Consider the following 115343-nt stretch of genomic DNA (forward strand, 5'->3'; position numbering starts at 1 on the left):
CTTCGCCGTCGTTGACGTTGGCCGCGGAGATCGCGCAGGTCAGCGGCAGCCCTTGGTTGTCGCACAGCAGATGGAGCTTGGAACCGGGTTTACCCCGGTCGGTGGGGTTTGGCCCTGTCTTCTCCCCCTCTCTTGGCGCGGATCGACTGGGAGTCGACGGTGGCGCGGGACCAGTCCAGCAGGGCCCTTCTGCCCAGCTCGTCCAGAACCGCGCGGTGGATCGTGGGCCACAGGCCTGTCGCGGTCCAGGTCTGGAACCAGCGGTGGGCGGTGGCGCGGGTGATGCCGAACAGGCCGTCGGCCTTTTCCCAGGAACAGCCCGAGGCCTGGACGAACAGCACGGTGGTCAGCACTGCTCTCTGGTCAGCGCGGGGGCGGCCGGTCTTCGGCGGCGAGGGCAGTAGCGGCTGGACGATCTCCCAGAGCCCATCGGGCAACACATCACTCACAGTCCGTGATCATGGCAGGTTCAGAGTCGTCTCGCAGGGCTTTTGAGATGAGCTCTTAGCCGCGGCTCTTTTACCACGTCTCATAACTCGATTTTTTGAGAAGACGCCCAGGTAAGCTACTCCCCCCGCAAGGAGGGTGGTGGCCGAGAGCATCGTTAGTTGCCACAGGGTCGGCGTGGCGGTGAATCCGGCCATCGCTGCGGTCGCCTGCATCAGGCAGGATGCGGCGACTATCGCTACTGCTTTTCCATGAGACATCCGACCCACACAGACACCCTAGCCTCCTCCTGAAGGCGATGTCGGTGGAATGAAAAAGAACTTGTGACGTCATTCATCCCATGATCCGACCGCCAGAGGCTTTCTGTGTCAGCCTCCCGCCTTCCCGAATGCGGCGTCCCATCCCCGCGTACGCGGGGTTCAGTGGGAGTCCGACTGGGCCGGGGTCACCAAGGTCGGTCCATCCCCACGTGCGTGGGACTCAGAAAGCGTGGGGCATATTTAAATATGGCGCCGCCGGTCCATCCCCACGTGCGTGGGGCTCAGGAGGAGACCGCGACCGGCGGCCAGGTGTTGTCCGGTCCATCCCCACGTGCGTGGGGCTCAGTTGATCCCCGCGTCCGCCTACAGCTCCGAGGACGGTCCATCCCCACGTGCGTGGGGCTCAGGGAAAATGACCTGCGGAAACAGAGGCCGTTATCTTCCCGCAACCTTCACCACGAAGCGACATCCGCTCCTCACTCATCCCTACCACACCCCCACAGAGCCGACCGGCACTCACGAACACCCCACCGACTTCAGCCATCCCCACACATGCGGGGAGCAGCGTCGGCGAAGCATGGCATCCGCTGGGACCGTCAGCCATCCCCACACATGCGGGGAGCAGGATACAGAAGGACTAGCCGATTTCCTGAGAGGACAGCCATCCCCACACATGCGGGGAGCAGGAGGAAGCGGAGGACCACCGCGGCCAGGGGCCGCAGCCATCCCCACACATGCGGGGAGCAGCCAGGGGTCGCCCGCGTCCGGGTGCATGGACAGCAGCCATCCCCACACATGCGGGGAGCAGTCTTCCTGACCTGCAACGCTATCCCGAGCAACCCCTCATTTCTGCAAGTTGTCGAGAAACAGACAAACCCGACACCCCTCAACCACCCACCCGAACACCACTCCCCCACCAGTCTGGACATCCTCGTGAGGAACAGAGGCGAAGGTGGCCCCGACGGACCCACGACTTCAGGGTTCCCCGCGGGATACCGTGATCCCGCTCGATCTCGCCCCAACGGAGCAGACGTCCGTGCGCCCTACCCATCGGGCCGTCTCCGGTACTCCGGAGGCAAGACCGCGATGCGATCTTCGACGTCCATCACGAGCACCCTTCCACGTAGGCGCGCAGCACAGATGGAAGGAAGCTTCCCTCACGGGCAGCTCGGACGAGGCCGGCGTCCCAGAGGTATTGGTCTACTCGGAAGTGCTGGATCGGTGTCTCAGAAACTCGCTATTCCTCCTCGCTTACCGCGACATTGTGTCCACGGTACCGAGGAAGCGCATCACCACAGACCCTCACCAGATCGAATCTGAAGATCTGCGGTGATGCGCTTCAAGGAAACGGCGGCTAACCGGCCCATTCGTCTGACAGGATCGAATGAACGATGGAGTCTCGCCACGCGGTACCGGTCCATAGATGTCGCCGGATACGGCCTTCCTCGACCATCCCCATCTTGTTCATCACGGCTTCGGACGCGGGGTTCTCCGGAGACCGGGCGCCCCAGATCCGGGCCAGACCGAATTCGGCGAACCCCAAGCGGAGCAAGAGCTGGACGAGCTCCGCCCCCAGTCCGCGCCCCCACATGTCATGACGAAGTGCGAAGCCGATCTGGGCGGAATGGGGACGCTCGTCCTTCGCTAGCCTGGCGGCACCGACCAGTTCCCCACCATGGAGCACTGCGAGCATGTAGACCGTGCGGGGATCGCCCTTCGCATCCTTCACGGCGGAGTCGATGATGGCCCTGCACTGATCCAGTGTGCGAGGCGTGAAGCTGAGGTGTTCGACGGTCTTGGAGTCGCCGTAAACGGTGTGCAACGCCTCGGCGTCGGAGGGTTTCAGCTCTCGTAGAGACAGGGCCGAGCCATCGAGGGAAATAGGAACCATGGTGAGAGGCTAACGACCGGCCGTGATAGCCGCTGCGGGCGTCTGAGCGTACGTCTCGATCTCCTCCCTGAGCTGACGTACAACTGCACTCCCGGTGTACTCGGGCCTGCGGAGAGGTTCGTGAACCCGCATCACGCTTCGCAGAATGCCAGAGATCCGTTGCTGCGCAGGCAAGTCCAGTACCGGTGCGAGTGCTTCCCGGGCTCCCTCTACCTCGCCGAGACACACGTGAGCGAACGCCAGATCTGCGCGAGCCCCAGCCTCGTCGCCGAACGCCCAGTCGTCGCTGTTCTGCTCATGCGCGGATTCGTAGGCGGAAACAGCGCGCTGCGCCGACTGCTTGGCCTGGTCCTCCTCGCCGGGGACCCAGATGCGCGTCTCCGCTTCGTAGTATGCCTGTCGGCAGGGGGCGAATCTCATCAGGCCGCCCATGCCGTCGAGATCATCGGGCTCTACCGCGGCTCGCAGATCCTCGGCCCGATTGAGAGTGTGCAGGGCCTTCTCCCCGTCTCCGAGCGCTGCCCAGGTCCTCGCGGTCTGAGAGGCAAGCCACACGGCTCCGCTCCCGGTGCTGTGCTCTGCGAGGCCTTCAGCCGCTGTGGCGTAGCGTGCGGCCTCGCTGGTCCAACCGGCCCAGTAGGCCATCAAGCTCTGCTGAGCCCGCACACGGACCATGAGGCCGGGGTGTTCGGCCTGATCTGCGCAGATCGCGGCCGTCCGAGCCTGCTTCATCGCCGACTGGGGATCTCCGGTGTCATGGCTCGCTTTGGCCAGCATGAGGCTGAGAACGCCGGCGAGGACATACAGGTCCTTGCTCTGGGCAGGTTTCTGCCTCCCCTCCAGCTGCACGAAGGTGATGTCCTGGGCCTCGATGAGATCACTCAGAACCTCGTTCAGCGGGACCCTGGGGTAGACGCTCGCGATACGGGCGGTCTCTTCGTAGAGCGCCTGGATCGTCTCCGCTCCAGTGTTGGATCCCTCCACCAGGGATCCGAATCGCACTGCTCGCCTGGCTGCCATCTCGACCTGCCTTTCAGAAGGTGTGGCTTGATGTTGTTCCTCGAAGGGGGGACGGGGGGCCGCTCGCTGGGGCGGAAGCGGATGTTCCAGCGGCGAGGGCGACTGGCTGACTCGCAGCAGGACGGCCTGCTCAGCCTGGTCCAAGCGGTCAAGGGCTTCCGCGCTGAGCAGGCTCAGAGGAGAGGTCCCGTATAGCCGCGCGAACGCAACTACCTGGACTGTTTGAGGGGCACGGCCTCCTTGCTTCGGCCACAGCTCCAAACGGCTGATGGAAGTTTGGTCCAGCCCGAATCCGGGTGTCGCCTTCGTGAAGCGCGCTGCTGCTTCGTTCTGGCTCCAACCGTGGAGAAGCCGATATGCGGCCAGAGGAGTCACACCGGATTCGGTCCGGATCTCTTGAGCGATCTCGTCATCTGATCGCCCTTGCCTCCGCATTCGGCCAACGAGGGAGCGAATCTGCGCTTTCGTCCACTTCGTCATCGCGCTCCTTCTGGGGGTTCGGTTACAGAGTGCCCGAGGATTCCGCAACCGCAACGGCGAAGATCATCAGCGCAACCCCCAAGGCCGCATAGAAATGGCTCCCAGTCCTCATTTCCCCAGGTCAGTAGCTGGATTCAGTTCATAGAAACTATGCCGCCGACCCTGGTGCTTTTCGGATGTAGTCCGTGTTCGATTGGGAGCTACAGGAAGCCAGCCAGGTACCGGCACGCATAGTCAATCCAGCAGAGGTGAGAAACATGGGAACGGGGCTGAACGTAGCGCCCCCGCTTCCTCATCGCGCCCCGGGCTACTCGAACGGCGAACTGAAGAAGCAAGCCGGCCGACATCACGCTTCGATCTTCAGCTCATCCTCGAAGGTCGCGGTCGCAGGGGCACAGCGGTGCGCGCGCATGGTGACCGGGCTTCCATCCAACGAGGCGTCGGACCCGGAAGTAGCGGTCAGCGAACTGGCGACCTGACGTAGGAGCGACAGACCTCGCCCCCTATTGATCGGCGCGACGGTGCGGTGAGCACGCCCGGACACAGCGGAGAGAGCAACCGTCCCCTGGCCCGCTCGTCCCGCGCTGTCGCGCCGCCCAACCACGAAACCGCAGCAGGCAAGACCCCGAAAAACTCCACGTGAGCAGCCGCTCACGTGGCCGTGTGGAGTCCAAGCTCGCCCCGCACACCCCGGGAAGGACCCCCGACCCGGTCTTAACGAACAGCGATTCCAAGGAGGAACCGTGAACGAGAACACCCCCCAGAGCTACGAGGCGCCCGTCCTGATCGACCTGGGCGACGCCCGCGACCTCACGCTCGGCTCCGCTCAAGAGGACACGGCGGACCTGAACCAGGCCCGCTACAACTAACCCCGGTCCCGGGCGCGGACCTGTATGGTCCGCGCCCGGCCCCGTTGGAAGGAGGACCTGGTGCCGGACGCACCCGCACAACCCACGATCCGGTTGAGTCGGTGGGACCCCCGCCCGATCCGTCAGATCGGTGCGGGGTTGTCGGTGACCCTGTTCGGTGACTGCCTGTCCAGCGACCAGGACGTAGCCGACCTGATCTCCACGAGCACCACCCCGGCTCGGGCGATGGTCCGCGTGCTAACGCTTCCCGGACGCTTCGGTGCCTTGGTCAGTGACGGAGACAGGGTTGCCGTCGCTGGTGATCTCGCCGGCACGGTCCGATGGTGGTGGGCCCGCCGCCGCGATGGCGTTCATGTGGCATTGAGCCCGCTGCCGCTCGCGCGGTCGCCCCAACCACGGGTTAACCCCTTGGCGCTGGCAGCGCACCTGATCCTCCCCGACACTGTTCCCGGCCTCTCGGACGATTCTCTCTACCTCGGGGTACAGGCACTCTCTCCCTCCCGCATCCTCGTGATCTCCGGCGATCACGTGAGCACCGAGCGGCGCCCGAACCCGCCTTCCGTCTCTGTCCGTGACGCCCCCGACGCTTTCGCTGAGGCGCTGACGGAGTCCGTCAGAGCCCACACCGCTGGAGCCGTAACCGTCTCGGCGGATCTGTCCGGGGGGTTGGACTCCTCGACGGTGGCACTGCTCGCCGCCCGGAACTCTCGGCCGGTTACGGCGTTGACCTACACCGACCCCTACGCGGTGAACGACGATGATGCCGGGTATGCGTTCGCGCTCGCCCAGGGCGAGCCCGGCCTAGAGCATCAGGTCCTCACCGGAGGCCGCGATGAGCTTCCGTTCACCGGTCTGGCCTCGGCTCCGTTCACGGACCTGCCGACCCTGGATACGCCGCTGTACACCCGTACTCGGTTCCGGCTGGCCCCGGTAGCGGGAACGGGTGTTCACCTGGTCGGAGACGGTGGTGATGTTGCGCTCGGGGCGCCGATCACCTACGTCGCCGACGGAGTCCGTCTCGCCACCGCAGGTCGGTTCCTCACGGAGTGCACGGGGTGGGCACGGCTGCGACACCGGCCGGTGCATCGTCTGGTGCGTGCGGCGGTCGCCGTGTCTCGGATGTCGTATCGGACTGCGCTCACGAACGCGGCTACCGAGCTGGAAACGCTGCGACCACGCCGTGCCGAGCATGTGCGGGTCTTCGAGTCCTCTATCTCCTGGCTTCAGGTGAGCAAGGTCGCCCGCTGGGCGACGCCTTCGGCGCGAGCCCAGGTGGCCGAAGCGCTCCGGGTCTGTCGCCCCGGGGGCGAGGAGGACGGAGCCGACGCCCATGCGAGGCGGATCATCCATGCGCATGGGAGCGCGACCCGATCGTTCCTGCATGTGGCCGCTGGCCTGGACGTGCCTGTGGTGGTGCCGTTCTTCGACTCCCGGGTTCTGGCCGCGTGCTTATCCGTGCCTGCCTGGCAGCGCACCACGGTGCGTCAGGCCAAGCCGCTCCTGCGCCAGGCATTCGCTGATCGGCTCCCGGCCGACCTGTTCGCCAGGCGCACCAAAGGGGACTACTCCGCGTGCGAGTACCACGGCCTCCGCGTCAATGCTGGCGAGGTGCGTGCGTTGTTGACCGACTCGCGCCTGGCCGACCTGGGCATCATCGACCCCGCGGCCGTGCGCACCGACCTCGAAGCGGCGATCAGCGGGGCACGCGCGCCGATGGGCGCGCTCAGTCAAGTCGTGGCCACCGAGGTGTGGCTACGACAGCTCGAAACGTACGCGGGAGACGTATGAACATGGTCGCCTATATCCCTTCTGAGTCCGTGAAGTTCGTCCTCCAACAAGACGGCGGAATGCTGCTCGACCTGAGCAACGGGCACTTCTACGGGCTGAACCCCACAAGCGCGCTGCTCTGGAATGCGCTTATCGGCGGCACCGACCCTGAAGAGCTGACCGAAAACCTGTCCGCTGAAACAGGAGCGGACCCCCAGATCGTGAAGGCCGACGTCACCCGGCTCGTGCAGGACCTGTGCGAGCGCGGCCTACTGAGCCCGGAGGGAGAATGACGACTCCGATGGCTCTCCCCGCCGGCCCGTCCCGACGCCCGCGGCTGCCCCATCGTCTCCTGGGCGCGCTCGGTTTCTGGTCGGCAGTGCTGCTGCTGCGCTTCCCGCTCAAGTACAGCGTGAAGACCCTGACGGCACTCAAGCACCGCACCCGACCTGCCTCCGTTTCCGAGGCTGCCGACGCGGTCGCCGCAGCACGAACTGCTGCCCGGCGGTTCCCCGGACGGGCCGCTTGCCTGGAACTCAGCCTGGCCGCAGCCCTGACCGGGATACTGATGCGCAAGGCTGTGGACTGGTGCATCGGGGTACGCCTGATGCCCTACGCCGCTCATGCGTGGGTCGAAGCAGAGGGAACCCCGATCGGGGAGCAGGAAGAGCCGGACCGCCCGTTCATCGTGATCACTCGAACCTGAAAGGCATCATGGAGTACAACCCTCGCGTGTCCGCTGCCCTGGCGGCGGTACCCGAAGACGTCTACACGCTCAACGCGGACGGATCTCTCGTCACGCAGACCACGGCCCGAGAGCGCATCGCCGTCACCCTGGACGGGCTCGATCTCCAGCCCGGCATGAAGGTGCTGGAGATCGGAACGGGTTCGGGCTACAGCAGCGCTCTGCTGAGCGAACTCGTCGGCCCCTCGGGGACGGTGGTGACGGTAGACGTCGTCCCGGAGCTGATCGAGCGGGCGCGAAGGCTCCACTCCCAAGGAGGCCGGAACAACGTCGTGCTGTTGGCGGCGGACGGTCACGAGGGTGCCCCCGAGGGTGCTCCCTTCGACCGCGTGGTCGCCTGGACGACCCCGGAAGCGATTCCGCACGCCTGGGTCGAACAGACCCGTCCTGGTGGGTTGATCGTTGCCCCGGTCGAGTTGGCAGGGTTGGTCAAGACACACGCCGTGGTGACCGCAAAGGTCGGCGAGGGCCACGGGCTGAAGGGCCTGGCGTTGGCTCAGGGCGGGTACGTCGAGATGCACGGGGCCAACCTCGACCAATGGACGGTTCCGCCCCGAGGCGTTGACGCTCGCGCGCAGGACGACCAGGGCGCGACGTGGTGGATCGCAGGGGCGTGGGCGAAGGAGCACCCGGCCGACGCCGAGAACCTGCTGGCTCGGCTCGCTGACGGAGTACGGACGGTCCGGGTGTTCGAGGACGGCGACGACCCCGCAGAGTTCCGGGCCTGGCTGTACGCCACACATCCGAGCGAGCTGGTCGTCCTCGGAGGGCCGCAGGGGTTCGGCATCGGCGTGGCCGACGCAGCCGGTGCCTTCCTGTTTCGACCGGTCGGGCTAGATGCTCTCACCATCGGCGCCCCCGCTGAGTCCACGGCTCGCGGGTGGGTCCAGGAGTGGCGAACCGCCGGCTGCCCGGGATGGGCGCAGGTGCGCCCTGTGCTCCGCCGGGAGGGCAGTGGGTGGCAGGTGCGTGCAGAGCGAAGCGAACCCGCCCATTCTTGACCTCACTCACTGGTTGGCCTCCTGCACGCTCAGGCCACAGTGGCCACACATGACAGGGCCTCGCTCGGTGATCCGGGTGAGGTCCTTCGTCTGACACTGCGAACACCGCTCGGTAAGCCGCCGCACCCCCAGCAGCGGTACCAGAGCCAGGCGAGCGGCACGGGTGCCCCTCAGCGTGGCTCGGGCGGACGCGACGGCCCCGGGCGGCGCTGGGTAGCGGTAAGGGGCGGCGGCCAAGACACCGGTGAGCGCGTTCAGACAGGAGTCGCAGAGTAGGACGTCGGGAACGTCGGAGGCGCAGACGACCCATCCCCACGTGCGTGGGGCTCAGGTGATGTCCTCGCGGATGATCTCCCGAAGTTTCGGTCCATCCCCACGTGCGTGGGGCTCAGCGTGTTGCAGTCTCCGAGCAAGTCGGGACAGCCGGTCCATCCCCACGTGCGTGGGGCTCAGCCGCTCTTGCTGGGGCTGACGTTCTACGGGAGCGGTCCATCCCCACGTGCGTGGGGCTCAGGCGAGCGGCTGGAGAAGCTGGTTCTCGTCCTCCGGTCCATCCCCACGTGCGTGGGGCTCAGCTGGACGTCCCCGTCTCAGCCGACCGACGCATCGGTCCATCCCCACGTGCGTGGGGCTCAGCCACCACCACAACCACCGAGGAAGGAGAACACCGGTCCATCCCCACGTGCGTGGGGCTCAGCAGCAGTCGACGCTTCTCCAACCGGCCGAAGGCGGTCCATCCCCACGTGCGTGGGGCTCAGCTGGAGCACGTCACCCCGGAAGTCCTGGCCGCCGGTCCATCCCCACGTGCGTGGGGCTCAGGGAAAATGACCTGCGGAAACAGAGGCCGTTATCTTCCCGCAACATTCACAAGGAGGCGACCTCCGCCCCTCACTCATCCCTACCACACACCTACAGAGCCCACCGGAACTCACGAACACCCCACCGACTTCAGCCATCCCCGCACACGCGGGGAGCAGGCCTCGATGTCTTCGAACGGCCCCTCAATGACAGGATCATCCCCGCGTGAGTGGGACCCAAGCCTCGTCTCGTTCATACTCGGCGAGCTACACCAGCCCATCCCCGCATACGGGGGTGCGGCCCCGACCTGTCCGAGCGCAGCGGGGATGTCAGTGGCAACTCAGACAACGTGTCGGTGGTCGGCGCAGTAAAGATGTCAGCAGCCCACCTCCTTCGCCCCCTGCTCCGGGCGGACGATTCCGACAAAAAACCCTGGCCAAACGAGGGCACCCGACAACACACTGTCGCCATGTACTCCGACGCCGATGCGGCCGCCCTCTACGACATCCTCAACCCCTGGGGCCCGAGCGATGACTTCTACCTCTCCCACGTCATGGCCTCTACGTCCGTCCTCGACGTCGGCTGCGGTACCGGCATGCTGCTGCACCGCGCCCGCGAGCGCGGGCACACCGGACGACTCTGCGGAATCGACCCCGACGACGCCTCACTCGACCGGGCACGCACTCGCGACGACATCACATGGGTGGAGGGCCGAGCCGAGGACATGGAGTGGGAGCGAAAGTTCGAACTCACGATCATGGCCAGCAATGCCTTCCAGGTGTTCGTGACCAACGACCAACTCCACTCCGCGCTGAGTGCGATCCGGAGGGCGCTCACCCCAAGGGGAAAGTTCGTGTTCGGTACCCGCAATCCCCTCGTCCGCGCCTGGGAGGGCTGGACCCCGGAACATGCCACCGATGTGGTCGATCACCGGGGACGTGCCCTGAGGGTGTCGCACTACGTCGAGTCCGTGAACGGCGACGTGGTCACGTTCACCGAGACCACCGCCACCCGCGAAGGCGAAACCCTCCGGGTCGACGCAGGCAGCCTGCGCTTCCTGGACACGGAGAACCTCGACGAATTCCTGCACGAAGCCGGGCTGGAGGTGGAGGTCCGCTACGGCGACTGGTCACGGGCTCCTTTCACGGCCACGAGCGACAACATCGTCACCGTCGCCCGCACACGCCCCGGGACGGTGGTCTGAAGCCGGAACGGCTGCCCCGAGGACTTCCTGAACACTGACATCTTCCCTGTGTCGAGCGCCATCACCTTCACTGCGGCTCGACACGACCCCCGGGAACACGGGACCTGGCGTCCCCATGTGCGTGGGGCTCAGGGGCGGCGTGAATGAGTACAGCCCCATAGTGGAGGTCCATCCCCACGTGCGTGGGCTCAGGCGCGAGTTTGGGGGAACTCCGCACGGGCCTTCGGTCCATCCCCACGTGCGTGGGGCTCAGATGGCCAAGCCCGTGTCCGGAGCGCCGCGGCCACGGACAGAACGGCCACGTCATTCCAAGGACAGCTCATTCGGCGACTACTCGACCGGTTATGAGTACACAAGTACAGACAAGCGCCCCTGGCATTTTCCTGTGTTATAGCTTGTTCGGCATGAATTCAAGTATCGCGCTCGACGCGCTCGTGCATGAGGCGAATCGTCTGTCGCAGGAAGCCGATGGGCTATCGGAGACCGAGTGGGATCGGCCGACACGATGCGAGCCGTGGTCGGTGCGCGAACTGCTCGGACACATCCGTGTCGTACTCGCGTGGGTTCCCGAAATGCTGGCCGCCCCTGCTCCGGAGGCCGCCGACATCGATGCGGTCGAATACTATCGCCCGGATGCACGGTTCAGTGAACAGACCAACACCGCGCGTATTGAACTCGCGCGAGATTATGCGAACCAGCACGTCACCGGTGCTTCTTTGGTCAAGGATTTCACGGCCACGTGGCAGCGCGTCGAGGAAATGAGCCGACAGGAGTCTGCTGGGCGCGTGGTGAGAACGCGGCACGGCGATGCCATGTTGCTGTCCGATTTCCTGCTGACGCGGGTGGTCGAGGTGGCCGTGCACGGCCTGGATCTGGCGGACGCGTTGGAACGCGACCCCTGGCTGACCCCGGAAGCCGGCTCGGTCCTGCTGGATCTTCTCGCGGGCCCTGATCACATTCCAGCCATCGAAGCGCTGGAATGGGACCCGGAAGTGTTCCTGCGCAAGGCGACAGGACGCGCGGACCTCACCGACGAAGAGCGAGCCGAGGTGACGAGGCTCGGCGTTCAGTGGCTCACGCTCGGCTAGTGCTCTGGCCGGAAACATTCACCCGAGTGCCCTCACCCCGCGGTCGCCAAGGGGTGTTCTCCCCGCCCGGTCCGGCCCAGCCCCACATGCGTGGGGCTCAGGGTCGACGCCCAGGTCGAGAAGTGGACCCAGGAGGCCCAGCCCCACATGCGTGGGGCTCAGCCACCACCACAACCACCGAGGAAGGAGAACACCGGCCCAGCCCCACATGCGTGGGGCTCAGCGCGACAGCCTGGTCTGGGCCCGAGCCATCGGCGGCCCAGCCCCACATGCGTGGGGCTCAGGGAAAATGACCTGCGAAAACAGAGGCCGTTATCTTCCCGCAACCTTCAACCGGAAACAACCTCCAGCCGCCCACCGGCTCAGCTCAGAGTCAACTGATAGACGGCTCGGCTACGGCCCGGCCCCTTGAAGTCGGTGATGACGGAGACGCCGTTGATCTCGTGGTCGCCGGGGACGTTCGTGAAACCGAGGGCGATCCAGCCGGCGTGCGCCGCCTGGTTGTCGGGTTCTGAGGTGAGGTAGAGACGCCGACAACCCCACTTCTCGGCCTGGGAACGCACGTTCTGCAAGAGCGCTCTGGTGATACCGCGGCATCGGTGATCGGGATGGGTCATGACGTCTTGCACGTAGATGTCCGCCGGGTCGTCCTGGCTGCGGAAGGCGATCACCGCTCCGGCGACGGTGTCATCGGTGTTGATGGCGACGGGGCAAGTGGAGGAGAACAGGGTGGCGTAAAGCCAGTAATCGGACAGGGTACGTGCGGAGATGTACGGCTCGCCGAGTTCCATGAGTTGTAGGACTTCGCCGATCCGTTCAGGGCGAAGGGGAGTGACGATCACGAACGCTCCTCGATATGGATCTTGTAAACGATGATGGTCGACCGGCGTGCCATCGCGGCGGGAGCAACAGCGCTGCGGCACTGCGACCGACATCGCTCACACCACGCACGCAGGTGGAGCGACCTCCCTGATCACTAACGTTGTTCGCCCCTTGACGCCCCCTTCTCGCCATCATCGACGGTCAGGTCCGGTTCATCGACCTCATCACCCGTTAGGACCCCATGAGCTCTGATCGGATCACCGACGCCAAGGCCCAACTGCGCCACAAGGTGTGGCAGCGCCTGGACTCTGTCCAAGCGGGCCGTTCCGGCCCCGTGAACGGCAAGATCCCGAACTTCCACGGCGCGGACAGAGCCGCCGGACACCTCACCGCCCACCCGCGTTGGCAGAAGGCCCGGGTCGTCAAAGCCAACCCCGACAAGGCCCAGACCGAAGTCCGTCTGGCCACGGTGAGAGAGGGCAGATTGCTGTACATGGCGGTGCCGAGAATCGCCGGCGCCGACCCCTTCTACCTCCTCGACCCGAGCACCCTCACGGCTCCTGCGGATATCGCCGTCACCGGCGCAGGAGCCGCCGAACACGCCTCGCGTACCCGACCCGCTCGCATGCGAGCGGTGGACGTGATCGTCTGCGGCAGCGTCGCCGTCAACCTCGACGGAGTCCGCCTGGGCAAAGGGGCGGGGTACTCCGACATCGAGATGGGACTGCTCGCCCAGGCCGGACTCGTCTCCGACGACACCCTCATCGTCACCACCGTCCACGAACTCCAAGTCCTGGACGAGCCCATCCCTGAAGCCGAACACGACGTGAGCGTCGACCTGATCGTCACCCCCGACGGGGCGATCTCCTGTCCGCCTCGCCGCCGCCCCTCGGGAATCTCCTGGGAGGATCTATCGGAACAGAAGATCGCTGCGATCCCGATCCTCCAAGAACTGCGTGAACTCGCGGCCTCGGATCCGGAGGGTCCGCCCCACAACCGGTAAGGAGGCCGGGGCTCTTTGTGTGGCTGCTCCGATGTGGGAGCTCGGGTTCGGTCGAGGAGAACCGTACCTGTACGCCGAGCGGCGAACCACCCAGGTCGACGGCCTCAGGAAGCGAGAATGTGAAGTAGAGCGATGAGGGTGCCCGAGCTCTGGATACGTCCCTTGGAGATCAGGCCGCGGACTTCGGCCAGAGGCACCCATTCGTAAACGCCCTCGTCGAACTCGGTCGGATCCGCCACCGGTTCGGCGTCACGGCCGACGAACACATGGTGAGGGCTGCGGACCGTGCCGATCATCGGCTCGAAGGTGGCCACGTGCTCCACCGAGCCGACCTGGTGGCCGGTCTCCTCCAAGGCCTCACGTACGGCGGTCTGTTCCGGAGTCTCCTCGGGGTCCAAGAGCCCGCCGGGCAGCTCCCACCCCAGACATCGGGCACGAACCGGTGCCGGTAGCTCATCAGGACATGCTCACCGGCCCGGTCCACGATGGCGATCACCGCAGCCGAGAGCAAGGTGACCGTGTGGTGCTCGAACCTGCTCCCCGAAGGTGTGGTGATATCCGCTTTCCCCAACCGCACCCACCGACTGTCATAGATGGCGCGTTCACCGTGAACGACCCAACGACCTCTACCGTCCTCAGAGCTCTCCCTGTGTCCCATGCGCCGAACCTACGTGACCGGACGCGGCATGGGACGGGGACCGCCTCCACGAAGCGGCTCTGCCTGATGGAGCCAGGACGGAAGGCATGGACAAACGTGGGCGCGGCCCCTTGAGGACCGTGGATATGCGCTCGGGGCGCGGCCATCGCATCATCGGGATCTTGTCGGACCGTTCGGTCCATCCCCGCGTGCGTGGGGCTCAGGGGAAAATGACCTGCGGAAACAGAGGCCGTTACCTTCCCGCAACCTTCGCCGCGAAGCAGCCTCCGCTCCTCACCCATCCCTACCACGACCGTCCTCGACCGAACCGTGCCGGAGGAGACCACCCTCCACATCCCGGCATCGGCCAGGCCCGCCCCTCCCCCCACGACCCCGGTCGCCGATCGGGCTCATCACCCGATCGGCGACCGACCACCCCACCTACGTGGGGCTTCCTCCGTCCCCTACCGACTACTCAGTCCGCACGATGGACGGCCTGTTCGGGGGCGGGACGACGCCCCCACTCCATCCGGCACCAGGGCGGAGCCAGCCCCGCCAGGTCGTCGATCGCCGTCGGGGCGAGATCGTCGATGGGAAGGGCGCTCTCGTGGTGGGCGAAGACCGAGTCCACGTAGCGATGCCCGGTGTCGGCCGCCACGAACACCACCCGCCGGCCCGTACGCGCCGCCTCCCAGCGGGCCACCAGGTAGGCGGCCCCGGCGGAGAGTCCCGCGAAGACCGCGTGGCGACGGAGCAGGTCCACGCTTCCCGCGAGCGCGGAGTCGAAGGAGGTCCAGTGGAGGGTGTCGTAGAGGGTGTGGTCGACGTTGCCGAAGGGGATGGAGCTGCCGATACCGGCGATGATGATCTGGGGATCGTCGACGCCGTCGCTGCCGAAGGTGACGCTGCCGAAGGGCTGGACCCCCACCAGCGGGGTGTCGGGGAGGCTTTCGCGAACGTAACGCGCCAGCGCCCCCGTGGAGGCGCCCGACCCGACCCCGCCCACCAGGGTCAGCGGCCCGGTCCCCACCTCCTTGAGGATCCGGTCGGCGACCGCCCGATAGCCGAGTCCGTGGACGGCGTCGTGGTATTGGCGCATCCAGTGGAAGTGCGGGTTCTCCCGGAGCACCTCCTTGATCCGGTGGACCCGACGATTCTGGTCCAGGGACAGATCTTCGGAGGGCGGCATCCGCTCCAGGGTCGCTCCGAGGACGGCCAGTTGGATCCGCAGGGGATGGTCGATGGTGGTGGAGCCGACGATGTGGCAGCGTAAACCGTATCTGTGGGCGGCCAGGGCCAGCCCGTAGGCGTAGATACCGCTGGAGCTGTCCAGCAGGGTGTCACCGGGGCGGACCACCCCGGTGTCGAGCAGGTGGCGTACCGCCGCCAGGGCGGACGCCACCTTCATGGACTCGAAGCGAAGGCACAGCAGGCCCTCGCCCAGGTCGATCAGATCAGGTCTGGCGATGGCTTCGGATACGTGGTCGTCCAAGATCGCTCCCCTGGGTTCAGGGTGTTCCTCGAAGAGGTGGAGAAGACCCGGGTCGGGGTGAGTCCCTCCCGCCCGAGTCGGTCGACCGCCGCGTCGACGCGGGGTCGTAGATCGGGGTCGGTCGCGTCGAAGAGCACACCGGCGACGTTGCCGCTGTGCGCCACCTGAATACCCACCGCGCCGCAGGCCCGGGCGATCCCGCGCAGGGAGCCGAGCTCGGTCTTGGGCAGGATCCGTTGGTTGAGGATGGCGCTCTCCGTACACACGTGACCCACCCCGGCGGCGTCGCGATCGGTGATCGCGACCCGCAGGGCGAAGCGCAACCGCTCGTAGACGGCGACGTCGTTCGGTCGTACCTCTCCCGGAAGGGCGAGGGTGTCGACGGGACGACCGTCACCGGTCAGGCAGCCCACCACGACCAGTTCGGGCAGGGCGGCCCCGAGGTCCTCCAGGACCCGCCCCTCCCGCTGGGCGAACAGCAGGGGCCGTTCACCGAACATGACCGGGTCGCTGGCGCCCTCGGCCGCCACCGCCACCCTCGCCACGACCTCCACGGGAAGTCGGACGCCCAGACCCGCGGCCACCGCGCGCACGGCGGCGGTCACGTCACCGGTCGAGGAGCCCATTCCCAGACCGGGCGTCGCGCCCCCTCGTACGCTCAGGTGACCGCCGACCGGCCGGACCCCGGCACGTCGCGCGCATTCGGCGACGGCCAGTTCGGCGGCGCGGGCCGCCTTGGTCCGATCCGGTGGATCCACGGTCACGCCCGTGGGCGCGCCGACGGAGAAGGGGGTGAACACCGCGCGGGTGGCGGGTTCGGCCATGGGCAGGGTGACCAGGCCGCGGGTGGGTCGTCCCCGCCCGTCCAGGAAGACTCCCTGGAGTACCTCACCGTGGTGGCAGGTGGCCTGTCCGGTTCCGAGGGTCACGCCTCGGCCTCCTAGCGATATCGATAGAGCAGGGTCGGTTCCGCGCTGAACTGGGAGAACGGGAAGGGTTCCGCCGACAGCGCCGTGACACCGGACCCCAGGAACCGTCGGGCGACGGCGGCACCGCTCTGGGCGTAGATCACCAGGGGTGTCCCACGCTCCCGGCAGCTTTCCAGGATCCGGTCGAAGGTGCCGTTGCCCAGGGTCATCCCGGTGGCGACGACGGCGTCGGCCTCGGACAGGACCTTCTCCATGTCCGGTTCGACGGGGTCGCCCCACTGGGTGCGACGCAGGTTGAGATCGCAGGGCAGACACTCGCCGCCGCGTTCACGGATGGCGGCGACGAGCGGGTTCACGACACCGATGAGGGCGATCCTTCGGCCCTCGGGGTCGGGAAGGAGTCCGGTGACCGCCCGGTCCCGGGCCACGGCCCGTTCCTCGGGGGTCCCGAACGGGAGGGGGACGGCCTCGGCCCGGGGGTCCTGGGAGTGGGGCTCCTTCTGCGCGAGGTAGGCGTCCAGGGCGGCCAGGCGCAGGGGCGCGGGGCCTTCGAACAGTTCGGCGAGGGGGCGGCCGGAGTAGGCGGCGCACACGTCGGGATCCAGGGCGCCCTCTTCGAAGGCGCAGGCGCCGAAGGCCCTGCCGATGCGGACGAGGACGTAGCGGTTGAGGTAGGTGACGTCGCCGCCGGCCAGACGCGTGCCGTGCTGGACCCAGAAGACGCTGGTGGCGATGGGAAGGTCCGGGGTGTCGAGCACGGTCCGGAACAGGGTGTCGAGGTCTCTCATCGGGCGTCCTCCCTCGTGAGGCGGAAGAGGTAGGTCAGGACGCCGTCGTTCCAGTCGTGCCGGTGGTGGACGTGCGCGGTGAAGCCCTCGTCGACGGCGTGCCCGATGATGTGCCGCAGGTCGGCGGTGTTGGAGACGATGAGGTGGACCTCGCCTCCGGGGGCGAGCAGGTCGCGTTCGGCGATCTCGCTGAAGAAGGCGTCGGTGACGGCGGCGCCCGCGCAGACGTTGCGGACCACGTCGGGGTCCTCGCTCACCGGTCGGCTGACGGCCGGAGGGTTGAAGGTGATCACGTCCAGGCGTGTGCCGTCGGGCAGGGGGTCGAAGAGGTTTCCGACGCCGAGGTGGAGGGTCCCGGGGCCGTCGTCGCCGACGATCCGTCGGTAGCCGGCCTCGGTCGCCTCGACGCTCGCGGGGTGGACGTCGAGGGCGTACACGTGGGACGCGCCGCGCAGGCCGGCCACGATCGCCTCCACGCCGAGGCCGACGCCCATCGCGGCGTAGGAGCGTCCGCGCACGTCGATCTCGTCGTCGAGGAGGCGTCGGTGGATCATCCGGCTGGTCTCCCCGGGGACGAAGACGCCCGGCGGGACCTCGAAGTCCCATCCGTTCCAGGAGTAGTGACGCAGGGTGTGGAGGTCGGTCTTGGGGCGGTTGAGTTCGATGATCCGTTCCGCGGGCAGGGGCGGGGGGAGTTGATCGATCAGAAGGGGTGTCACAGGGGGGTCCTTTCCGATGACGGGGGCTTCGGGGGTGTGGGTGGTGTGGGGAGGGAGAACGTGGCGACGCGTGTTCGAGCGGTGACTATAGTAAAAATGAAAACCGTTGTCACCCCCGATTCATCTCACGAATCCCCACGATTCCGGCACACCCCCACGTGTCGTCCCCCCTCCACGGACACGCCAACCCCTGCACGCCAGGGCCTCCCATCCGCCCCAGGTCGGGTTCGGCGATCCCGGTAGCGAGTGATAATCATTTTCACTAGAGTGGCCCCGACCCACCTCGAACGATCGGAGATGAGAGCTCCCGTGCCCTCGACGACACCGCCCACGACCGACGCCCGGCGCTCCACCCCGCTCCGGCGCCCGGACTTCGTCCGTCTGTGGTGCGCGACCACCGCGTCGGGGCTGGCCACCTGGGCCATGCCGTTCATCCTCGGCCTGGCCGTCCTGCACGGCTCCCTGAGCGCCGTCGCCCTCGGGCTGGTCCTGGCCGGACGCACCGCCGGGTTCCTGGTCGCCGTCCCCTTGGGCGGGGTGCTCGCCGACCGGCACCCCCGTCGCGCCGTGGTCCTGGTCGCCGGACTCACCGCCGCCGCGGCCACCCCCGTCCTGGCCCTGGGCCTGGACACCTCCACCACCCTGATGACCCTGGCCGCCACCGTCGTCGGCGTGGGCCAGGGAGCCTGTCGCCCCGCCTTCCAGGCGCTGACCGCCGAGGTGGTCCCCGTCGAGGAACGTCAGCAGGCCAACGCCGCCCTGACCTTCTCGGTGCGCGGGGTGACCCTGCTCGCCCCGGGCCTGACCGCGTTGGCCGCCACCGTCACCGGTCCCGGCACCCTCCTCATGGCCACCATGGTCCTCTGGCTCGCCGCCGCCCTCCTGCCCCGAGGCGGAACCCTCGCCACCGAGGAACGACCGGAGCGCCGCCCCTTCCACATGGAGTTCCTCGAAGGGCTCACCGAGGCACGACGCCACCCCTGGTTCCTGTCCGGGCTGGCCGCCCTGACCACGGTGATCGCCCTCGGCTACTCGGCCACCAACGTGCTGCTCCCCCTGGCCGGCCGCGACCACTACGGCACCGAGGCGGTCCTCGCCGGAGCGCTGACCGCCTACACCGCCGGCGCCCTGGTGGGCGCCCTCCTCATGTCCCGCTGGCGTCCCCGGGCCCAGGGCCTCTGGGCGCTGTTCGGCCTGGGCCTGTACGCCCTGGCCCCGCTGAGCCTGGCCTTCCCGGTCGGCGCCGTGGTCGTGTTCGCCGCCTACGCCGTGGTGGGGCTGGGCGTGGAGCTGTTCAACGTCCCCTGGTTCACCGCCGCCCAGCGCGAGGTCGCCCCCGACAAGCTGGCGCGGGTATCGGCCCTGGACTTCCTGTTCGCCTACGGGTTCGCCCCGGTGGGCCTGGCCCTCATCGCCCCGGCGGCCCAGGCCTTCGGCTTCGAGGCGGTCCTTCTGGCGTGCGCCCTCCTGTGCGTGCTCGCCCCGGCGTTGGCCGCCCTCGCCCCGGGCGCCCGCGACTTCCGCACCCCGCGCTCCCCCTGACCCGGCGTGCCCCGGGCGAACGTCGCCGCCCGGGGCGCCGGAGGGTCAGGGTCCCCAGGCGAAGGTATGCGGGCCCTCGACCCCCGGGAAGAGGAGACCGTCCCCCTCCAGGCGGGGTTCGCTCCCCCGCTCAGCCGACGTGTGCACCGGACGGTCGCCGTCCCAACGGAGCACCCCGTCCACCGCGACACGTCGTCGTTCCCCGTCCAGGGGCACCAGCACCTCGCCCGCTCCGCCCGAGGGCTCCACGGTGAGGACGAAGGTCCCGGCCTCCCGGTCTCGCACCCAGCGGACCGCCAGTCCCCCGTCCGGCGTCGGCACCCGTCCCTGAGCCCACCCCAGGTCGGCGAGGCCCGGGGCCACCCTCCATCGCCGGTAGCCCGGAGCGGTGGGGCGCACCCCCAGCACGCCCTCGCTCAGCGCGGGCACGGGGGTCGTCCACGGGGTGCTCGCGAAGGCCCCGGGCTCACGCGTGCCGTCGTTCTCCCAGGAGAACCAGCCGGTCCCCGGGCCGGTCTCGACCATGTGGCCCCACCAGCGCCGGATCAGGTCCAGGGCGCCCTGGACGTCCCCGTTCCGGACACGTCCCAACGCGTCCAAGGCCTGGATGTAGCCCTGGATGTCCGACGCCCGATAGGGGTTGTCCTCGAACTCGCTGGAGCGGGTTCCGTACGGCGTGGCCAGCGTGGTCCCCAGGTGGCGCATCACGCGCCGGGCCCGTTCGGGGTCCAGGATCCCGAAGACGAGGGCTCCGGCGTTGGCGTCACCGGTGCGGTCCCGTGACGGATCGTCGGAGTTGAGGATCACGGCCCCGGCCTCCTCGTCCCAGAGCCGGTCCACCAGGGCCCGCCGCAGACGTTCGGCCCGCTCCTCCAGGCGGTGGGCGGCGTCGACGTCGTCGGCGACGTCGCGTTCCAAGGCGGCCAGTCCTCGGAGCGCGTCGTACAGGACCGCGTTGGTGAGCGCGTCGACCCCGGACGCCAGGTCCAGGGGCGACCAGTTCGCGACCATCGCCAAGGGCGCCTCCGGGTCGGTACGCCGGTCCTCCTCCTCGCGGAACAGGCCGTCGGCGTCGGTCCGACTCTCCAGGAAGGCGATCGCCCGCCGGGCCACGGGGAGCATCGCTCGCGCGAATCCGGTGTCGCCGGTGTGGAGGTGGTGGTCGGCGAGGGAGGCGATCCAGAAAACGGTGAAGCCGTGAATGCTCACGTCGTGGAACAGGGAGACGTCCGGTCCCACACGTCCCAGGGCCAGGTCGGGGTCGGGTCCGTTCTCCGGGACCCGCCACCCGTCGGCCGGGCCCGGATCATCGGGGTGTTCGGGGTCGCCGTGGACCAGGTGGGAGGCGGCCGGGGGAAGGGAACCGTCGGGGTTCTGGATCCAGCCGAAACGGCGTAGCGACTCGCGCACCAGCCACCCGTAGTCGCCGCTCTGCCGGTAGCCGGCCAACGCCTGCATGTGCAGATCGCCCATGAAGATGACCCGGTCGAAGGGGGTGGTGAGCATCCAGGGGCTCGGCCCCTCGGGCGCTCCGGGCAGATCGCTGTCCTCGCTGACCGAGGCCAGGTCGCCTGTGTGGGCGCCACCGTGCCAGGCCAGGTTCACCAGCGCGTCGTCGGAGAGGAAGTGCCCGTCGCGGGCGACCGGGTAGACCGTGGAGCGTATCCGGACGTGGTCGATCACGGCCTCGCCCGGACCGTCCAGGGTCAGGAGCAGATAGCGCGACTCGCGCTTGCCGTCGGCGACGAGGGTGGCGCGCCCTTCCCTGGGAGCGAAGAGGTCCACCCGCGACCAGGGGGCCGCGTCGGTTCCGAAGAAGGCGGCGATCCCGTCGCCTTCGGGGGAGAGTCGATCGCGGAACTGGGCGTGGGCCACCCTCAGCGGGGCTCCGGCGATCCGTTCGACCACCACTTCCAGGCGTCCCATGGCGAGCAGCCCCAGGTCGACGATCACCGAGGTGCCGTGGCGCTCCGCGGTACGCAGGACCAGGGGCTCTCCCCCTTCGACGAGAATCCGCTCGGGGTCGGAGACTCCCGCGGGGTCCCCTTCGACGGTGACGTGGGCGGGGCCGATGAGCGGGGTGTCCGGTAGGACCACGAGGTCTCGCCAGGAGGGATCCTCGGGCAGAGGCGTCCGTGAGAGTTCCTCGGCGTCGATCTTCCCGTCCTCTTCTTCTCTGTTCATGGGTTCGACACTAGGTAGCTCTTCTGAGACGATCCATGATCCTGAGTCCGCTCTTCCTTCGTGAGACGCTCACCGATCTAGACTTTCGCCATGGATCTGTTGAGCGACGTGGCCACCTCCATGCGCGCGGGGACCCCGGGCTCGGCCCGGATCGAGGCGCACGGCCCCTGGGGGTGGTATCTCCCCGGAGATCCCGGTGTGGCGGGCTTCATGGCCGTCCTGAGCGGCACCTGTCGTCTGTTCCCGGACGAAGGGGATCCCCTCTCCTTGGGGCCCGGCGACATCGTCTTCTCCCCGCACGGCGATGGCTACGGGTTGAGCGGCGGCCCGCTCGAGCCGGAGTCGGCCCTGGAGGAGGCCAGGCCGGGCGAGGGCGGCTTCCGCCGGTACGTCTACGGCGAACCCGGCCCCCACCCGCCCACGGTGTTCGTCGCCGGCGGGTACCGGCTTGACCGTGAACGCTCGCATCCGCTGCTCACCGCCCTCCCCGCACAGATCCACGTCCGGGACGGCGACCCGGCGATCGCGCGCGTCCTGAAGGATCTGGACGAGGAGACCGTCGCCGACCGACCGGGGTCGGACGCCCTCCTCCCCCTCCTCCTGGACACGTTGCTGCTGTACGTCCTGCGCGCCTGCCTGGATCCGCGCCCGGGCCACGGCGCCGGAGGGTGGGCTCGGGCCCTGGCCGACCCGGGCGTGGCCTCCGCCCTGGCCGCGCTGCACCGGGACCCGGCCGCCCCGTGGACGGTGGTCTCCCTCGCGAAGGAGGCACGGATGTCGCGCGCGACCTTCGCCCGCCGTTTCTCCATCCTGACCGGCCTGTCCCCGATGCGCTACGTGACCTGGTGGCGGATGAACACCGCCCGGGGGTTGCTGCGCGACACCGATCTGTCGGTGGAGGAGATCGCCTCCCGGGTGGGGTACGGATCCCCCTTCGCCTTCTCCCACGCGTTCCGACGCGCCCATGGCGAGGCGCCGCTGCGCTACCGGAGACTTCGACGCCCCGGCGCGGGCGAGGGCTCGACACCCCACCACACCCTCGATCATTCCCTATAGGGATTTACGAGTAGACATAATGACCAAGATAGATAACGATAGGGATTTATACGACCCTTCATGGTCGCCGACCATGACGTGAGAACCGGAGGCCCCGGATGAACGACCGACCTCGCACCCCTCCCACCGCCGACGCCGACACCCCGCGCGCCAGGATGCGCTCCGACCTGGTCACGGCGATGCGGGAACGGCGCCGCGAGACCGTCTCCGCGCTGCGCACCGCCCTGGCCGCCCTGGACAACGCCGAGGCCGCGCCCGCGCCGGAGACCCCGAGCGCCACCACGAACGAGCACATCGCCGGGTCCCGGTCCGGGGTCGGCTCCACCGAGGCCCCGCGTCGTGTCCTGTCCGCCGACAGGGTCCGGGCCCTGCTGAACGAACAGATCGAGGAGCGGACCGTCGAGGCCGACCGCTACGAGGCCCACGGCCGACACGACGCGGCGCGCCGGCTCCGGAGCGAGGCCGACGCGCTCCGCCCCTATCTCTAGATCGCGTCGACGTTCACGAGGCGCAGAGGAAGACGCGCATGCTCGTCGAGGCCCGCACCGCCATCTCCCGAGGGCCGGGCGCGGGCGAAACCGACCGGACGTTTTCCCGGTCATGGGCATGCCCTACCCGTGGAAGCGGGTACCGGTCCCTCATGGGCGGCCACCCCGGGATCGTCCCACGCGTGGCGGAGGAGGTCTCGTGAGTCCGTGGTCCGTACGCGTCGCGACCGCCGCCCTGTGCCTGACCCTGACCGCGGGGTGTTCGTCCTCCCCCGAACTCGGCCCTCCGGAGGAGCGCGTCTACGACCTCGTGCCCGAACCGTTGGTCATCGAAGGGGACTTCGCGACGATCGACCTGGTCCCCTCCGAGCGCGAGGGGCTCCGGGTGACCCGTGAGGACTCGGGGCAGGCTGGCGGCGAGTGGGGACTGGAGGGCGACACCCTCACCCTGGGGGCCGACTGTTCCCTGCTCTCGGAGTGCCGGGTCCGCTACGAGGTCGCCCTGCCCACCCGGACCACGACGACGATCCGCACCGACGGCGGCCCCGTGTCCGCCACCGGTCTGGACTCGGCGTTGCAGGTCAACACCGACACCGGCGCCATCGCGGTCTCCGACGTCTCCGGACCGATCGACCTGACCTCGAACGGGGGCGCGATGCGTCTCGACCGGATCCGCTCCGGTGTCGTCCGCGCCGCGACCGACACCGGGGCCATCGACGCCTCCCTCGTCGAAAGGCCCGAGGAGGTGGAGGTCAGCACCAACTCCGGCACGGCGACGATCGTCCTGCCCGAGGGTCCCTACGCGGTGTTCGAGACCCCGGGGGACGGGGAGATCCTCGCCGAGGTCTCCGTGGACGACTCCGCCGACGCCACCGTCAACGCCCGGACCGAGAACGGCAGGATCACCCTGCGTCCCCACGGCTGACCGCCGGCCCGGTGTACCGCGACGTCCCGCAGGGCAGGAGGCCGATGACGATCCCCCACGAAGGCATCCCCCATGCGCCTGGAGTACATCGACCGGCTGAGGAACCTGGGCATCCTGGCCCTCTTCCCCTTCCACACCGCGCGCGTCTTCGACGCCTCGGAGTCCTTCTATGTCCAGGGGCGGCCCGACCCCCTGCTCACCACGCTCATACCGGTGCTCTCCTGGCTGCTCCCCCTGCTGTTCGTCCTGGCGGGGATGGCCGGCCGGTACTCGCTGGGCGTGCGCACACTCGAGGCCTACGTCCGCGAACGGCGTCGGAGGCTGCTGTACCCGTTCCTGTTCGGTATCGCGTTGATCGTGCCCCCGCAGGCCTACTACGCGACCCTCCACCACGGGGGCGACCCCGGCGGTCCGATGGCCTTCCTCCGGTCGTACTACACCGACCTGTCGGACTGGTCCGAGTACGAGGGCGGGTTCGCCCTGGGGCACCTGTGGTTCATCCTGTTGCTCTACGGGCTGGCCACGCTCCTCCTACCGTTGATCGGGCTGATCGAACGACGCGATCCCTCCTCCGGGCCGTTGAACCACCCGATCGGCATGGTCGCGCTGCCCGGGGCGTCGTTGGCCGTCCTCGCCCTGATCCCCGGTGTGCTGGGCAAGAACCTCGTCGTGTTCGCGGCGTTCTTCGTCCTCGGACATCTGTTGGTGCGGGACCCGGCGACGATGGAGGCGGTGGTGCGGCGGCGGCTACCGCATCTGTTCCTGGGCCTGGTCGGGGTGATCGGGCTGCTGACCGAGTCGCTCACGGTGGGCTCCGGGCAGAGCCCCCTGTCCGACTCATGGCGTACGGCGCTGTGCTGGGCGGCGGTACTGGCGGTTCTCGGCTACGGCCGGCGGTACATGGACCGGGGCACCGCCTTCGACTCCTACTTCTCCCCCGCCGCCTTCCCCGTGTACGTGCTGCATCAGACCTTCCTGGTGATCATCGCCCACCACGTGATCGCCCGTGCCGACCACGGCGGGTGGCCCTTTCTCGCGATCATGACGGGTTCCCTGGTGGCGAGCCTGGTCGGTTACGAACTGGCCCGGCGGGCCCGGTGGACGCGATTCGTCCTGGGAATACCGGAGCGCACCCGACCACGACGTTCGAAGGCCTCGCCCACGGGGTGAGCGGCTCGGGTGGTGGGCGGTGTGACCTGGCACGACCTCATGTCCTAGAATCTCCCCCATGTCCGGTCCCGCATGGTTCCTGTGCATGGCGCTGATCTCCATGTCACTGACCAGCACCGATGACGGCCTCTGTCGCCGCCGGTGCCGTTCCGGCGTGCGCTGACCCGACTCGTCCCGTCTCCGCGCTCCCCCGCGGCACCGGTGTGCCTCCCCTTCCCACGCGACCCCGTCGCCCCTCCGTTCGCACCGGAACCGCCCTCGTCGGCGTACCGGGCGATGGACCCGCCCCGGCCGTCCCGGCCCTCGGCGCGGGGTCGCACCGCCCCATCACGTCTGGACCTCCTCTCCCATGACCACGACACCCACTGATCCGGTCGGAGAAGCCGACTCCGTCGATCGACCGGTCGCGGCCTCACCCGCGCTCTCCCTGAACTGGCGTCCCACCCTCTCCGTCCCACCGCCCCGGGCACCCGAGGCCGAACCGGTCCGCTGGTGGCCGTTGGGCGTCGCGCTGATCGGCGCCCTCGGTCTGGCCGCCTTCGTGTGGTCCGAACACGGCGCCCTGCCCGCCGTCCTGCTGCTCCTCGGCGTCGGCCTGGGCTTCACCCTCTTCCACTCGCGTTTCGGGTTCACCTCGGCCTGGCGCCAGTTCCTCGCCGTGGGCAACGGGACCGGCCTCCGCGCCCACGCGGTCCTGCTCGGCACCACGGCCACACTGTTCGCCCTGGTCATCGGGACCGGAACCGGGTTGTTCGGCAACGAGCCCGCGCCCTCGGCCGGTCCGATCGGCATCGCCCTGTTCGCGGGGGCGTTCCTGTTCGGCATCGGCATGCAGCTCGGCGGCGCCTGCGCCTCGGGCACGCTCTTCGCGGTCGGCTCCGGACAGTCCGCCATCCTGATCACGCTGTTCGGCTTCATCGTCGGTTCGGTGATCTACTCGGCCGCCTGGCCCCTGGTCGCCGACCTGCCCCAGATCCCACCGATCCTGCTCTCCGACCACGTCGGCTGGGGCGGTTCCTGGGCGATCACGATCGCGGCGCTGATCGCGATGGTCGTGGTCACCCGCGCCGTCCAGAACCGCCGCGTCCCGCCGCCGGTCGGCGCCCCGCCCTCGGCCGCCGGCCTCGCCCGGATCCTGCGCGGAAGCTGGCCGCTGGTCGCGGGCGCGCTCATGCTCGCCGTCCTGGGCGCCGCCGTCCTCGTGGTCTCCGGAGGTGCCTGGGGCATCACCTCGGCCTTCAACCTGTGGGGCGCCAAGGCACTCCAGCTGCTCGGGTTCCACCCCGAGACCTGGGCCTTCTGGGACCGTCCCGGCCAGGCCGAGCAGCTCGCCGCCCCGATCCTCCAGGACAAGAACAGCCTCACCGACATCGGCATCATCCTGGGCGCCGCCGTGGCGGCGGGCGCGGCCGGCACCTGGAAGCTGCACACCGGTCTGAGCTGGAAGCTGGTCGCCGCCGGCCTGATCGGCGGCATCCTGATGGGGATCGGCGCCCGACTGGCCGGCGGCTGCAACATCGGCGCCTACCTGGCGGGGATCGGCTCGGGCAGTGTCCACGGCTGGCTGTGGGCGGTCTTCGCCCTGGCCGGGACCTGGGTGGGTCTGCGCGCGCGGTCCCTCTTCGGCCTGGGCGTGCCCAAGCCGAGCGACAGCGTCTGCTGATCGGGGCCCACGCCTGTTGTCGGCCACGGTAGTCTGCGCCCCACACCGACGACGAGGGGACCGAGGATGACCGAGGTCGAGAACCTGCCCGAACGCAGCGTGCTGGTGGCCCGGGCCCTGGAGGGGCTCGGGGCCACCGGCCGGGTACGCGCGCTGCCGGCCTCCACCCGCACCGCCGCCGAGGCCGCGGCGGCCCTGGACTGCGAGGTGGGCGCGATCGCCAACAGTCTGGTGTTCATGGCCGACGGGCGACCGCTGCTGGTGATGACCAGCGGTGGACATCGCGTGCACGTGGGCCGGCTCGCCGAACGGCTGGGGCGTGACGAGATCCGCCGGGCCACCCCCGAGGAGGTCCGGGCCGCGACCGGCCAGGCCATCGGAGGGGTCGCCCCCATCGGCCACCCCGCGCCGGTGGAGACCGTGGTCGACGTCGCCCTGGCCGACCACCCCACCCTGTGGGCGGCGGGCGGGACCCCGAACACGATCTTCCCGCTGACCTACGCCGAGCTGGTCCGGATCACCGGCGGCGCGGAGACCGCGGTCGACTGACCCACCGTGTACGGGTCACGGGGTCCCCGCCCGTTCGGGAAGGATCCTGCTCCCCGCCAGGGCGACGAGACCGGCGAGGGCCCCGACGACCGTGCCGGTGACCAGGCCGCTCACGACCGCGGCGCCGCGGGTGATCACCTCGTGGGCCAGGGGCGGCAGAGCGCTCAGGGAGCCGCCGAGCCGGGGCGGCTCCCCCTCCCAGGCGGCGTTCCACAGGATCTGGTGGCCGATCACGAGCATCAGCCCGTACAGCGCCCCCACCACCAGGAGTGTGACGAACGGGTTCGGCGCCCGGCGCCCTAGGACCACGGCGATCCACACCAGGGGCGGGACGAACACGAACAGGGCGTTGACGAACGTGCCCTCGCCGATCAGGCCGAGGTCGTGCAGGATCACCCGCGGCGCGGCGAGCGCCGCCAGCAGGATCAGGACCGGTGGGGAGAGCCCCGGAGCGAGGCGATGCGTCGTACTCATGCCCCCATCCTGCGAAGAGGAGGGGGCGTCCGCGTCGGCCCCGGGTCCCGGGCGAGTACGCCCGAACGTGTAGTCCGGGTGCGTCCGACGTGGACCACGGTCACCCTTCCGTACGGTACGGTCACCGAGGACACCGGGCGGTCGCCCGGCTCGGGAGGGACGCTCACATGACCAGGAACGGTCGGCTCGTGACCGCCGTCGGTATCGCACTGGCCCTGATCGTCGGTTTCGGGGCCGGATGGCTCACACATGGCACCGTCTCCGGCCCTCCCGAACCGGCGGCGGGTCAGGCGCCCCAGGGGAACCATCCCGACGACGTCGAGGACCGGCCCGAGACCGGGTTCGAGACGGTGACCGTCGACCTGGACGAGGCCCACGACCTCGGAGACGGCTTCTCCGTCCGGCTGACCCGCTTCGAGCGCGGCGTGGAGGAGGGTGGGGTCGACCCCACCACCGGCCGGGAGGGCGACCTGCCGTACGTGTCATGGCGGGTGGAACTCGACAACGAGAGCGACGAGACCGTCCAGACCGGCGTGGTCACCCGGTCCTGCGCGGTGGGCGACCCCCTGCGCGAATCGGGCTCCCCCGCCCTGGGCGACAGCGCGCATCCGCCCGAGAGCCTGGAGCCGGGCCAGTCCGGATACTGGGACGAGGACTGCTGGGTGGAGGAGGGCGACACCCGGATCCAGTACACGATCGAGTTCCAGGACCAGGACTTCATACCGATCTACCCGGCCGTGACCTTCGCGGGTACCCTGGACTGATCCGTAAGGCGGGGCCTGGACACCGTCACCACCGGTGGAACAATGGTGGTCGTGACACACCAGGACTCGGAGACGCCCGACCCCGTTCAGGACGACCCGGAGGTGGGACCGCCCGCCCGGAGCGCCGTGGGGGTCCCCGCCGTACTCAACAGCGTGCGCCATGTCGGCGACCAGGCGGGGATCCGACGAGGCCTCCCCGCCATGCTCGCCGTCAACCAGAAGCGCGGTTTCGACTGTCCCGGCTGCGCCTGGCCCGATCCCGACAAGCGGCACAAGGCCGAGTTCTGCGAGAACGGCGCCAAGGCGGTGGCCGAGGAGGCCACCCGGCACACCGTGGACGCGGACTTCTTCGCCCGCCACCCGGTCGCGACCCTGGCCGAACGCTCCGGCTACTGGCTGGGCCGGCGGGGGCGGCTCACCGAACCGATGTACCTGCCCGAGGGCGGCACCCACTACGAGCCCATCACCTGGGACGCCGCCCTGGACATGATCGCCGAGGAGCTGCGCTCCCTCGACTCCCCCGACGGCGCGGTGTTCTACACCTCGGGCCGGACCGGCAACGAGGCGGCCTTCGCCTACCAGTTGCTCGCCCGCCGGCTGGGCACCAACAACCTGCCGGACTGCTCGAACATGTGCCACGAGTCGTCCGGTTCGGCCCTGACCGAGACGCTGGGCGTGGGCAAGGGCAGCGTGTCCCTGGAGGACGTGCACCAGGCCGACCTGCTCATCGTCGCCGGCCAGAACCCGGGCACCAACCATCCCCGTATGCTCAGCGCCCTGGAGAAGGCCAAGCGGGCGGGGGCGCGGATCGTCACCGTCAACCCGCTCCCCGAGGCGGGCATGATCACGTTCCGCAACCCGCAGCACGCCCGAGGCCTGGTCGGGCGCGGCACCGAACTGACCGATCTGTTCCTCCAGATCAAGGTCGGCGGGGACCTGGCCCTGTTCAGCGCGGTCGACCGGCTGCTGTTGGAGGCCGACCGGCGCGGCGAGGACGTGCTGGACCGGGAGTTCGTGGAGACCTTCACCCACGGTTTCGAGGAGTTCTCCCAGGCCCTGCTGAGCGAGCCCGAGACGGAGTTCTGGGAGCGCACCGAGCGCGACACCGGCCTGTCGCGGGCACAGATGGAGGAGCTGGTCGCGATGGTGACCTCCTCCGAGCGGATCGTGGTGTGCTGGGCGATGGGGCTGACCCAGCATCGGCATTCGGTGCCGACCATCCGCGAGGTGGTCAACTTCCTGTTGCTGCGCGGCAACGTGGGCCGTCCGGGCGCGGGCGTGTGCCCGGTGCGCGGCCACTCGAACGTGCAGGGCGATCGGACGATGGGCATCTTCGAACGCCCCTCCGAGGCCTTCCTGGACGCCTTGGGCGCGGAGTTCGGTTTCGAACCGCCACGTGAACACGGCTACGACACGGTCGAGGCGATCCGGGCGATGTCCCGGGGCGAGGTCGGCGTGTTCTTCGCGATGGGCGGCAACTTCGTCTCCGCCTCGCCCGACACCGAGGTGACCGAGGAGGCGATGCGTCGGGTCGGGTTGACGGTGCACGTCTCCACCAAGTTGAACCGTTCGCACGTGATCACGGGGGCCAGGGCGCTCATCCTGCCCGCGCTGGCCCGCAGCGACCGCGATCTGCACGAGGGCCGCCCTCGGTGGGTGACGGTGGAGGACTCGATGGGCGAGGTGCACGCCTCGCACGGGGTCCTGCCTCCGCTGTCGGAGCACATGTGGTCCGAGGTCGACATCGTCCGGGGTCTGGGACGTCGTCTGTTCGGGAACTCCCCCATCGACTGGGACGGGATGGCCGACTACGACCGTGTGCGCGACCACGTGGCCGCGGTGATCCCGGGCTTCGAGGACTTCAACGCCAAGGCGCGCCGACCCGGAGGGTTCACCCTGCCGCACGCGCCCCGGGACGACCGGCGGTTCCCGACCGCGACGGGGCTGGCCAACTTCACGGTCAACGGCACCTACGCGCCCCGGGTGCCCGAGGGAAGGCTGCTGTTGCAGACCCTGCGCTCGCACGACCAGTACAACACCACGATCTACGGGCTGGACGACCGCTATCGGGGGATCAAGGACGGCCGCCGGGTCGTGCTCGTCAACCCCGAGGACGCCGCCGAACTGGGGCTGGTCGACGGCGCCTACACCGACCTGGTCGGCGAGTGGTCGGACGGCCGCGAACGGCGCGCCCCGAGGTTCCGGGTGGTGCACTACCCGACGGCGCGGGGCAGCGCCGCCGCCTACTATCCGGAGACCAACGTGCTGGTGCCGTTGGACTCCACCGCCGAGGTGAGCAACACCCCCACCTCCAAGTCGGTGGTGGTGCGCTTCGAGCCGTCCGCCGAGGGCTGAGTCGGGCGGGGCCCGTACACGACGGCGCCCCGCCCCCTCAACGGCGTTTGAAGGAACGCCCGGGACGTCCCCACCTCAGCCGCCAATGGGGCCGCCAGCTCAGCCATGGCAGCCACGGCTCCCCCTGGGGGCTGGGGATCGTGGGGTCCTCCATCTCCCCTTGGAGCACGTCCTCGACGTCCTCGAAACGAATGCCGGCGAACACCATGATGTCGCTGGCGACCATCTCCACCGCCAGATGGGTGGCCTGGGTGACGGGGTCGTCGTCGGGGGAGGCCGCGCCGTAGCCGCGCGCCGCGGTCAGGGCCTGTTCGACCGCCTGTTCACGGGCCTGTCTGCTGCTGAGGTCGTCGGCGAGGATGGCGAGCACGGCGGCCATGTCGCACACGATGGGCGCGAGTTCCCGGCGTTCCTCGTCCCCCATGGAGGTGGTGGTCCGGGCCAGGAACAGACAGCTCTCCCCCAACAGGATGAGGCGTTCGATGATCTCGTCCTCGTCCATGACCGGCTCGGTGTCCCCCCATCTGAGGGTGGACAGACGGACCGTGGACATGCTGCTCTCCCGTGCCCGGCTGAGTTCGGCCATGGGTCGGCTCAGATCGCCCAGACGGTTGACCATCTGTTCGTTGGCGTCGTCGCCGTCCTGTTCCAGGGAGTGGCCCACGGCGTCGAGCATGCGCGCCATCTCGTTCAGGGCGTCCTCCTCGATCCGTCTGAGGAGGGCGACCAGGCGGGCCGGAAAGAGGAGTTGGCTGAAGAGCAGGGCCACCCCGGCTCCGATGAGCGCGTCGACGAGCCGCCCCGGACCGGGGTTGCTCCCGGTGACGAAGATCGTGGTGAGGATGGCGCTGGAGGCGGCCTGACCGATCACGATCCGTTCGGCGCCGACGGCCACGGCGACCATCATCGCCAGGCTCATCGCCACCGCCATGGCCATCGTGTCGAAGGCCGTGAAGAAGACGGCCGCCTCACCGCAGAGGATGCCGATGAACACCCCGGCCAGGAGTTGGAGGGCCCTGGCCCCGCGTTCCCCTCCCGAGGCGTTGAGCGCGATGACCGCGGCGATCGGCGCGAAGAAGGGGTAGTGGTCGTTGATCAGACCACCGGCGATGGTCCAGGACAGCACCGCGGCGATGACGGCGAGGATGATCGTGGAGGCGTGGGCGGAGAGACGTTCGCTCGTCTCCACCACCAGGTGCCGCAACCGCTGCCTGTGGACGGGCCCCCCGATGAGCGGCTCTCCCATGTTCTCCTCACCGACGAAGGGATAAGGCCTTCGGGGGGTGGGGGTCTCATTGTTACCGGTCGAAGGCGGACAAGGGCGGATTCGCCATGCCGGGTGTCGTGTTCTCCTCTCGGACCGGGGCGGGTCGCCGTCCGCCCCGGCCCGGGGGTTCAGGCCCGGCGTTCGGCGTCGCGGGCCAGGAGCGCGCGCAGTCCGAGTTCGTAACCGGTGATCCCGCAGCCGGCCACGTAGCCGGCGACCACGGGGGCGGTCACCGAGGTGTGCCGGAACGCCTCGCGGGCGTACACGTTGGAGATGTGCACCTCGACCACGGGGGCCTCGATGGCGTCGATCGCGTCGCGCAGGGCGATGCTGTAGTGCGCGTAGGCTCCGGGGTTCATCACCACCCCCAGCCGGTGGCGCGACTCGTGGATGTGGTCGACCATGGTGCCCTCGCTGTTGCTCTGGGCGCAGACCACCTCGACCCCCAGTTCCCGGCCGAGGACGCGCACCCGTTCCTCGATCTCGGCCAGCGTGGTGGTTCCGTACTGCTCGGGGTCCCGGGTGCCCAAGAGGTTGAGGTTGGGTCCGTTGAGCAGCAGGACGGTACGGGAGAGGTCGGTCATCGGTCGTGCCTTCTGTCGTCGTGGTGGTCGAAGGGCACCAGGGTAGCCCCGGGCGGGATCCCCCCGCCCCGCCCCGGGTGCGCCGGAACCGCGCCCGACGCTCCCGGGGGTGGCGAGGTCACCGGAAGCGATCGACCGAGGTCATCGCTCCCCTTCCTCCGCCAGGACGTGGCGGGCGTAGTCCTCCATCGCCGCGCGCTGGTAGTCGGCGAGCCCCGGGGCCACCTTCTCGTGCACCTCGCGCCAGGGTCCCTCCTCGGCGTAGACCCGGCCCAGGTGGGCGAAGGCCGCCGCGTCGGGGGTCCACATGCGGGTGAGCCCCCGGTGGAGGTCGGCCACCTCCGCGCGCACGGCGGGGTCGTCGACCCGGGTGCCCGCCCTCAGGTGGACGGCCATGCGCTCCATCCTCTCCACGGCCTCGGCCCGCATCCGGTCGGCCTCCTCCGGGGACATCTCCTCGGTCGCGGCGCGGGCCCGCTCCCACTGCTCGGGCCATGTGCCCCGGGCCCGCTCCTCGTAACGGGCGACGTCGAAGCCCTCGAAGAGCTCCTCGGGTCGGATGGCGTTCACGTCGGCTCCTTCCAGCGCGTCGACGGTGCGACGCACGGTCTCGATGAGGGTGTCCAGACGTCCGCGTTCGGCCTCCAGGGTGCTCAGGTGCCCGCGCAGGGCGGTCACCTCGTCCCGTTCGTCGTCCAGGACCCGACGGATCTCGGCCAGGCCCAGTCCCAGTTCGCGCAGGAGCAGGATCCGTTGGAGTCGGCGCAGTTCACGCCGTCCGTAACGGCGCCGCCCGCCGGGATCGACGTCCTCGGGCTCCAGGAGTCCGATGTGGTGATAGTGCCGCAGGGTCCGAGAGGTCACCCCGCTCATGCGGCGGACCTCGCTCACCGACCAGGACATCCGTCCCCCTTCTCGGGCCGGTACCTCCGACCCGGGAACGACGTTAGATCTTGACGTCGCGTCAACCGCAAGCGTGGAACTCCCCGCCCCCGGGTGCGGTCAGATGGCCTCGCGGCGCTGGAGGTGGAGGAAGGCGGCCCAGCCGGGGAGCACCGGGAACCAGAAGGTGAGCACCCGGAACAGCAGGACGGCGGGCAGGGCCACCGCCGCGGGGATCCCGGCCACGGCGGTGAGCCCGCCGATCAGCGCGGCCTCCACCGCCCCCAGCCCGCCCGGGGTGGGCGCGGCCGAACCGATCGCGTTGCCGGCCAGGAAGACCACGGCGACGGCGACCAGGTCCACCCGGAGTCCGGGGTCGGCGAAGGCCAGGACCGAGAAGTGCAGGCACAGGACGAAGGCCACGGTCAGCAGGACGGTGCCGCCCACGCCGAGCAGCAGGCTCAGCGGGCGTTGGAACATGTCCAGCAGCCGGGGCAGGACCCCGCTCAGATAGGGGCGCAGCCTCTTGGTGACGGCCCGCCTCATCCGGGGATGCAGCAGCACCGCGGCCACGGCGGCGGTGCCCAGGATGCTGATGACGGCGACGGTCGGCGAAGGGGTGAACCCGCTCCAGTAGGAGGTTCCGGTGAGGTAGGCGCAGATCAGCAGGAGGGGGACGTGCACGAGGAAGCCCACCAGCTGGGTGAGCCCCACCGCGGACAGGGCCAGGGGCGTGGGCACCCCCGCCTTGATGACGTACCTGCCGTTGATCGCGATCGATCCGAGGCCCGCGGGGGCGGCGATCCGCACGAAGGAGGCGGCGTACTGCACCAGGACCGTCCGCCACCAGGGCAGCGGGGCCGGTACGAAACCGACCAGCACCATGGCCGCGGCGATCATGCAGGTGGTGGCCATGGCGAACGCGGCCAGGGCCCACCACGGATCGGCGTGGCGGATCGTGGCCAGGTCGACCCCGGCGAGCTGGTAGACGAGGATCAGGCCGACGGCGGTGGCCACGACCACGCTGACGATGGTGCGCGGACGCATCCGCTCCAGCCGCGCCGGCTCGGCGGGGGCCTGGGGGGCGATCGTCGCGAGGTGGCGTCTCAGGCGGGCGAGCAGCCCCCGGTCGCGGCGGCGCAGATCGGAGCGCAGACCGTTCGGCAGACCCGGGGGTTGGAGCAGGGGCAGGACGGCGGCGGTGGTGTCCACCCCCAGGGCCCGGACCGCCGAGTCCACGGCGCGTTCGACGCCCACGTGGGAGGCCAGCAGGGTGAGCATCGCGGCGGTGTCCAGAGATGTGCGCAGAGGAGGGGCGGCCACGGAGCCGTGGTCGAAGCCGGTCAGGGCGGCCTCCAGGACGCCGTCGGGGAGGTCGTCACGTACCCCGACCGTGGTCCCGTTCAGGTCTCCATGGGCGACGCGGCGCCGGTGGAGCATGATGAGCGTCCGCCACAGGTCGGCGAGGAGGGCGTCGGTGACCTCGGAGGCCTCCAGCGTGTCCAGGGAACGGATCCGGGCGCGTTCGCGGGCCAGGAGGACCGTTCCGGGTGAGAGCTCCCCCAGGGCCAGCACCCGGGGCGCGCGCACCCCGGCGTCACGGGCCGAGGCGCTCATCAGGGCGGCGTGCTCGGCGCGTCTGCGGGAGCCGTAGAGGATGCGCGGCGCGACGGGTCCTCGCAGGAGCAGCAGGTCTCGCAGGCGTCGCCAGAACCCGTCGCCGTTCTCCGTGCTGAGGACGGTGAGCTCGGCACGACCTCCGTCGTCCAGATCGGCGAGGTAGAGGGGGTCCCCCTCGCGATCCGTGCCCGAGGGGGTGATGTGGTCGGCGATCAGACCGAAACGGCGAAGTTCGTCCCGGATTCGTTCGATGTCCGGCGGGGTCACCCGGGTACCGACGACGTAGTCGGCCAGAGCGGCGCAGGTGAACCCGACGAGGACGGTGAAGAGGACGGCGAGGATGCTGCTGACCCCGGCCATGATCGCGATGACGGCGATCAGGGCGTTGGTGCCCCACAACAGGGAGCGCACCCGCGGTTGCCCGGTGGGCATGGTCCGGGTGAACGCGATCCCGGCCGCGACGTAGCCCAGGGTGGCGGCGGTGAGGACGTCGTCGGGCAGCCCCGGCAACGGGGCCGCCCCCATTGTCGCGATCTCCAACTGCGCGTTGACGTAGGACGTCATGGCGTAGGCCGTGACCGCGCCGAACAGCGGGCGCAGCACGTCGCGCGGCCCGGCGACGATCAGGGTGCGCAGGACGACGTAGGAGATCAGGACGATGAGCAGGAGGTTGGCGCTCAGGGAGACGACGAAGAGCGACCCCCTCGGCAGTACCGCTCGGAGCTGGGAGGCGTCGTCCGTGGGGGCGCCGTCGGAGATCGCGTCGCTGACCAGGATCAGGAACAGCACGACCAGGATCAGGCCGGCGATCGCCGTCAGCAGGTCGACGGGTCTGCGCGGGGAGCTCACTGCCGTGCGCCCCGGGGCGGGGGCGGGAACGTCGGTCGGGGTTGTTGTCACAGGGACAAGCCTGCCCGACCCTTCGGGTTACGGCCGTCAGGGGTGGTGGTGTTTCGTCCCTTCACCGCGGTGGGATCCCGGCATGACGACGCCGCCGGGCGGTGCCGGCGGCGTCGACGCGGTTCGGGTGCGGCTCGGGACGTCCCGCCGTCCCGTGACGGTCACCGGTCCCGGTAGCGGCGGCGGAAGCGCTCCACCCGGCCCGCCGTGTCCACCACACGGGTGTCACCGGTGTAGAAGGGGTGGCCGGCGCTGGAGATCTCGACGTCGACCAGCGGGTAGGTACGTCCGTCCTCCCAGGTGACGGTCTTGTCGCCGGTCATGGTGGACCGGGTCAGGAAGGAGAAGCCCGCGGCCCGGTCACGGAAGACGACGGGACGCAGCTCGGGGTGGATTCCGGTTCTCATGTGGGTCCCTCCTCGGGTGGGCTCGGCCGTGGTTCAGCGTTCCTCGCGGAACTCGACGTGACGGCGGAGCGCCGGGTCGTACTTGTTCAGGACCAGACGGTCGGGGGTGTTACGCCGGTTCTTACGGGTGACGTAGGTGGTGCCGGTGCCCCCGGTGGACTTGAGCCTGGTGACGGGTCGAACGTCATCGCGTGCCATGTGCGCCTCCCTGATCGGTGTCGCCCCCGTCAACCGAGAGAAAACCGTTTTCATTCCCGTGCTCGCCCTTCGCCCCTTCCACACACGGCCGGGCCCGGCGCCAGTACTGCCGATGCCCCTCCTCACGGACCAGGATCCCCACGGCGGCGAGCTCCTCGCGCAGCTCCGCCGCGTCCTCGGCGTCCTTCTCCTTGAGCGCCGTACGCCGGGAACGGAGCAGGGACTGGGCGTGCCCGTCGAGCTCGGGCATGCCGTCGGCCCAACGTCGGAACTCGTCCGCGTACGGGTCGCCCTCGTTCCAGGGGTGGCCGTGGGCGACGAAGGCCTCCCGCAGCCGCCGCTCGGGGTGATCGGTGCGCCATCGCCCCAGCTCGGCGGTGCGGGTGTCGAGCAGGACCAGGTCGTGACCGTCGACGAAGATCGCCCCGATGTCCTCTCGCGCGTACTCCTCACGCCTCTCGGAGGAGGTCAGCACGGCGCCTCGAGGCGAGACCTCGACGGCGACCATCTCCCCATGGGCCGTCAGGGCGAGCAGGAGGCCGGCCGCCAGCCCCACCGCGGCCAGGATCGAGGTGAGCACGACCCCTTGGAGACCGGCGAGCAGTGCGATCTGTTCGGCCCCGGGCATCATGGGCAGGGCGTGGACCCAGTCCGGAAGCCGCGTCGCCCATCCGGGCGCCAGGGACAGGAGCACCCCCGCTCCGGCGCCCAGCACGGGGAACAGGCCCCAGACGAACAGGCGCGTCCCGACCCCGGCCCTCACCACGGTCCTCGTTCCGGTTGTGGACACCGACACGACCCTCACCCCTCGCCCTCAACGATGTTCGACTGATTCCTAGTTGAACATATAGGATGCTGTACATGCAACCAGACAACTCCGAGGACGACCGGAAGCCCTCGTTCGTGGAAGAGGCCCGCCGCCGCCAGATCGTCACCGCCGCGATCGAGACCATCGCGGAGGAGGGGTACTCGAAGGCCTCGTTCGCCCGCATCGCGCGACGCGCCTCCATCAGTCCGGGGCTCATCACCTATCACTTCAAGACACGGGAACGTCTCCTGGCCGCGATCCTGCACCACATCGACTCGCGCCTGGACCGCGCGATGGAGGGCGGCCCCGAGCCCCTGGAGGGGTTCTCCGACGGCCTGGGGCGCATCGTCGGCGGGCACGTCCGCTACTGTTCCGAGCACCCCGAGGAGATGTCCGCCCGGCAGAACATCCTGAGCGCCGACCTGCCCGAGGGGCTGCGCGCCTCCGTGGCCGGGACCCGCGACTCCGGCCGCGCCGAGCTGGCCGGGTTCCTCGCCGAGGGGGCCCGTTACGGGGAGTTCCGCGTCTTCGACCCCGAGGTGTTCGTCGACACCCTCTTCGCCGCCCTGAGCTCGGTCCCCCACCGGTTGGCCGAACTACCGAGAGAGCGCCACGAGGACTACGCCCGCGAGCTCGCCGAGCTCTTCGTACACGCGGCGGTCGCGCCCTCCCCGCCCGAAGGCGCCCCACCCGAGGAGACGGGCTGAACCTCCCTCCGAACGGGGACGCATCACTCATACGAGGGGAGGCCGCCACGGCCGTCGACCGGTGACATGCGAAATAAAGAGGGGGCGGTCACGGGGTCTCCCCCATGACCGCCCCCTTCGGAGAACGGCGCCCTTCGATCAGGCGGCCGTCCCCTTGCCCTCACGTTCGGCGTGACGCTCGGAGCGAAGACGCCGGGCCTCGTCCGGGTCCAGGATCGGCGCGGCCGTGAGCAGACGACGGGTGTAGTCGCTCTGCGGGTTCTCGTACACCGAGTCGCTGTCGCCCATCTCGACGACCTCGCCCTTGCACATCACCGCGACCCGGTCGCTGACCTGGCGCACCACCGCCAGGTCGTGGGCCACGAAGATGTAGGTCAGACCGAAGTCGTCCTGCAACTCCGACAGCAGCCGCAGCACCTGGTCCTGCGTGGACACGTCCAACGCCGAGACCGGCTCGTCGCAGATGATCAGCTTCGGCTTGAGGATCAACGCCCGGGCGATCGCGATCCGCTGCCGCTGACCACCCGAGAACGCGTGCGGGAACCGGTTGTAGTGATCGGGCTCCAGACCCACGCGCGCCAGGAGCTCCTGCACCTGCGAGCGGATCTTCTTTCCGTCCCGCTCCCCCTGGACCTTCAGGGCGGTGCCGATGCTCTCACCGATGGTCAGACGCGGGTTGAGCGAGGAGTAGGGGTTCTGGAACACCATCTGGATGTCCCGGCGGAGCGGCCGCAGCCGGTGCTCCGACAGGTGGGTGATGTCCTGGCCCTCGAACTCCACGGTGCCCTCGGTGGGCTCCAGCAGCCGCATGATCATGCGCGAGAGCGTGCTCTTGCCCGACCCGGACTCACCGACCACGCCCAGGGTCTCACCCTTGTAGAGGTCGAAACCGACCCCCTTGACCGCCCAGAAGTCCGTCGAACGACCCCACATACCGCCACGGACCTTGAAGCGCTGGGCCACGTCCCGGACGCGCAGCAGCGGCTCGCCCCGGTCCTCGTCCTCGGCCGGGGTGAAGGCCTTGAAGTCACCGGCCTCGGTGACCTTCCCCTGCCGCTTGTCGCGTTCGAGACGGTCGGCGCGGTCCTGGGCGCGGCGCTGGGCCCGGGAGACCTCCACGCGCGGGACCGCGTCCAGCAGCGCCTGCGTGTAGGCGTGCTCGGGCTCGGACAGCACCTTGCGCACGTCGCCGCGTTCGACGGCCTGGCCGTGGCGCATGACGACGACCTCGTCCACGGAACCGGCCACCACGGCCAGGTCGTGGGAGACCAGGATCAACGCCATCCCCAGATCACGACGGAGCTCGTCGAGCAGATCCAGGATCCTCGCCTGGACGGTGACGTCCAAGGCGGTGGTCGGCTCGTCGGCCAACAACACCTTGGGATCGCACATCAACCCCATCGCGATGACCACACGCTGACGCATACCACCGGAGAACTCGTGCGGATACGAATTGATCCGCTTCTCCGGCTCGTGGATCCCCACCCGCTCCAGGGCCTCGACGGCGCGCTTGCGGGCCTCCGCCTTGGGGGCCTTGGGGTGGTGCACCCGGTAGGCCTCGATGAGCTGGTTGCCGATGGTGTACTGCGGGTGCAGCGACTGCATCGGGTCCTGGAAGACCATCGCGATGTCGTTACCGCGCATCCGACGCAGCTGCTTGTCGGTGGCGGTGACCACGTCCTGCCCGGCCACCTCGATGGAACCGGTGATCTGCGCCCGACTTCCCCGGTGCAGACCCATCAGGGCCAACGAGGTCACGCTCTTACCCGAACCCGACTCGCCCACGATCCCCAGGGCACCACCGGCGGGCACCTCGAAGGAGAGACCCTTCACCGCGTGGACGTCACCGTCCATCGTCGGGAAGGTCACCCGCAGATCGTCCACCCGTACGACTGCGTCGGAGGCAGCCGTTCCGTTCGAGGCCATGTCACTTTTCCTTCGGTAGAGCCGGTCCGGGGTTCACACTGACGCGCGTCACTTGGCGAGCCGCACTCGCGGGTCGACCACCGGGTAGAGGAGGTCGACGATGAGGTTGCAGACCACGATGAAGACGGCGCCCAGGAGCGTGACGCCCAGGACGACGGGCAGGTCCTTGGAGACGATCGAGTCGATCGCGTAGGCACCCACGCCGTTGAGGGAGAACACCTTCTCGGTGAGGATCGCGCCGCCCAGGACCATGCCGATGTCCAGGCCCAGGATGGTGACGATGGGCGTCAGGGTGGGGCGGAGGGCGTGCTTGAAGATCACCTTCCGCTCGCTCAGACCCTTGGCCCGGGCGGTGCGGATGTAGTCCTCGTTGAGGGTCTCCAGCATGCCCGCGCGGGTCTGCCGGGCGTACTGCGCGGCGTGCAGGAACGCCAGCGTGATCCAGGGCAGGAGCATGACCTGGTACCAGCCGACCGGGTCCTCGGTCAGCGGCACGTAGCGCGACACGGGGAACAGGCCCCACTGGTGGACCAGGAAGGACAGGGCCAGAAGACCCGTGAAGTAGATGGGGAGGGAGACGCCGATGAGGGCGGTTCCCATCGCCAGGCGGTCGAAGATGCTGCCCTTCTTGACCGCGGAGAGCACACCGACCGAGACGCCGCCGACGACCCAGATCACGGCCGCGCCCAGCCCCAGGGACATGGTGACGGGGAGGCGATCGAGGATCTGCGGTAGCACCGGCGAGTTGGTGGTGAAGGAGTAGCCCAGGCAGGGCGCCGCGCACTCGACGGTCTCACGGCCGAAGGTGAACTCCTGGCCGAAGAGGATGCTGCGGATGAACTCGACGAACTGGACCGCGACCGGCTGGTCGAGACCGAGGCGTTCCACCGTGGCCTCGAGGGCCTCGGGGGTGGGCGCCTTGCCCACGTACATCGCCGCCATGCCCTGCGGGGTGACGCCGGCCCACCTGGGCAGGACGTAGAAGATCCAGAAGGTCACCGCCGTGACGACGGTGAGAAGCAAGAGACCCGCACCAAGGCGGCGAAGAATATAGTTCAGCATCGCGGTCGGCGGCGGGGGCGCCCCGGGGATCACCCGGGGCGTCCCGCCGCTTTCACCTGCCTTCTCGTACTAGTTCAGGCTGGTATCGGGCTCTAGTCCCGGTCCACGCCGATCGCCATGAAGTCGTACATCATGTAGGCGGGCGTGTAGTAGACGTTGGTCAGGTCGTCGGAGCGGTACATCAGGGCCTTGTCGAAGACCACCGGCAGGATGGCGGCGTTCTCCATGACGAGGGTGTCGATGCGGCCGTAGATCTCGGCGCGCTCGTCCGGGTCCTCCGTCTTGAGGGCCTCGTCCCAGAGACCGTTGACCTCGGGGTCGTCCAGCTCGGAGGTGTTGAAGTTACCGGTCTCCATGATCGCGTCGCCGTGCGTGATCTTGGAGGCGAAGCCGTAACCGGTGGGCCAGTCCGGACCCCAGCCGGAGACGCTCATGCCGATGTTGTTCTCACGGACGTAGTCCTGCGAACCGGCGTACTGACCGAAGAAGTCGGCGGACGGGAAGCTCTTGATCTCAGCCTCGATGCCGACCTCGCCCAGGGCCTGCTGAAGGGCTTCGGCGGTCTGGACGTCCTTCTCGCGCTCGACGCGGACGGCGATGTTGGTCTTGAAACCGTCGTCCTCGCCGCACTCCTCGAGCTTCTCCCGAGCCTTGTCGAGGTCGCCCTTGTTGTCCGCGGACGGGTACAGGTCCGACTCGGTGTCGGAGCCCGGGATCGCCGGGGGCAGCAGGTTGGTGGCGATGTCGCCGCCCTCGGCGCCGCCCCAGGCGCGCCACATGCTGTCACGGTCGGCGGCGTACATGATCGCCTGACGGCAGGCCACGTCCTCGATGACGGGGAGGTGGATGTTCACGTAACGCAGGGCGCCCGTGTACGGGTTGTCCAGGTTGCCCTGGATGGCCTCGTCGTCGAGCAGACGCGAGTGCATCGCCGGGCCGACGCCGGTGCCGGAGAGGTCGACGTCGAGCTCGCCGCTGACCAGGCGCTCGTCGATCTCGTCCTGGTTGACGCCGATCTCGACCTCGATGCGGTCCGGCAGGGCCGGACGCACGGCGTCGGTGTCGGCGTCCCAGTGCTCGTTGCGCTCCAGGTTGAGCTTGACGCCGGGCTCGTAGTCGCCGTCGAACTTGTACGGGCCCGAGGACAGGACGTGCTCCTGGTACAGCTCACCGCGGTCGGCCTCGATCGGCACCGGGGCGGTCTGCGGCTGGGTCAGCACGTTCGGGAACTCGGAGAAGGAGTCCTTGAGGTGGAAGACCAGGGTGTAGTCGTCCGGGGTCTCGATGGAGTCGAAGCCCGCGAGCGGGTCGTCGCCCTCGTAGACGTTGTGGTCGTCCTGGTCCAGGTGGGCCTTGAAGTACTGCGGGCCCTCGGTGAACACGCCGCCGTTGAAGTTGGCACGGGCGATGCCGTACTTGATGTCCTCGGCCGTGATCTCGGTGCCGTCCTCGTACTTGAGGCCTTCCTGGATCTTGACGGTCCACTCGGTGAAGTCGTCGTTGGGCTCCGGCAGGTCCACGGCCATGTCCGGGATCAGCTCGGTGGCGCCCTCACCCGGAGCCGGGTTGAAGGCCAGCAGCGTACGCGCGTAGTAACGGGAGAAGTTCCAGTTGAACGCGTAGTAGGTGTTGGCGGGGTCGGTGGAGTCGAAGTCGCCGGCGATGGCGTACTTCAGGGTGCCACCGGTCTTGTCCGACGGGTTGACGACCTCGGTGGAACCGAGGTCGAAGCTGCCGTCCGAGTCGGAACCGCCACCGCCGGTGGCGGCGCCGCCGCAGGCGGACAGGAAGAGGGATGCGGCCGCGCCGAGCGCGACGAAGCCGAGGGCTCTTTTCCTCAAGGATCTACCTCTCTGAGACCTGGTGTGGGGATGGGTTGGACCCGCGGGTTGATCCACGCCCGCACGGGGTTGCCGAGACAGCCCCGTACGAGCGGGGGTCAGTCCGAGGTTCTGGGGTCGAAGGCATCTCGAAGACCGTCGCCGAACAGGTTGAAGGCGAGCACGGTGATGAAGATGGCCATACCGGGGAAGATGATGAAGTAGGGCGCCTGCTGGTAGAAGGGCACCGCCTCGGAGAGCATCTTTCCCCAACTCGGAGTGGGCGGGTTGATACCGACACCGAGGAAGCTCAGAGCCGCCTCGAACAGGATGTTCGTGGGGATCAGGAGTGTGGAGTAGACGATGATCGGGGTGACCAGGTTGGGCAGGATCTCCTTGACCAGGATGTGCCCGTTGCCCGCGCCCAGGCTCTTGGCGGCCTCCACGAACTCCCGCTCGCGCAGGGCCAGGGTCTGACCGCGGACGATACGGGCGATGTAGGGCCAGTTGAAGAACCCGATGATGAAGACGATGACGCCGATCCTCAACCCGTTACCGGTCAGCCCCATGACCCCCTCGGGGATGACCCCGACCAGGGCGATGGCGAAGAGCACCAGCGGGAAGGCGAGGAAGATGTCCATCGCACGGCTGATGATGGTGTCGACCCAGCCGCCCATGTAACCGGCGATGATGCCCAGCGCGGTGCCGATGGCGACACAGACCAGGGTGGCCAGGAAGGCGACCAACAGGGAGATCTGGGCCCCGTAGAGGATCCGACTGAACAGGTCGCGACCGGTGGTCGGCTCGACGCCGAGCAGGTGGTCGGAGCTGATGCCGCCCCAACGGTCCACGCCCAGTTCGGGGTTCTCGGGATCGAGATAGGGGATCCGTCGACTGGGGTCGATCAGGTCCTGGTTGAACTGGGTGGGCGGGTGACCGAACCACTTGGTCAGGAGGGGCGCGAGGAGCGCGGCGAGGATGAGCAGCACCACGACCACGCCCGAGACCATGGCGACCTTGTCGCGACGCAGACGCTGCCACGCGATCTGACGCAGTGATCGGTTGGCGGCGTCGCCGCGGCCTTCGGTGGCCGTCACGGCGGTGTCCGCGGCGTCGGTCTCCTCGACCGACCCGGGGACCTGTGAGGGCGCACTCATCGGGCGACCACTCTCCACTCTTACGCTTCTGACCGAGAGGACAGAGCCCACTCGTGAGGCACCTGGGGGTGACCCTGCCGGGCCTCACTGTGGGGCCGGTCGGTTCTCGACACTGGCTGGCGTGGGCTTCGCGTCCGACGGGGAGGGGGGATCGCCCACCACGTCGGCTCTGACGCACACGGTCTGTCCCCTTTGAGCGGTGGACACCCATGTGCACGTTCAGCCCGGGATGTTACACAGCGACCAATTTACTCGCCCTTTGGGCCCCCGCTGTCCAAAGTCTGTCCATGTGGCTAAATCGTAACAAACACTAATAAACAACCCACATGAGAACTAACGTGTACAAAGTTCTCATTCATCGGATGACGGGGGTGAGCTGGGGGGACAGCGGACACTCTCGGCCTCATGCACCTTACGATCATCAGGCCCACAAGGGGAACCCATTCCCCCGAGCTATGGCAAGTGCTATGAATCCGGATGTCTCGTCACAAGTTCCCCCGAAGGGGGTCGCACACGACGGTGGCCCCGCCGAAGCGGGGCCACCGTCGTGTGTCAAGCGGGGCTACTCATCACCCCGCCTCGTCGTCGCTACTCGATGCCGTGCTTGCGCAGCAGGGCCTCGATGTCGTCGAGGTCGTCGTCACCGGACTTCTTCTGCTTCGGCGCCTTGACCTGACCCGCCGCGGACGGCGCCGGACCGGCGGCCTCCGGGCCCTGCGGCTCGGCCTTGGGCTTCGCGCCCTCGGAGGAACCCGCCTTGGCCCCGCGCACCCCGATCCCCCTGGCCTTCATGAGGCCCGAGACCACGTAGAGGACCACCATGATCGGCACCAGGGCCACACCGGCCCACACGATCGGGTTGAAGACCAGACCGGCCAAGACCCCCAACAGCCCGGTGAAGAACTGCATCACCACGGTCATCAGGCCGAGCAGCCCCACCACCAGGGGGAGCATCGACCAGGCCAGCCCGCGCAGACCGTAGGCCAGGCCCTTGCGCCGCCACACGAAGAACGTGATGATCAGGCCGACCGCGGCCAGCGCGGCCCCCAGGGTGAGTCCGGACGTCATAGTCAGAGTCTCAGGCATGACCCCAGTCTCCCATCTCGCGCCCGAACACACATCCGGCTCATCCCCTAGGGAGTGTCCTCACAGGTGATCCTCTCGAGGCCCAGGGGGCGTCGACCGCCGCTCAGCGGTCGGCGACCAGCGACTCCAGCCATTCCAGGTCGATCCCGACCAGGCTGTCCCTGATGACCACGCCCTCACGTGGTTCGATCTCCACGTGGTGGGGCACCGCCACCGTGACGCATCCGGCCCCCGACGCAGAGGCCACACCGACCACGGAGTCCTCCAGGGCCACACAACGCCTCGGGTCCACGCCCAACCTGCGGGCCGCGCGGAGGTAGGGGTCCGGGTCGGGCTTGTTCGCGCTCACCTCGTCCCCGGCCACCGAGTCGTCGAAGCTCTCCAGACCGATCCCGCCGATGGCGGTGGAGATCAGGGAACGCTCGGTCGAGGTCACCAGGGAGATCGGCACACCGGCCGCCGTCAGCGTCGCCACCAGTTCCTTGGCGCCGGGGCGCAGCTCGGCACCCTCCTCCAGCTTGGCGAGGAAGCGCTCGTACAGACGGTCCGCGATCTGTCGGGGCGTGAGGTCGGACCCGGTCAGACCGATGATGTAACGGCCCACCGGCTCGGCGGCGTTGCCGACGTTGCGGAGGTGGTCCTCCTCGGTCCACACACCGCCGAGGTCGGCGACGAGCTCGGCCTCGGCCTCGTCCCACAGATGCTCGCTGTCGATGAGGGTGCCGTCCATGTCCATCAGCACCGCCTGGAGGCGGCGCTCCGGGGTCCGGGCGGTCTCGGTCGGTTCGGTACTCATAGTGCTCAATTCGCTCATATCGGCTCATGACCGACCGCCCCCGCACGGGGAGAGGCCCCACCGGGTCGGACTCCGGTAGGGCCTCTCCCCTGGTCAGGGCCGGTCAGACGTTGAAGTATGTCGCCTCGGGATGATGAATGACGATCGCGTCGGTGGCCTGCTCGGGAACAAGCTGGTACTCCTCGGACAACGTCACCCCCACCCGCTCGGGTTCCAGCAACCGCATGATCTTGGCCCGGTCCTCCAGCTCGGGGCAGGCCCCGTAACCCAGGGAGAAACGGGCGCCGCGGTAACCGAGCTTGAAGAAGGCGTCCAGCTCGGCCGGGTCCTCCCCGGCGAAGCCCAGCTCCGCGCGGACCCGCGTGTGCCAGTACTCGGCCAGGGCCTCGGTCAGCTGGACCGACAGACCGTGCAGCTCCAGGTAGTCGCGGTAGGCGTTCTTCTCGAACAGCTCCGCGGTGGCCCGGCTGATCGCCGCGCCCACCGTCACCACCTGGAAGGTGACCACGTCCAACTCCCCCGACTCCTTGGGCCGGAAGAAGTCCGACAGGCACAAGTGCCGGTCACGGCGCTGACGCGGGAAGGTGAACCGGGTCCGCTCGGTGACCCCGTCCTCGTCGAGCACGACCAGGTCGTCACCCTCGCTGTAGCAGGGGTAGTGGCCGTGCACGACCGCGGCCTCCAGCAGACCGTCGGTCTGGATCCGGTCCAGCCACATCCGCATGCGCGGACGCCCCTCGGTCTCCACGAGCTCCTCGTAGGTGGGACCGTCACCGCCCCGGGAGGCCTTCAGCCCCCACTGGCCCATGAAGGTGGCCCGCTCGTCGAGGAAGGCCGCGTAGTCGGCCAGCGGGATGCCCTTGCTGATCCGGTCGCCCCAGAACGGCGGCGTGGGGATCGCGTTGGTGGTGGACACGTCGCTGCGGGCCGGCATCTCCTCCGGCTCGGTGACCTTGAGCGTGGCGCCCCGCTTGACCCGCCGCTGACGCAGCTCGGGCAGCTTGGCGCCCTCCTCGCCGCGCTTGACCGCCATGAAGGTGTCCATCAGACGCAGACCCTCGAAGGCGTCCTTGGCGTAGCGGACCTCGCCGGAGAACATCTCGGCCAGATCCTGCTCCACGTAGGAGCGGGTGAGCGCGGCACCGCCCAGCAGGACCGGGAAACGCTCGGACATCCCCCTGGAGTTCATCTCCTCCAGGTTCTCCTTCATGATCACCGTGGACTTGACCAGCAGACCCGACATCCCGATGACGTCGGCCCGCTTCTCCTCGGCCGCCTCCAGGATCGCCGACACCGGCTGCTTGATACCGAGGTTGACGACCTCGTAACCGTTGTTGGACAGGATGATGTCCACGAGGTTCTTGCCGATGTCGTGGACGTCGCCCTTGACGGTGGCGAGCACGATCCGGCCCTTGCCGTCGTCGTCGGTCTTCTCCATGTGCGGTTCGAGGTAGGCGACGGCCGCCTTCATCACCTCGGCGGACTTGAGGACGAACGGCAGCTGCATCCGACCGGAGCCGAACAGCTCGCCGACGGTCTTCATGCCCTCCAGCAGGGTGTCGTTGACGATCGCCAGCGCGGGGCGCTCGGCCAGCGCCTCGTCGAGGTCGGCCTCGATCCCGGTGAGCTCACCGTCGATGATCCGACGCTCCAACCGCTCCCAGAGCGGCAGCGAGGCCAGTTCCTCGGCGCGCGAGGCCTTCATCGACTTGGCGTCCACGCCCTCGAACATGTCGATGAAGGTGGACAGCGGATCGTAGTCGTCCGCGCGACGGTCGTAGACCAGGTCCAGGGCGACCTTGAGCTGGTCCTCGGGGATCTGGTTGATCGGCACGATCTTGGAGGCGTGCACGATCGCCGAGTCCAGCCCCGCCTGGGTCGCCTCGTGCAGGAAGACCGAGTTCAGCACGATGCGGGCGGCGGGGTTGACGCCGAAGGACAGGTTGGACAGACCCAGGGTGGTCTGCACCTCCGGGTAACGGCGCTTGAGCTCGCGGATGGCCTCGAGGGTCTCGATGCCGTCCCGGCGGGTCTCCTCCTGCCCGGTGGTGATGGGGAAGGTGAGGCAGTCGATGACGATGTCGCCTGTACGCATCCCCCACTCGCCGGTGAGCTGCTCGATCAGGCGGGTGGCCACCCGGACCTTCCACTCGGCGGTACGGGCCTGCCCCTCCTCGTCGATGCACAGACCGACCACGGCGGCGCCGTGCTCGGAGACCAGGCGCATGATGCGGGTGAAGCGCGAGTCCGGACCGTCGCCGTCCTCGTAGTTGACGGAGTTGATCACCGCGCGCCCGCCGAGCGCCTCCAGTCCCGCCTCCAGGACGGGGGGCTCGGTGGAGTCGAGCATGAGCGGCAGAGTGGACGCCGTGGCGAACCGGAAGGCGAGCTCGCGCATGTCGGCCACACCGTCGCGACCCACGTAGTCGATGTTCAGGTCCAGCACGTGGGCGCCGTCGCGGATCTGGTCGCGGGCCATCTCCACGCAGGCGTCCCAGTCCTCGGCCAGCATGGCCTTGCGGAACTTCTTGGAGCCGTTGGCGTTGGTCCGCTCGCCCACCGCCAGATAGCTGGCGTCCTGCCGGAAGGGAACGCTCTGGTAGAGCGAGGAGGTCGACGGTTCGACCAGCGGCCGACGGTTCTTGATGCCGCGGCCCTGTACCCGCTCGACGACCTGGCGCAGGTGTTCCGGGGTGGTGCCGCAGCAGCCGCCCACCAGGCTGAGCCCGAACTCGGAGGTGAAGGTGTCGTGGGCGTCGGTCAGGTCCTCCGGGGAGAGGTTGTAGACCGCCCCGTCGGGTCCCAGCTCCGGCAGACCCGCGTTGGGCATGCAGGAGATGGGGATCGGCGAGTGGTGCGACAGGTAACGCAGGTGCTCGCTCATCTCGGCCGGGCCGGTCGAGCAGTTGATCCCGATCACGTCGATGCCCAGCGGCTCCAGAGAGGTCAGCGCCGCGCCGATCTCCGATCCCATGAGCATGGTGCCGCTGGTCTCCACGGCGACCTGGGCGATGATCGGGATGTCCCGGCCCAGGGCGTGACGCGCCCGCTTGGCGCCGATCACGGCGGCCTTGACCTGGAGCAGGTCCTGACAGGTCTCGATCAGGATGGCGTCGGCGCCGCCGTCGATGAGCCCTCGTCCGGCCTGCTCGTAGTAGTCGCGCAGCAGGGCGAAGGGGGAATGCCCCAGGCTCGGCAGTCGGGTACCGGGACCGACCGACCCCAGCACGTAGCGGGGATGGTCCGGCGTGGAGTACTCGTCCGCCGCCTCGCGGGCGATACGGGCGCCCGCCTCCGCGATCTCGTAGGTACGGTCCTGGATCCCGTATTCGATCAGGCCGCCGTAGTTGGCGGAGAAGGTGTTGGTCTCGACGCAGTCGGACCCGACCTCGAAGAAGGCTGCGTGGGTGTCCCGGACGATATCCGGCCGGGTGAGGTTCAGGATGTCGTTACAACCCTCGTGCCCCTCGAACTGGTCGAGGTCGAGATCGTGCGCCTGCAACATGGTGCCCATCGCCCCGTCCGCAACGACCACGCGCTGGGACAGTGCTTCACGGAATGTCCGTCGATCTCTCATATCGGCAACTCTAGTTCTCTGGTGCGCCGCGGCCCCACACCGAGCGTCCCGTGAGGAACTCGTCGAGCGGACCACGACACACGGCTGTGTGAAAGCGCCTGGGACGTCGTCGTCCGGTTCGGTCGCTGATCGCGAGGCTACCCCATCGGCTGTTTCGGCACGTGAGACGGGCGTCCCGAAGTGGTGGACGCCATCGTCCCGGGAGCGGGCCCGCCTCGGACGGTTTCCCGGTCGCGGCGCCACCCCGTAGGGTGGTGGGCGTCCACGTCCGGAAAGGGGCCGCCATGATCCAGCTCGACCGCGAGCTCGTCGAGCCTGTCATGGTCGCGGCGTTCGAAGGGTGGAACGACGCCGGTGAGGCCGCGAGCCTGGCCGTGGACCACCTGGCCCGCAAATGGGAGGCCGAGGAGCTGTGCTCCCTCGAGCCCGATGACTACTACGACTTCCAGGTGGCCCGGCCGCGCATGTCCGTGGTCGACGGACGCCTGACCGAGACCCAGTGGCCCACCACCCGTGTGCGCGTGGTCCGGCCTCCGGGCTCACGCCGCGACGTGGTCCTGGTCAGCGGCCCCGAGCCCAACATGCGTTGGCGTTCCTACGCCTCCGACCTGCTGGCGATCGCCCGGGAGCTCGGTGTGCGCCGCGCGGTACTGCTGGGTTCCCTGTTGGCCGATTCCCCGCACACCCGTCCCATCCCGGTGACCGGTATGGCCGTTCCCCCGGGGCTGGGCGACCGGCACGGGCTGGACACCGCCACCTACACGGGGCCGACCGGCATCATCGGGGTCGTGCACGAGCGCTTCGGTTCCGCCGGGATCGAGACGGTGTCGCTGTGGGCGGCCATCCCGCACTACGTCGCGCAACCTCCCTGCCCGAAGGCGACCCTGGCGTTGCTGGGCTGGGTGCAGGACCTCATCGAGACCGAGGTCCCGTTGGGCGATCTGCCCGAGGAGTCGGTGTCCTGGCAGGCCGGGGTCGACAACCTGACCGCCGAGGACGAGGACATCGCCGCCTACGTCCGCGGTCTGGAGGAGGCCAAGGACACGGTCGACCTGCCCGAGGCCTCCGGGGACGCGATCGCCCAAGAGTTCGAGCGCTACCTGCGCGGCCGCGAGGACGGCTGACCCGATCCGACGCGCCGTCGCCGACTGCGGATATCCCCTTTATTACACGGTCTTTAGCTCCGGGGCGGTACGTTCCGAGGACACGGCTCGCGGACCGGAGGGGTACGGGAGCACTTGCCCCGGCGTGGAGGCGCGTTGAGCGCCCGTTCCCGCCCACGTTCCGAGGGCACGCCCTCCGGTGGACCCGGACCGATCGTCCCTTCGGCCCGCGAGAGGAGGGATCGGGGGACAGCGCTGTGAAAATCGCCTTCGTCATCGCCAACGGCTACACCATGGGCGGCACGGTACGGACCGTGCACAATCTCGCCCGCGGGTTGTCCGAGCGGCACGAGGTCGAGATCGTCAGTCTGGTCCGTAGGCGCGTCAAGCCCTTCTTCCCACTGACCGACCGGGTCCCCCTCGTGCCGATGGAGGACCGGACCGGGGAGAAACGCGTCATGAGCCGGTTCTCCCGTACGTGGTGGGAGCGGCGCGCAGCCGCCGTGATCCCCCCGTCGGAGCTGGCCCGCAACCAGAACTTCACACCCGAGGCCGTCTCCGCCCTGCACCGCTACCTGAAGACCACCGACGCGGACGTGGTCATCGGAACCCGCCCCGGCATCAACCTGATGCTGGCCGCGTGGTCGCCCAAACGCCTGCGCGTGATCGGACAGGAGCACCTCAACCTGGCCGAGCACAAGCCCGACCTGGTCAAGGCGATCGACCGCCGCTACCGGAGGATGGACGGGCTGAGCGTCCTCACCGAGGCCGACCGGAACGCCTACCGCGAACTACTGGGGCGTGGGGACGACTTCCTCACGGTCATGCCCAACGCGCTGGAGCCGGGCACCCCGCCACAGGCGACCCTGGACGAGCCGGTGATCGCCGCCGCGGGCCGCCTGTCGCCGGTCAAGCAGTACCCGACCCTGGTCAAGGCGTTCGCGCACGTGGTCGCCGAACACCCCGACTGGACCCTGCGCATCTACGGCGACGGTGACAAGGCCGCCAAGATCCGGGAGACCGCCGAACGACTGGGCATCCAGGACAACGTCCACCTCATGGGCAAGACCAAGGACCTCACCTCGGAACTGTCCAAGGCGTCGATCCTCGCGGTGAGCTCCAAGGTGGAGGGGTTCGGGATGACCATCGTGGAGGCCTTCTCCGTGGGGTTGCCCGTGGTGAGTTTCGACTGCCCGCACGGCCCCGGGGAGATCATCGAGGACGGCCACGACGGGCTGCTCGTACCGCCCCAGGACGTCGAGGGGCTGGGCCGGGCCCTGCTGCGTCTGGTCGAGAACGACGAGGAGCGGCACCGGATGGGAGCGCACGCCCTGAAGTCCGCGGAGCGTTACGGCCTGGAGGACAGCGTCGCCCGTTGGGAGCGTTTCCTGGAGGACCGCCGCCGCTGAACCGGCCGCCCGGGCCCTCGGCGTCCCACGGCGTGGTCCCGGGCCCCCGGGAACCGGGAACCACCGTGGGGCGAGGAGGTCACCGACGCATACGGCACCACTCGCCGGTGGCCAGGACGGCGGCCCAGGCTCCGGCGATACGCGCCAGGCCGCGACGGACCTCGTCGACGACGGCGGGGGCCAGCGGCGATTCGGCCTGCTCGGTCGGTTCCAGGCGGACGGTGACGCGCAGGCCGTCCAGCACCTTCTGGGCACGCCCCAGGACCTCGGGGTCGGGGGTGTCGGAGGCGTCGAGGAACGCCCGGATGCCGTCACGCAGGGTGATGGCCTCGTCCAGGTCGGCGAGGGTGATCGGGATGGCCCCTTCGGTGACCAGGCGGTGGTCGCGCAGGAACCGGGCCAGGTCGGCCCGGTCGGTGAGGCGTCCGCCGGTGGAGACGAAGTCCGCGATGAGCTCTGCCGCGGCGCTGGGCCGGGTGGGGGTACTGGTCGTGGTCATGCGCGCCATCCCATCACGAAGAACCGACCATCGGTGGCGTTTCCACGAGACCGTGGCCAAAGGTGGTCACAAAGGCATCGGGGAATCGGACATCCGTGGATCTTCACCCCGGGGCCCCCGTTCCGGCCCCGACCGACGGGTCCGGAACGGCCCGTGTCGCGTTCGAGGACGCGGCCAGGGCCTCGACCAGGACGTCGCGTCCCCCGAGCGCGAAGAGGCTCGGCGGTGTCGTGAACCAGGCCTCCACGGCGTCGGGATCGGTCAGGGCGGAGCGCAGTTCGGCGAGGGCCGCCGGGTCGTTCCGCAGGGCCGGTGCCAGGGCGGCACAGACCCGGACGACCGGATCGGCGTGGGAGAGGAACTCGGTGGTGTCCTCGCCGATGTCCCCCAGCGCCAGGACGATCACCGCTCCCTCGTCACGGCACTCGGCCAGGTCGGCGGCGCCGGACAGGTCCGGCGTCCCGGCGCCCAGACGGCAGAGCGCGGCCGCCGCCTCCACCGCGCGGATCCGCGTCGACCGGTCGGGGTGGGTCAAGAACGGACGGACCGCGTCGGCGAGGGCCGGCGCGGCGGCGCGCATGTCGGCGAGCCCGTCGAGCATGAGCCGCTCCACCACGGGCTCGTCCCAGGCGGCGATCGCCTCCTCCTCGTCCTCCGAGCGCATCATGGCGATCACACGGTCGCGTTCCGTCTCGGGGACCGGGGCGGGCGCGGGGGTGCCCGTGTCGTGGTCGATCAGGGAGGCGAGCGCGGCTCCGGCGAGGAACTCCAGGAGCACCACCCTTCCGGTGATCGGCCCCGACACCCGCTCCTCCACCACCGTGTCCAGGGCGGAGAGGCCCAGCCCTCCGGCGAGGAACAGCGCCGCCGGGGCCGTCGCCGGATACACGGTCCCCTGATGGAGGACGGCGCCGTAGAGGTGGTCCAAGGCCCCGCCGAAGGCTACCGCGTCTCCCGAGAGCACGGCGGCCAGCGCCCCCGGAAGGTCGGCCGCGCACCCGTATGCGTGGAAGGTACGGTCCCAGTCGCTGTTCCGGAGTGTGTCCGGTCCTGTGTCCATACGCCGGATCATGGCACCCTCCACCGACGGTCCACGGATGCGGCGTCCACTCTCGGAGCCGCCCATGCCGGCGCCCACGCCGTTCGGCCCCTCAGGGCTCCACGGTCGTCTCGTCCCCGGGCAGGTGCGGGCTCGGCCGTCCGCTGTGGGTCAGGGTGAGTCGGTGCAACGCACGGGTGCAGGCGATGTACAGCAACGAGCGGTCGGCCTCGGCTCCGTACTCCCGCTCCGACGCCCGGGCCACGATCACCTCGTCGAACTCCAGCCCCTTGGCGAGACCGACCGGCAGGACCGTGACGTCGTTTCCGAGGACCCCCCGCGAGTCCGCCGTCGCCAGGACGACCCCCTCCAGCCTCTCCGAGAGTTCCCCGTGCAGTTCCCTCGCACCCGCCCGCGACCTGGTCACGATCGCGAGCCGACCGGGGTCGCCCTCGTCGCCGGAACCGTCGGGGGCTCCGGTGGAGCGGAAGCGGTCGATCTCGGCGGCGATCCGGTCGACCTCCTCGACCGGGGTGTCGAAGCCGAGGCCCCTCGGCCGGTCGCCGTGGCGATCGATGGTCGTGACGGCGGTGCCGCGGATCGCCGAGGCGAACCGTGCGATCTCGACCGTGGACCGGTAGCCGCGGGTCAGCTCCATCACCCGCGCGCCCTCGAACAGCCCGCCGAGCCGTTCCAGGGTGTAGTCCTCGGTGTTGCCCAGCGCCTGCGCCACGTCGCCGAGGATCGTCATGTCATGGCGGAAGATCCGTCTCAGCACCGCGTACTGGGTCGGTGAGTGGTCCTGCATCTCGTCGATCACGAGGTGCAGGACGTCCTGGTCCGTCTCCCACCCACCGAACCTTCCGGCCACGAAGAGGAAGGGGTAGACGTCCTCCCATTCCAGGAGGCCCGGCCCCGGCGCCCGGAACACCGTCGGGGCGTCCTCTCTTCGGAACAGTCCTCGGTACAGCGCACGCGCGCTCTTCACGGTCAGCATGGCGGTGAGCCGCTTCCCGACCTCGCCGACCTTCGGAGTGGAGGAGAAGAGCGGGCTCTCCGACCGGGCCCTCTGGCAGAGGTGCTCGGCCATCACCCGCAGACGTTCCGCGACCCCCAGGGCGGACAGCCGGTCGAAGTGGGCGCGCAGTTCCTCGGCGTCGATACGCAGGTCCCCGAGCCGTAGTTCCCGGGGGACGAAACAGTCCTGGATCGCTTCGTCCAAGGCCCGTTCCAGCCAGTGGTGGAAGGCCAGGGTCGATTTGGCCCGTGCGCGCTCACGCGCCGCCGCTCCGCCGGGACCGAGCGGCTCCACCGGATCGATCGGATCGGTGAACCCCAGACGGTGCCGTTCCAGCCTGCCCCGGGCCACGGCGGCCAGGTCGAGCGCGACCACCGCCTCCTCGCCCAGTTCGGGCAGCACGTCGGAGACGTACTCGGCGAAGAGCCCGTTGGGCGAGATGATGGCGATGTTCTCCGCCTTGAGCCGCCCGCGCCGACGGAACAGCAGGTAGGCGATGCGGTGCAGGGCGATGGAGGTCTTCCCGGAACCGGCGACCCCTTGGATGATGAGCGTGCCGTCCGACTCGTTACGGATGATGGCGTTCTGCTCGCGCTGGATGGTGGCGATGATCGAACGCATGTGGGCGCTGCTCGTGCGCCCGATCTCCTCCAGCAGGATCTCGTCACGGATGGCCTCGGCGGTGTCCAAGACGAACCGCAGCCTCCCGTTCTCGACCTTGAACTGACGCTTTCGCTCGATCGTCCCGCCGATCGTCCCCGAGGGCGCTTCGTAGGAGGCCCGTCCGGGTTCGCGTTCGTAGAACATTCCGCCGAGCGGGGTGCGCCAGTCCACCACCGCCGTCCCCTCGGCGCTCTGGAGCCCCTGGCGTCCGATGTAGTGGGCCTCGGCGGCGGACGCACCGTCCGGGGCGAAGTCGAGGCGGGCGAAGTAGGGGGAGCCGCGCATCGTCTCGAGGCGCTCGCGCAGACGCATGGCGTGCGCGCCCCTGGCATCGATATCACGCAGGATGAGCTCGTTCTGGTACATCTCGGCGGGGTCGATCTCACCCCTGTTGTCCGACATATAGGACTTCACGTCGTTGTAGTCGGTGTCGTGGCCGTCGAGCGCCCCGGTCAGCGCCTCGATCCTGCTCTCCAGGAGCTCCAGAGTCCGGGCGAGGTGCGCGGCCTCCTCTTCGTGGACGTCGGGGAAGACGGAAGTCACAGCGGCCCTCCAGAGGGATCGAGTTCGAGTAGTTGCGTGGGGTGGCCGAACTCCGTTCGCAGCGAAGCGGGGCCGAACCCGAGGGAGAGCAGGGCCCGACGGTGGCCGAGATCGGCCTTGTCCCCCTCCCGGAAGGTGGTGACGGACAGGCGCCGGTGATGCCGTCGGGCCCTGTCCACCAGCGCTCGCACCACCGAGGAACCTCGGGCCAGCGGGTGGACGGCGAGGTACTCGATGTGACCGTTCCCGGGATCGACGATCATCGCCGCCGCCGGATGTCCGTCGACGTGGGCGAGAAGGACCCGACACGAGTCGAGAAGCAGGTTCAAGGCCTCCGTGTGCTGCTCGGGCACGAGCACCGGAAGCATGTCCACCGAGGCGTGGGACAGCGGAAGGAGTCGGCCGACGTCGACCCGATCGGTGATCTCGAAACCGTCCGTGGCCCGACCGATCCCCCATTCGGACTCGGCGAAGTGGTAGGGCGACAGAAGCGGGAAGAACGGCCGTGTGCGCCGCCAGAGGGCCGGGGACAGTCCGTAACCCGCCGTGAAGGCGTTGGTGAAGGACTGCTGGTTGCGGAACCCATGGCTCGTCGCGATGTCGATGACCGGTTCCGAGGTCAGGGACAGCTCCCGTGCCGCCTCGGTCAGCCGTCTCCGATGGACGTAGGCGTGCGGGGTCAGGCCGAAGGCGGCGCGAAAGGAGCGGTGCAGGTGGTAGGGCGAGTACCCGGTGTGCTCGGCGATGCGCTCCAGCCGTAGGTCGGAGTGGAGGGAGCGTTCGACGAAGTCGACCGTCGCGGCGAAATCGATCGACTGCATGCTCCCCCCTGGTGATAGGCCGACCGATCTCGGTGTTCTCGGCGCGTCCGAGGCTACTCTCGGGCCGATCCGACCCGTTTGCGCGATCTTGCGCCCTTCCCCCGTCCCTTGCGGTGGACGGCCCGCTCGGAAGGACGTTCTGGAATGGCGTGGCGTGCGCCTCTTCGGGACGGTCCGTGCTTACACTCATGCCGCCCGGACCCGCTCCCACCAGCGAAGGGACCATCCCATGACGTTCTCCAGGCCACCGGACACCCCCCTCGAACGCGCCCTGTACCGCGCGCCGATCTGGATCTACCGGCTGGGGCTGGGCTCGCTGTTGGGACGCCGGTTCGTGCTGCTCACCCATAGGGGACGCAACAGCGGCGAGGCCCGCCAGGCGGTGCTGGAGGTGGTGGGGCGCAACGACGCGACCGGGGCGATCCTGGTCGCCTCCGGGTACGGAGGACGCTCCCAGTGGTTCCGTAACATCCGTCGAGAGCCGAAGGTGCTCTTCCAGACGGGCCGCCACCGGCATAGGGGGACGGCCGAGTTGCTGCCGCCTGAGGAGTCGAGCGCGGCGTTGGCGCACTACGCGCGGCGCCACCCCGGATCCGCGCGGGGGCTGCTTCGGGCGCTGGGGCACGGGGACGATCCGTCCTCGCGACTCCTTGAAGAGCTGGGGGCCGACCCCGAGAACGGGATCCCGATCGTACGTCTGTCACCGTCCGTGCCGCCCCGGCCGAACGATCTTCTGGGCGAGGCCCCGGCCGACGTCGTACCGCGGTGACGGAGAGGATCCGCGCCCGCCCCAGAAGAACCGGTCGGGGCGGGCGCGGAAGCGTGTCCGACGATCAGGGGAGTTCGACGCCGAGCAGAGTGGCGACGGTCGTGCGCGCCAGGGCCGGGGCCCCGGTGTCGCCACCGCCCTCGGTCAGGGCGAGGTCGACCCAGCGGTCCACCGCGGCCAGGGCGGCCGGAGAGTCCAGGTCCTCGGCGAGGGCGGCGCGCACCTCGGCCAGCAGGGGCGCCGCGTCGGGCGCGGACCCCAGGGCGAAGGCGGCACGCCAGCGTCCGGCCCGCTCGACGGCGGTGGACAGCTCGGCGTCGGTCCACTCCCAGGCGGCGCGGTAGTGATGGGTGAGCATGGCCAGGCGGATCACGCCCGGCTCCACCCCCTCGGCCCGCAGCTTGGAGACGAACACGAGGTTGCCCAGGGACTTGGACATCTTCTCGCCGTTCAGACCGACCATGCCCACGTGCAGGTGGTTGTGGGCGTTGGGTCGACCGGTGACGCAGCGGGCCTCGGCGGCGCCCATCTCGTGGTGCGGGAAGATCAGGTCGTTGCCGCCGCCGTTGAGGTCGAACTCCGGGCCGAGACGGTCCAGGGCGATGGCGCTGCACTCGATGTGCCAGCCGGGCCGGCCTCGGCCGAGGGGGCTGTCCCAGGCGGGCTCGCCGGGGCGTTCGGCGCGCCAGAGCAGCCAGTCGAGGGGGTCCTTCTTGCCGGGACGGTCGGGGTCGCCGCCGCGCTGACCGAACAGCGTCAGCATCTCCTCGCGGTCGAGGTGCCCGATCTCGCCGAAGCGGGACGCCTCGGCCACGGAGAAGTACAGGTCGCCGTCGACGTCGTAGGCGGCACCGCTCTCCTTGATCCGCAGGGCCAGCTCGCTGATGAGGTCGACCGACTCCACCACACCGACGAAGGAGGTCGGCGGGATGATCGACAGGGCCGCCATGTCCTCACGGAAGACGTCGATCTCCCGGTGGGCCAGGTCCCGCCAGTCGACCCCGGTCGCCTCGGCCCGCTCCAGGAGGGGGTCGTCGATGTCGGTGGTGTTCTGGACGTAGTCGACGTCGTGACCGGCGTCGCGCCACACCCGGTTGACCAGGTCGAAGGTGAGATAGGTGAAGGCGTGGCCCAGATGCGCGGCGTCGTAGGGGGTGATCCCGCAGGCGTACATTCCGGCGGTGGGACCCGGCGTCGTCGTCCTTATCCGACCCGTGGCGGTGTCGTGGATACGCAGGGGGCCGCCGGTACCCGGCAGGGGGACGATGTCAGGCGCAGACCATGAACGCATGAGGGAAGACTATCCGCACGTGCCCGTGCGGAACGCACCGATATCGGGTGTGGTCCCGGGTGATGATCAACGCAGGTGGAGTGGGAATACCAGGATCCTCCCGGTCACCTGGGCACCGGCGTGATCCTGATCCCTCCGATGAGGAGGGCGCTCAGCAACGCCGTGATCCCGCAGAGCGCCGCGAGGAGCTCGTTCCCCAGACGCCAGTGCAGGAGTGCCCCGCTGAAGGAGACGACGTAGAGCAGCCAGTACGCTCCGGTCTCCATACGATCGGTCCCTCGGCCCGTCATGGTGCCCCCTGCCGTGTACGCGCGGGTCTCACGCGTCTTCGACGACGGAAGAGTCGTCTCTCTGGGAGACGTCGCGTTCACGCAGAGGGTTTACGCGTCACGGCCGGCGTGACCCGATCAACAGTCCCGGGGCCGTCGCACCCTGGATGAACAGGGACGACACCCCGGAACCGGCACACCCCCTAGGGGTGGGCGGCGAGCTGGAGGTCGAGGAGGTCGAGGTCCTCCGCACCGGGGAGACCGGGGTCGTCCATCACCGCGCGCAGACGCCGACGCGTGGGGCCGCTCTGCTCCCTGCGGGTGACGGGCTCGGCGGCCAGACGCCCTCGGCCGGAGCGGATCCCGGTGGGGGTGCGCATGCTCCAAGAGGTGTCGTCGGCTTCCAGAAGCAGGCCGACGGTGCCGTCGTCGTACACCCGGACCCACTGCCCCACCAGGTGGGCGGGGTCGCCCATCGGACGCAGGGCGGGGGTGGCGGCGGAGCGGGCGCTCATCATGGCGTGTTCCTCGGAAGGGTCTCGTGGTCTTCGGACTGTTGTCTCAGATGAGACGCTCCCGCACGGCGCCTATGACGCGCTTTCGAAAAACTTCCGTCGAAAAATCTCCGAGTCGCCGTGAACCCGGCCGAACCTCGCGACATCCGCGCTCCTCAGGGCGTTCCGGACGTTCGGCCGTCGATGGGTCGTGACCGGTGACCGTACCCGTACGGCTTCTCCGTAACCCGGGATCCGGTCCCCCGTTGGCCGTCCGACATCGGCCCGCCGACCCCTCGCGTGCGCTTCGGAGGCCATGATGGGGGGATGAACGACACCTTCGCCCCCGGAGACGACACGCGTTTCCGATCCAACGCCCTCATCTCGATCGTCGCCTTCGTCGGCGTGACCCTCTTGGGAGCCCTGGCCTTCCTCCTCCTGTTCTGATCGCCCCCGGGGAGGGCCGCGACGGCCCTCCCCTCCCATGGGGCGGGTTCAGACCTCGATCGTCCGCCAGGCCTTCGGATCCGCGGGGTCGGCGGTGAAGGCGTAGCTCAGGAAGTCCCGCCCCAGCGCCAGCAACGTGACCGATCCCGTCGACCACACCTGACCGCCCCCCAGGTCGGCGTGGGCGATGAGGGCGGAGGGGTCCCCCTCGGTGAGCCCCACACCGGGCGAGCGCGGTGTCTCGTGCGCGGCCCGGGTGATCAGCCCCGGCCACTCCCCCCAGATCTCCTCGACCGTTCGGGGCCCGTCTCCGGCGTCCGGCTCCGGGTCGGGCCGGGTCCGTGCGAACTCCGGGGTGTGCCGGACCGCTCGAGGATCGGCCGGATCCAGACCGGTGTTGACGATGGTGGTCACCCCTCGAGGCAGGGAACGGACGTCCAGGCACCGCCCGTCCCAGCTGTACAGGGTGGCCCGGTGGGCGTCGGCGTCCAGCAGGTGGAAGGGCGCGTACCGGGTCGGGTCCTCTCCGGCCAACGGGTCTCGGTTCCCCCGTCCCAGCGCGTGCAACGGCAGATCTCCCCGACTCGCCGGATAGGCGCCCTCCCAAGGCATCCGACCGTCCCAGGGCCAGCCGTTGAGCAGTGCCGCCACCCGAGGCCGCTCCGGGTCCACGGCCAGCCAGGTGCCCCCGGCCAGACGATCACGGCCTCCCACCAGTGTGGGTCGCTCCGGCCAGTGGCGGGCCGGACCGTCCCAGGGTCGCGAACGCATCTCGTCGCGTAACGCGGCCACGACCAGGGGTGTGGCGGCCTCGGGATCGAAACCGACGATGACGGTGCACATGATGCCCCTCCGGGGGTCGTGGGTCCCCTCTCGGACGTTCGGGGCCCTGTGGTGGTGGTTCCCTCGGGCCGGGGGTGGTGCACACCCCCGTGCCATCTGGGGGGACGACCCTACGGAACTTCGGGTGTCGTCTCCAGTCCGCCCCGGTCGGTGCTCTTCTAGGCTGAAGGCTCTCTACTCTTGTTCTCGTCGACACAGGGGCCCGTGTGACGGCACACACCTCGTGAGAACCGTTCCGGCCCCGCTCTCGCCCTCTCCGTTCGATCAGGAGTCACGCGTGCCCGAAGAAGCAGACCGGACCGACCGTGGTCGGGCCTCCTCGACGACGGATCGGAGGCCGATCACCGGGGCCCCGCCGGAGCCCGGACTCTCCGGGCCCGAGGTCGCCGAGCGGGTCGCCGCGGGCAGGACCAACGACGTTCCGGTCCGTGCGAGCCGCAGCGTCGCCCAGATCATCCGAGGGAACATCTTCACCCGGATCAACGCGATGATCGCCGTACTGTTCGCGATCATCGCGGTGATCGGCCCGGTGCAGGACGGCCTCTTCGCGATGGTCATCGTGATCAACACCCTGATCGGGATCGTCCAGGAACTACGGGCCAAGCGCACCCTGGACCGGCTCGCGATCGTCAACGCGGCCCGCCCCCGGGTGGTCCGCGACGGGGCCGTGGTCCGGGTGTCCGCCCAGGAGATCGTCCTGGACGAGGTCCTGGACGTCGGCGTCGGCGACCAGGTGGTCGTGGACGGCGTGGTGACCTGGGCCGGCGGGCTGGAGGTCGACGAGTCCCTGTTGACGGGCGAGGCCGACCCCGTGGTCAAGGCGCCGGGCGACACCGTCATGTCGGGCAGTTTCGTGGTGGCGGGCTCGGGGCGTTTCCGGGCCACCAAGGTGGGGCGTCACGCCTACGCGGCCCGTCTGGCCGAGGAGGCGAGCCGGTTCTCCCTGGTCCGTTCGGAGCTGCGTTCGGGGATCGACCGGATCCTGCGATGGATCACCTTCGCCCTGTTCCCGATCGGCGCCCTCCTGATCTACAGCCAGCTCTTCCTGGGCGGTCACGTCGCCTTGGAGCCCGAGACGGCCTCCGGTGGGATCTCCGGACCCTTCGCCGACGCTCTGCGCAGCATGGTGGCGGCGCTGGTGTCGATGATCCCCGAAGGGCTGATCCTGTTGACCAGCATCGCGTTCGCGGTCGGGGTGATCCGGCTGGGACGGCACCGGTGCCTGGTCCAGGAGCTGCCCGCGATCGAGGGCCTGGCCCGTGTGGACGTGGTGTGCACCGACAAGACGGGCACGCTGACCGAGGTCGGTATGAGGCTGACCGAGATCCGCGATCTGGGCGGGGCCTCCGGCTCCAACGGCGTCCCGGTCTCCCCGACCCGTGTACTGGCCGCGCTGGCCGCCACCGACCCGAACCCCAACCCGAGCATGGCCGCGATCGCCGAGGGCTGCGCGGCCCAGGGGCAGGAGGATCCGGGTTGGAAGGCGACCGCGCTGGCGCCGTTCTCCTCCGCCCGCAAATGGAGCGGGGCGAGCCTGCTCGCGCCCGGCGGCGAGGAGCACTGGGTGCTGGGCGCCGCCGACGTCCTGGTCCCCGCGGACTCCCCCGCCGCCCTGGAGGCGGCCCGCCTGGGCGAACAGGGCCTGCGGGTCCTGCTGCTGGCCCGCGGGGACGTACGCGTGGACGAGGCCTCGGCCCCGGGCGCTCTGCGACCGGTGTCGTTGGTGGTCCTGGACCAACGGGTGCGCGAGGACTCCGGTCCGACCCTGGACTACTTCTCCGACCAGGGGGTCGACGTCAAGATCGTGTCGGGCGACCACGCCGCCTCGGTGGGCGCGGTCGGCCGCGGGCTGGGGATGCGCGGGGCGGACCGGCCCGTGGACGCGCGGACCCTCTCCGAGGACCCCGCCACCCTGGCGCGCGAGGTGGAGGAGGGGACGGCCTTCGGCCGGGTGACCCCGGAGCGCAAACGCGACATGGTGCGCGGCCTGCGCGACCGCGGCCACACGGTGGCGATGACCGGTGACGGTGTCAACGACGTCCTGGCCTTGAAGGAGGCCGACATCGGTGTGGCGATGGGCTCGGGCAGCCCGGCCTCGCGCTCGGTGGCGCAGTTGGTGCTGTTGGACGACCGGTTCGCGGTGCTGCCCCGGGTGGTGGCCGAGGGGCGTCGGGTCATCGGCAACATCGAGCGGGTGGCGAGCCTGTTCCTCACCAAGACCGTGTACACGATGACCCTGGCGATCGTCGTGGGTCTGTTGGCGGTCTCCTACCCCTTCTTCCCCCGCCACGCGACACTGATCAACGCGGTGACCTTCGGTATCCCGTCGTTCTTCCTGGCGTTGGCGCCCAACACCGACATCGCCCGGCCGGGGTTCGTCATGCGCACCCTGCGTCTGGCGATCCCCTCCGGCCTGGTGGCGGGTGTGGCGGCGGTGACCACCTACCTGATGGTGCTGGGCGGCCGTACGGTCCCCGACCCCTCGGACCGTACGGCCGTGGTGATCACGCTGTGCGCGACCACTCTGTGGGTGCTGTTGCTGGTGGCCAAGCCGTACGTGTGGTGGAAGGTCGTCCTGGTGGGTTCCATGGTGGGGTTGTTGACCCTGGCGATGGTGACCCCGTGGGGCCGATGGTTCTTCGACCTCGACGTGAGCGATCCGACGAAGCTGCTGACCGGTCTCGCCGTCGCGGGGGTGGCGATCGTCGCGATCACGGTGATCCGCGTGGTGGACGACCGGATGACGGCGCGCTCCTCGGCCGAGGAGGATCGGGTCCGCGCGACCGAGAGGGCCTGACGGCGGGCGGGGACCGACCGAGGGTGGTCGGTCCCCGCCCGCCCCGTCGCGGCTTTCCGGTCCGTCACGATGCCCCGTTCCGGGCCGGTCTCCGAACGAGTTCGGGGATCACCTGTTCCCCGGCCAGCGTGGGAACTGTGCATAGCGCTCGTCCCCCGCGATTCTGGGTGCGCTACGTGGCTGGAATGACTGGAGCGACATTGAGCATCCCGAACACGCATATCCGCGCCGTCCTGGACGGTTATCTGGAGCGTTTCCCCAAAGAGGGGGACGCGGCCGCCCCCCTGATCCGCGCTCTGGGCGGTGAGCCCGCGACGTCCTCCCCCGAGACGCCCCGGGTCGGGCACGTGACCGTCGGGGCGGTGGTGCTGGATCCGTGTTGGCGGGTGCTGATGGTCCGCGACGCGGAGCGGGAGGCGTGGTCCCTTCCGGGCGGTCCTCCCACCGACGCCGACACCGCCCTGCACGAGGCGGCCCGGGCCCGCCTGGAGGAGGCCACCGGTCTGACCCCCGAACAGGACGGATCCGCGTCCGATCCCCTTCCCCTGGACCTGGACGTACGTCCGGTCCCCGGAACGTCGGACACGGAGGAGCCCGAAGGACGGCACTTCACGTTCCTGTACCTGTACCGGGCGACCGCCGCCACGGTGCCCGCCGGTTCCGGGGCCCTCGGTGCCCCGGCCTGGCGCCCGCACACCGACCTCCCCTCGGCCCGGCTGGCGGCGAAGATCGCGCAGGTCCTGGCGACGGCACGCGAGGCCGTCAGAGCCTGATGTCGTCGCTCCGGCACCCTCCCGGAGCCGACGCGGTCGGTCGGGTTCCTCGACACACCCTCGGTCGAGACGGAAGACCCGCGCACCGTGCCCCTGATCGAACCTGATCGAATCGATCGGACACGTCGGTGCCGGGTCCTCGGCCCCTCGATTCCGGGTTCCGGTCGACTCACCCCTCCCGGATGGTCATGCGGGCGATCCGATCCCCGTCGACGGTGAAGGCGAACGAGCTGAGCCCGTTGGCGTATTCGGAACGCCAGTCGCCGATCACGGTCACCCCGTCGTCGGTGATCTCGACGGAGCGCGGGGTCAACACGCCTCGCGCTCCGATGAACTCCTTGTCGCTCCAGCGCTTGATCGCCTCACGCCCCTGGAACTCCCGCCCCCAGTCGTCGACGACGCCGTCCTCGGTGAAGGCGTCCAAGAACGCCCGTTCGTCGTGCTCGTTGACCCCGGCGACGAACGAGGCCACCGGCTCGGGGATGTTCTCACTCACGATTCGCGTCTCCGTCCCACCGTTCGGGGCCCTGACCGGCCCCTTCGCCATCCTCACATCCGAAGGAGCCGAATCCCGTCAGGACGGGCCGGAGGGTCGGGGCCGGCGCGAGGCGCGGACAAAGAAGGGCCCGCCGCGGAGCGTCTCCGCGACGGGCCCCGGCTCGGCGGGGGCGCGCCGCCCCGCGAAGCCGGTCCGATCAGTTCTTGTCGTTGTCGTCGTCGACGGGCTCGAAGTGGCCCTGGATGACACGTCCACGGTCGGTGGAGGCACCGGGACCGCCCCGCCCGGGGGCTCCCGCGCCGGGCTCCGGGCCGAAGGGACCGCCGGCCGGACCACCGGGACCGAAGGGGCCCTGGCCCGGGATGGTGGCGCCGCGGGCCGCGAACTCCTCGTTCACGCGTTCCTGCATCCTGCGCATCCGGCGGGCGGCCCAACCCGCGAAGACCCAGCGCAGCACGGGCCGGGTGAAGGGGGTGGCCATCAGCAGGCCCAGGGCCGCCGTGATGAACCCGGGAACGACCAACAGGATGCCGCCGGCCATGAGCATCAGGGGGTCCAGCAGGCCCTTGCGCGGCTGTTCGCCGGTGCGCATGGCCTCGTCGGCCTCCTTGACCACCTCGCGGAAGGCGTGTCCCGTGTGGCGGAGCACCGCGAAGCCCAGGATCATCAGCGAGACCAGGGCCGCCAGGGTCCAGGGGACGCCGATCCGACCGGCGACGACGATCATCAGCCAGACTTCCAGGAACGGCAGTGCCATCAGCGCCAGTACCGTCAGCAGCGGCATCGCTCAACCATCCTCAGAGTCGTGGGCCGGCTCGTTCGTCTCCCTCTAGGAGAGAACGCGCCCTCATGGTCAATGGTTCCCGGGTTCGGAACCCTCTCACCGTTCGATTCGCGCGCGTGAACGTCGGGTGATCACGGTGGAGGCGACGGCGGCGGCCAGACCGACCACCGCGAGCAGGGCCTCCGGGACCGCCCCGAGCCGCGTCGCGACGGTGGGCCCCTCCATCGCGGTCAGCTCGGCGACGTGGATATCGGGCTCGGCCTCGGGCGATCGGTAGGTCACCACCCCGTTCGGTTCGACCACGGCGCTGATGCCACTGGTGGAGACGACGATGGCGGGCCGCCCGTGTTCGACGGCACGCAGTCGGGTGATGGCCAACTGCTGGTCGGACTGGCCGGTGAAGTTGTAGTTGGCGTTGTTGGTGGGCACGACGATGATCTGTCCGCCGGCGGCCACGGACTCGCGGATCGGCGGGTCGAAGGCGACGTCGAAGCAGATGCCCACGGCCAGCGTGGTGTCGGCGATCTCCAACGCGCCGGGTTCGGTGCCGGGGATCGCGTCGGAGCTCACCTGCTCCAGCCGGGAGACGAACCGGGTGAAGAAGTCGCGGTAGGGGATGTACTCGCCGAAGGGGACGAGGTAACGCTTGTCGTAGGTGTCACCGGGGCCGGTCTCGGGGTCCCAGACCACACTCTGGACGTAACGGGTGCCGTCGTCGTTGAAGCGGCTCATCCCCCAGAGCAGGGGCACACCCGCGTCGTCCGCGGCCGCCTCGATGATCGCGGCGGCCTCCTCGTCGTGGAAGGGGTCGATGTCACTGGCGTTCTCCGGCAACAGGACCATGTCCGGCTCGGGGTACTCGCCCTCACGGACGGCCTCGGCGAGTTCGTGGACGCCGTCGGCGTGGTTGCGCAGGACCTGCATGCGCTCGCCGAGGACGGACATCTCGCCGGTGTTGGGCACGTTGCCCTGGACCATGCCGAGGGTGACGGTCCCGTCCGGGGCGGGTCGACCGATCGCGGGGGCGACCAGACCGCCCAGGACGATCGCCGCGGTGGTCGCCAGGCCCATGGCGGGCAGCAGGACCCGGGGGCGCCCCCGGGTCGCCACGGCCCGGATGAGGGTCCATAGGAGCATGGCTCCGGTGAGGGCGACGGCGAAGGTCACCAGCGGAGAGGAGCCGAGGGCGGCGTAGCCGGAGAAGGGCGTGTCCGGCTGGGCGAAGGCGAGCTTGCCCCAGGGGAAGCCTCCGAGCGGCCAGCGCGCGCGTACGGCCTCCTGGGCCACCCACAGGGCCGCGGTCCACAGCGGCCAGTAGGGCAGGCGGGCGACGGCGGCCAGGCCCGCGGCGAGGGGAAGGAAGTAGACGGTCTCGGCACCCGCGATGGCGAGCCACACGTCGACGCCGAAGACGCTCTGCCAATGGATGAGCGGGACCATGAGGGCTGCCCCGGACAGGGCTCCCAGCCAGAGGGCGCGGCGGGGTCGTGTCCCTCCGACCGCGAGCAGGAGCAGGGCCGCGCTGAGCGGCCCCAGCCACCACAGCCCGTAGGGCGGCAGGGCCAGGAGTTGGGCCAGTCCCGAGGTGGTGGCGACCAGCGCGCGCCAGAGGGGGTCGAGGCGACCCCAGCGGTACCCCGGGGACAGGGGGGACCATGTGGTCGCGCCCGCCCTCGATTCGGGCACGGTGGTGCCCCGCGAGGATCTTTCGGGGCTCGGGGCGGTGCCCGACCCCGTGTGCTCGGCAACCACGTGGGGTGCTCGCTTTCCGCCGGCGATGGAAGGGTGCTGACGGTCAGCATATTGGGGGGACGCGGAAAAGGCCCGAGCCACCCTTCGGACCGGCTCCGTCCCGTCGGCGGCGAGCTCGGAATACCGTTGTCTACTGGATGTTCGGGCCTTTTCCGGGTCCAACCCCCCGCCCGGTCGCGGTACTCCGCCCCTCACCCGATCCCAACTGCACCTGGCGCGTGATGCAGCGTCCGATCGGACGAGCGGGGGCCGCACAACCGGTCCGTCCAGTGCTGGACTGGTCGTTAGGTTACCCAGACTCTCCGACCTGTTGCCTCAACCCGGCGGCCGTGTCGTGGCCGTCGGTCGCGGAGGCGGCCGGTGAGCAAGCGATGAACCGTCGGCCAGGCTAACGCACCTGGGGCCGGCACGCCAGTTGACCACCGGTGATCGTCTCCTGGTCGCAACCAGATCGAAATCGACCCCGCTATGGACAATTCGATCAGAATCCTGTCTGATGTGATCAACGAATCGACCCGTTTCGATCAAGTTCGAACATCGGGTCGAGGTGGAGACCGAAGTCCCCTTCCCTCCTCCACCCCGTGCAGGCCACACCGATCGGGAGTTGAACACCATGGCGGAGATCGTCCTCGAGGGCGTCGACAAGATCTACGGCGGCGACGTCAAGGCCGTCGACAACCTGAACCTGAAGATCGAGGACGGCGAGTTCATGGTGCTCGTCGGCCCGTCCGGCTGCGGTAAGTCCACCGCGCTGCGCATGATCGCGGGCCTGGAGGAGATCTCCGACGGCACCCTGGTCATCGGCGACGAGATCGTCAACGACCGTCCGCCCAAGGACCGCGACATCGCGATGGTCTTCCAGAACTACGCGCTCTACCCCCACATGACCGTCGAGCAGAACCTCGCCTTCGGTCTGAAGCTGCGCAAGGTCGCCAAGTCCGAGATCGCCCGTCGCGTCAACGAGGCCGCCGGGATGCTCGGCCTGGAGCCCTACCTCAAGCGCAAGCCGGGCGCCCTCTCCGGTGGTCAGCGTCAGCGTGTGGCCATGGGTCGGGCCATCGTGCGCGAGCCACGCGCCTTCCTCATGGACGAGCCGCTGTCCAACCTGGACGCCAAGCTGCGCGTCCAGATGCGCGCCTCCCTGAACCAGCTCCACGAGCGTCTGGGCGTCACCACCGTCTACGTCACCCACGACCAGGTCGAGGCGATGACCCTCGGCGACCGGGTCGCGGTGCTGCGCGACGGTCGCCTCCAGCAGGTGGACACCCCCAAGCGTCTCTTCGACGCCCCGGTCAACCTGTTCGTGGCCGGCTTCATCGGCTCCCCCGCGATGAACTTCATCGACGCCGAGCTGGTCCGTGAGAACGACGAGGTCGTCCTGAAGTTCGCCGAGCACCGGCTCCCGGTCCCGGCCTCCGTCATCGACTCGCGGCCGAACCTGAGCGACTACGTCGGCCGCTCGCTGATCCTGGGCATCCGCCCCTCGGACTTCAGCGACGCCGAGCTCGACGGCAACGGCGACCCGCGCGTCGAGGTGACCGCCGAGGTCACCGAGGAGTTGGGCACCGAGATCAACGTGATCTTCAGCGTGAACGCTCCCCCGGTCCGCCACGAGGACGCCGCGGCCCTGGCCAAGGACGCCGCGGGCGACGACGAGGAGAGCGCCGAGGCCGGTCTGCCCCTCGGGGACGACCGCACCCAGTTCACCGCTCGGGTGAGCCCGCGCAGCTCCGTCAAGCCGGGCAGCACCATCAGCCTCGCGGTGGACGTCAGCCAGCTCCACTTCTTCGACCAGACGAGCGGTCTGGCCATCGGCCACCCCGACAACGTCTGATCCTCCCCTCCTGTAGCGACACGGGCGACGCCGGCCACGGCGTCGCCCGCCGTCGTTCGCGGGTCCCATGATCGGTCGATGGGCGGTCATCCCGGCAGGCAACCTCGACAAACCTTCCCCGAAGGTGACATTCAGGGCCCACCGGCGGGAGAGATCTCTTCCTTGACCGCCGTGTCACGGCGCTTGAACCATGTGATGGTGCGCAACCGAGCCCCCGGAGCCTCATCACCCTCACCGGACGTCGACACCCTGCACGGCAGGCCCGTCCCCGACCCCTACCGCTGGTTGGAGACGGCGGACTCCCCCGAGACCCTCCGTTGGCTTCGAGAGCGCTCCCTCGAATACGAGTTCGAGGCCTCCGGCTGGCCGTTGCGCGACCGGTTGGCCTCCCTCATCCGCGAGCTCGTGGCCACCGACCTGTGGACCCCACCGGTCCACCGGCCCGGGGCCGTGTTCGCCACCCTGCGCTCCGCCGGCGCCGAGCACCCGCGTCTGGTGGTGTTCGACACGACGGAGGGGGACGGTCCCCTCCGCCCCGAGGACGCCCGCACCGTCTACGACCCCTGCGTCGAGGACCCCACCGGACGTACCACCCTGGACGCGTGGGAGCCGGACCCCACGGGAACCCTGGTCGCCCTCCAGACCTCCTCGAACGGCGTGGAACGCGGTGGCCTGCGGGTCGTCCGGGTCTCCGACGGTTCTCCGGTGGGCCCCGAGGTGCCCGGCGTCCGCTACTCGCACGTGGCATGGGTCCCCGGCGACGAGCCCTTCTTCTACTACGTGCGCAGGGACGGCGCCCGAGGGGTACGCGGGGTATGGGGACGCCGGGTGGGCGACGGCTCCGAGACCCTCGTGCACGCCTGTTCCGGGGCGGGGACCGTGCCCGGTGTGCGGGTGCTCGGCGGACGGACGCTCCTGATCTCCGAGAGCCACGGCACCGGCCACCGCACCGACCTGTGGACGGCCGACCTGTCCGAGGATCCACCGGAGAGCCCGCGTACACGCCCCTTCCAGGTGGGCCACGAGGCCGAGACCGAGGTCCGGCGGGGACCGGACGGGCTGCTGTACCTGCGCACCACCCTGGGCGCCGCCCGACGTCGGGTCTGCGCGGCCCGCCCCGACGCCCCGGGCCCCGAACACTGGCGCGAGATCGTGCCCGAGGACGCCGGCGCGACCCTGGACGCGTTCTGTCCACAACCGACACCCGACGGCGGGACCGCCCTGTTCGTGGCCCGCACCCGCCTGGGGATCAGTGAGGCGGCCGTGCACGACGCCTCCACCGGAAGGCGCCTGTACCGGGTGGAGCTTCCCGGTGAGGGTATGGTCTCGACCCCGGTCGAAGCGCCGGACGGCACGGTACACCTGGGCTACGCCGACGTCGCCTCCCAGCAACGGGTGCTGAGCCTGCCCCCGGGTGAACGGACGCCCCTCCCCTGGCCCCCCGGCGGGCCCGCGGCCCCGGCCCGGCCCCGAGTGGAACGGAGCGTGCTGTGGAGCCGATCCCCGGACGGCACCCGTGTCCCGGTCACCGTCTTCGGACTCTCGGGACGTTCGGGCCCCGGCCCCACACTCCTGCACGCCTACGGCGGTTTCGGACGTCCCAGACAGTTCGGCTTCAGCGCCACCGTACTGGCCTGGCTGCTCCACGGCGGACGCTACGCGGTGGCCCACGTGCGCGGTGGGGGCGACGGGGGCCGTCACTGGCACCTGGAGGGCTCGGGGCGCAATAAGCCCAAGGCGGTCCGGGACCTGGTGGCCGCCGCCGACTCCCTGGTCGAGGGCGGCTGGTGCGCGCGCGACCAGTTGTGCCTCTCGGGCGGTTCGGCCGGAGGACTGCTCGTCCTGGCAGCCGCCACCGCCCGGCCCGACCTGTGCGCCGCGGTGATCGCCTCCGCGCCGCTCGCCGACATGGTCCGGTTCGAGCGAATGGGCCTGGGCCGGTTGTGGACACGCGAGTTCGGCAGCGTCTCCGATCCCGACGACTTCGCCGCGTTGATGTCCTACTCCCCCTACCACCGGGCTCTGGAGAGCGCCCTGCGCGCACCCGGACGCCCCCACCCGGAGATCCTGCTCACCGGATTCGCCGGGGACACCAGGACCGACGCCGCCCACCCGCGCAAGATGTGCGCCGCCCTGCTCGCGGCGGCCCCGCGCGAAGGGGGACGTCCACCCGCCCTGCTGCGTTACGAGCACGACGTCGGGCACGGCCCGCGCTCGGTCGGCAGGGCCGTCGGACTGGCCGCCGACGCCCACGCGTTCGCGGCCCACAGGACGGGGCTGGTCGGGCGTTGAACGCGCCCGGGACACCCCGGTTCATGAGGATCGATCACCCGTACAGAAAGCAGGTGCGATATGGACCCCATCGAGGTCGAGGTCGAGGACCTGGCGGAGGTGACCTCCCGCGACATCACGGCGGGCGGCGACAACGACGGCACCGACTCCAGCTCCGACTTCATCTGATCCGACCCGTCCGGTCCGGCGGCCTCGCCCCGGGCCGGACGGGTCCCCTCTCCCTTCGGCGTCCGCGCGCCCTCACACCCCTTCCCTTCCGAAAGGATCGCCGTGACCGAGCCCGGTCGTCTGTTCACCCGCGCCCTGTGCGACGTCGTGGGACGCGACGCCCTCACCACCCGGTTGTCGGAGGAGTTCGTCTTCGCCGACCTGGGGGCGGACGCCGTACGTTCCCTGTTCTCCCTGGAGGACCTGAACCGCCTGCTGGCCGTTTGCGCACCCGAACCGCCGCGTCTTCGTCTGCACCGGGACGGTTCACCGGTGCCGTTGGACCGCTACACCGATGTGGGGACCGCCTCTCGGGACACACGTCGGATCGTCCGACCCGAGTCGTTGTACCGAGAGCTGAGGGCCGGGGCCAGCCTGGTCCTGGACAGTGTGGACAGGATGCACGCCCCGGTGGGGGAGGCCGCCGACGACCTGATGCGGCTGGTACGCGAACGCGCGCAGGCCAATCTGTACCTGATCTGGGGCGAGTCCCGCGGGTTCGACACCCACTGGGACGACCACGACACGATGATCGTCCAGGTGGAGGGTTCCAAGCACTGGCAGGTGCACGGACCGGGCACCCGTCCGTTCCCGATGAAGAACGACACCGACCACGCGCACACCCCGCCGAGGGACGCCGACGGAGGACTCCACCTGGTCTGGGAGGGCGTGCTGCGTCCGGGGCAGGTGCTCCACGTTCCCCGCGGCTGGTGGCACACGGTGACCGGTACCGGCGAGATGAGCATGCATCTGACCTTCGGGTTCACGCGCGCGACCGGGATCGACTGGGCCGAGTCGCTGGTGCGGGGCCTGTACGAGGAGGAGGCGTTCCGCCGCGACCTGCCGCGGTTCGCCGACCCGGACACTCGCCGCAAGCACCGGCACGAACTGGTGTCGCGCCTGGTGGAGGCGGCCGAACGGGCCGACCTGGACGACTTCCTGGCCGAACGTGACGGACGTTTCCCCCGTCGGACCTCGTTCTCCCTTCCCTGGCCGGTCGAGGACGCCGTTCCCTCGGCCGGGTCACGGGTGGAGTTCGTGCCGATCCTGCCGCCGCCGATGATCCGGGAGGGCGGCAAGGTGGCGCTGACCGTGGCGGGGAAGCGGTACCGGCTGCCCGAGGTGACCGCTCCGGTGTTGGAGGCGATCGCCGAGCACAGGGAGGCGACCGTGGCGGAGCTGGCCGGACACGCGGGCGTGGAGGTCGAGGTGTGCGCCAAGGTGGTCGCCGTGTTGAGCCGCCATCACCTCGTCCTGATCCACTGATCCGAGGCGTGCGCGGGGCCGTGTCCGGTGGACCGGGCGCGGCCTCGTCGTGTCGGCGGGTCAGGGCGCGTCGCCACCGGCCTTCCTGTCGCGTACGTAGGCCTCGATCCCGTCGAGGATGCGTTGGATGGGGAAGTCGATGTCCTTCGCCGGTCCCGGGTCCGCGGTCTCGGTGGGCTCCTCTTCGAAGACGCCCTCTTCGAAGACCCGGGAGATCGTGGGGAACTCCCGCGGGTCGATGACCCGCCGCACGCTCTGCGCCCACATCCTCGTCGACTCCTCCAGGGACATGCCGCGTTCGGCGGCCGTACGCCGCATGTCGTTCTCTATCCGGAGAGCGTCGCGCAGGGTGCAGGCCAACAGCATGAGGGTCTGGATCGCCTCGTCCGCGCGCAGCCCCGAGGCGACGAGCTCACGGAGGCCGGCCTCCATCCACCTGAGTCCGTAGGGTCCTCCGGGCGGGCCGGACAAGGGGATGTGGACCGCCCACGGATGGGCCCGGTAGATGGTGATCGCGCTGCGGCACCACTCCTCCACCCCGGCCCGCCAGTCTCCGTCGGTACGGGGTTCGGGCACCGGCATGCCCTTGACGGCCGCGTCGGACATCAGGGCGAGCAGGTCCTCCTTGCTGTCCACGTGCCGGTACAGGGACATGGTGGTGTAACCGAGCTCCTTGGCCACACGCTGCATGGAGACGCCCTCCAACCCCTCGGCGTCGGCCAGCGCGATCGCGGTGTCCACGATCGCCTCCCGGCTGAGCTTCGGTCTGGGGCCGCGCCTGGGGGCCTCCTTCAGCCCCCAGAGCAGTTCGATCTCCCGGGCGAACCCGGGCGTCGGCTGTCGCTCGCTCGTCATGTCCCACCAGTCGTCGGTACCGCTTCGAGACCGCCGGTCGGGCCGGACGGGCCCGTTCCCCGTCTTCGTCCGTCGACACCCATCCTAGAACCGTGTACCACGCACACAGATATATGGGAGGACCGACGGACGCCTCGGCCCCGAACCCTCCGAAAGCGCCCTACCTGGACATCGAGACGCCACTTTTCGGCAAACACGTTCCGTCACCGATTGCCCCGGGAATCTTCGTTAGGGTAGCCTCACTTAAGCAGGCGTGGGGTTACCCGCCTCCCGGCGGCCCCGCGGCCATCACATCCGCCGGAGACGACACGGTCCCACCACGCGACGAAGGGCAGGTTCCGCGGTGTCACCAGATCCACTCGACGCGCTCCGCTCCGTCTGCGCACGATTGAAGTTCGCTCCCCTGCCCGAACTGCTGGACCTGGCCGAACTCCACCGCCGTCCCACGATCCGCACGGAGTACCACAGCGTCGCCTCACTGGTCGAGGAGGGGCATCTGCCGGTCCTGTTCGACAAACTGCGGACCGAACACGGCCCCGGTCACCGCCTGCCCGCCGCCACCAACCTGCTCCGGGTCACCCTGCGCGAGCCGATCTTCCTGGTGGCGTCCTCGCTGTACCTGACGGGCCGAGCCCCGCTGCTCGCCCCGGACACGCTCCGCCTGCCCTGGAACCTCTCCCACTCGCGCTTCGAGACCCCGATCGTGGTCGACGCCCGCACCGTGGTCCTGCCCGACGACCCCGCCGCCGACCACCCCGACACCCTGGTCGCCCGAGACGAGGCCGAACAGATCCGGCTGACCGCCGAGGCCCTGTTCGCCACCGTCGAGCCGCTGGTGGAGGCGCTGCACGCGCACTCGCGGGCGGGGAAGCGCACCCTGTGGGGGTGGGTGCTCGACACCCTGCACTTCTACATGCTCAACCCGGCCCGTTACCTGGGCCGGGACGCCGAACAGGCCTGGGAGCTGGCCACCCGCCTGGGCGACGCGGTGATCGCCGCCGGCGCCGTCACCCGCAGGCGTCCCCGTCTGTTCCCCTTCGCGCCGGACCACCCCCAGGGCACCTGGGCCGTCCGCGGCACCTGCTGCTTCGACTACAAGGGCGACCCGGAGCACGGCTACTGCACCACCTGCCCGCTCAAGTGCGACGGCGAACGCCGGCAGGACCTGAACGAATGGCTGCGCGACCCCGCGTTGGCGCCCTGACCCCGCCTCATTCGACCGGTACCTCCACCGGGATGGTGTGGAAGGGCTCGAAGACGACGCTCTCCGGTTCGACCGTTCCCTCCACGGTGATCACCCCTTCGGCGTTCTGACCCGACTCCAGGGTCTGCACGCTGATCTCCCGCGCGTCCATCGCGATGGCGTCGCCCGGGGCGTGCTCCTCCCCCGAGGTGTCCACGACCGTGAAGTAGAGCGGGTTGACGTCCAGCGAGCGCTCCCCGTCGTTGGTGATCCGCACCCGGACGCTGGTGAACTCGCCCTCCACGTACAGCGAACTGGGCTGGAAGTCGGTCGAGGAGGCGTCCAGGGTGGCGTTCGAAGGGGTCTCCTCGCCCCGGGGGTCCTCCTGCACCCCTTCTCCCGGTCCGACCGGGCCGCCGGGCCCCTCGGGCGAGCCCGTCCCGGACATGAAGATCATCACCGCCCCGCATCCACCCAGGACCAGGAGCAACAGGAGCAGAACCCCGCATCCGATACCGAGGATCTTGCCCCAAGGAGTGGGAGGGACCGGGGGCGGGCCGGAGAAGCCGCTCCCCCGGCCTTCGTATCCGCCGCGATTCCCGTAGGCGTAGGGGGTGTCCGGGTAACCTCCCTGGCCCGGCGGATAGCCGGAGTTCTCGTAGCCGGCCCCGCCCGGCCCGTTGGGCCCCTCCGAGAGCTCTCCGGTCTCCTCTCCCCGGGGAGGTCGCATCGTGGGCCGCCCTCCGGAACCCTCCGTCCCGGAGGGCGGTCCCGGCGCGGCGCCCCCATATCCGGAAGGGTCGTGGTACGGGTCGCCCGGCCCGTCCGAGCGCGGCGGTTCCCCCGGTGGTCGGGAGCCTCCGCCGAACGGGTCTCCCGGGTCCCCCGGCCGCCACTCCTCGGGCGGATGGTGGTTCACCGGATCCTCTCCCGGCCGCCCCTCGGGCCCCTCTTCGGGCTCCCGATCGCTCACTGAGAACACCCCTTCGTCCGGTGTGACGGCCCGCCCGGACCGACGAGCCCCCGAAACCGCACGTTAACCGCCACAAGAGGGGGTTCGGGGAAGGTCCGGGGGTGTTTCCGGTAAAGGTCCGGATGTGTACCGTCGTGGGCCGGGCGAACGGGCGCCTCGGGATCGCCCGTAGCGCCAACGCAGGAAGTCGTGTTCACGCTCGACGTAGCGCATCACGCTGTAGAGCGCCTCGGGATCGCCCGCGTCGACGACCACGCCGGCCTCCGGGATCACCGGCCAGCAGGCGAAGGCCCAGAAGCGGCGGCTGTGGACCCCCCAGAGGACGACCCACGCCCCCTGTTTCTGCCATTCGATGTGCTCGGCGACCCGGCGCCGTTCCTCGTCCTGTTCCTCCATGGCGCCCCTGGGCATACCCGGACGAGGATGGGCCGATCCGGCCGGAATCGGCCAGTAAGAGGGACTTGTCGCGAGCGCGTCCCTCACCTCGGAGAACACGAACGCCCGCGCGTCCACGCGGGCGTTCGAAAGAGGCGGGAGAGGTCAGCGACCGGCGATCTGGTCGCTTCCGGGGACCGGCTCGGCGGGGTCGTTGCCCAGGGCGACGATCCGGTTGTCGCCGTCCACGTGGACGATGTGCTGGACGTGGTCGGCCCGCTCCTTCTCGTCCACCTGGGCGTAGCCGATGATGATGACCAGGTCGCCGGGTCGGACCAGGTGGGCGGCGGCCCCGTTGATCCCGATGACACCGCTGCCCCGCTCCCCCACCAGTGCGTAGGTGACCAGACGGTTGCCGTTGTCGATGTCGACGATGTGGACCTGTTCGCCGTCGACGATGTCGGCGGCCTCCATCAGGTCGGCGTCGATGGTGACCGAACCCACGTAGTGCAGGTCGGCCTGGGTGACCGTGGCGCGGTGGATCTTGCCGTTCATGAGGGTGCGCAGCACAGCTCAAGCCTCGTTTCAGGGTGACTTACGGAGTACAGGCCCCGGTGGGGTCCCGTGCCTCTCCCATGATGACGCCCCATACGAACCGTTTCGCACACCGGGGCGCCACTACGCCCTCCAACGTCACTCTCATCACGCTTGTTCCGTTCCGTCGGCGCGGGTGCGAGGCACGGCGCGGATGTCCGAGGTCTGCTGTTCGATGGCGGGGGGCCGTTCGCGCCCCGGCCCCGTGCGGGCCTCCCCTTCGAAAGAGAGCAGGACGATGTCCGGAGAGTACGGCCTGAAGAAGCACTTCACCGGAGAGACCGCCTTCATCCTGGGCGAGGGGATCCGGACGGCCCTGCCCGGGTTCGACACCGCGGGTTACGCGGTCGAGGTCGACCGTCGGGTCCCCGACCTGGAATTGAAGGACCGTGTGCTGGTCCTGTGCGAAGGACTGCGTTCACGCCTTCCCGACTCCTATCCGAAGGCCCTGGACATCCTGCGCGGCACCCTGGTCGAGGAGCTCTCCGAGGGCCGGGGGATGTTCAAGACGAGCTGGTTCCTGATGCCGGTCGCCCGTTACGTGGAGGAGTACGGCCTGGACCACCCCGAGGAGTCCCTGGACTTCCTGGAGGAGGTGACCCGCTGCCACACCGCCGAGTACGCCGTCCGGCCGTTCGTCACCCACCACCGTGAGATCACGATGGCCCGCTTCGCCCGCTGGGCGGTCGACCCCGGCCACAACGTGAGAAGGTTGGCGAGCGAGGGGATCCGGCCACGGCTGCCCTGGGCGGGCACGCTCCCCTTCTTCGTCGAGGACCCCTCCCCCGTCCTGGAGATCCTGGAGCACCTGCGCGCCGACCCTTCGAACTACGTGCGCACCTCGGTCGCCAACAACCTGAACGACATCTCCAAGGACCACCCCGACCTCGCCCTGGCCACCGCCCGGCGTTGGCTCCGGGAGAGCCCGGTCCCCGAGACCCGGTGGATCGTGAAGCACGCCCTGCGGACCCTGGTCAAGAAAGGGGACCAGGAGGCCCTCGCCCTGCTCGGCAACACCGGAGGCGAACACATCGGGGTCCATGACCTGACGGTACGGCCGGCCGCGATCCGCCTCGGCGACACCGTCACCCTGCGCTTCGCCGTCGAGAACACCGATACGCGTCCACACCGGGTGACCGTCGACTACGTCGTCCACCACGTACGCGAGAACCGTCGGCCGATCCCCAAGGTCTTCAAGCTCACCGAACTCGAACTCGCCCCCGGCGAGACCCGGCACCTGGAGAAGGCGCACACGATCCGCCCGATCAGCACCCGCCGGTACCACCCGGGCGAGCACCCGGTCGAGATCCAGGTCAACGGCCTCCCCCTGGCCCGGGACGGTTTCGAACTCCTCCCGTGAGAGGGGCCTTCCGCGTGTGAGAGGAGGCGCGGCCCCCGTCCCGTGTGAGGATCGTCCCGAGACGCCGCGGGGGCGTGCGAGGGACGGGGGCCCGACAGTGCTGGAACGACACCGACACCACGACGTGATCGTGATCGGCGCGGGTTTCGCCGGACTCGGCGCGACCCGCGACCTGCTCCGGGCGGGGGCGTCCGTGCAGCTCCTGGAGGCCCGGGGCAGGGTCGGTGGGCGCGCCTTCACCCGCTACCTCTCCGACGGCACCCAGTTGGACCTGGGCGGACAGTGGATCGGCCCCACCCAGGAGCTGATCCTGGAGCTCGTGGAGCACTACGGGGTCGAGACCTATCCGACCCCTCGGATCGGCGACCCGGTGGTCGACATGGGCGGGGAGCGTCTCACCTCGCCTCCGACCGAGGTCGACGCCCTGCTGGAGGACATCGACCTCCTGGCCCTCCAGGTCACCCCCGAACGTCCGTGGGACGCGCCCGAGGCCCGCGCCTGGGACCAACAGACCTTCGCCTCCTGGCTGGTCGGCACCGAGTACTCCGAGACGACCATCCGCTACGTGGCCCGGATCGTCTCCGGCGGACTGCTCGCGGGAGCCCCGTCCGAGGCCTCGCTCCTGGAGACGCTCTTCTACATCGCCTCCGCCGGCGGGATCCGACCGCTACTGGGCTACGAGGGCGGTGCCCAACAGACCAGGATCACCGGCGGCGCTCAGATCGTCGCCGAGCACATGGCCTCCGACCTGCCACCCGGGGTGCTGCGTCTGAACGAGCCCGTGACCTCGGTGGAGTACGGCTCCACCGACGCCCGGGTCACCACGACCACCCACGCCTACACGGCCGATCGGGTGATCGTCGCACTGCCGCCCACCCTGGCCGCGCGCCTGCGCTTCGACCCGGCCCTGCCCCCGCTCAACGACGGGGCCCTGCAACGGACCCCGGCCGGCAGCGCCCTGAAGGTGCACGCGATCCACTCGGAGCCGTTCTGGCGCGATCAGGGCCTGTCCGGTGTGTCCACCTCGGCGACGGGAGTGCTGACCGAGACCGTCGACAACACGCCTCCGGGCGGACCGAGTGCGGTCCTGACCGGGTTCGTCTACGGGGAGGAGGCGGTGCTCCTGCGCGCTCGCCCCTTGGAGGAACGGCGCCGTATCGTCCTGGAGCGGATGGCCGATCTGTTCGGCGACCGGGCCCGCTCGCCGGAGGACTACGTGGAGTTCGACTGGATGGGCGAGCAGTGGACCCGCGGCTGCTTCTCCGGCCACATGGTGCCCGGCACCACCGTCACCTTCGGCCCGGCCCTGCGCACCCCGGTGGAGGTGGTGCACTGGGCCGGAACCGAGACGGCCACCCGCTGGAACGGGTACTTCGACGGCGCCCTGTCCTCGGGGCGCCGCGCGGCGGCCGAGGTCAGGGCCTCACTCGACGATCAGGTCAGCGAGGAGTAGGCCACCACGCCCCGGCGTACCAGGTCGGCGGCCTTACGGGCGTTGGACCTGACCTGCTGGTCGGTGGCGGCCACGGCGATCTGCCCGAGCATGTCGACGAGCATCTTGGCGGTGCGCACGAAGTCGCCCGCCGTCATCTCGGTCCGACTCAGGATCGCGTCGAGGCGGTCGCCCCGGGCCCAACGGTGGGCGGTCCACACGAAGCCCAGGTCGGGTTGGCGCAGGAACGACACCCGGTGACGGGTCTCCACCTCGTTGAGCTCGCCCCACAGACGCAGCATCTCCTGGAGCGCCTCCTCCACGCGTCCCTCGGGGACACGGGGGTAGGGGTCGTCTCCACGCCTGGCCTCGTAGACCAGGGAGGCGGCGACGGCGGCCATGTCCACGGGGGTGAGGTCCTTCCACACCCCGCGGCGCAGGCACTCGGCGACCAACAGGTCCAGCTCCGAGTAGATCTTGGCCAGCCGGCCGCCGTCCTCGGAGACGGAGTCCCCGGAGAGGTACTCCAGGTCCTCCAGGACGCCGCACACCCGGTCGAAGGTGCGGGAGATGACGTGCGACCGCCCCTCCACCCTGCGACGCAGCGCGTCCGTGTCCTTCTTCGTCCGGTGGTAGCGCTCGGCCCAGCGGGCGTGCTCCTCGCGATCCGCGCAACCGTGGCAGGGGTGCGCCCGGAGTTCCGCGCGCAACCGCTTGACCTCGGAGTCCTCTCGGTCTCCCCGGTCCCGGCCCCGCTCGTAGGTGGGCTCGGTGCCCTGTTCCTTGAGCTTGTTGCGCAGGGTCGAGGCCAGGTCCTGCCGCGAGCGCGGCGACTTGGCCGAGAACGATTTGGGGATGCGCATCCGCCCCGACGCCCGCACCGGGACGGTGAAGTCGCCGGAGTTGATCCGCTTGACCTGCTTGTCCACCGTCAGGACCAGGGGCGCGGGCAGGTCATGGCGCAGCCCCGGGTCCAGCACGACCGCGTGTCCGGAGTAGCGCCCCGAGGGGATCCGGATGATGTCGCCCGGACGCAACGCCTCCAGGCTCTCCAGGGCCTCGTCACGACGGCGGATCGAGCGGGTCTTGGCCAGAGACGACTCACGGTCGCTCAGGGCGCGCCGAAGCCCGGCGTACTCCATGAAGTCGCCCAGGTGGCACTCGGCGGCCCGGGCGTACCCCTCCAGGGCCTCCTCGTGCTTGCGCAGCTTCTTGACCAGGCCCACCACGGCCCGGTCGGCCTGGAACTGGGCGAAGGAGGCCTCCAGCATGGCCCGGCTACGGCGCCGGCCGACCTGGCCGACCAGGTTGACCGCCATGTTGTAGGAGGGCTGGAAGCTGGAGTTGAGCGGGTAGGTGCGGGTTCCGGCCAGACTGGCCACGGACTCCGGGTCGGTGCCGGCCTGCCAGATGACGACCGCGTGGCCCTCCACGTCGATGCCGCGTCGGCCGGCACGCCCGGTGAGCTGGGTGTACTCGCCCGGTGTGAGGGACGCGTGGGTCTCGCCGTTCCACTTGTCGAGCTTCTCGATGACCACGGTGCGCGCCGGCATGTTGATGCCCAGCGCGAGGGTCTCGGTGGCGAACACCGCCCGGATCAGCCCTCGGGAGAACAGGTGCTCCACGACCTCCTTGAACGTGGGCAGCATGCCCGCGTGGTGAGAGGCGATCCCCGACTCCAGGGCGCGCAGCCAGGAGTCGAAGCCGAGCACGTTCAGGTCGGCGCGCGGGATGTCGGCGCAGCGGCTCTCCGCGTACTCGCGGATGACGTCGGCCTCGTCCGGGGTGGTGAGCACCAGCCCGGAGGCCACGCACTGACGGACGGCGTCGTCGCACCCGGCCCGGCTGAAGATGAAGGTGATCGCCGGGAGCAGCCCCTCGGCGTCCAGCTCCTCGATGATCATGGGCCGGCTGGGCGGGGCGAAGCGGGTGCGCGGGCGCACGTTGCCCCGGGCCCGGGACTGCGGGTGGCGCCGCCGGTTGGCGAGCTGGGTCGTACGCGCGTCCTCCTCGGCGGCGCGGGACAGGAACGGGTTGATCAGGAGCGTGCGTCCACCCACCCTGATCTCCCGGGGGCGCTGCTGGTGGGAACGGCGGCGTTCGCGTTTGCGCCTGCTCCGTCCGCCCTCGGACCCCTCGTCGCCCTCCTCGGTGGACTCCGCCTCCTGGTCGACGAACAGGTCGTGCATGCGCTTGCCCACCATGACGTGCTGCCACAGCGGGACGGGGCGTTTCTCGTCGACGATGACGGTCGTGTCGCCGCGGACCTGCTGGAGCCATTCGCCGAACTCCTCGGCGTTGCTGACCGTGGCGGACAGGGCGACCATCCGCACCGACTCGGGCAGGTGGATGATCACCTCCTCCCAGACCGCGCCGCGGAAGCGGTCGGCGAGGTAGTGCACCTCGTCCATGACCACGTACGCGAGCCCGCCCAGGGTGGAGGACCCCTCGTACAGCATGTTGCGCAGCACCTCGGTGGTCATCACCACCACGGGAGCCTCGCCGTTGACGCTGTTGTCACCGGTCAGCAGACCGACCTGTTCGGCGCCGTACCGTGCGACCAGGTCGTTGTACTTCTGGTTGGACAGGGCCTTGATCGGGGTGGTGTAGAAGCACTTGGTGCCCTCGTTCAGGGCCAGGTGCACGGCGAACTCCCCGACCACGGTCTTACCCGAACCGGTGGGAGCGGCGACCAGCACCCCGTGTCCGCCCTCCAGGGCCTTGCAGGCCTTGATCTGGAAGGGGTCGAACTCGAAGCCGTAGAGCCCTTGGAAGGCCTCGATGGCGGCGCTGGACGCGCTCTGGCGCCGACGGAAGGCGGCGTACCGCTCAGCGTGACTACTCATAGGTCTCTCAGACTATGAGGTCGGCTCCAACATCTCGACCGCTTTAGGCACCACCTGGCACATCAGGGGCGTGGGCCCCATACGTTCACCGTCCGCGTAGGCGATCCCGGCGTCTCCACGAACGGTGACACTGCTCCCGCGTTCCACACGGACCTCCTCCAGCTCCACGTGGGATCCCTTGAGGATCCTGGGGAAGTGGCGGACGAAGCGGGAGAGCGGGGCCTCGCGGATCAGGACCACGTCGAGGAGGCCGTCGTCGGGTTCGGCCCCGGCGCACATCTTCAGGCCGCCGCCGTAGGAGTCGGTGTTGCCGACCGCCACGAGCATGCCGCGTTCGCTGATCCGTCTGCCGTCGATGTCGATCTCGAAGTCGATGGGATCGAAGGAGCGCGTCTCGGCCACGATCCCGTACAGGTAACCGGCCCGACCCATGCCGAAGCGCAGACCGTTGACCCTCTCGTTGACACGGGCGTCGAAACCGCAGGCCAGGACGCTCATGTAATAGCGTCTCCCGCCGTCGGGCAGGGTCAGCCGGATGACGTCGCTGGAGCGGGTGCGTCCGGCCAGGATCGTCTCGGCCGTCCGACGGGCGGAGGTGTGCCGCGAGCCGAAGGCCCGGGCGATGTCGTTGCCGCTGCCGGCCGGGACGACCGCCAGGGGCACTCCACTGCCCACCACCGCCTGGAGTGCCTGGTGTACCAGGCCGTCACCGCCCACCGCCACCAGGGCGTCGGGACGGTCGGAGACGGCCAGCCGGGCCAGGCGGCGGCTGTCGGCGGCCGAACGGCCCGTATAGACGTGCACGCGGGCTCCGGCCGCGCGCAGGGCCTCCTTGAGCCGGACCGCGATGACGGCGGCGCGACGTCGACCGGAGGCCGGGTTGACAAGAAGGGCGATATGAGGGGACATATGCCTGTCCTTAGCTACCCAGGGCTGGGATGCGGGATGTGACTGGGGGCGAGTGAGGTACCCGCACACCCTCGCGCCCGGATGTGCGTACCGATTCGGGGATCCTCGGCCGAGACCTCCCGATCGGCCTCCTCACGTTGGCGGCGATGGTACTCCCCCATCGTCACGGACGAGGAGGCGCCCGTCCACACCGGGTCGACGACATGCCGCTCGTCGCTCCCGGGGCGGCGTTCCTCCGCCCCTGGACCCGAACACTAGCGCGTGCGGCGTCGCGCCACACCGCTTCGCGAGGAACGCTCAGGCGCCCTTGCCGCCGCTCTCACCCGAACCGGTGTCCTCGAGTTCTCCCAGGTCGGAGGGGCGGTCATCGAGTTCGGAGATCTCGTCGTCGCCCAACTCGGAGGTGGGATCGCTCTTGCGCCGGCGGCGGTCGTTGAGGAAACAGAACAGCTCGGCGATCTCGAACAGCACCACCAGGGGGATGGCCAGCGCCAGCATGGAGATCGGCTCGGCCGGGGTGACGATCGCGGCGACGAGGAAGGCGCAGAAGATGATGACGCGACGCCACTTGGCGAGGGTCGCGTGTTCGAGGAGCCCTAGGATGTTGAGCAGCGCCACCAGCAGCGGCATGATGAAGCCGAGCCCGAACATGCCCATCATGATGAGCATGTAGTTCAGGTACTCCCCGATGGTCAGATAGGGGTCGGCGTCCTGGGGCAGGAAGCCGAAGAGCATCTGCAAGGCCAACGAGGTGATCGTGTAGGCCAGGGCCGCGCCGAGGATGAACAGCATCGCGGCCAGCGGGGCGAAGATGTAGGCGTACTTCTTCTCGTTCTTGTGCAGCGCGGGGGCGACGAAGGCCCACAGCTGGTAGAGCCACAGCGGCGTGGTGGCGAGGGCCCCGAAGAACAACCAGACCTTGAAGGCGACGAAGAAGCCGTCGAAGGGACCGGTGACGATGAGGGAGCAGCCACCGCCGTCCACGACCTGGGAGGCCGGCAGCGAGCAGTAGGGCTCGGTGAGGAAGGCCCAGATCCGGTCGTAGAACACGAAACCGAGCACGGCGCCCAGCAACAGGATGACCAGGACCTTGGCCAGACGGTTGCGCAGCTCGCGCAGATGGTCCATGAGCGGCATCCGGGCGTCCGGGTTGGCTGTTCGCCCTCGGGGGCTCATCGTCTGGTCACTCTCTTCTCATCCCGGCCCGCCCACGCGGGCCCCGTCTGCCACGAACGTCCGGGGCGGCGCCCAAGCGACACGGCGCCATCCCACCGGTAGGGGGTCCTGGAGACGTCGGCCGGCGGAACCGTCGCCCGCCCGAGGACACCGCCACGGCCTTGCCGGACCGTACCGTCCTCACGGGCCTCGCGAACACCCGGAAATCCCGTCGCTCGCCGGTGACGGGCGGCGGGAGGACCGCCGCTCGAAGGCGACGGCATCCCCGGACTACTGGTTGTAGGTCCGGTCGGTGGTCTCACCGGACTCGTTGACGATGCGCTGACCGGGGGGAAGCTGCGGGTAGCCCTGCTGCTGGTTCTGCTGCGGAGCCGGGTTCTGCTGAGGCTGCTGCTGCGCCTGCTGCCGGTTCTGCTCGCCGGCGGCCTCGTTCCCGTTCTCGTTCTCCTCGTCGATCAGGCCCTTGCTCTCGGCCTTGAGGATACGGGCGCTACGGCCCAGGGAGCGGGCCAGGTCCGGGAGCTTCTTGGCTCCGAACAGCAGGATGGCCAGGAACACCAGGATGACGATGGTAGGTCCGTTGAACGGTCCCATGGTTCTACCTCTCTGTGGGGCGCGACCGAGCGCCTCTGATGGTACGCGCATCGACTCGGTGGGCCGTCATCGCCGCGACCCTTCCCTCTGAATGCGCTCGCGCAGGTCAGCGCTGCTCACCTGGCGCCCGTCCGTCGCCCGGGACACCTTCTCGGACAGCACGGCGGCCTCGTGTCGGACCCTCGATGTGAGGGACCCGACGACGCACAGGCCGGCGATAACCGTGCCGAAAAGGACAGCGAGGGCGATCACGGTTTCACCTTATCCCTTTCCAGATGACCTACACCTCGCCCCCCGATGAACGGCTGAGACTCACTCCGACGACAAAACGGTCTCGTCCTGTTCGAGGTGGTTTCACCCTTCCTCGTAGGGCTTCAGAGCCCGCTCCGCCTCGCTCCGCACCTCGTCGGCCAGGTTCGTGGGAGACACCACACGTCCCTCGGCCCCCAGGGACAACGCCAGCCTCGCCACCCAGGCCGGGGCCGGGGTGCGCAGGGTCGCGAAGACCCCGCCGTCGGCCGACTCGACGACCGACTCGCACACGTAGTCCTCGGTGACCCAACGGGCGGACGGTTCCAGGGCCAGGGTGACCAGGGCGTCGCGGTCGGAGCGCTGAAGGATCCCCTTGGACAGGTCCCTGCGCCCCACACCCTCGGGCACCTGGGCCGCGTAGGGCAGCACCGTCAGTTCGAGTACCCGGTCCAGGCGGAACAGGCGCACGTCCTGACGCAGGTGGCAGTACCCCTCCAGGAACGTCTGACCGTCCTGCACCACCAGCCCCATCGGGTCCACATCGCGTTCGGTGACCTGGTCCAGGTAGCCCGACAGGTAGCGCAGGTGCATACGCTGTCCGGCCTCCAGAGCCTGGGAGCAGCGCCGCCGGGTCTGCGCCACCTGCTCGTCGGTCTCCACCCTGACCTGGACCGCGTCGGCCAGGTCGCCCACGGCCGTACCGGCGGCGCCGCGCAGTTTCTCCCCCACCCGCTTGAGGACCTCGCCCTCCACCCCCTGGGCCTCGGGCAGCGCCTCCAGCAGGGACAGGCCCACCACCAGGCTGGCCGCCTCGTCCGCGGTCAGCCGCAGCGGCTGGGCCAGGGTCTCGGCGTTGCCGATGATGATCTCGCCGGTCTCCTTGGCGGCGTCCAGGTCCACCTCGATGAGATCGCCGGGCGTGTAACCGGGCAGCCCGCACATCCACAGCAGGCTCAGGTCCGACACCACCTGCTTCTCGCTGAGGCCGAAGTGCCGGGCCACCTCGGGTACCCGGACGTCGCGCCCCAGCGCGTAGGGGACCAGCATCAGCAACCGGCGCAACTGGTCGGCCGAACGGGGGCCGCGTCCGGGCGTCTCGCCCTCCACCGGCTCGGCCCTCGGCCCGGGCTCCCCCGTCGGGGCCGCGACGATGCCCGCCAGGTGGGCGGCCACGGCGGCGCGCGCCTGGGCGGGCTCCACGACCTCGGCGTTGGCCCCCTGCTCGGCCACCCGCCGCACCAGGGTCGCGGTGTCGGTGTAGGGAAGGGTGAGGGTGTCCCAGGCCCGTCCCCCTCCCTCACGCTCCCCGGGGACCACGCGCAGTGCGCTGCGGCGCAGAGCGTGCGCGGAGTCGGCCCGCACCCGCACGGTGGCGGTGTGCTCGGGTTCGACGCTCTGTTCCGAGACCACCGAGCGCAGATCGACACCGGCGGGCACGCTCACGTCCGGACCGGTGCGCACCACGGTCACCTCGCCCTGGATCCGCCCGAGCCGGAAGACCCGACGGTCCTCTCGCAGCCGATCGTGGCCGACCACGTACCAGTGACCGCTCCGGTTCACGATGCCCCACGGCTCGATCTCACGCCGCTGCGGTTCGGCCTGCCCCGGTTTGCGGTACGAGAAGACGACCGGACGTCGGTCCCGCACCGCCTGCCAGATGGGGCCGAAGGCCGGCTCGTCGGTCCGCATGGTCGGGGTCAGCCCGGGGGCGGCCTCGGCGTCCACCGGGACGCCGGCCGAACGCAGCTTGAACAGGGCGTTGGCCGCCGCCTCCCCCAGAGAGGCGTGCCGCCAGGCCCGTGCCGCCAGGCCCAGTACGAGGGCCTCGTCGGGCATCAGTTCGATCTCGGACAGTTCGTAGTCCGAGCGGGAGATGCGGTAACCCTCCTCTCCACTGAAGGCGTCACCGGTTCCCACCTGGATCGGAATGCCGCTGTCGCGCAGTTCCCTCTTATCGCGCTCGAACATGCGCTTGAAGGCCGACTCGGTCTCGGCCTCCGCGTACCCCTGGACCGTCTTCCTGATCTCCTGAGCGGTCAAGTGGCGCCGCGTGGACAACAGGCAGATGACCAGGTTGAGCTGCCGTTCGGTCTTCCTGCGCGACATCGTCCGCACTCCTTCGCCCTGTGATGATGGACCGGGTGGGGCCGCGAGGGCGCGTCCTCCCACCTTCGGTTCAGCTTCGAAGGTACCGTCCCGATCATGATCCGGTGGCGCCGTGGTGAAGTCCGTCGACTCCTGCCCTCGTGGCCGGGGGTCCTCCTGTGCTCGGTCTCCCTGAGCACCGACGAAGCGAACGACGAGGAAGAGGCCCCCACCTGCCGCGCCCTGGCCTACCCCGAGCTGGTCGGGACACCCGAGGTGGGTGATTCCGTGCTCCTCAACACGGGCGCCCTGGACCTGGGGCTGGGCACCGGCGGCTACGCGTTGGTGGTGGCTCTGCCCGACCGTCTGCCGCCCGACCACGAGGGGCCCGGACACCTGGTCAAGGCTCGTTACACGCCGCTCCAGGCCACCGTCCTGGGGGCGGACGAGCAGGGCTCCCCCCACCACGAGATCCTGCGCTCCGCCCGGGGCGTGGACGATATGCCGGTGGTGGTGGCCGACCTGCACTCGGCGCTCCCCGCCGTCCTGGCCGGGATCCGGTCCGAGCGTCCCGGAACACGCGTGGTCAACGTGATGCTCGACGGCGGCGCCCTGCCCGCCGCGTTCTCACAGGTGATCGGGGTGCTACGGGAGAACGACCTGTTGGCCGGCTGTGTCACCACCGGGCAGGCCTTCGGTGGAGACCTGGAGGCCGTCACGGTGCACTCCGGGCTCCTGGCCGCCCGGCACGTCCTGGGCGCGGAGATCGCGGTGGTCTGCCAGGGCCCCGGGAACCTGGGCACCGGCACCCCTTGGGGTTTCTCCGGCGTGGCCTGTGGAGAGGCGCTCAACGCCGCCGCGGTCCTGGGAGGACGCCCCGTGGCGGCGCTGCGGGTGAGCGAGGCCGACCCGCGCCCACGCCATCAGGGGGTCTCGCACCACAGCCTGACCGCCTACGGCCGGGTCGCCCTGGCCCCTTCGGAGGTGGTGGTCCCGGATCTGCCGGGGATCTTCGGCGAACACGTGCGCGACCAGGCCTGGCCGTTGGGCGAGCGGCACACGCTGGTGGAGGTCCCGGTGACCGGGCTGGAGGACGAGATCCGTTCCCTACCGGTGAAGGTCTCCACGATGGGACGCGGATTGGAGGAGGACCGCGCGGCCTTCCTGAGCTCGGCGGCGGCCGGACGTCACGCGGCCTCTCTACTGCGCCCCTGAGCCGGTCAGAGGGCGGAGCCGCCGTTCATGTGCGCGGTGGGGTGGAGCCCGCCCGTGTCGTACTCGACCTGAACCGGCACGCGCCCGGCCGCGGAGAGCATGTGAGCGGAGGGGACGTCGAAGTACCTCCCTGGACGGAACATGGCCAACGAGGTCGGGTCCGCCCTGACGCCCTCGTCCACACGCACCACCTCCGGCACGAACACGGATCCGTCCCCGCAGGTGACGCCCCATTCCCGCCCCGATCCGGCCGAGACCACCTGGCCGGGGTCCCCACCCACGATCTCCGGCACCAGGTTTCCGGAGCAGAAGGTGATCCTGGCCCCGCCGAACATCGCGAACGCCCCCGGGTAGGGGGAGGCCAGGGCCCGCACCATCCGGTCCACGTCGCGCCCCGCCGCGGTCAGGTCCAGATGGCCGTCGCAGGGGCGACGCCGGGGCCACACCGACGCGTGACCGCTCTGCGGACGCCGGGGAGCGCGCCCCTCCAGGAGGGCGTCCAGGTTGCGCAGGATGAGTTCGGACTGTAGATGCCCGACCCGCTCGTACAGGCCGGTGGCGGTCACGTCGGAGGGCACGTCGAACCGGATCCGGTCCACGATGTCGCCCGCCTGGGCCTCACCGTCCAGGTGGAAGAGGGTGACGGCGCTGGAGCTCATGTCGCGCAGGATGGTCCACGGGATGGGGGCCCGGCCCCGGCCCACCGGAAGCGGCGAGGGGTGCACGCCGACCCCGCCCAGGGGCAGGGAGTCCAGGACCTCTTCGTGGATGAGCTGCGACCATCCGGCCACGACCATCAGGTCGATCCCGTGCGAGGAGAGCGCGTCACCGACCTCGTCGCCGTTGATGTCGGCCGCGCGCAGGTGCGGCAGGTCGTGCGCGCGCGTGACGGTCTCGAAGTCGGTGTAGCCGCAGCGGTGCGCCAGCTCGGCCGAGTAGGAGATCACCAGGCTCGGCGGCCGGCCCCGGGCGCAGAGCTCCTCCAGCGCCGGGATCCCCAGACGCAGACCCGACACGTAGCAGTAACGCCTCCGCTCCGGCATGGCTCCCCCTCCGGCCGTGGTCACTCCGGGTGACGACTCTACGCATACGGATCGCCGTGTTCCCGCAGGTCCCTTCGTTCTGCGTGTCAGAGGAAAGGCCCCGCGAGCGGTACTCGCGGGGCCTTCGAGATCGGTCGACCTTCGTGGAGAAGGGGGTTACTCCTCCTCCGCCTCCTCGTCTGCGGCGCCGTCGCCGGCCTGCTCGCCTCCGTCGCCCTCCAGCTCCTCGGGCTCGGGCTGGGGCGGGTTGTCGTAGGCGCCCAGGATGTCGATCACGAAGACCAGGGTGCCCACCGGGCCGCCCATGGCCTCCTCCTCGGTCTCGCCGTAGGCCTGGTCACCGGGGACGACCAGCAGCAGACGGCTGCCGACCTTCTGGCCGACCATGCCCTTGTCCCAGCCCTCGATCACCGCTCCGGCGCCGATGGTGGTGTCGAAGGGATCACCGCCACGGCTCCAGGTGGAGTCGAAGACCTCGTGCCCGCCGTTCTCGTCGGCCTCCCAGCGCACGCCCGTGTACTGGGCGATGACCTGCTGGCCCTCCTCGACCTCGGCGCCCTGACCCTCGATGAGGGGGAGGACCTCCAGATCCTTGGGCGGATCGGTGTCGGGGATCTCGATGGTGGGCTCGCTGTGACCCTCCTGGGTGACGGTCGGCAGATCGCCGCCGCCCTCCTCGGTCTGCTCGCCCGGCACCACGGCGCCCTTGGAGTAGCGGTCCATGATGTCGATGACCAGGACGCTGGCCCCCTCGGGAGCCTCCTGCCCCATCGCCTCGGCCTGCTCCCGCTCCTCCTGGGTCAGGGCCGGGAAGACGTAGACCGCCCGGCTGCCCAGAGGCTGGCTGACCAGCGTGTCGGTGATGTACTCGGGCATCTCGGCCATGCGCACGAGGTCGGGGGCGCCGGTCTCGTAGCTGGACTGGCCCTCCATCTCCTCGCCCTCGCCCGGCCCCGTCCACTGGTACTGGACGACGTTGGCCACGAGCAGGTCGTCCGCGCCGACCAGGCCGTTCTCGCCGGGCCCCTTGTCGACCACGCCGGAGATCTCTTCCTCGGGAGGCTGGGCGTCCGGGAAGGTGATCTGCGGTTCCTCACCGACCTCACCGGTGACGTCGGGCAGCCGGGGGTCGAGTTCCTCCTCGTTCATACGGAGGAAGGCGGGGGTCTTCCAATCCTCGGGAATCGATCCGCAGCTTGACACCGCCAGGGCGATGGCGGTCAGTGGCACCGCGAGGGCGGCGGCACGTCGGTGCATGGTCACAACCTCTGATTTCCGGCACAGGACAGGGTCACACTACCGAAAAGAGCGGGTGCGGCCACCCCGGGGAACCGATGGAAGTCGAAAGGCCCCGTCGGACGGTGTCCTCCACCGCCGACGGGGCCCGGTTCCGCGTGTCCGATCCGTGGGACCGAAAACCTCGCTCACATACCGGCGATCAGTTTCTCCACCCGTTCGTCCACGGACTTGAACGGGTCCTTGCACAGAACGGTCCGCTGTGCCTGGTCGTTGAGCTTGAGGTGCACCCAGTCCACGGTGAAGTCGCGCCGCTGTTCCTGGGCCCGGCGGATGAACTCGCCGCGCAGTCGCGCCCTCGTGGTCTGCGGTGGCACCGACTTGGCCTCGAAGATCTTCAGATCCCCGGTCACGCGTTCCATCTGGCCGCGGTTCTGCATGAGGTAGAACAGGCCGCGGTCGCGGTGGATGTCGTGGTAGGTGAGGTCGAGCTGGGCCACACGGGGCGAGGACAGCGACAGGTCGTGCTTGTCGCGGTAGCGCTCCAGCAGCATGTACTTGGCGACCCAGTCGATCTCCCGGGAGACCGACTCCAGGTTCTGGGTCTCCACCGCCTCCAGGGTGCGCTGCCACAGGTCCAGGACCCGCTTGCCCACGGGGTCGGTGCCGTGGCGGTCCACGTAGCTCTGCACCTTGTCCAGGTACTCGCGTTGGACCTCCAGGGCGCTGGCCTCACGGCCGTTGGCCAGACGCACCTTGCGCCGCCCGGTCATGTCGTGGCTGATCTCGCGGATCGCCCGGATCGGGTTCTCCAGGGTGTAGTCGCGCATGACCACCCCGGCCTCGATCATCCGCAGCACCAGATCGGTCGAGCCCAGCTTGAGGAGGGTGGTGGTCTCGCTCATGTTGGAGTCGCCCACGATGACGTGCAGACGACGGAAGCGCTCGGCGTCGGCGTGCGGCTCGTCCCGGGTGTTGATGATGGGGCGCGAACGCGTGGTCGCGGAGGAGACGCCCTCCCAGATGTGCTCGGCGCGCTGGCTGACGCAGTACAGGGCTCCCCGGGGGGTCTGGAGCACCTTGCCCGCGCCGCAGACGATCTGACGGGTGACCAGGAAGGGGATGAGGACGTCGGCGAGGCGGCCGAACTCGCCGTGCCGTCCCACGAGGTAGTTCTCGTGGCAACCGTAGGAGTTGCCCGCGGAGTCGGTGTTGTTCTTGAACAGGTAGATGTCGCCGGCGATGCCCTCCTCGTGCAGGCGCTGCTCGGCGTCGATCTGCAACCCCTCCAGGATGCGTTCGCCGGCCTTGTCGTGGGCCACCAGGTCCACGAGGTCGTCGCACTCGGGGGTGGCGTACTCGGGGTGGCTCCCCACGTCCAGGTACAGGCGGGCGCCGTTGCGCAGGAACACGTTGCTGCTGCGTCCCCACGAGACCACCCGTCGGAACAGATAGCGGGCGACCTCGTCCGGCGACAGCCTGCGCTGTCCCCGGAAGGTGCACGTGACCCCGTACTCGTTCTCCAGCCCGAAGATCCGTCGTTCCACGCGGCCTCACCAACTCCCGTCACCGTGGTGAAGACGACGGGGCCTCGTCGTCCCACCCGCCCGGACGGTGCGACGCTCCGGTGGCGTCGCACCGTCGTCCTCGTACGTCAGGTCCGGTCGGCCTCTCCATCGGTACCGTTCTCGCCGTCGGAGGCGTCCCCGGGACCGTTCCCCTTGCCCTCCTCCAGGAGGGAGATGAGACGGTCGCCGTGGATACGGCGGAACTTACGGTGTTGCCTGGAGCGTTCCAGCACGGCGACCTCCAGGTTGCCGGCCTCCAGGTCGCGTTCCTCCCCGTTCTCTCGGGCCAGGGCCTGGGTGGCCGCGTTGAGGGCCGCGGCGAGCGAGGCGTCGGCGACGAAGTGGTCCTTGAGCACGCTCGCGACGTGCTCGGAGGAACCACCGACCGCGACGAAGCCCTGCTCGTCGACGATGGAACCGTCGAAGGTGATGCGGTAGATCTCGTCCTCGGCGGCCGTGTCGCCGACCTCGGCGACGACGATCTCGACCTCCCAGGGCTTGAGGCTCTCGCTGAAGACGGTGCCCAGGGTCTGGGCGTAGATGTTGGCGAGCTGACGTCCGCTGACGTCACGGCGGTCGAACTGGTAACCGCGCACGTCGGCGAAGCGCACGCCCATCAGACGCAGGTTCTCGAACTCGGGATAGCGGCCGACGGCGGCGAAGCCGATGCGGTCGTAGAGTTCGCTGATCTTGTGCAGGGTGCGGGACATGTTGTCCGCCACCAGAAGGATTCCGCCCTCGTACTGGAGGACGACGGCGCTACGGCCGCGCGCGATTCCCTTGCGCGCGTAGTCCGCCTTGTCCTTCATCTGCTGTTCGGGGGCGACGTAGAACGGCATCGACACCGCGGATCGTTTCCTTACCTAGTCGGGAGAGGTCTGTCGTGGGGGCGCTGGGCCGCTCAGTCCAGTCGGGCCGTGGGTCCGTCCGGATGTACGGCGCGTCCCTCGACCACCTCCGTGGCCAGTCGGGCGACGTCCTCGGTGGGGACCCGACGGTGACCGTCCTCGGTGATCACGTCGATCAGGGGGAAGATCCTGCGGTGCAGGTCGGGGCCGCCGGTGGCGGAGTCCTCGTCGGCCGCGTCGTAGAGCGATTCCAGGGCGACCTTGATCGCGGTGGTCTCGTCGAGGTCGTCGCGGTAGAGCTTCTTGATCGAGCCCTTGGCGAAGACCGAACCGGACCCGATCGAGTGGTAGCGCTGTTCCTCGTAGCGGCCGCCCGCGGCGTCGTAGCTGAAGACACGCCCCTGGCCGGTGGCCTCGTCGTAGCCGACCAGCAGGGGGATCACCACGAAGCCCTGCATCGCCATGCCCAGGTTGCCCCGGACCATCTGGGCGAGCTTGTTCGCCTTACCCTCGAGGGAGAGGGAGCGACCCTCCAGCTTCTCGTAGTGTTCGAGCTCCACCTGGTAGAGCCGTGCCAGTTCGATGCCGATGCCGGCCGAACCCGCGATGGCCACCGCCGAGTACTCGTCGGTGCGGTAGAGCTTGTCCATGTCCCTGTTGGCGATGACGTTGCCCTGGGTGGCCCTTCGGTCCCCGGCCAACAGGACACCGCCGGGGAAGGTCAGGGCGACGATGGTCGTCGCGTCCGGTGTGAGGTGTTCGACGACCCCTCCCGTGGCGTTCAGGTGCTGTCCGGGCAGCAACTCGGGGTTGACCGCCCGGAGGAACTCGGTGAAGGACGAGGTACCCGCACTCATGAAAGCGGCCGGCAACCCTCCGCCCTCGAACCCTTCGAACACGCGACTCCCTCCACTGGCGCCCCACCCCGTCTCGGGATGGATGGGGCGCTCGTCATCCGTTGTACGTCGACCGGCCGTTCCGGTCGGGGCCGGCCCGACCGGGCCGACAGGATCGACCTTAACCTTGCGCGTCACGGGGCCGGGGGCCTCCGAATGCGCTGTCAGCGAACCGTTCCAGGACGGTCACTGACCGCCCTTCTGCACGAACTGACGCACGAAGTCCTCGGCGTTGCTCTCCAGGACGTCGTCGATCTCGTCGAGGATGTCGTCGACGTTCTCGTCGAGTTCCTCGTTGCGTTCCACGGTCTCCGCGGAGGCCTCGGTCTCCTCGACCTCCTCGTCACGACGCGAGGAGTGCTTCTGACCACCGGTGTCCTTAGTCGCCATCGTTTGCTACCTCCCGTTCGGGGCTCTCGCCCTTATCTTGGCCCAACGGCACCCGGCTCAACCCCCTTCCCGGGGCCCGATACCCGCTAGTTACCTCGAATCGTCCCCTGGGGAGCGGGCGGATGACGGTTCCGGTGCCCCTCGCCCCGGGCGTGTCTCCGGTGCGGGGCGAGGCCGCCCCCGACGATTCCCCTCGGTGAGGCCCTTTTCGTGTAACGGCGTGTTCACGTGAACCCGCTCGGAACCCAGTACCTTTGTCCGGATCTGGCCAGATATACCCCCTTGCGCACACATATGCACTTCAGTCCGTGACCAAACGGTACGGCTACGACTAGGTGACGCCCCGTGTTCGCGACGGACAGCGACGGTCATCACCCGATGACCCGATCATGGGGCGTCAACCTGAATGATTTCCCCGCTTGACCGTCTTTCCCTCACCAAAACGTGCACTTATGGTTGGGCGTTGTTTACCGAATGTCTCGGTGAACAACGGAGAGCGAACACGTTCGACCTCCGATCCCCCGTCAGTCCCCCTGGAGAGTAGGGATCAATGAGACCCTCCCCCGTTGTCTCCGCCATAGGTACCGCGGCCTTGGCCTTCGGTCTGGCTCTGACCACCTCCCCGGCTGCCCTCGCGGCGACCGGCCCCCTCCCCCAGTCCCCCACCCCGGATGAAGCCGAGGCCACCACCATGGTCGAGGCCCTCCAGCGCGACCTCGGCCTGTCCCCCTCTCAGGCCGACGAGCTCCTCGAGGCGCAGGCCGAGTCCTTCGAGATCGACGAGGCCGCCACCGCGGCCGCAGCCGACTCCTACGGCGGCTCCATCTTCGACACCGACAGCCTCACCCTGACCGTCCTGGTCACCGACGCCTCCGCCGTCGAGGCGGTCGAGGCCGCCGGCGCCGAGGCCAAGGTGGTCTCGCACGGCATGGAGGGCCTGGAGGAGATCGTCGCCGACCTGAACGCGGCCGACGCTCAGCCCGGCGTCGTGGGCTGGTACCCCGACATCCACTCCGACACGGTCGTCCTCGAGGTCCTCGAGGGCTCCGGTGCCGACGTGGACTCCCTGCTCGCCGACGCCGGTGTGGACACCGCCGACGTCAAGGTGGAGAGCACCACCGAGCAGCCCGAGCTGTACGCCGACATCATCGGCGGTCTCGCCTACACCATGGGTGGGCGCTGCTCGGTCGGCTTCGCGGCCACCAACGCCTCCGGCCAGCCCGGGTTCGTCACCGCCGGCCACTGCGGCACCGTCGGCACCCCGGTCAGCATCGGCAACGGCCAGGGCGTCTTCGAGCGTTCCGTCTTCCCCGGCAACGACTCCGCCTTCGTCCGCGGCACCTCGAACTTCACCCTGACCAACCTGGTCAGCCGCTACAACACCGGTGGTTACGCGACCGTCTCCGGCTCCTCGCAGGCGGCGATCGGCTCGCAGATCTGCCGTTCCGGCTCCACCACCGGCTGGCACTGCGGCACCGTCCAGGCCCGCGGCCAGACGGTGAGCTACCCCCAGGGCACCGTGCAGAACCTGACCCGCACCAACGTCTGCGCCGAGCCCGGTGACTCCGGCGGCTCCTTCATCTCCGGCAGCCAGGCCCAGGGCGTCACCTCCGGTGGCTCCGGCAACTGCTCCTTCGGCGGCACCACCTACTACCAGGAGGTCAACCCGATGCTGAGCAGCTGGGGTCTGACCCTGCGCACCTGATCCACGGATCACCCTCTCGGTAGATCGGTGTCCCCGACCCCGGGGCCCGCGCTCCCGACGGCCCCGTCCGCGTCAGCGGGCGGGGCCGCCCGCGTTCGCACGCGAGGAACGGACGAACGCGGAGGGGCCGCCCGTCCCGCACGCTCGCGCGCCGGACACGAACGGCCCCGAAGGTCCCCCGTCGACCGGACCTCAGCCCCGTCGGTTCCCGCCCAGGATCGCCACCAGGTCGACGGCGGTGGGCGCCGCGTCCAGCAGGGCCCCCACATGCTCCCTGGTGCCCCGGAGCGGCTCCAGGGTGGGAACCCGCTGGAGGGAGTCGTGACCGGGCAGGTCGAAGATGACCGAGTCCCAGGAGGCGGCCGCGACCTCGTCCGGGTACTTGGCCAGGCAACGGCCCCGGAAGTAGGCCCTGGTGTCCTCGGGCGGCTCGGTGACGGCCCGGGCGACCTCCGACTCCTCCACGAGCCTTCGAACCTTCCCGCGGGCGGCGAGCCGGTTGTAGACGCCCTTGTCCTGACGGACGTCGGAGTATTGGAGATCCACCATCTGGAGTCGGGGGTGGGTCCACTCCAGACCATCGCGCGAACGGTACCCCTCCAGGACCTTCAGCTTGGCCACCCAGTCCAGCTCCTCGGCCAGGTCCATCGGGTCCGACGCGAGTCGGGCCAGCACCGACTCCCACCGGTCCAGCACGTCGGCGGTATCGGGGTCCACGTCCGTACCGAAACGGTCCTCGACGTACTTGCGGGCCTGGTCCAGGTACTCGCCCTGGAGTTCCAGGGCGGTCATGCGCCGACCGTCCCGCAGCCGGACCCGGTGGGTCAGACCGGGGTCGTGGGAGATCTCCCGCAGATCCGCGACGGGCGTCTCCAGGGACAGGTCCGCCTCGAGGAAGCCGTCCTCGATCATCGACAGCACCAGGGAGGTCGTCCCCAGCTTGAGGTAGGTCGAGATCTCGCTCATGTTGGCGTCGCCGATGATCACGTGCAGACGCCGGTAACGCTCGGGATCGGCGTGGGGCTCGTCCCGGGTATTGATGATCGGTCGCTTGAGGGTGGTCTCCAGACCGACCTCGACCTCGAAGAAGTCGGCCCGCTGGGAGAGCTGGAAACCGCCGCCCTGTCCGTCGGTGCCCAGCCCCACCTTGCCGGCGCCGCACACCACCTGGCGGGAGACGAAGAACGGGATGAGGTGCCGGACGATGTCCCCGAAGGGGGTCGACCGGTTCATCAGGTAGTTCTCGTGGCAGCCGTAGGAGGCGCCCTTGTTGTCGGTGTTGTTCTTGTACAGCTGGATCGGTTCGACGCCGGGCGTGGCCGCGGCCCGGGCCGCCGCGTCGGCCATCACCCTCTCTCCGGCCTTGTCCCACAGCACCGCGTCGAGCGGGTTGGTGACCTCGGGGGCCGAGTACTCCGGATGCGCGTGGTCCACGTACAGACGCGCGCCGTTGGTGAGGATGACGTTGGCCAGTCCCAGATCCTCGTCGGTCAGCTGGGTCGGGTCGGCCATCTCCCGCGCCAGATCGAACCCCCGCGCGTCGCGCAGCGGGTTCTCCTCCTCGAAGTCCCAACGGGCCCTGCGGGCCCGGGCCGCCGAGGCGGCGAGGTAGGCGTTGACCACCTGGGTGGAGGTGACCATCGCGTTGGCGCCGGGGTTTCCCGGCACGGAGATCCCGTATTCGGTCTCGATACCCATAATCCGCCGCACACTCATGATGAGAGGTTATCCGCCGGGGCACCGTCTTGAACGCTTCCGCGCCAATTGTGGCCTAAGCGCCGTCTTCCCGGGCGTTTCGAAAGAGCGGAAACCGGCGTGTCGGCGCAGTTCGGAACGGGTTCGCGAGGATTCGCAAGAAAAACAGACGAAAAGAGGAACAAACTCGACCGGAACGTTTTGTCCGGATACTTCGTGTGCCGCGACACGAGGCGTCCCCCGACACGCGGGAGGGCCCGCCGGGACGTCCCGACGGGCCCTCTCACAGCGGCCGTGACCGCGGACGAGCACGGGTCACAGGTACTGACCGGTGTTGGCGACGGTGTCGATGGAGCGACCGGCGTCGGCGCCCTTCTTCCCCGTCACGAGGGTCCGGATGTAGACGATCCTCTCGCCCTTCTTGCCGGAGATCCTGGCCCAGTCGTCCGGGTTGGTGGTGTTGGGCAGGTCCTCGTTCTCGCTGAACTCGTCGACGCAGGCCTGGAGGAGGTGGGAGACCCTGATCCCCTTGGACCTGTTGTCGATGAAGTCCTTGATCGCCATCTTCTTGGCGCGGGAGACGATGTTCTCGATCATCGCGCCGGAGTTGAAGTCCTTGAAGTACAGGACCTCCTTGTCACCGTTGGCGTAGGTGACCTCCAGGAAGCGGTTCTCCTCCCCCTCGGTGTACATCCGCTCCACGACCCGCTGGATCATGGCGTCCACCGTGGCCTTGGCGGACCCGCCGTGTTCGACCAGGTCCTCCTCGTTCAGCGGCAGATCGGAGGTGATGTACTTGCCGAAGATGTCCCGGGCCGCCTCGGCGTCGGGCCGTTCGATCTTGATCTTGACGTCCAGACGGCCGGGCCGCAGGATCGCCGGGTCGATCATGTCCTCGCGGTTGGAGGCGCCGATGACGATGACGTTCTCCAGCCCCTCGACACCGTCGATCTCGCTGAGCAACTGCGGGACGATGGTGTTCTCCACGTCGGAGGACACCCCCGAACCGCGGGTGCGGAAGATCGAGTCCATCTCGTCGAAGAACACGATGACCGGGGTGCCCTCGGAGGCCTTCTCACGGGCCCGCTGGAAGACCAGGCGGATGTGCCGCTCGGTCTCGCCGACGTACTTGTTGAGCAGCTCCGGACCCTTGATGTTGAGGAAGAAGCTCTTGCCGACGTCCCGACCGGTGCGCTCGGCGACCTGCTTGGCCAGCGAGTTGGCGACCGCCTTGGCGATGAGCGTCTTACCGCATCCGGGCGGGCCGTACAGCAGCACACCCTTGGGCGGACGCAGACGGTGCTCGTAGAAGAGCTCCTTGTACAGGTAGGGCAGTTCGACCGCGTCCCGGATCATCTCGATCTGCCCCGCCAGGCCACCGATGTCGGTGTAGGCGATGTCGGGGACCTCCTCGAGGATGAGCTCCTCGACCTCGGACTTGGGAATGCGCTCGTACACGTACCCGGATCGGGGTTCGAGCAGGAGCGAGTCCCCCGGCCGGATCGGTTCGTCGCGCAGCGGCTCCGCCAGCCGCACGATCCGTTCCTCGTCGTGATGTGAGATCACCAGCGCCCGCTCGCCGTCCTCAAGGATCTCCTTGAGCATGACGACCTCGCCGACGGTCTCGAACGACTCCACCTCGACGACGTTGAACGCCTCGTTGAGCATGACCTCCTGGCCCGGCCGCAACGTCTCCAGATCCACGGAGGGACTGACGTTGACGCGCATCTTGCGGCCGTTGGTGAAGATCTCGACGGTATCGTCTTCGCGCGACCCAAGGTAGACACCGAAGCCCGACGGCGGCTGTGCGAGCCGGTCGACCTCCTCCTTGAGCGCCACGATCTGCTCGCGCGCCTCCTTCAATGTGGAGACGAGCCGTTCGTTCTGCCCGTTGGCCGCGGCGAGGTCGGCTTGGACCTCACGCAACCGTTCCTCGAGCAGACGTACATGTCGGGGCGAGTCGGCGAGCTTACGCCGAACCACGCTGAGTTCCTTTTCCATGTAGGAGACCTGGGCCGTGAGTTCAGCGACTTCACGGTCCCGGTCGCTCTGACGCTCGTCTTCGCGCTCGGCCACGTCCGCCACCTCCCTATGAGAAGGACGACTACTCGGGAGCGTACCTACCCCTGCCCATTTCCTAACCTCCCAGCTTGAGGGAGTGTCGTAGGCCTCATTTTGAGGTCTTGCTTAACCGCAGGTCATCGTGCTAGAGCACACTGCGACGTAATGAGAACGTAACCTCCGTGTCCATCACCTGGAAAGCCCGGTTCACGTCCGGAGCCCCCATCGTCGTCTTCGGCGGGCATGGAGAAGCCCGCCCGGGCGTACCCGGGCGGGCTCGAAGCGAGGCTCTCGTCAGTCCTCGGTGGAGGAGCTCTCCTCCGTCACACCGTTCACGGCGCCCTCGGTGCCCTTCGCGGCGCTCCGGGAGGCCTCGTAGTCCTTGCCGTAGGCGCCCTTGGCCGGACGACGGCGACGCTCGGGGGCCTCGACACCGTCGGCCAGGCGGCGGGCGACCACCAGGAAGCCGGTGTGACCGATCATCCGGTGGTCCGGACGCACCGCCAGACCCTCCACGTGCCAGGTGCGCAGCATGGTCTCCCACGAGCGCGGCTCGTAGAACCGGTCGTCCTCGCGCAGCTCCTCCACCACCCGGGAGAGCTGGGTCGTGGTGGCCACGTAGCAGCACACCAGGCCACCCGGGATGAGGGCCCGGGCCACGGCGTCCAGGCACTCCCAGGGAGCGAGCATGTCGAGGAAGACCCGGTCGACGTCGGTCTCGTCGAGCTCCTCGACCAGGTCGCCCACCGTCAGTCTCCAGGCCGGGTGCGGACCGCCGTGGAAGTTCTCGACGTTCTTGCGGGCGATCTCGGCGAAGTCGGCGCGGCGCTCATAGGAGTGCACCATGCCCTTCTCGCCGACCGCGCGCAGCAGCCAGTTGGACATGGCGCCCGATCCGGCGCCGGCCTCGACCACCCGGGCACCGGGGAAGATGTCGGCCTCCACCAGGACCTGGGCCGCGTCCTTGGGGTAGACGATGGTCGCCCCACGCTTCATGGAGAGCGTGTAGTCGATGAGCAGGGGGCGCAGCGCGACATAGGCGGTGCCCGTGTTGGAACGGACGACGCTTCCCTCGGGTTCGCCGATGAGATCGTCGTGCTCGACCTTGCCCTTGTGCGAGTGGAAGGCGCCACCCTCACGCAGTGTGATCGTGTGCATGCGCCCCTTGGGGTCGGTCAACTGCACGGTGTCACCGTCGGTGAAGGGGCCGCGGCGGCCATGGATACCGGTCAACGTCGCTCTCGTCTTCCCACGTCGCGTTTGTTCGGGGCAGTCGCCCAGCGTATCGGCCCCCGGATACCGGACCGAACCGTCCGCCCCTCCCGGACCCCCTCCACCAGGCGTGCGAAAACCCTTTCTCTCGGGCAGGATCGGGCATGGGACAGACCCACACGATCCGATCGACGCACGAGGACCACGGGGGACACCAGCCATGTCAGAGCCGACCACGGGCCTGGGAATCGACATCGGCGGCAGCGGTATCAAGGGGGCCCCGGTCGACCTGGACTCCGGGGAGTTCCTCCGCGATCGCCTCAAGATCCTCACCCCCGAACGTCCCGGCCCCGAGGCCGTGGCGGCGATCGTCGCCGAGATCGCCGACCACTTCCCGGAGGCCGCGGGCACCCCGCTCGGCGTCACCTTCCCCGGCGTGGTCCAGAACGGGACGGTGCGCACCGCCGCGAACCTGCCCGGCCCCTGGGTGGGGACCGACGCGCGGGCCCTGTTCTCCCAGGCCACCGGGCGGCCGGTCCGCGTGCTCAACGACGCCGACGCCGCCGCTCTGGCCGAGGCCCGCTACGGGGCCGCGAAGGGCGTGCTCGGCACGGTCCTGATGACGACCCTGGGCACCGGGATCGGTACGGCGCTGGTGGTGGACGGGCGGCTGGTCCCCAACACCGAGTTCGGCCACCTGGAGATCGACGGGCACGACGCGGAGACACGAGCCTCGTCCGGCGCCAGGAAACGGGACGAGTTGTCCTACCAGGCGTGGGCCCGAAAACGCCTGAACCGCTACTACCGGGTGATCGAGGACCTGCTGTGGCCCGACCTGATCGTGGTCGGCGGCGGGGTCAGCCGCAAGGCCGACCGTTTCCTCCCCCACCTGGACATCCGCACCCCGATCGTGCCGGCGACGCTGCGCAACACCGCCGGGATCGTCGGCGCGGCCCTGGCCGCGACCGAGGACCACGCCCGACACGCCTAGGACGGTGGAGCCGGGTCTCCGGATGCCCGGGGCGACGCGGATCCCGGAGGAGAAGGGGGGATCCGCGCCGCCCCTGTCGGGGCCGAGGGGCCGGGCAAGGTCTGGAGCCCGGGTCTCGCCGTCTCGGGGAAAACGGCGGACCCGGGCCCGGAGGGGGCGCCCGACCCCGGGGAGGGAACGGCACTACCAGGCACCCGTCAAGGGGTGGAGGCCACCGCCCCGATCACGCACCGGGGCGGCTTCGGGTGTCGGGCGGGTCCGGAGCCCGCGCAGAGGGAGACTGGGTTCGGGCCTCGACCCGGACACCGCCCCACACCCGGGGCTGTGCCTTGGCACAGCCCGTACTCACGCGGGCCGCGACCCGCGTGTATGTCTTCTTCTCAGCCGTCCTCGACGGCCGCCATCACACCGACGATCCTGCGAACGGCGTCGGAGGTCCGCTCCACCGGCGTCAACGGGACCCCCGTCGACGAATCGGCCGTCCCGTCCCGGGACGGCCATCGCATCCACCACCACAGGTCTCCGCGGTGCGGCCGCAGGGCGGCGCCCTGAGGTCGGGCGGCGGGGCCCGTGTGGACGATGCCCCGGGCACCGTCCTCCCTGGCCTCGATCCCACGTGAACGCAGTTCGGTCGCCATCCCCCGCAGTGCCAGGGCGGCGAGGCCCTCGTACCTCGCCAGGCTCGGGCTCCCCGCGGGCGGCGTCTCCACGGTCACGTGTTCCGACCTCCTTCCGGCTCCGACGGCGACACCCGCCGGACCCACAACCCCACTGTGCCGCATCCCCGGGCCCTCGGAACGCCCGTATGCGGATCACGCATCACACCTTCTTTTTCACACATAGCCACCAAGGCGCTCCGGAATCCCTAACCTAAGGCCCATGCCCCAACCTGACGGCCTTCCCCAGGACCTGTGGACCCGACCGCGCATGGCCGCCGCTCTCGCGAGCTGCGACATCCCGACGGTCATCGAAGGCGTGCGCGCCGCGCGCGGCTGGTCCCAGGGCGAGCTCGCCCGAGAGCTCACCTACTCACAGAGCTGGGTCTCCCGCGTCGTCAACGGGCAGCAGTCCCTCACCGTCGGGCAGGTCCGGGAACTGGCACGGCGACTCGACATCCCGTTGCACCTGATCCGCTTCGGCGGCCTGCCGCAGGAGGGCACCATCCTGGGCCCGGCCCCCACGAGGCGACGCCCCGCGGGGGGCACGCTCGTGCCGGGCGGCATCGTCCTCCCGAACTTCCCGGCCCCGGGCGAACACACGGGCCACCACGGCGTCGACGAGACCACCGCCCCCGCCCTGCGCTCCATCACCGGCGGGCAGCGTCGCATGGACGCCACCTCGCCCGCGCGTCACCTGCTGCCCAGCGCGACCACTCACGTGCACCTGGCCGAGCAGATGCTCACGAGCTCGCGCGGGACACCCTTCCACACCGAACTCAGCGCCGCCGCCAGCGAGGCCTCCGGCTTCGCCGCCTGGCTCAACGCCGACCTCGGGGACATGGGATCGGCGCGTATGCACTACCGCACCGCCGTGATCCGAGCCCGCCAGGCGGGGATGCGGCTGCTCGACGTGTACATGCTGGGTTCGCTGGCCTCCTTCGAGATCGAGACCGCCGAGGATCCCGAGCTGGGGCTGGGGCTGGTCCAGGAGGCCGAACACGTTCTGGGCCCCGACGCGCACCCCACCGCCCGCGCCTGGCTGGCCTGTATCGGCGCCCTCGCCCACGCCGGCCTGGGCGATCGCGCGGCGGCCCTGGGCGCCCTGCGTCACGCGGAACGCGAGGTCTCCGGCCCCGACAACGCCCACCCGCCCTGGCCCTGGGTGTTCGCCTTCGACGAGGCCAAGGTCGCCGGCTACCGCGCCCTGGTGGGGGTACGTCTGCGCACCCCGCACGAGGCCCGCGCCGCCTTCGCCGAGGCCGTGGCGCCCTCTTCCCGCAACGTCAAGCAGTCCGCCCTGCTCAAGGTCGAGCTGGCCTCCGCCCACGCCGAGGCCGGGGACGTCGACGAGGCCTTCCGGCTGGCCCAGGAGGCCCTGACCACCGGGATGCGTTTCGCCTCCGAGAGGGTCATGGGCCGGGTGCGCTCCTTCCGCAAGGGCTATAGGGGTCCCCACGCGACCTGCGTCGAGGACCTCGACAACAGGCTTTCGACCCTGGTTACCTCCGTCCCCGACAATGGGTAGAAACCCGGCGCGAACGAACGACAGGGAGGTCATGTGATCCGTATCGGCATCACCGGGCACCGCAACCTGGCCCCGGAGGTGAGCGACCACGTCGCCGGGCTGGTCAGGGAGCACCTGGAGCCCCACGGACACGCCATGGTCGGGTTGTCCTGCCTCGCCGACGGGGCCGACTCGGTCTTCGCCGAGGTCGTCCTGGAGGCCGGCGCCCCGTTGGAGGCCGTCATCCCCGCCTCCGGCTACCGCGAGGCGCTGCCGGTCGAACACCACACGCTCTACGATCGTCTCCTGGCCCAGGCGGTCCTGATCCACGAACTGCCGCACACCGCCTCCGAACCCCGGGCCCACATGGCCGCCGGACGTCTGCTCGTCGAACGGAGCGACCGGATCCTCGCGGTCTGGGACGGGCTCCCCGCGCGCGGTCCCGGCGGCACCGCCGACGTCGTCGCCTACGCCCGCGTCCTGGAACGCCCGGTCACGGTCCTGTGGCCCCAGGGGGTCCGACGCTGAGCGGACACGGACCCCCTCGCCCCCGGGGCCTCAGCTCCGCCCCCGCCCCGTCATCGCCGCGTTCACGTCGCTCGCCCGTAGGACACCGAACACGCCACCGTCCTCCTCCACCACCAGATACTCCGGCAGCGGATGGCGTACGAGCCGTTCCAAGAGCTCCTCGCCCTCCTCCCCCGCCGGCACCCGGGAGTACTCCGTCAACGCCCGTGCCACGTCCGAGACCGGTACCCAGGCGCGTCGGGCGTCGGAGATCGCCTCGGCCGCCGCGGGATGCATCACCGAGATCGGCGTCCCCGCCGAGTCGGCCACCACCACCGCCTCGGCGCCCGCCTCCCGGAGCATCGCGTCGGCCCGCGCCAACGGAAGATCGGCGGTCACCACCACGGCGGGGCGGGCGAGCTCCCGGGCGCGCAGCCCCGGCACCCGCGACCGCACCCGCGCGTTGCGCAGGGCCTCCCCGGCCCCCAGCCACATGAACCCGGCCAGGAAGAGCCCCCACGCCACGGCCCAGGGTCCCGGGGTGGTGCCCGCGCTCCACGCGAGCAGGAACGGCAGGGCGGCCCCGCCCAAGGCCAGGATCCGGCCTCCCCATGCCGCGACCACACCGGCGGTGTGCGGCCGACCCGTCAGCTTCCAGACGCCGGCCCGCAACAGTCGTCCCCCGTCCAGGGGCAGCCCCGGCAACAGGTTGAACACGCCCACCAGCAGGTTGGCGATCCACAGTTGGAAGAGCAGTTCGCCGGTGACCGTGAACGGGTCGGCCAGCCGCGCCAGCCCGTACGCGCCCGCCGCCAGCACCAGGGACAGCAAGGGGCCGGAGAAGGCGATCCAGAACTCCCGTCCCGGGGTGGGCGCCTCCCTGTCGATCTCCGAGACCCCGCCCAGGACGTACAGCACGATCCGTCGCACCGGCAGTCCGTACCAGCGCGCCACCACCGAATGCGCCAGCTCGTGCACCAGGACCGACGCGTAGAGCAGCACCGCGAAGACGAAGGCCAACAGGTACGCCGAGGGGCCCAGGGCCAGACGGGTCTGGACGATTCCTCCGTAGACCAGCGTGATCAGCACCGCCACGATCCACCACGAGGAGGTCACGTAGACCGGCACCCCGAAGGGACGACCGATCAGTAACCCCGGCTTCCGGGAACGGGAGTCGGGGCGAGGCGCGGAGGGATCACTACCGTTGGTCACGGCCCCAGACTATGACGACCCTCCGCCGGTCCTCTCATAGGCTCGGACCATGACCACCGCTCCGCTGCCGACCGCCCTCTCGCCCTCCCGGGCCTCCGACTTCCTGCAATGCCCGCTGCTCTTCCGTTTCCGAACGATCGACCGGCTTCCCGAGAAGCCCAGCGCCGCCGCGCTGCGCGGAACCCTGGTCCACGCCTGCCTGGAGCGCCTCTACGAGCTTCCGGCCGAGAGCCGGACCCCTCGGAGCGCGCTCGACCTGGTCGACCCGCAGTGGAAGCGGCTCCGGGAGAGCGACCCCGAGGTCGCCGAACAGCTCTTCCCCGACGGCGAGGGGCTCGACGCGTGGCTGGAGTCGGCCCGGAAGCTGGTCCGGCGCTACTTCGACCTGGAGAACCCGGTCACCCTGGAACCCCGGGAACGCGAGATGCGCCTCGAGGTGTCGTTGCCCACGGGTCTGCGCCTGCGGGGATACGTCGACCGTCTGGACGTGGCGCCCGCCGGCCAGATCAGAGTGGTCGACTACAAGACCGGGAAGTCGCCCCATCCCCGTTTCGAGGACAAGGCCCGCTTCCAGATCTTCTTCTACGCGGTCATGATCTGGCGCGATCTCGGGGTGGTCCCCGCCCGGCTCCAGCTCATCTACCTGGGCGACGGATCCGTGCGCTGGTACGACCCCACCGAGGAGGAACTCGCCGCGGCCGAGGCCGAGATCTCCGACATCTGGGAACGGATCGAGGCCGCCGGCCGCGCCGGTCGCTGGGAGCCCAAACGCAGCAAGCTCTGCGGTTGGTGCGAGCATCAGGCCCTGTGCCCGGAGTTCGGCGGCACCCCTCCCCCGCTGCCCACGGCCTGACATCGCCGTCGACGAGGGAGCGGTCACTCGGAGTATGCGGCAGAATCGAAGCGTGCCCGTCTCAGTTCTCCTCGTCGACGACCAGCCCCTCGTGCGGGCCGGTTTCCGGATGATCCTGGAAACGGCCCCGCACCTGTCCGTCGTGGGCGAGGCCTCCGACGGCCGCGAGGCCCTGCGCCGGGTCCGAGAGCTCCTCCCCGACGTGGTGCTGATGGACCTGCGCATGCCCGGCGTCGACGGGGTGCGCGCCACCGCGGACATCCTCGCCTGGGCCGCGCCCCTCGGGCACAAGGTGCGCGTGCTGGCCCTGACCACCTTCGACCTGGACGAGTACGCCATCGGAGCGCTGCGCGCGGGGGCCACCGGCTTCCTCCTCAAGGACGCGCCTCCGAGCGAGCTCATCGGCGCGGTGGAGGTGGTGGCCGACGGTTCGGCCGTGATCGCGCCGGCCGTCCTGCGCCGGCTCCTCGACCGCTTCTCCCCTCTCCTGCCCGACGTGGAGTCCGAACCCGAGACCGACGGGGCCGACCCCCTCACCTCCCGCGAACACGAGGTCCTGCGGCTGGTCGCCCGCGGCTGGTCCAACGCCGAGATCGCCGCACACCTCTTCTTGGGCGAGACCACCGTCAAGTCCCACGTGGGCAACATCCTCACCAAACTCGGCCTGCGCGACCGCGTCCAAGCGGTCGTCCACGCCTACGAAAGCGGACTCGTCCGCCCCGGACACGACCTTCCGTCCGACCACTGAACCCACCCACGGCACCCATCGAGAACGCCCTGGGACCGGCGCGTCGTCACTCGGCGCCGACCGCGCGCGTTGACAGGATGTCACCGGTGACCGAACTCACCGGTGCCTCCGTATCGCGCGGGCGAACCCCGCCGTCCGACCGGGCGTCCCTCTGTGGGACCACCGAGGCGGTGCGCCGAACAGCAGGGTGAGGGCGACGGCGAGAAAACGGAGTACAACGATGCCGAGCAAGCGGGGGCGGTCGGGGCCGCCGAGCGAGGAGATCATGCTCAGCCGGATGCGCGACTGGCGCGCCGAGCACGAGCGGGACCTGACCCCTGACGACCTCGACGACGAGCAGGACGTCAAGCTTCCCGACGCGCGGGCGATCAACCTGATCCTCCGCGTGGGCGAACTCATGCTGGCCAGTGGTGAGAGCACCGAGGCCGTCAGCGAGTCCATGCTGAGCCTTTCGGTGGCCTTCGACCTGCCCCGGTCGGAGGTCTCGGTCACCTTCACCACCATCTCGCTGTCCACCCACCCGGGCGGGGACAGCCCTCCGGTGACCGGTGAGCGGGTGGTGCGCCGCCGCACCCTGGACTACTTCAGGGTCAACGAGCTCCACACCCTCGTCCAGGAGGCCGCGCTCGGGCTCCTGGAACTGGAGGACGCCAACGCCCGGCTGGAGCAGATCCGCCGGGCCCGCATGCCCTACCCGAACTGGCTGATCGCCGTCGGCTTCGGCCTCATCGCCTCCAGCGCGAGCCTCATGGTGGGCGGTGGTCTGATCGTGGCGACCGTGGCCTTCCTCGCCACGGTGCTGGGCGACCGTACCGCGGTCTTCCTGGCCAATCGAGGCGTCGCCGAGTTCTACCAGATGGCCGCGGCCGCCCTCGTGGCCTCCAGTATCGGCGTGGCCCTGCTGTGGGTGAGCACCACCATGGACCTGGGCCTCCAGGCGGGCGCGATCATCACCGGTAACATCATGGCCCTGCTCCCCGGTCGTCCACTGGTCTCCAGCCTCCAGGACGGCATCAGCGGAAGCTACGTCTCCGCGGCGGCACGCCTGTTGGAGACCTTCTTCATCCTGGGCGCGATCGTCTCCGGGGTCGGCGCCGTGGCCTACACGGCGGTGCGTCTGGGCGTGAACATGGACCTGGAGAACCTGCCCTCGGCGGGTACCTCCATGGAGCCCCTGGTGCTGGTGGGCGCCGCCGGGATCGCGATGGCGTTCGCGATCTCCCTCGCGGTACCGCCCCGGATGCTGCCCTTGATCGGCTGCATGGGGGTGATGATCTGGACGATCTACGCGGGCCTTCGGCTGTTGTTGGAGGCGCCCCCCGTGGTGGGCACCGTGGCCGGAGCGGTGGCGGTGGGGGTGGTCGGTCACTGGCTGGCCCGGCGTACCCGACGTCCGGTACTGCCGTACCTGATCCCCTCGATCGCTCCACTCCTGCCCGGAAGCATCCTGTACCGAGGGTTGATCGAGATCACCCAGGGGACCGCGGTCGCCGGAATGCTCAGCCTGGCGGAGGCCATCATGGTGGCGCTGGCCCTGGGCGCGGGGGTCAACCTCGGTGGCGAGCTGGTGCGGGCCTTTCAGCGCGGCGGCCTGGCGGGCGCCGGTATGCGCGGCCGTCCCGCCGCCCGTCGAACCCGTGGTGGGTACTGACCCCGTCGTCTCCCGGTCGTCCGGGCCGTTCCCTCCTCGGCTCGGACGACGACACGCCGAATCGGCGAGAACCCTTTCCAGGTGGCGTGGATCTCATAGGGCGAGCGCGAACAGGAGGCGGCGATCACTGTTGTCGGACTGAAACGTCAACACCTTGTGATGTCAGCCACTACTGTTGGCCTCAACGACGCACACGACCGAAGGGGTCTTCATCATGTGCAGCCACGAACCTTCCTGCCCGTCCTTCGAGGACACCGATCGTGAGGCGGCCCGAGTCGTCTCCAGCCGCCCCGAACAGGGGTGGAGCCTGCTCTGCAACGGGGTCGTCCTCTTCGACGACACCGGCGAACTGCTCCCCGACGGAGTGATCGTCGCCCCGCACCGCCCCCGCGCCGCCGCCTGAGGACCCGTCTCCCGACCACCACGGTCGGGTCGACACCCGTGACACCTCCGAACGCCCCGCCCGGGAGACACACGATCCCGGGCGGCGCCGTGGCGACCGTCCTCAACGCGTGTCGGGCCACCCCTCGGGGAGCACGTCCTCTCCCACCGCCTCGGCCAGCCTGCGCCGGAAGTCCGCGTGCACGTCGGCGCCCCAGACCAGTTCGTCGGGGGTGCGCAACGCCTGCTCCATCGCCTCGCGCAGGACGGCCGGACGGGTCTCGCCCTCCACCGTCGGCATCGCCAGCAGGGCGTGCATGCGGCCGATGACCGCGAACAGCTCCCCGGCCAGGGCGGAGGCGCTGGAGGTCGCCTCGGCCTCCTCCAGGTACCCCTCCCACCACGGGACGGGGATCTCCTCCCCGTTCTCGTCCACGGGCCGGGCGAAGGGACGGCGCAGACGGCGCCGCACCTCGTCCACGACCTCGGGGTCACGGCTCTCCAACCCCGACCACCACACCCGCGCGGCCGAGTCCGGTTCACCTCGGAGGTTCAGCAGTCCGGCGAGGAGTTCCACCGCCGCGCCCGAGGTACGCGGCGCTGGGCGGGGCCACTCCTCGTCGCTCTCCACCGGACCCGGATCGGCGACCGACGCGGCGTCGGCGAGGGCCAGCTCCACGTGGGTCGCGGCCCGAAGAAGGCGCAGTTCGGGGTCGTCGGCGATCGCCAACCCCCGGTCGACCACGATCGCCGCGGTCTCCGCGTCCCCTCGGCCCAGCAGCCGACCGGCCAGGTCCCGAGAGGCCTCCAGGACGGTGGCGGTGTGGAGGGGGGCCATCCGTCCCTCCTCGGTCGGGGGAGCCAGGGCCGCCTCCCAGTGTTCCTCGGCCTCGGCCGTCTCGCCTCGCGTCTCCGCCTCACGGGCCAGCCCGTAGTGGGCCACCGCGGTGTAGGTCCGATCTCCCATGTCGAGCAGGCGTCGCCACACCCGGACGGCCTCCTCGTGTTCCCCCTCCTGTTCCAGGGAGAGCGCCAGGTGATATCCGGCTCGGGGGGCGTAACGGCCGTCGCCGGTGGCCAGGGCCCTGCGCGCGGCCTCTCGGGAGGCGGTCGTGTCTCCGCGTCGATCCTGGACCACGGCCAGCCCCAACAGGGCACGCGCCTGCGTCGCCGGTGGCGGGTTGGCCGCCACGGCCCGTCCATAGAGGCGGGCGGCCCGCTCCAGGTGTCCGTTCTCGACCAGGTCCCGGGCCTGATCGCACAGGTCGGAGGCGTCCTCGGGCCCGACCGTCGGCTCCTCGACGTCCTCGGGATCCACGGGGAGGGGTCGGGGGTCGGAGGGGCCGGAGCGAGCGGGAGTTCCGGACGTCGTGGTCATGCTTCCGCTTTCCGTGGGGGCGTGGAGACCGCGCGGTGGGGAGCGCGGATGTTCGGCTCGCCGCAACTCTAACGCGCTCTCCCCCGCCCTGGAGCGCCCCTCCCGTGGCGGGTCCCGGTCATGGGAGGACCACGCGCACCCGCCCTCGCGCGAAGAGGAGGGCGGGGCGCCGACCCGTGTCGACGCCCCGCCCCTCGTCCCACGCCCGGCGGTGTAAGGCCTACAGCTCGAAGGCCTCCGGCGGCGGGCAGGAGCAGACCAGGTTGCGGTCACCGTAGGCCTGGTCGATCCGGCCGACCGGCGGCCAGTACTTGTCCTGACGCAGCGACGGCAGCGGATAGGCCGCCACCTGACGGCTGTAGCCGTGCCCCCACTCGTCGGCGGTCAGGGCCTCGGCGGTGTGCGGGGCGTTGCGCAGCGGGTTGTCGTCGGCATCCCACTCACCGGTCGTGACCTTGTCGATCTCACCGCGGATGGAGATCATCGCCTGGACGAACCGCTCCAGCTCCGCGAGGTTCTCGCTCTCGGTGGGCTCCACCATGAGCGTGCCGTTGACCGGGAAGGACATGGTCGGCGCGTGGAAGCCGTAGTCCATCAGGCGCTTGGCGACGTCCTCGTTGCTGATCCCGCAGGCCTTCTGGAGGGGGCGGATGTCGATGATGCACTCATGCGCGACCAGACCGCCGGCGCCGGTGTAGAGCACCGGGAAGTAGGGCTCCAGACGCTTGGCGATGTAGTTGGCCGAGAGCACCGCGGTCTCGGTGGCCGAACGCAGCCCCTGCTCGCCCATCATCCGCACGTAGGCCCAGGAGATCGGCAGGATTCCGGCGGATCCGAAGGGGGCGGCCGAGACCGGTCCGGAACCGGTGTGCGGGCCCGCCTCGGGCTGTCCGGGGTGGTTGGGCAGGAAACCGGCCAGGTGCGAACGGACCGCGACCGGGCCCACGCCCGGGCCGCCGCCCCCGTGCGGGATGCAGAAGGTCTTGTGCAGGTTCAGGTGGCTGACGTCGGCGCCGAACTCGCCCGGCTTGGCCCAGCCCAGGAGGGCGTTCAGGTTGGCGCCGTCCACGTAGACCTGGCCGCCGGCCTCGTGGACCAGGCGGCACACCTCGGTGATGGTGTCCTCGTACACGCCCGCGGTGGAGGGGTAGGTGACCATGATGGCCGCCAGGTCCTCCGCGTGACGGGCGGTCTTGGCGCGCAGGTCCTCCAGATCGACGTTGCCGTCGTCGTCACAGGCCACGACGGCCACGCGCATCCCTGCCATGACGGCGCTGGCCGCGTTGGTCCCGTGGGCGGAGCTGGGGATCAGGCACACGTCGCGGTGGCTCTGACCGCGGGAACGGTGGTAACCGCGGATGGCGAGCAGACCGGCGAGTTCGCCCTGGGAGCCGGCGTTGGGCTGGAGGGAGACGGCGTCGTAGCCGGTGACCTCGGCCAGCCAGGCCTCCAGGTCGCGGATGAGCGCCACGCTGCCGGCCGCCTGGTCCAGAGGGGCGAACGGGTGCAGGCCCGCGAACTCCGGCCAGGTGATGGACTCCATCTCCGCGGTGGCGTTGAGCTTCATGGTGCACGACCCCAGCGGGATCATCGTGCGGTCCAGCGCCAGGTCGCGGTCGGACAGACGGCGCATGTAGCGCAGCAGGGAGGTCTCGCTGCGGTGGGTGTTGAAGACCTCGTGGGTGAGGTAGTCGACGCCGCGCGCCAGGTCGGCGGGCAGACGGTCGGCGGCCTCGTCCACGGCCACCGGGCCGCGCTCGGCGCCCCGGTCGGCCTCGCCGAAGGAGGCCAGGACCTTGCCCAGGGTGTCGACGGTGGTCGTCTCGTCCACGCTCAGGCCGACGGTGCGCTGGTCGACGGCGAGCAGGTTGATCCCGCTCTCCAGGGCGCGTTCGACGACCTGGTCGGCACTGGGCACGCGCACGCGCAGGGTGTCGAAGTAGGACGAGTGGACCACGTCGAAGCCGCGTCGGGTGAGGGCGTCGGCCAGGGCCGCGGTGCGGGTGTGCACCTGACGGGCGATGGAGCGCAGGCCGTCGGGGCCGTGGTAGACGCCGTACATGCCGGCCATGATCGCCAGCAGCACCTGGGCGGTGCAGATGTTGCTGGTGGCCTTCTCACGACGGATGTGCTGTTCACGGGTCTGGAGGGCCAGACGGTAGGCGGGCTTGCCGGCGTTGTCCACCGAGACGCCGACCAGACGGCCGGGCAGCTGGCGACGGAGCTTCTCGCCCACGGACATGTAGCCGGCGTGCGGGCCGCCGAAGCCGAGCGGAACGCCGAAACGCTGGGTGGAGCCGACCGCGATGTCGGCGCCCAGGTCGCCGGGGCTGCGCAGCAGCGTGAGGGCGAGGATGTCCGCGGCGACCACGGCCAGGGCCCCTCGCTCGTGCGCCCGGGCGATCACGGAGGAGGGGTCGCGGACCACACCGCTGGAGGCGGGGTACTGCACCAGGACACCGAAGGCCTCGCCTTCGGGCAGGCCCTTGGTCAGGTCGGCGACGACGACCTCGATGCCCAGGGGCTCGGCCCGGGTGCGCAGCACCTGGAGGGTCTGCGGGAAGACGTCGGAGTCGACGACGAACACGTCGCTCTTGACCTTGGAGGCGCGGCGGGCCAGGGTCATGGCCTCGGCGGCGGCGGTCGCCTCGTCCAGGAGGGAGGCACCGGTGATCGGGAGGCCGGTCAGGTCCGAGACCATGGTCTGGAAGTTGAGGAGGGCCTCCAGCCGGCCCTGGGAGATCTCCGGCTGGTAGGGCGTGTAGGCCGTGTACCAGGCGGGGTTCTCCATGATGTTGCGCAGGATGACCGGCGGGGTGAGCGTGTCGTAGTAGCCCAGGCCGATCAGCGAGGTGTGCGGACGGTTGCGCGAGGCCAGGGCCCGCAGCTCGTCCAGGGCCTCGGCCTCTCCGATCGCCTCGGGCAGGTCCAGCGGGGCGTGGCGCCCGGGGCCGGTGAGGATGGACTCGGGGACGGCGGCGGTCATGAGCTCCTCGGTGGAGGAGTGCCCCACCGTCTTGAGCATCTCTTCGACCTCGGCCGGTGTGGGGCCGATGTGCCGGTCGGCGAAGACCCTGGCGGGCGCGCCCGGGTTCGGGACGTTCGACGGGTCAGTCACGGAGACCTCCTGGTGACAGGGCCGATGTGATCGGCGGTGTTCCTCACGGTCTCCCCCTCTGTCACCGGGCACGGCGGTGCCCAGGCTTCAGAGCGGCCTCCTCCGCGCGGTCCGTGGTGCCTGAGAGGTTACTGGGGAGTATTGCCCCGTCGGCGCCCCGTTGCCGAGGTCTCTCCCGCGCGGTATCGACAGCCTGCTGACGCTCTGTACATAGATCCAAGCAGGAGGAATGTCGGGTTTCCTCCTGTTGTGACTACGACCGTACTCGATCGGGGCCCGGTTCACCGAGCCAGGGCACGCCTTTCTCCCACCGCACACGGAGAATCACACGAACCCCTCGGGCCCCACCACGACCACGTTCGCCTTCGCCGGGCTCAGCCGGTGCGCCGCTCCCTGCGCCGACGGGCCAGCTCGTCGACCGGCTGGGGCGCGGAGGCGGGAAGCTCCGAACGATCCTCGGCCGGAACGACCCCCAGGGCCTCCTCCAGCTCACGGGCCA

96 protein-coding genes, 1 pseudogene, 1 CRISPR repeat array and 1 riboswitch (1 of these 99 running past the window's edge) are annotated in these 115343 nt (G+C 69.7%); of the genes and pseudogenes, 38 read left to right on the forward strand and 59 right to left on the reverse strand.

Annotated elements, in window-relative coordinates; translation table 11 throughout:
• Nucleotides 1–89: 89 nt before the first annotated feature.
• The 3 genes from TR33_RS00005 to TR33_RS00015 form a co-directional block, all read right to left on the reverse strand.
• Entirely contained in the window at nucleotides 90–449 is a 360-nt protein-coding gene (locus TR33_RS00005; protein WP_234305833.1) for a transposase, read from the reverse strand.
• Between the two features lie 1612 nt (nucleotides 450–2061).
• Entirely contained in the window at nucleotides 2062–2598 is a 537-nt protein-coding gene (locus tag TR33_RS00010) for a GNAT family N-acetyltransferase (protein ID WP_026125367.1), read from the reverse strand.
• 9 nt (nucleotides 2599–2607) lie between these two features.
• Nucleotides 2608–3582 carry an NsdA family TPR-like regulatory protein gene (locus TR33_RS00015; RefSeq protein ID WP_020379977.1) on the reverse strand — a complete coding sequence of 325 codons (975 nt, stop codon included), beginning with the start codon at nucleotides 3580–3582 and terminating at the stop codon, nucleotides 2608–2610.
• Nucleotides 3583–4841: 1259 nt separating this feature from the next.
• Between TR33_RS00015 and TR33_RS26285 the strand changes: the two genes are divergently transcribed.
• The 7 genes from TR33_RS26285 (at nucleotide 4842) to TR33_RS00045 (ending at nucleotide 11570) form a co-directional block, all read left to right on the forward strand.
• Nucleotides 4842–4967: a lasso RiPP family leader peptide-containing protein gene (locus tag TR33_RS26285; protein WP_108914093.1), complete on the forward strand. Its 126-nt coding sequence runs from the start codon at nucleotides 4842–4844 to the stop codon at nucleotides 4965–4967.
• A 24-nt stretch (nucleotides 4968–4991) separates the two neighbouring features.
• The gene (locus TR33_RS00020; protein WP_108914094.1) at nucleotides 4992–6755 is read left to right on the forward strand and encodes an albusnodin/ikarugamycin family macrolactam cyclase; all 1764 of its coding nucleotides are present in this window, start codon (nucleotides 4992–4994) and stop codon (nucleotides 6753–6755) included.
• A complete protein-coding gene (locus TR33_RS00025) occupies nucleotides 6752–7027 on the forward strand; it encodes a PqqD family protein (RefSeq protein ID WP_017536501.1) in 276 nt (91 codons plus the stop codon). The genes TR33_RS00020 and TR33_RS00025 overlap by 4 nt, the downstream gene beginning before the upstream one ends.
• Before the next feature lie 8 nt (nucleotides 7028–7035).
• Complete coding sequence (locus tag TR33_RS00030) at nucleotides 7036–7440, forward strand: lasso peptide biosynthesis B2 protein (RefSeq protein ID WP_017536500.1); 405 nt, start codon at nucleotides 7036–7038, stop codon at nucleotides 7438–7440.
• 26 nt (nucleotides 7441–7466) lie between these two features.
• Entirely contained in the window at nucleotides 7467–8480 is a 1014-nt protein-coding gene (locus TR33_RS00035) for a protein-L-isoaspartate O-methyltransferase family protein (RefSeq protein WP_234305701.1), read from the forward strand.
• Between the two features lie 302 nt (nucleotides 8481–8782).
• A CRISPR array of direct repeats spans nucleotides 8783–9299; the repeat unit is 29 nt; unit sequence CGGTCCATCCCCACGTGCGTGGGGCTCAG.
• 448 nt (nucleotides 9300–9747) lie between these two features.
• Entirely contained in the window at nucleotides 9748–10482 is a 735-nt protein-coding gene (locus tag TR33_RS00040) for a class I SAM-dependent methyltransferase (protein WP_042280728.1), read from the forward strand.
• A 404-nt stretch (nucleotides 10483–10886) separates the two neighbouring features.
• The gene (locus TR33_RS00045; RefSeq protein WP_026125365.1) at nucleotides 10887–11570 is read left to right on the forward strand and encodes a maleylpyruvate isomerase N-terminal domain-containing protein; all 684 of its coding nucleotides are present in this window, start codon (nucleotides 10887–10889) and stop codon (nucleotides 11568–11570) included.
• Nucleotides 11571–11932: 362 nt separating this feature from the next.
• Here TR33_RS00045 and TR33_RS00050 read toward each other — a convergent pair whose 3' ends face one another.
• A complete protein-coding gene (locus tag TR33_RS00050) occupies nucleotides 11933–12412 on the reverse strand; it encodes a GNAT family N-acetyltransferase (RefSeq protein ID WP_026125364.1) in 480 nt (159 codons plus the stop codon).
• Nucleotides 12413–12633: 221 nt separating this feature from the next.
• On the opposite strand from TR33_RS00050, the gene TR33_RS00055 reads away from it, so the two are divergent.
• Nucleotides 12634–13395 carry a 5-formyltetrahydrofolate cyclo-ligase gene (locus TR33_RS00055; RefSeq protein WP_017536495.1) on the forward strand — a complete coding sequence of 254 codons (762 nt, stop codon included), beginning with the start codon at nucleotides 12634–12636 and terminating at the stop codon, nucleotides 13393–13395.
• A 104-nt stretch (nucleotides 13396–13499) separates the two neighbouring features.
• On the opposite strand, the gene TR33_RS27540 is transcribed toward TR33_RS00055, so the two are convergent.
• From TR33_RS27540 to TR33_RS00080, 5 genes are all read right to left on the reverse strand, one after another.
• Nucleotides 13500–13793, reverse strand: a complete 294-nt coding sequence (locus TR33_RS27540) for an NUDIX hydrolase (RefSeq protein ID WP_394296989.1) — start codon at nucleotides 13791–13793, stop codon at nucleotides 13500–13502.
• A 714-nt stretch (nucleotides 13794–14507) separates the two neighbouring features.
• Complete coding sequence (locus TR33_RS00065; protein ID WP_042280730.1) at nucleotides 14508–15524, reverse strand: pyridoxal-phosphate dependent enzyme; 1017 nt, start codon at nucleotides 15522–15524, stop codon at nucleotides 14508–14510.
• Complete coding sequence (locus tag TR33_RS00070; protein WP_017536491.1) at nucleotides 15482–16453, reverse strand: GHMP family kinase ATP-binding protein; 972 nt, start codon at nucleotides 16451–16453, stop codon at nucleotides 15482–15484. Before TR33_RS00070 ends, TR33_RS00065 begins: the two co-directional genes overlap by 43 nt.
• Before the next feature lie 11 nt (nucleotides 16454–16464).
• The gene (locus TR33_RS00075) at nucleotides 16465–17241 is read right to left on the reverse strand and encodes a Rossmann-like domain-containing protein (RefSeq protein ID WP_017536490.1); all 777 of its coding nucleotides are present in this window, start codon (nucleotides 17239–17241) and stop codon (nucleotides 16465–16467) included.
• Nucleotides 17238–17960, reverse strand: coding sequence for a class I SAM-dependent methyltransferase (locus TR33_RS00080; protein ID WP_017536489.1), 723 nt, complete (start codon nucleotides 17958–17960; stop codon nucleotides 17238–17240). The genes TR33_RS00075 and TR33_RS00080 overlap by 4 nt, the downstream gene beginning before the upstream one ends.
• Nucleotides 17961–18257: 297 nt before the next feature.
• Here TR33_RS00080 and TR33_RS00085 point away from each other — a divergent pair, with 297 nt between their 5' ends.
• Complete coding sequence (locus TR33_RS00085; protein ID WP_394296990.1) at nucleotides 18258–19502, forward strand: MFS transporter; 1245 nt, start codon at nucleotides 18258–18260, stop codon at nucleotides 19500–19502.
• Between the two features lie 45 nt (nucleotides 19503–19547).
• Here TR33_RS00085 and TR33_RS00090 read toward each other — a convergent pair whose 3' ends face one another.
• A complete protein-coding gene (locus TR33_RS00090; protein WP_042280734.1) occupies nucleotides 19548–21686 on the reverse strand; it encodes an MGH1-like glycoside hydrolase domain-containing protein in 2139 nt (712 codons plus the stop codon).
• Nucleotides 21687–21776: 90 nt separating this feature from the next.
• Between TR33_RS00090 and TR33_RS00095 the strand changes: the two genes are divergently transcribed.
• From TR33_RS00095 to TR33_RS00120, 6 genes are all read left to right on the forward strand, one after another.
• On the forward strand, nucleotides 21777–22742 hold the full coding sequence (locus TR33_RS00095) for an AraC family transcriptional regulator (RefSeq protein ID WP_042280736.1): 966 nt from the start codon (nucleotides 21777–21779) through the stop codon (nucleotides 22740–22742).
• A 98-nt stretch (nucleotides 22743–22840) separates the two neighbouring features.
• Nucleotides 22841–23230, forward strand: coding sequence for a GatB/YqeY domain-containing protein (locus TR33_RS00100; RefSeq protein WP_042280737.1), 390 nt, complete (start codon nucleotides 22841–22843; stop codon nucleotides 23228–23230).
• 199 nt (nucleotides 23231–23429) lie between these two features.
• Nucleotides 23430–24155, forward strand: a complete 726-nt coding sequence (locus tag TR33_RS00105; RefSeq protein WP_042280738.1) for a DUF4097 family beta strand repeat-containing protein — start codon at nucleotides 23430–23432, stop codon at nucleotides 24153–24155.
• Nucleotides 24156–24227: 72 nt separating this feature from the next.
• Entirely contained in the window at nucleotides 24228–25325 is a 1098-nt protein-coding gene (locus tag TR33_RS00110) for an acyltransferase family protein (protein ID WP_042280739.1), read from the forward strand.
• Nucleotides 25326–25674: 349 nt separating this feature from the next.
• Complete coding sequence (locus TR33_RS00115) at nucleotides 25675–26988, forward strand: YeeE/YedE family protein (RefSeq protein WP_042280741.1); 1314 nt, start codon at nucleotides 25675–25677, stop codon at nucleotides 26986–26988.
• A gap of 66 nt (nucleotides 26989–27054) precedes the next feature.
• Nucleotides 27055–27537, forward strand: a complete 483-nt coding sequence (locus tag TR33_RS00120; protein ID WP_042280742.1) for a YbaK/EbsC family protein — start codon at nucleotides 27055–27057, stop codon at nucleotides 27535–27537.
• A 15-nt stretch (nucleotides 27538–27552) separates the two neighbouring features.
• On the opposite strand, the gene TR33_RS00125 is transcribed toward TR33_RS00120, so the two are convergent.
• The gene (locus TR33_RS00125) at nucleotides 27553–28011 is read right to left on the reverse strand and encodes a hypothetical protein (RefSeq protein WP_042280744.1); all 459 of its coding nucleotides are present in this window, start codon (nucleotides 28009–28011) and stop codon (nucleotides 27553–27555) included.
• A gap of 167 nt (nucleotides 28012–28178) precedes the next feature.
• Here TR33_RS00125 and TR33_RS00130 point away from each other — a divergent pair, with 167 nt between their 5' ends.
• Both TR33_RS00130 and TR33_RS00135 read left to right on the forward strand, forming a co-directional pair.
• Nucleotides 28179–28775, forward strand: a complete 597-nt coding sequence (locus TR33_RS00130) for a hypothetical protein (protein ID WP_042280745.1) — start codon at nucleotides 28179–28181, stop codon at nucleotides 28773–28775.
• Between the two features lie 42 nt (nucleotides 28776–28817).
• Entirely contained in the window at nucleotides 28818–31130 is a 2313-nt protein-coding gene (locus TR33_RS00135; RefSeq protein ID WP_042280748.1) for an FdhF/YdeP family oxidoreductase, read from the forward strand.
• A gap of 37 nt (nucleotides 31131–31167) precedes the next feature.
• Here TR33_RS00135 and TR33_RS00140 read toward each other — a convergent pair whose 3' ends face one another.
• The 7 genes from TR33_RS00140 to TR33_RS00170 form a co-directional block, all read right to left on the reverse strand.
• On the reverse strand, nucleotides 31168–32376 hold the full coding sequence (locus tag TR33_RS00140; RefSeq protein ID WP_014911595.1) for an FUSC family protein: 1209 nt from the start codon (nucleotides 32374–32376) through the stop codon (nucleotides 31168–31170).
• Between the two features lie 149 nt (nucleotides 32377–32525).
• Nucleotides 32526–32981 (reverse strand): type II 3-dehydroquinate dehydratase, encoded by a 456-nt coding sequence (aroQ, locus tag TR33_RS00145; protein WP_014908156.1) that lies wholly within the window; start codon nucleotides 32979–32981, stop codon nucleotides 32526–32528.
• Nucleotides 32982–33122: 141 nt separating this feature from the next.
• On the reverse strand, nucleotides 33123–33884 hold the full coding sequence (locus TR33_RS00150) for a MerR family transcriptional regulator (protein WP_042280752.1): 762 nt from the start codon (nucleotides 33882–33884) through the stop codon (nucleotides 33123–33125).
• 99 nt (nucleotides 33885–33983) lie between these two features.
• Entirely contained in the window at nucleotides 33984–36332 is a 2349-nt protein-coding gene (locus TR33_RS00155; protein WP_042280755.1) for a lysylphosphatidylglycerol synthase transmembrane domain-containing protein, read from the reverse strand.
• A 212-nt stretch (nucleotides 36333–36544) separates the two neighbouring features.
• The gene (locus TR33_RS00160) at nucleotides 36545–36790 is read right to left on the reverse strand and encodes a type B 50S ribosomal protein L31 (protein ID WP_014911327.1); all 246 of its coding nucleotides are present in this window, start codon (nucleotides 36788–36790) and stop codon (nucleotides 36545–36547) included.
• Nucleotides 36791–36823: 33 nt separating this feature from the next.
• Nucleotides 36824–36988 (reverse strand): 50S ribosomal protein L33, encoded by a 165-nt coding sequence (gene rpmG, locus TR33_RS00165; protein ID WP_014908936.1) that lies wholly within the window; start codon nucleotides 36986–36988, stop codon nucleotides 36824–36826.
• Complete coding sequence (locus TR33_RS00170) at nucleotides 36975–37778, reverse strand: YqeB family protein (RefSeq protein ID WP_234305703.1); 804 nt, start codon at nucleotides 37776–37778, stop codon at nucleotides 36975–36977. Before TR33_RS00170 ends, rpmG begins: the two co-directional genes overlap by 14 nt.
• A 71-nt stretch (nucleotides 37779–37849) precedes the next feature.
• Here TR33_RS00170 and TR33_RS00175 point away from each other — a divergent pair, with 71 nt between their 5' ends.
• Nucleotides 37850–38503, forward strand: coding sequence for a TetR/AcrR family transcriptional regulator (locus TR33_RS00175; protein ID WP_234305704.1), 654 nt, complete (start codon nucleotides 37850–37852; stop codon nucleotides 38501–38503).
• A 138-nt stretch (nucleotides 38504–38641) separates the two neighbouring features.
• Here TR33_RS00175 and TR33_RS00180 read toward each other — a convergent pair whose 3' ends face one another.
• The 7 genes from TR33_RS00180 to metH all read right to left on the reverse strand — a co-directional run bounded on the left by TR33_RS00180 (nucleotide 38642) and on the right by metH (nucleotide 49927).
• Nucleotides 38642–40429: an ABC transporter ATP-binding protein gene (locus TR33_RS00180; RefSeq protein WP_042280759.1), complete on the reverse strand. Its 1788-nt coding sequence runs from the start codon at nucleotides 40427–40429 to the stop codon at nucleotides 38642–38644.
• Between the two features lie 48 nt (nucleotides 40430–40477).
• On the reverse strand, nucleotides 40478–41491 hold the full coding sequence (locus tag TR33_RS00185; protein WP_014911083.1) for an ABC transporter permease: 1014 nt from the start codon (nucleotides 41489–41491) through the stop codon (nucleotides 40478–40480).
• Nucleotides 41492–41583: 92 nt separating this feature from the next.
• Nucleotides 41584–43332, reverse strand: coding sequence for an ABC transporter substrate-binding protein (locus TR33_RS00190; protein ID WP_014912849.1), 1749 nt, complete (start codon nucleotides 43330–43332; stop codon nucleotides 41584–41586).
• Nucleotides 43333–43430: 98 nt separating this feature from the next.
• Nucleotides 43431–44468, reverse strand: coding sequence for an ABC transporter permease (locus TR33_RS00195; RefSeq protein ID WP_042280760.1), 1038 nt, complete (start codon nucleotides 44466–44468; stop codon nucleotides 43431–43433).
• A gap of 588 nt (nucleotides 44469–45056) precedes the next feature.
• Nucleotides 45057–45554, reverse strand: coding sequence for a cellulose synthase (locus TR33_RS00200; RefSeq protein ID WP_234305705.1), 498 nt, complete (start codon nucleotides 45552–45554; stop codon nucleotides 45057–45059).
• 103 nt (nucleotides 45555–45657) lie between these two features.
• Nucleotides 45658–46350: an HAD family hydrolase gene (locus TR33_RS00205; RefSeq protein ID WP_014908352.1), complete on the reverse strand. Its 693-nt coding sequence runs from the start codon at nucleotides 46348–46350 to the stop codon at nucleotides 45658–45660.
• Nucleotides 46351–46453: 103 nt separating this feature from the next.
• On the reverse strand, nucleotides 46454–49927 hold the full coding sequence (gene metH, locus TR33_RS00210; protein WP_081536536.1) for a methionine synthase: 3474 nt from the start codon (nucleotides 49925–49927) through the stop codon (nucleotides 46454–46456).
• A gap of 284 nt (nucleotides 49928–50211) precedes the next feature.
• Here metH and TR33_RS00215 point away from each other — a divergent pair, with 284 nt between their 5' ends.
• Both TR33_RS00215 and TR33_RS00220 read left to right on the forward strand, forming a co-directional pair.
• Nucleotides 50212–51051, forward strand: a complete 840-nt coding sequence (locus tag TR33_RS00215) for a PAC2 family protein (RefSeq protein ID WP_042280766.1) — start codon at nucleotides 50212–50214, stop codon at nucleotides 51049–51051.
• Nucleotides 51052–51287: 236 nt separating this feature from the next.
• A complete protein-coding gene (locus TR33_RS00220; protein ID WP_042280768.1) occupies nucleotides 51288–52439 on the forward strand; it encodes a glycosyltransferase family 4 protein in 1152 nt (383 codons plus the stop codon).
• A gap of 79 nt (nucleotides 52440–52518) precedes the next feature.
• Here the strand turns inward: TR33_RS00220 and TR33_RS00225 are convergent, their stop codons facing one another.
• The 4 genes from TR33_RS00225 to TR33_RS00240 all read right to left on the reverse strand — a co-directional run bounded on the left by TR33_RS00225 (nucleotide 52519) and on the right by TR33_RS00240 (nucleotide 57022).
• Nucleotides 52519–52938, reverse strand: a complete 420-nt coding sequence (locus tag TR33_RS00225; RefSeq protein ID WP_042280771.1) for an ABATE domain-containing protein — start codon at nucleotides 52936–52938, stop codon at nucleotides 52519–52521.
• 103 nt (nucleotides 52939–53041) lie between these two features.
• On the reverse strand, nucleotides 53042–53998 hold the full coding sequence (locus tag TR33_RS00230; protein WP_036567846.1) for a hypothetical protein: 957 nt from the start codon (nucleotides 53996–53998) through the stop codon (nucleotides 53042–53044).
• 91 nt (nucleotides 53999–54089) lie between these two features.
• Entirely contained in the window at nucleotides 54090–56201 is a 2112-nt protein-coding gene (locus TR33_RS00235) for a HelD family protein (RefSeq protein WP_042280772.1), read from the reverse strand.
• Nucleotides 56198–57022, reverse strand: a complete 825-nt coding sequence (locus TR33_RS00240) for a helix-turn-helix domain-containing protein (protein WP_017533870.1) — start codon at nucleotides 57020–57022, stop codon at nucleotides 56198–56200. Before TR33_RS00240 ends, TR33_RS00235 begins: the two co-directional genes overlap by 4 nt.
• 229 nt (nucleotides 57023–57251) lie before the next feature.
• On the opposite strand from TR33_RS00240, the gene TR33_RS00245 reads away from it, so the two are divergent.
• Nucleotides 57252–57791, forward strand: a complete 540-nt coding sequence (locus tag TR33_RS00245; RefSeq protein WP_014913560.1) for a nitroreductase family deazaflavin-dependent oxidoreductase — start codon at nucleotides 57252–57254, stop codon at nucleotides 57789–57791.
• 64 nt (nucleotides 57792–57855) lie between these two features.
• Here the strand turns inward: TR33_RS00245 and mshC are convergent, their stop codons facing one another.
• The 4 genes from mshC to TR33_RS00265 form a co-directional block, all read right to left on the reverse strand.
• The gene (mshC, locus tag TR33_RS00250; RefSeq protein ID WP_014910624.1) at nucleotides 57856–59082 is read right to left on the reverse strand and encodes a cysteine--1-D-myo-inosityl 2-amino-2-deoxy-alpha-D-glucopyranoside ligase; all 1227 of its coding nucleotides are present in this window, start codon (nucleotides 59080–59082) and stop codon (nucleotides 57856–57858) included.
• A 104-nt stretch (nucleotides 59083–59186) separates the two neighbouring features.
• Nucleotides 59187–59348 (reverse strand): hypothetical protein, encoded by a 162-nt coding sequence (locus TR33_RS26805; protein ID WP_014911312.1) that lies wholly within the window; start codon nucleotides 59346–59348, stop codon nucleotides 59187–59189.
• A 206-nt stretch (nucleotides 59349–59554) separates the two neighbouring features.
• Nucleotides 59555–59869 carry a hypothetical protein gene (locus tag TR33_RS00260; RefSeq protein WP_014911932.1) on the reverse strand — a complete coding sequence of 105 codons (315 nt, stop codon included), beginning with the start codon at nucleotides 59867–59869 and terminating at the stop codon, nucleotides 59555–59557.
• Between the two features lie 471 nt (nucleotides 59870–60340).
• The gene (locus TR33_RS00265; protein ID WP_014912165.1) at nucleotides 60341–61135 is read right to left on the reverse strand and encodes an NRDE family protein; all 795 of its coding nucleotides are present in this window, start codon (nucleotides 61133–61135) and stop codon (nucleotides 60341–60343) included.
• A gap of 277 nt (nucleotides 61136–61412) precedes the next feature.
• Between TR33_RS00265 and TR33_RS00270 the strand changes: the two genes are divergently transcribed.
• Together TR33_RS00270 and TR33_RS00275 are read left to right on the forward strand one after the other, a co-directional pair.
• The gene (locus TR33_RS00270; protein WP_042280777.1) at nucleotides 61413–63932 is read left to right on the forward strand and encodes an HAD-IC family P-type ATPase; all 2520 of its coding nucleotides are present in this window, start codon (nucleotides 61413–61415) and stop codon (nucleotides 63930–63932) included.
• A 200-nt stretch (nucleotides 63933–64132) separates the two neighbouring features.
• Nucleotides 64133–64705 (forward strand): NUDIX domain-containing protein, encoded by a 573-nt coding sequence (locus tag TR33_RS00275; RefSeq protein ID WP_014913028.1) that lies wholly within the window; start codon nucleotides 64133–64135, stop codon nucleotides 64703–64705.
• 169 nt (nucleotides 64706–64874) lie between these two features.
• On the opposite strand, the gene TR33_RS00280 is transcribed toward TR33_RS00275, so the two are convergent.
• The 3 genes from TR33_RS00280 to lnt form a co-directional block, all read right to left on the reverse strand.
• Entirely contained in the window at nucleotides 64875–65201 is a 327-nt protein-coding gene (locus TR33_RS00280; RefSeq protein WP_014912763.1) for a nuclear transport factor 2 family protein, read from the reverse strand.
• A gap of 199 nt (nucleotides 65202–65400) precedes the next feature.
• Complete coding sequence (locus TR33_RS00285; protein WP_014912352.1) at nucleotides 65401–65988, reverse strand: FxsA family protein; 588 nt, start codon at nucleotides 65986–65988, stop codon at nucleotides 65401–65403.
• 96 nt (nucleotides 65989–66084) lie between these two features.
• Complete coding sequence (lnt, locus tag TR33_RS00290) at nucleotides 66085–67740, reverse strand: apolipoprotein N-acyltransferase (protein WP_014909230.1); 1656 nt, start codon at nucleotides 67738–67740, stop codon at nucleotides 66085–66087.
• Nucleotides 67741–68353: 613 nt separating this feature from the next.
• Here lnt and TR33_RS00295 point away from each other — a divergent pair.
• From TR33_RS00295 to TR33_RS00305, 3 genes are all read left to right on the forward strand, one after another.
• On the forward strand, nucleotides 68354–69574 hold the full coding sequence (locus TR33_RS00295) for an ABC transporter ATP-binding protein (protein WP_014913088.1): 1221 nt from the start codon (nucleotides 68354–68356) through the stop codon (nucleotides 69572–69574).
• A gap of 195 nt (nucleotides 69575–69769) precedes the next feature.
• Nucleotides 69770–71866, forward strand: coding sequence for a prolyl oligopeptidase family serine peptidase (locus TR33_RS00300; RefSeq protein WP_041562235.1), 2097 nt, complete (start codon nucleotides 69770–69772; stop codon nucleotides 71864–71866).
• Nucleotides 71867–72136: 270 nt separating this feature from the next.
• Entirely contained in the window at nucleotides 72137–73339 is a 1203-nt protein-coding gene (locus TR33_RS00305; RefSeq protein WP_042280779.1) for a JmjC domain-containing protein, read from the forward strand.
• A gap of 60 nt (nucleotides 73340–73399) precedes the next feature.
• Here the strand turns inward: TR33_RS00305 and TR33_RS00310 are convergent, their stop codons facing one another.
• Nucleotides 73400–74194, reverse strand: coding sequence for a TetR/AcrR family transcriptional regulator (locus tag TR33_RS00310; protein WP_042280781.1), 795 nt, complete (start codon nucleotides 74192–74194; stop codon nucleotides 73400–73402).
• A 343-nt stretch (nucleotides 74195–74537) separates the two neighbouring features.
• Between TR33_RS00310 and TR33_RS00315 the strand changes: the two genes are divergently transcribed.
• Entirely contained in the window at nucleotides 74538–75398 is an 861-nt protein-coding gene (locus tag TR33_RS00315; protein ID WP_014912510.1) for a (2Fe-2S)-binding protein, read from the forward strand.
• A 7-nt stretch (nucleotides 75399–75405) separates the two neighbouring features.
• On the opposite strand, the gene TR33_RS00320 is transcribed toward TR33_RS00315, so the two are convergent.
• The 3 genes and pseudogenes from TR33_RS00320 to panD form a co-directional block, all read right to left on the reverse strand.
• Nucleotides 75406–76107 carry a DUF4352 domain-containing protein gene (locus TR33_RS00320; protein ID WP_014908657.1) on the reverse strand — a complete coding sequence of 234 codons (702 nt, stop codon included), beginning with the start codon at nucleotides 76105–76107 and terminating at the stop codon, nucleotides 75406–75408.
• 405 nt (nucleotides 76108–76512) lie between these two features.
• Nucleotides 76513–76761: pseudogene (locus tag TR33_RS00325) on the reverse strand (hypothetical protein); the annotation flags it as partial.
• Between the two features lie 129 nt (nucleotides 76762–76890).
• A complete protein-coding gene (gene panD / locus TR33_RS00330; RefSeq protein WP_014912032.1) occupies nucleotides 76891–77295 on the reverse strand; it encodes an aspartate 1-decarboxylase in 405 nt (134 codons plus the stop codon).
• 262 nt (nucleotides 77296–77557) lie between these two features.
• Here panD and TR33_RS00335 point away from each other — a divergent pair, with 262 nt between their 5' ends.
• Both TR33_RS00335 and TR33_RS00340 read left to right on the forward strand, forming a co-directional pair.
• Nucleotides 77558–78679, forward strand: a complete 1122-nt coding sequence (locus TR33_RS00335; RefSeq protein WP_042280783.1) for a DNA alkylation repair protein — start codon at nucleotides 77558–77560, stop codon at nucleotides 78677–78679.
• A gap of 97 nt (nucleotides 78680–78776) precedes the next feature.
• Complete coding sequence (locus TR33_RS00340; protein ID WP_042280785.1) at nucleotides 78777–80132, forward strand: flavin monoamine oxidase family protein; 1356 nt, start codon at nucleotides 78777–78779, stop codon at nucleotides 80130–80132.
• On the opposite strand, the gene TR33_RS00345 is transcribed toward TR33_RS00340, so the two are convergent.
• The 5 genes from TR33_RS00345 to TR33_RS00370 all read right to left on the reverse strand — a co-directional run bounded on the left by TR33_RS00345 (nucleotide 80114) and on the right by TR33_RS00370 (nucleotide 87994).
• Nucleotides 80114–82957, reverse strand: a complete 2844-nt coding sequence (locus tag TR33_RS00345; protein ID WP_042280787.1) for a DEAD/DEAH box helicase — start codon at nucleotides 82955–82957, stop codon at nucleotides 80114–80116. The genes TR33_RS00340 and TR33_RS00345 overlap by 19 nt on opposite strands.
• A 12-nt stretch (nucleotides 82958–82969) precedes the next feature.
• The gene (locus TR33_RS00350; protein WP_014908414.1) at nucleotides 82970–83866 is read right to left on the reverse strand and encodes a diacylglycerol/lipid kinase family protein; all 897 of its coding nucleotides are present in this window, start codon (nucleotides 83864–83866) and stop codon (nucleotides 82970–82972) included.
• A gap of 297 nt (nucleotides 83867–84163) precedes the next feature.
• The gene (gene tatC, locus TR33_RS00355) at nucleotides 84164–85003 is read right to left on the reverse strand and encodes a twin-arginine translocase subunit TatC (RefSeq protein ID WP_014908968.1); all 840 of its coding nucleotides are present in this window, start codon (nucleotides 85001–85003) and stop codon (nucleotides 84164–84166) included.
• Nucleotides 85004–85312: 309 nt separating this feature from the next.
• The gene (tatA, locus tag TR33_RS00360; RefSeq protein WP_014911188.1) at nucleotides 85313–85636 is read right to left on the reverse strand and encodes a Sec-independent protein translocase subunit TatA; all 324 of its coding nucleotides are present in this window, start codon (nucleotides 85634–85636) and stop codon (nucleotides 85313–85315) included.
• Nucleotides 85637–85990: 354 nt separating this feature from the next.
• Nucleotides 85991–87994: a helix-turn-helix transcriptional regulator gene (locus tag TR33_RS00370; RefSeq protein WP_017533883.1), complete on the reverse strand. Its 2004-nt coding sequence runs from the start codon at nucleotides 87992–87994 to the stop codon at nucleotides 85991–85993.
• 96 nt (nucleotides 87995–88090) lie between these two features.
• Between TR33_RS00370 and TR33_RS00375 the strand changes: the two genes are divergently transcribed.
• Entirely contained in the window at nucleotides 88091–89188 is a 1098-nt protein-coding gene (locus TR33_RS00375) for a DUF3866 family protein (RefSeq protein ID WP_014911750.1), read from the forward strand.
• A 5-nt stretch (nucleotides 89189–89193) separates the two neighbouring features.
• Here the strand turns inward: TR33_RS00375 and TR33_RS00380 are convergent, their stop codons facing one another.
• The 6 genes from TR33_RS00380 to TR33_RS00405 form a co-directional block, all read right to left on the reverse strand.
• Nucleotides 89194–90231, reverse strand: a complete 1038-nt coding sequence (locus TR33_RS00380; RefSeq protein ID WP_014911045.1) for a methionyl-tRNA formyltransferase — start codon at nucleotides 90229–90231, stop codon at nucleotides 89194–89196.
• Between the two features lie 156 nt (nucleotides 90232–90387).
• Nucleotides 90388–91488, reverse strand: a complete 1101-nt coding sequence (locus tag TR33_RS00385; protein ID WP_187294480.1) for an FKBP-type peptidyl-prolyl cis-trans isomerase — start codon at nucleotides 91486–91488, stop codon at nucleotides 90388–90390.
• Between the two features lie 167 nt (nucleotides 91489–91655).
• Nucleotides 91656–93014 (reverse strand): Pup--protein ligase, encoded by a 1359-nt coding sequence (gene pafA / locus TR33_RS00390; protein ID WP_014912838.1) that lies wholly within the window; start codon nucleotides 93012–93014, stop codon nucleotides 91656–91658.
• Nucleotides 93015–93121: 107 nt separating this feature from the next.
• Entirely contained in the window at nucleotides 93122–93880 is a 759-nt protein-coding gene (gene prcA, locus TR33_RS00395) for a proteasome subunit alpha (protein WP_014912290.1), read from the reverse strand.
• A 56-nt stretch (nucleotides 93881–93936) separates the two neighbouring features.
• Nucleotides 93937–94782 (reverse strand): proteasome subunit beta, encoded by an 846-nt coding sequence (gene prcB / locus TR33_RS00400; protein WP_017533884.1) that lies wholly within the window; start codon nucleotides 94780–94782, stop codon nucleotides 93937–93939.
• A 183-nt stretch (nucleotides 94783–94965) separates the two neighbouring features.
• Complete coding sequence (locus TR33_RS00405; protein WP_014910028.1) at nucleotides 94966–95169, reverse strand: ubiquitin-like protein Pup; 204 nt, start codon at nucleotides 95167–95169, stop codon at nucleotides 94966–94968.
• Nucleotides 95170–95719: 550 nt separating this feature from the next.
• Here TR33_RS00405 and TR33_RS00410 point away from each other — a divergent pair.
• Nucleotides 95720–96874, forward strand: a complete 1155-nt coding sequence (locus TR33_RS00410; protein ID WP_014909500.1) for a S1 family peptidase — start codon at nucleotides 95720–95722, stop codon at nucleotides 96872–96874.
• A 192-nt stretch (nucleotides 96875–97066) separates the two neighbouring features.
• Here TR33_RS00410 and dop read toward each other — a convergent pair whose 3' ends face one another.
• The 3 genes from dop to TR33_RS00425 all read right to left on the reverse strand — a co-directional run bounded on the left by dop (nucleotide 97067) and on the right by TR33_RS00425 (nucleotide 101863).
• Nucleotides 97067–98590: a depupylase/deamidase Dop gene (dop, locus tag TR33_RS00415; protein WP_036567840.1), complete on the reverse strand. Its 1524-nt coding sequence runs from the start codon at nucleotides 98588–98590 to the stop codon at nucleotides 97067–97069.
• A gap of 294 nt (nucleotides 98591–98884) precedes the next feature.
• Nucleotides 98885–100654 (reverse strand): proteasome ATPase, encoded by a 1770-nt coding sequence (gene arc / locus TR33_RS00420; protein WP_081536535.1) that lies wholly within the window; start codon nucleotides 100652–100654, stop codon nucleotides 98885–98887.
• 270 nt (nucleotides 100655–100924) lie between these two features.
• Nucleotides 100925–101863 carry a tRNA (adenine-N1)-methyltransferase gene (locus TR33_RS00425; RefSeq protein ID WP_017533885.1) on the reverse strand — a complete coding sequence of 313 codons (939 nt, stop codon included), beginning with the start codon at nucleotides 101861–101863 and terminating at the stop codon, nucleotides 100925–100927.
• Between the two features lie 199 nt (nucleotides 101864–102062).
• Between TR33_RS00425 and ppgK the strand changes: the two genes are divergently transcribed.
• Nucleotides 102063–102833: a polyphosphate--glucose phosphotransferase gene (gene ppgK, locus TR33_RS00430; protein WP_014910967.1), complete on the forward strand. Its 771-nt coding sequence runs from the start codon at nucleotides 102063–102065 to the stop codon at nucleotides 102831–102833.
• A 380-nt stretch (nucleotides 102834–103213) separates the two neighbouring features.
• Here ppgK and TR33_RS00435 read toward each other — a convergent pair whose 3' ends face one another.
• Complete coding sequence (locus TR33_RS00435) at nucleotides 103214–103549, reverse strand: hypothetical protein (RefSeq protein ID WP_234305708.1); 336 nt, start codon at nucleotides 103547–103549, stop codon at nucleotides 103214–103216.
• A 211-nt stretch (nucleotides 103550–103760) separates the two neighbouring features.
• Between TR33_RS00435 and TR33_RS00440 the strand changes: the two genes are divergently transcribed.
• Both TR33_RS00440 and TR33_RS00445 read left to right on the forward strand, forming a co-directional pair.
• Nucleotides 103761–105017, forward strand: a complete 1257-nt coding sequence (locus TR33_RS00440; protein WP_026124881.1) for a helix-turn-helix domain-containing protein — start codon at nucleotides 103761–103763, stop codon at nucleotides 105015–105017.
• A gap of 33 nt (nucleotides 105018–105050) precedes the next feature.
• Entirely contained in the window at nucleotides 105051–105524 is a 474-nt protein-coding gene (locus TR33_RS00445) for a DNA-processing protein DprA (protein WP_042280794.1), read from the forward strand.
• Between the two features lie 30 nt (nucleotides 105525–105554).
• Here TR33_RS00445 and TR33_RS25625 read toward each other — a convergent pair whose 3' ends face one another.
• The gene (locus tag TR33_RS25625; RefSeq protein ID WP_052358050.1) at nucleotides 105555–106715 is read right to left on the reverse strand and encodes a site-2 protease family protein; all 1161 of its coding nucleotides are present in this window, start codon (nucleotides 106713–106715) and stop codon (nucleotides 105555–105557) included.
• Between the two features lie 49 nt (nucleotides 106716–106764).
• Between TR33_RS25625 and TR33_RS00455 the strand changes: the two genes are divergently transcribed.
• From TR33_RS00455 to TR33_RS00470, 4 genes are all read left to right on the forward strand, one after another.
• On the forward strand, nucleotides 106765–107568 hold the full coding sequence (locus TR33_RS00455; RefSeq protein WP_017533888.1) for a RecB family exonuclease: 804 nt from the start codon (nucleotides 106765–106767) through the stop codon (nucleotides 107566–107568).
• Nucleotides 107569–107620: 52 nt separating this feature from the next.
• Entirely contained in the window at nucleotides 107621–108316 is a 696-nt protein-coding gene (locus TR33_RS00460; RefSeq protein WP_014912846.1) for a response regulator, read from the forward strand.
• Between the two features lie 220 nt (nucleotides 108317–108536).
• Nucleotides 108537–109967: a threonine/serine exporter family protein gene (locus TR33_RS00465; RefSeq protein ID WP_014908456.1), complete on the forward strand. Its 1431-nt coding sequence runs from the start codon at nucleotides 108537–108539 to the stop codon at nucleotides 109965–109967.
• Between the two features lie 214 nt (nucleotides 109968–110181).
• Complete coding sequence (locus TR33_RS00470) at nucleotides 110182–110370, forward strand: DUF5999 family protein (RefSeq protein ID WP_014911825.1); 189 nt, start codon at nucleotides 110182–110184, stop codon at nucleotides 110368–110370.
• Nucleotides 110371–110472: 102 nt separating this feature from the next.
• Here the strand turns inward: TR33_RS00470 and TR33_RS00475 are convergent, their stop codons facing one another.
• The 3 genes from TR33_RS00475 to TR33_RS00485 all read right to left on the reverse strand — a co-directional run.
• The gene (locus TR33_RS00475) at nucleotides 110473–111726 is read right to left on the reverse strand and encodes a tetratricopeptide repeat protein (protein ID WP_042280796.1); all 1254 of its coding nucleotides are present in this window, start codon (nucleotides 111724–111726) and stop codon (nucleotides 110473–110475) included.
• A 220-nt stretch (nucleotides 111727–111946) separates the two neighbouring features.
• A complete protein-coding gene (gene gcvP, locus TR33_RS00480; RefSeq protein WP_042280798.1) occupies nucleotides 111947–114844 on the reverse strand; it encodes an aminomethyl-transferring glycine dehydrogenase in 2898 nt (965 codons plus the stop codon).
• A gap of 97 nt (nucleotides 114845–114941) precedes the next feature.
• A riboswitch (glycine riboswitch) is annotated at nucleotides 114942–115032 on the reverse strand.
• 186 nt (nucleotides 115033–115218) lie between these two features.
• Nucleotides 115219–115343: the final stretch of a MerR family transcriptional regulator gene (locus TR33_RS00485; protein WP_017533891.1), read on the reverse strand. Its footprint extends 364 nt past the window's final position; only the last 125 of its 489 coding nucleotides appear in the window; the start codon falls outside the window, past its right edge; the stop codon is at nucleotides 115219–115221.

The organism is Nocardiopsis alba (genome assembly GCF_000710955.1).
GTDB lineage: Bacteria > Actinomycetota > Actinomycetes > Streptosporangiales > Streptosporangiaceae > Nocardiopsis > Nocardiopsis alba.

What these genes read in the sequence shown, in the direction of transcription:
- TR33_RS00205 (WP_014908352.1), bottom strand. Translation starts at nt 46,350, where the DNA reads ATGAGTACCGAACCGACCGAGACCGCCCGGACCCCGGAGCGCCGCCTC.
- TR33_RS00095 (WP_042280736.1), top strand. Translation starts at nt 21,777, where the DNA reads ATGGATCTGTTGAGCGACGTGGCCACCTCCATGCGCGCGGGGACCCCG.
- ppgK (WP_014910967.1), top strand. Translation starts at nt 102,063, where the DNA reads ATGTCAGAGCCGACCACGGGCCTGGGAATCGACATCGGCGGCAGCGGT.
- TR33_RS00335 (WP_042280783.1), top strand. Translation starts at nt 77,558, where the DNA reads ATGTCCGGAGAGTACGGCCTGAAGAAGCACTTCACCGGAGAGACCGCC.
- TR33_RS00045 (WP_026125365.1), top strand. Translation starts at nt 10,887, where the DNA reads ATGAATTCAAGTATCGCGCTCGACGCGCTCGTGCATGAGGCGAATCGT.
- TR33_RS00295 (WP_014913088.1), top strand. Translation starts at nt 68,354, where the DNA reads ATGGCGGAGATCGTCCTCGAGGGCGTCGACAAGATCTACGGCGGCGAC.
- TR33_RS00120 (WP_042280742.1), top strand. Translation starts at nt 27,055, where the DNA reads ATGACCGAGGTCGAGAACCTGCCCGAACGCAGCGTGCTGGTGGCCCGG.
- TR33_RS00085 (WP_394296990.1), top strand. Translation starts at nt 18,258, where the DNA reads ATGAGAGCTCCCGTGCCCTCGACGACACCGCCCACGACCGACGCCCGG.
- TR33_RS00465 (WP_014908456.1), top strand. Translation starts at nt 108,537, where the DNA reads ATGCCGAGCAAGCGGGGGCGGTCGGGGCCGCCGAGCGAGGAGATCATG.
- TR33_RS00150 (WP_042280752.1), bottom strand. Translation starts at nt 33,884, where the DNA reads ATGTCCTGGTCGGTGAGCGAGGTCCGCCGCATGAGCGGGGTGACCTCT.
- TR33_RS00470 (WP_014911825.1), top strand. Translation starts at nt 110,182, where the DNA reads ATGTGCAGCCACGAACCTTCCTGCCCGTCCTTCGAGGACACCGATCGT.
- metH (WP_081536536.1), bottom strand. Translation starts at nt 49,927, where the DNA reads ATGAGAGATCGACGGACATTCCGTGAAGCACTGTCCCAGCGCGTGGTC.
- TR33_RS00475 (WP_042280796.1), bottom strand. Translation starts at nt 111,726, where the DNA reads ATGACCACGACGTCCGGAACTCCCGCTCGCTCCGGCCCCTCCGACCCC.
- TR33_RS00195 (WP_042280760.1), bottom strand. Translation starts at nt 44,468, where the DNA reads ATGAGTGCGCCCTCACAGGTCCCCGGGTCGGTCGAGGAGACCGACGCC.
- TR33_RS00010 (WP_026125367.1), bottom strand. Translation starts at nt 2,598, where the DNA reads ATGGTTCCTATTTCCCTCGATGGCTCGGCCCTGTCTCTACGAGAGCTG.
- TR33_RS00375 (WP_014911750.1), top strand. Translation starts at nt 88,091, where the DNA reads ATGATCCGGTGGCGCCGTGGTGAAGTCCGTCGACTCCTGCCCTCGTGG.
- TR33_RS00240 (WP_017533870.1), bottom strand. Translation starts at nt 57,022, where the DNA reads ATGCAGTCGATCGATTTCGCCGCGACGGTCGACTTCGTCGAACGCTCC.
- TR33_RS00140 (WP_014911595.1), bottom strand. Translation starts at nt 32,376, where the DNA reads ATGGGAGAGCCGCTCATCGGGGGGCCCGTCCACAGGCAGCGGTTGCGG.
- TR33_RS00440 (WP_026124881.1), top strand. Translation starts at nt 103,761, where the DNA reads ATGGCCGCCGCTCTCGCGAGCTGCGACATCCCGACGGTCATCGAAGGC.
- mshC (WP_014910624.1), bottom strand. Translation starts at nt 59,082, where the DNA reads ATGCGTTCATGGTCTGCGCCTGACATCGTCCCCCTGCCGGGTACCGGC.
- TR33_RS00410 (WP_014909500.1), top strand. Translation starts at nt 95,720, where the DNA reads ATGAGACCCTCCCCCGTTGTCTCCGCCATAGGTACCGCGGCCTTGGCC.
- TR33_RS00455 (WP_017533888.1), top strand. Translation starts at nt 106,765, where the DNA reads ATGACCACCGCTCCGCTGCCGACCGCCCTCTCGCCCTCCCGGGCCTCC.
- TR33_RS00175 (WP_234305704.1), top strand. Translation starts at nt 37,850, where the DNA reads ATGCAACCAGACAACTCCGAGGACGACCGGAAGCCCTCGTTCGTGGAA.
- TR33_RS00075 (WP_017536490.1), bottom strand. Translation starts at nt 17,241, where the DNA reads ATGAGAGACCTCGACACCCTGTTCCGGACCGTGCTCGACACCCCGGAC.
- TR33_RS00350 (WP_014908414.1), bottom strand. Translation starts at nt 83,866, where the DNA reads ATGTCCCCTCATATCGCCCTTCTTGTCAACCCGGCCTCCGGTCGACGT.
- TR33_RS00215 (WP_042280766.1), top strand. Translation starts at nt 50,212, where the DNA reads ATGATCCAGCTCGACCGCGAGCTCGTCGAGCCTGTCATGGTCGCGGCG.
- rpmG (WP_014908936.1), bottom strand. Translation starts at nt 36,988, where the DNA reads ATGGCACGCGATGACGTTCGACCCGTCACCAGGCTCAAGTCCACCGGG.
- TR33_RS00130 (WP_042280745.1), top strand. Translation starts at nt 28,179, where the DNA reads ATGACCAGGAACGGTCGGCTCGTGACCGCCGTCGGTATCGCACTGGCC.
- TR33_RS00055 (WP_017536495.1), top strand. Translation starts at nt 12,634, where the DNA reads ATGAGCTCTGATCGGATCACCGACGCCAAGGCCCAACTGCGCCACAAG.
- TR33_RS00030 (WP_017536500.1), top strand. Translation starts at nt 7,036, where the DNA reads ATGGCTCTCCCCGCCGGCCCGTCCCGACGCCCGCGGCTGCCCCATCGT.
- TR33_RS00200 (WP_234305705.1), bottom strand. Translation starts at nt 45,554, where the DNA reads ATGCCTGAGACTCTGACTATGACGTCCGGACTCACCCTGGGGGCCGCG.
- TR33_RS00230 (WP_036567846.1), bottom strand. Translation starts at nt 53,998, where the DNA reads ATGGACACAGGACCGGACACACTCCGGAACAGCGACTGGGACCGTACC.
- TR33_RS00380 (WP_014911045.1), bottom strand. Translation starts at nt 90,231, where the DNA reads ATGCCGGAGCGGAGGCGTTACTGCTACGTGTCGGGTCTGCGTCTGGGG.
- TR33_RS00100 (WP_042280737.1), top strand. Translation starts at nt 22,841, where the DNA reads ATGAACGACCGACCTCGCACCCCTCCCACCGCCGACGCCGACACCCCG.
- TR33_RS00245 (WP_014913560.1), top strand. Translation starts at nt 57,252, where the DNA reads ATGACGTTCTCCAGGCCACCGGACACCCCCCTCGAACGCGCCCTGTAC.
- TR33_RS00185 (WP_014911083.1), bottom strand. Translation starts at nt 41,491, where the DNA reads ATGCTGAACTATATTCTTCGCCGCCTTGGTGCGGGTCTCTTGCTTCTC.
- TR33_RS00370 (WP_017533883.1), bottom strand. Translation starts at nt 87,994, where the DNA reads ATGTCGCGCAGGAAGACCGAACGGCAGCTCAACCTGGTCATCTGCCTG.
- TR33_RS00125 (WP_042280744.1), bottom strand. Translation starts at nt 28,011, where the DNA reads ATGAGTACGACGCATCGCCTCGCTCCGGGGCTCTCCCCACCGGTCCTG.
- TR33_RS00385 (WP_187294480.1), bottom strand. Translation starts at nt 91,488, where the DNA reads ATGCACCGACGTGCCGCCGCCCTCGCGGTGCCACTGACCGCCATCGCC.
- TR33_RS00345 (WP_042280787.1), bottom strand. Translation starts at nt 82,957, where the DNA reads ATGAGTAGTCACGCTGAGCGGTACGCCGCCTTCCGTCGGCGCCAGAGC.
- TR33_RS00160 (WP_014911327.1), bottom strand. Translation starts at nt 36,790, where the DNA reads ATGAGAACCGGAATCCACCCCGAGCTGCGTCCCGTCGTCTTCCGTGAC.
- TR33_RS00115 (WP_042280741.1), top strand. Translation starts at nt 25,675, where the DNA reads ATGACCACGACACCCACTGATCCGGTCGGAGAAGCCGACTCCGTCGAT.
- TR33_RS00110 (WP_042280739.1), top strand. Translation starts at nt 24,228, where the DNA reads ATGCGCCTGGAGTACATCGACCGGCTGAGGAACCTGGGCATCCTGGCC.
- TR33_RS00040 (WP_042280728.1), top strand. Translation starts at nt 9,748, where the DNA reads ATGTACTCCGACGCCGATGCGGCCGCCCTCTACGACATCCTCAACCCC.
- TR33_RS00025 (WP_017536501.1), top strand. Translation starts at nt 6,752, where the DNA reads ATGAACATGGTCGCCTATATCCCTTCTGAGTCCGTGAAGTTCGTCCTC.
- TR33_RS00020 (WP_108914094.1), top strand. Translation starts at nt 4,992, where the DNA reads ATGGTCCGCGCCCGGCCCCGTTGGAAGGAGGACCTGGTGCCGGACGCA.
- aroQ (WP_014908156.1), bottom strand. Translation starts at nt 32,981, where the DNA reads ATGACCGACCTCTCCCGTACCGTCCTGCTGCTCAACGGACCCAACCTC.
- TR33_RS00405 (WP_014910028.1), bottom strand. Translation starts at nt 95,169, where the DNA reads ATGGCGACTAAGGACACCGGTGGTCAGAAGCACTCCTCGCGTCGTGAC.
- TR33_RS00310 (WP_042280781.1), bottom strand. Translation starts at nt 74,194, where the DNA reads ATGACGAGCGAGCGACAGCCGACGCCCGGGTTCGCCCGGGAGATCGAA.
- TR33_RS00180 (WP_042280759.1), bottom strand. Translation starts at nt 40,429, where the DNA reads ATGGCCTCGAACGGAACGGCTGCCTCCGACGCAGTCGTACGGGTGGAC.
- tatC (WP_014908968.1), bottom strand. Translation starts at nt 85,003, where the DNA reads ATGCCGCTCATGGACCATCTGCGCGAGCTGCGCAACCGTCTGGCCAAG.
- TR33_RS00320 (WP_014908657.1), bottom strand. Translation starts at nt 76,107, where the DNA reads ATGCGACCTCCCCGGGGAGAGGAGACCGGAGAGCTCTCGGAGGGGCCC.
- dop (WP_036567840.1), bottom strand. Translation starts at nt 98,590, where the DNA reads ATGAGTGTGCGGCGGATTATGGGTATCGAGACCGAATACGGGATCTCC.
- TR33_RS26805 (WP_014911312.1), bottom strand. Translation starts at nt 59,348, where the DNA reads ATGGAGACCGGAGCGTACTGGCTGCTCTACGTCGTCTCCTTCAGCGGG.
- TR33_RS00090 (WP_042280734.1), bottom strand. Translation starts at nt 21,686, where the DNA reads ATGAACAGAGAAGAAGAGGACGGGAAGATCGACGCCGAGGAACTCTCA.
- TR33_RS00285 (WP_014912352.1), bottom strand. Translation starts at nt 65,988, where the DNA reads ATGCCGCTGCTGACGGTACTGGCGCTGATGGCACTGCCGTTCCTGGAA.
- TR33_RS00135 (WP_042280748.1), top strand. Translation starts at nt 28,818, where the DNA reads ATGGTGGTCGTGACACACCAGGACTCGGAGACGCCCGACCCCGTTCAG.
- TR33_RS00260 (WP_014911932.1), bottom strand. Translation starts at nt 59,869, where the DNA reads ATGATGAGCGCCCGCTCCGCCGCCACCCCCGCCCTGCGTCCGATGGGC.
- TR33_RS00265 (WP_014912165.1), bottom strand. Translation starts at nt 61,135, where the DNA reads ATGTGCACCGTCATCGTCGGTTTCGATCCCGAGGCCGCCACACCCCTG.
- TR33_RS00225 (WP_042280771.1), bottom strand. Translation starts at nt 52,938, where the DNA reads ATGACCACGACCAGTACCCCCACCCGGCCCAGCGCCGCGGCAGAGCTC.
- tatA (WP_014911188.1), bottom strand. Translation starts at nt 85,636, where the DNA reads ATGGGACCGTTCAACGGACCTACCATCGTCATCCTGGTGTTCCTGGCC.
- TR33_RS00300 (WP_041562235.1), top strand. Translation starts at nt 69,770, where the DNA reads ATGGTGCGCAACCGAGCCCCCGGAGCCTCATCACCCTCACCGGACGTC.